Origin of the sequence: Staphylococcus sp. FSL W8-0305 (assembly GCF_037966415.1) — a bacterium.
Lineage (GTDB): Bacteria > Bacillota > Bacilli > Staphylococcales > Staphylococcaceae > Staphylococcus > Staphylococcus aureus.
Genome location: NZ_CP150198.1, coordinates 115,343 through 230,685 on the forward strand (window position 1 = coordinate 115,343; position 115,343 = coordinate 230,685).

The following is a 115,343-nucleotide window of genomic DNA, read 5'->3' on the forward strand; positions in this document are numbered from 1 at the left end:
CATTAGCTAGTTGGTAAGGTAACGGCTTACCAAGGCAACGATGCATAGCCGACCTGAGAGGGTGATCGGCCACACTGGAACTGAGACACGGTCCAGACTCCTACGGGAGGCAGCAGTAGGGAATCTTCCGCAATGGGCGAAAGCCTGACGGAGCAACGCCGCGTGAGTGATGAAGGTCTTCGGATCGTAAAACTCTGTTATTAGGGAAGAACATATGTGTAAGTAACTGTGCACATCTTGACGGTACCTAATCAGAAAGCCACGGCTAACTACGTGCCAGCAGCCGCGGTAATACGTAGGTGGCAAGCGTTATCCGGAATTATTGGGCGTAAAGCGCGCGTAGGCGGTTTTTTAAGTCTGATGTGAAAGCCCACGGCTCAACCGTGGAGGGTCATTGGAAACTGGAAAACTTGAGTGCAGAAGAGGAAAGTGGAATTCCATGTGTAGCGGTGAAATGCGCAGAGATATGGAGGAACACCAGTGGCGAAGGCGACTTTCTGGTCTGTAACTGACGCTGATGTGCGAAAGCGTGGGGATCAAACAGGATTAGATACCCTGGTAGTCCACGCCGTAAACGATGAGTGCTAAGTGTTAGGGGGTTTCCGCCCCTTAGTGCTGCAGCTAACGCATTAAGCACTCCGCCTGGGGAGTACGACCGCAAGGTTGAAACTCAAAGGAATTGACGGGGACCCGCACAAGCGGTGGAGCATGTGGTTTAATTCGAAGCAACGCGAAGAACCTTACCAAATCTTGACATCCTTTGACAACTCTAGAGATAGAGCCTTCCCCTTCGGGGGACAAAGTGACAGGTGGTGCATGGTTGTCGTCAGCTCGTGTCGTGAGATGTTGGGTTAAGTCCCGCAACGAGCGCAACCCTTAAGCTTAGTTGCCATCATTAAGTTGGGCACTCTAAGTTGACTGCCGGTGACAAACCGGAGGAAGGTGGGGATGACGTCAAATCATCATGCCCCTTATGATTTGGGCTACACACGTGCTACAATGGACAATACAAAGGGCAGCGAAACCGCGAGGTCAAGCAAATCCCATAAAGTTGTTCTCAGTTCGGATTGTAGTCTGCAACTCGACTACATGAAGCTGGAATCGCTAGTAATCGTAGATCAGCATGCTACGGTGAATACGTTCCCGGGTCTTGTACACACCGCCCGTCACACCACGAGAGTTTGTAACACCCGAAGCCGGTGGAGTAACCTTTTAGGAGCTAGCCGTCGAAGGTGGGACAAATGATTGGGGTGAAGTCGTAACAAGGTAGCCGTATCGGAAGGTGCGGCTGGATCACCTCCTTTCTAAGGATATATTCGGAACATCTTCTTCAGAAGATGCGGAATAACGTGACATATTGTATTCAGTTTTGAATGTTTGTTCATTCAAATTAATGGGCCTATAGCTCAGCTGGTTAGAGCGCACGCCTGATAAGCGTGAGGTCGGTGGTTCGAGTCCACTTAGGCCCACCATTAATTTAATACCTATTTGGGGGCTTAGCTCAGCTGGGAGAGCGCCTGCTTTGCACGCAGGAGGTCAGCGGTTCGATCCCGCTAGTCTCCACCATTATTTGTACATTGAAAACTAGATAAGTAAGTAAAATATAGATTTTACCAAGCAAAACCGAGTGAATAAAGAGTTTTAAATAAGCTTGAATTCATAAGAAATAATCGCTAGTGTTCGAAAGAACACTCACAAGATTAATAACGCGTTTAAATCTTTTTATAAAAGAACGTAACTTCATGTTAACGTTTGACTTATAAAAATGGTGGAAACATAGATTAAGTTATTAAGGGCGCACGGTGGATGCCTTGGCACTAGAAGCCGATGAAGGACGTTACTAACGACGATATGCTTTGGGGAGCTGTAAGTAAGCTTTGATCCAGAGATTTCCGAATGGGGAAACCCAGCATGAGTTATGTCATGTTATCGATATGTGAATACATAGCATATCAGAAGGCACACCCGGAGAACTGAAACATCTTAGTACCCGGAGGAAGAGAAAGAAAATTCGATTCCCTTAGTAGCGGCGAGCGAAACGGGAAGAGCCCAAACCAACAAGCTTGCTTGTTGGGGTTGTAGGACACTCTATACGGAGTTACAAAGGACGACATTAGACGAATCATCTGGAAAGATGAATCAAAGAAGGTAATAATCCTGTAGTCGAAAATGTTGTCTCTCTTGAGTGGATCCTGAGTACGACGGAGCACGTGAAATTCCGTCGGAATCTGGGAGGACCATCTCCTAAGGCTAAATACTCTCTAGTGACCGATAGTGAACCAGTACCGTGAGGGAAAGGTGAAAAGCACCCCGGAAGGGGAGTGAAATAGAACCTGAAACCGTGTGCTTACAAGTAGTCAGAGCCCGTTAATGGGTGATGGCGTGCCTTTTGTAGAATGAACCGGCGAGTTACGATTTGATGCAAGGTTAAGCAGTAAATGTGGAGCCGTAGCGAAAGCGAGTCTGAATAGGGCGTTTAGTATTTGGTCGTAGACCCGAAACCAGGTGATCTACCCTTGGTCAGGTTGAAGTTCAGGTAACACTGAATGGAGGACCGAACCGACTTACGTTGAAAAGTGAGCGGATGAACTGAGGGTAGCGGAGAAATTCCAATCGAACCTGGAGATAGCTGGTTCTCTCCGAAATAGCTTTAGGGCTAGCCTCAAGTGATGATTATTGGAGGTAGAGCACTGTTTGGACGAGGGGCCCCTCTCGGGTTACCGAATTCAGACAAACTCCGAATGCCAATTAATTTAACTTGGGAGTCAGAACATGGGTGATAAGGTCCGTGTTCGAAAGGGAAACAGCCCAGACCACCAGCTAAGGTCCCAAAATATATGTTAAGTGGAAAAGGATGTGGCGTTGCCCAGACAACTAGGATGTTGGCTTAGAAGCAGCCATCATTTAAAGAGTGCGTAATAGCTCACTAGTCGAGTGACACTGCGCCGAAAATGTACCGGGGCTAAACATATTACCGAAGCTGTGGATTGTCCTTTGGACAATGGTAGGAGAGCGTTCTAAGGGCGTTGAAGCATGATCGTAAGGACATGTGGAGCGCTTAGAAGTGAGAATGCCGGTGTGAGTAGCGAAAGACGGGTGAGAATCCCGTCCACCGATTGACTAAGGTTTCCAGAGGAAGGCTCGTCCGCTCTGGGTTAGTCGGGTCCTAAGCTGAGGCCGACAGGCGTAGGCGATGGATAACAGGTTGATATTCCTGTACCACCTATAATCGTTTTAATCGATGGGGGGACGCAGTAGGATAGGCGAAGCGTGCGATTGGATTGCACGTCTAAGCAGTAAGGCTGAGTATTAGGCAAATCCGGTACTCATTAAGGCTGAGCTGTGATGGGGAGAAGACATTGTGTCTTCGAGTCGTTGATTTCACACTGCCGAGAAAAGCCTCTAGATAGAAAATAGGTGCCCGTACCGCAAACCGACACAGGTAGTCAAGATGAGAATTCTAAGGTGAGCGAGCGAACTCTCGTTAAGGAACTCGGCAAAATGACCCCGTAACTTCGGGAGAAGGGGTGCTCTTTAGGGTTAACGCCCAGAAGAGCCGCAGTGAATAGGCCCAAGCGACTGTTTATCAAAAACACAGGTCTCTGCTAAACCGTAAGGTGATGTATAGGGGCTGACGCCTGCCCGGTGCTGGAAGGTTAAGAGGAGTGGTTAGCTTCTGCGAAGCTACGAATCGAAGCCCCAGTAAACGGCGGCCGTAACTATAACGGTCCTAAGGTAGCGAAATTCCTTGTCGGGTAAGTTCCGACCCGCACGAAAGGCGTAACGATTTGGGCACTGTCTCAACGAGAGACTCGGTGAAATCATAGTACCTGTGAAGATGCAGGTTACCCGCGACAGGACGGAAAGACCCCGTGGAGCTTTACTGTAGCCTGATATTGAAATTCGGCACAGCTTGTACAGGATAGGTAGGAGCCTTTGAAACGTGAGCGCTAGCTTACGTGGAGGCGCTGGTGGGATACTACCCTAGCTGTGTTGGCTTTCTAACCCGCACCACTTATCGTGGTGGGAGACAGTGTCAGGCGGGCAGTTTGACTGGGGCGGTCGCCTCCTAAAAGGTAACGGAGGCGCTCAAAGGTTCCCTCAGAATGGTTGGAAATCATTCATAGAGTGTAAAGGCATAAGGGAGCTTGACTGCGAGACCTACAAGTCGAGCAGGGTCGAAAGACGGACTTAGTGATCCGGTGGTTCCGCATGGAAGGGCCATCGCTCAACGGATAAAAGCTACCCCGGGGATAACAGGCTTATCTCCCCCAAGAGTTCACATCGACGGGGAGGTTTGGCACCTCGATGTCGGCTCATCGCATCCTGGGGCTGTAGTCGGTCCCAAGGGTTGGGCTGTTCGCCCATTAAAGCGGTACGCGAGCTGGGTTCAGAACGTCGTGAGACAGTTCGGTCCCTATCCGTCGTGGGCGTAGGAAATTTGAGAGGAGCTGTCCTTAGTACGAGAGGACCGGGATGGACATACCTCTGGTGTACCAGTTGTCGTGCCAACGGCATAGCTGGGTAGCTATGTGTGGACGGGATAAGTGCTGAAAGCATCTAAGCATGAAGCCCCCCTCAAGATGAGATTTCCCAACTTCGGTTATAAGATCCCTCAAAGATGATGAGGTTAATAGGTTCGAGGTGGAAGCATGGTGACATGTGGAGCTGACGAATACTAATCGATCGAAGACTTAATCAAAATAAATGTTTTGCGAAGCAAAATCACTTTTACTTACTATCTAGTTTTGAATGTATAATCTACATTCATATGTCTGGTGACTATAGCAAGGAGGTCACACCTGTTCCCATGCCGAACACAGAAGTTAAGCTCCTTAGCGTCGATGGTAGTCGAACTTACGTTCCGCTAGAGTAGAACGTTGCCAGGCAGTTTTAAATCGGAGAATTAGCTCAGCTGGGAGAGCATCTGCCTTACAAGCAGAGGGTCGGCGGTTCGAACCCGTCATTCTCCACCATTTATTCTTACATATTGCCGGCCTAGCTCAATTGGTAGAGCAACTGACTTGTAATCAGTAGGTTGGGGGTTCAAGTCCTCTGGCCGGCACCATGGAAGAGCCATTAGCTCAGTTGGTAGAGCATCTGACTTTTAATCAGAGGGTCAGAGGTTCGAATCCTCTATGGCTCACCATTTGCGGGTGTGGCGGAATTGGCAGACGCACTAGACTTAGGATCTAGCGCCTTACGGCGTGGGGGTTCGACTCCCTTCACCCGCATATGCAGAAGTAGTTCAGCGGTAGAATACAACCTTGCCAAGGTTGGGGTCGCGGGTTCGAATCCCGTCTTCTGCTCCATTTTTATAGTGCCGGGGTGGCGGAACTGGCAGACGCACAGGACTTAAAATCCTGCGGTGAGTGATCACCGTACCGGTTCGATTCCGGTCCTCGGCACCATTTTCAATAAAAATATATGCGCCCGTAGCTCAATTGGATAGAGCGTTTGACTACGGATCAAGAGGTTATGGGTTCGACTCCTATCGGGCGCGTTAATTATACGGGAAGTAGCTCAGCTTGGTAGAGCACTTGGTTTGGGACCAAGGGGTCGCAGGTTCGAATCCTGTCTTCCCGATATACTGTAATTATTATGGGGGCTTAGCTCAGCTGGGAGAGCGCCTGCTTTGCACGCAGGAGGTCAGCGGTTCGATCCCGCTAGTCTCCACCATATTATTTACAAACTATATAAGGCGGTGTAGCTCAGCTGGCTAGAGCGTACGGTTCATACCCGTGAGGTCGGGGGTTCGATCCCCTCCACCGCCACTATTTATTAGTTGTAAAATTATATTTAGGACCTTTAGCTCAGTTGGTTAGAGCTAACGGCTCATAACCGTTCGGTCGCAGGTTCGAGTCCTGCAAGGTCCATATAATTTTGGAGGAATACCCAAGTCCGGCTGAAGGGATCGGTCTTGAAAACCGACAGGGGCTTAACGGCTCGCGGGGGTTCGAATCCCTCTTCCTCCGTTTTACTAATGGTCTCGTAGTGTAGCGGTTAACACGCCTGCCTGTCACGCAGGAGATCGCGGGTTCGATTCCCGTCGAGACCGCCATTTAATTTTATAATTAATAGCGATTTACCTATAATAATGGAGGAATACCCAAGTCCGGCTGAAGGGATCGGTCTTGAAAACCGACAGGGCCTTAACGGGCCGCGGGGGTTCGAATCCCTCTTCCTCCGCCATTATTTTTTATTATCGCGGGATGGAGCAGTTCGGTAGCTCGTCGGGCTCATAACCCGAAGGTCGGTGGTTCAAATCCGCCTCCCGCAATATTTTATAGGTCTCGTAGTGTAGCGGTTAACACGCCTGCCTGTCACGCAGGAGATCGCGGGTTCGATTCCCGTCGAGACCGCCATCATTACATTTTTATTATGGTTCAGTAGCTCAGTTGGTAGAGCAATGGATTGAAGCTCCATGTGTCGGCAGTTCGACTCTGTCCTGAACCATTTCTTAGCCGGCCTAGCTCAATTGGTAGAGCAACTGACTTGTAATCAGTAGGTTGGGGGTTCAAGTCCTCTGGCCGGCACCATTTATGGAGGGGTAGCGAAGTGGCTAAACGCGGCGGACTGTAAATCCGCTCCTTCGGGTTCGGCAGTTCGAATCTGCCCCCCTCCATTTATTATTTTTAATAGGGGCATAGTTCAACGGTAGAATAGAGGTCTCCAAAACCTTTGGTGTGGGTTCGATTCCTACTGCCCCTGCCATGGCGGCTGTGGTGAAGTGGTTAACACATCGGATTGTGGTTCCGACATTCGAGGGTTCGATCCCCTTCAGCCGCCCTTATTATTAATGGGCTATAGCCAAGCGGTAAGGCAACGGACTTTGACTCCGTCACTCGTTGGTTCGAATCCAGCTAGCCCAGTTATTGGCGGCATAGCCAAGTGGTAAGGCAGAGGTCTGCAAAACCTTTATCACCGGTTCAAATCCGGTTGCCGCCTCCAGGTTTATGCGGGAGTAGTTCAACTTTTAGAACACGTTCCTTCCCGGAACGAGGTATAGGTGCAAATCCTATCTTCCGCTCCATAATTTAATAATAATGCGGGAGTATTTCAACTCTTAGAATACATTCCTTCCTGGAATGAGGTATAGGTGTAAATCCTATCTTCCGCTCCATAATTGCTTCCAAAGGGAAGTTTTTTGTTTACCATTAAGCCGGTGTGGCGGAATTGGCAGACGCGCGGGACTCAAAATCCCGTTCCACTTGTGGAGTGTCGGTTCGACCCCGACCACCGGTATAATTAACTGTTATTTACATAACATAACGTACTAGAAACCTTGTAAAACAAGGTTTCTTTTTATTTCTCTCTATACAATACAAATAAAGTGGCACTCAAATGGCACACGCTTTAATAGGCTCTATGTCAAATTGTAATGATGAGTTTAATATAGGAAGTTAAGCAACTATACATTGTTTAACTTCTTTTTTTGGTATTACATTAATGATAATGACTATATTATCTGGGGTATGTATTTGTTTTAACTTTTCTAATAAAATATTTGTAAAAGTGCTATTTTATTGTGCTTTATACCAAGTCGATTCAATTTATCTATCTTAATAGTAATATGGCTATTTTAATATTTACAATTTATTACATTATTAGTCACAAGATGTAATTAGTAGTATTTTAAAATTAACATAACATTGTTTACTGATTAGATTGTTCCAATTTACTTTATTCCTTTTGTGAATTGTTATATTTAGATTAAATTAGCCAACTAATCATTGTTAAAGTTAATTTTCTATAATATGATGAGTTTAATGTTCAAATTGGAGGTCGTTTATGAGTAACGCAAAGAATGCTGATAATAAACAGTTTTTCAGTAAGATTTTAAATTCTATTGGTGCTGGTGTTGTTATTGCACTTGTTCCGAATGCTTTATTAGGTGAAGTATTAAAAATATTTAAAAGTGGTAATGAAATTTTAGAATTAACGTATCAGTTAGTGATACTAATTCAATCATTTATGGCATTTATTATTGGGGTTTTAGCTGCTCATCAATTTAAATTTAATGGCGCAGGTGCTGCTATAGTAGGTACATCAGCTATGATTGGTTCAGGTGCTGTTGTATATAGCAATAATAGTTTTATGTTAAAAGGTATAGGTGACATTATAAATACAAGTTTGGTTGTTATTATTGCATGTCTTATATATATGGTATTACAAAACAAGCTTGGATCTTTTGAATTAATTATATTACCAGTTTTAGTACCTATCGTTAGTGGGGGTATCGGTCTAATCACATTACCTTACATTCGAAAAATTACTCAAGCAATTGGAAATGTAATTCATTCTTTTACAGACTTAAATCCGTTGTTAATGTCTATACTTATTAGTGTGGCATTTTCATTATTAATGGTAACACCAATATCGTTAGTAGCGATTGCAACTGCGATTAGTTTAAACGGGCTAGGAAGTGGAGCAGCAAACCTAGGTATAGTGGCTGCTTGTGTTACTTTCTTATTCGGCTCATTGCGTGTCAATTCTATTGGCGTAAATGCAGTTTTACTCATAGGAGCTGCAAAAATGATGATCCCAGTTTACTTGAAAAATTTAATTATTTCGATACCATTGACTATAAATGGAATAATTACTGGAATCATTGCTTACGTTCTTCAGGTTAAAGGAACACCATTGTCTGCTGGATTTGGATATACAGGATTAGTTGGCCCAATAAATGCATTTAACCGAATGTCAGGTGATCCAACAATGAATATTATTTTATTAGCTCTTGGTTATTTTGTCATACCATTTGTATCGGCGTTTATTGTTCATGAATTGTGTAAAAAATTCATTCCTATATATTCTAATGATATTTATAAATTTGAAGTTCCAAAACAATAATTTATAGCTTGATGACAAGAATAATTTTTAATATATGATAAATATAGGCGTTACTGTCAATAAGATATTGATAGTAGCGCTTTTTTTGATTGATTTTAAAATTTAAGAATTGTTCGCGTATAATAGACGATTTTTTAAGTAAAGTCTTTTAAAAAGAAGCTTTTCTTTATATTGATAAAAATACATTTATAAAACACTATTGCATCAAAATGTATTAATATGTATAATTATGAATATTAATTAGGGAGGGCTGTATAAATGAAGTGTTTAATTAGGTTTATATTAGTATTAGGGTTGTTAATTAGCAGTGCTATGGTGTATATCAATCCCGCAGCATATGCTGAACAAGATCAAAAATGGGAGAAGATTAAAGAACGCGGTGAACTTAGAGTGGGTCTTTCTGCAGATTATGCACCAATGGAATTTGAGCATACAGTTAATGGTAAGACTGAGTATGCAGGTGTAGATATTGATTTAGCTAAAAAAATTGCGAAAGATAATAATTTAAAATTAAAAATCGTCAATATGTCATTTGATAGTTTGTTAGGAGCTCTTAAAACTGGAAAAATTGATATTATTATTTCCGGAATGACTTCAACGCCTGAACGTAAGAAGCAAGTTGATTTTTCAGATTCATATATGATGACTAAAAATATCATGCTTGTAAAGAAAGATAAAGTTAATGATTATAAAGATATCAAAGACTTTAATAATAAAAAAGTAGGGGCACAAAAGGGAACTGAACAAGAAAAAATCGCTCAAACCGAAATTGAAAATGCATCTATTACTTCATTAAGCCGTTTACCAGACGTTATATTAGCTCTGAAAAGTGGAAAGGTTGAAGGTGTTGTAGTTGAAAAACCTGTAGCAGAAGCATATTTAAAACAAAATCCTAAATTAGGAATTTCCAATGTGAAATTTAATGAAGAAGAAAAAGATACAGTGATAGCAGTACCAAAAGATTCACCAAAATTATTGTCACAAATTAATAAAACGATTAAAGAGGTTAAAGATAAAGGATTAATCGATAAATATATGACTAATGCTGCAAATGCGATGAATGATGACAGTGGTTTTATTTCTAAGTATGGTAGTTTTTTCTTGAAAGGAATTAAGATTACAATATTAATTTCACTTATCGGTGTAGCATTAGGTTCTATTTTAGGTGCATTCGTTGCGTTAATGAAATTAAGTAAAATAAAAATTATTTCATGGATTGCCTCTATCTATATCGAAATATTAAGAGGAACACCAATGTTAGTTCAAGTATTTATCGTATTCTTTGGTATAACGGCTGCATTAGGACTAGACATTTCAGCTCTTGTTTGTGGAACAATTGCATTAGTTATTAATTCCTCAGCTTACATTGCTGAAATTATTCGTGCAGGTATAAATGCTGTTGATAAAGGCCAAATGGAAGCCGCACGTAGTCTAGGTTTGAATTATAGACAAACGATGAAAAGTGTAATTATGCCACAAGCAATTAAAAACATTTTACCAGCTTTAGGTAATGAATTTGTCACTTTAATTAAAGAATCATCTATTGTGTCAACAATTGGAGTTGGCGAAATTATGTTTAATGCACAAGTGGTTCAAGGTATTTCATTTGACCCATTCACACCATTACTAGTGGCAGCAGCATTATACTTTGTCTTAACATTTGTACTTACACGCATTATGAACATGATTGAAGGGAGATTGAATGCCAGTGATTAAAATAAACAATCTTAATAAAGTTTTTGGAGATAATGAAGTTTTAAAAGATATCAATCTTGAAATCAATCAAGGGGAAGTAGTAGCAATAATAGGTCCATCTGGTAGTGGTAAAAGTACATTGTTAAGATGTATGAATTTATTAGAAGTACCCACTAAAGGTCAAGTGATTTTTGAAGGCAATGATTTAACGGAAAAAGGGACACAAGTAGATAAACTACGCCAAAAAATGGGTATGGTATTTCAAAACTTCAACCTATTTCCACATAAAAAAGTTGTCGATAATATTATTTTAGCTCCTAAATTATTAAAGAAAGATAATAACGATGAATTACATAAGGAAGCATTGTCGTTATTAGATAAAGTGGGATTAAAAGAAAAAGCAGATGTATATCCGAATCAATTATCAGGTGGTCAAAAACAAAGGGTAGCAATTGCAAGAGCTTTAGCAATGCATCCAGATGTTATTTTATTCGATGAACCAACTTCAGCATTAGATCCTGAGGTAGTTGGTGATGTATTAAAAGTAATGAAAGACCTAGCTAAAGAAGGTATGACCATGGTGGTTGTGACACATGAAATGGGATTTGCCAAAGATGTAAGTGACAAAGTCATATTTATGGCAGATGGCGTTGTCGTCGAGTCAGGCACACCAGTCGAAATATTTGAACAACCGCAACATGAAAGAACACAAAATTTCTTAGCAAGAGTATTATAACAACCTAACGTAGCTTGAATATATGATGCGCACCACAAAGTTATATCATATATTCAAGCTTTTTATTATTAAAATTATGTGAAATGAAACCTCAATATGAATAATGGTTGTGTTAAAATAACATAGTATTATTTTATGGGGGGCATACGATTGGATACAAAGCAGTTAAAGCAAGATATCATTGACTATGCATATACAATTGGTATCGACAGTATTGGATTTACTACTGCCGATCCCTTTGATGAATTGAAGCAAAAGCTAGAAGCATATCATGCAAATGGTTATGCCTCAGGATTTGAAGAATCTGATATTGCTTTACGAACGGAGCCTAAATTATCCTTACCAACAGCAAGGTCAATCATAGCAATTGCAGTTGGTTATCCTAACAAACTGAAAGGTGCACCTAAGAGTGTTAGAGGTGATCGCAGAGGCTTATTTGCTAGAGCATCGTGGGGTCAAGATTATCATACAATTATGCGTAAACGGTTAGATATGTTAGCTGCATTTATTGAATCTAAAGTTCCAGATGTTGAAATCAAATCTATGGTAGATACGGGTGTATTATCAGATAGGGCAGTAGCAGAACGTGCAGGTTTAGGATTTGTTGGTCGTAATGGCTTTGTCATCAATCCTAAACTAGGAACATGGACATACCTCGGTGAAATGTTAGTCAGTATACCTTTTGAACCTGATGATCCATTATTAGATAGCTGTGGTGATTGTACAATTTGTGTTGATCGTTGTCCAACAAGTGCATTAGTTGGAAATGGCCAATTAAATAGTCAGAAATGCATTAGTTTTTTAACGCAAACAAAAGGCTATATGCCTGACCAATATCGTTATAAAATTGGGAATAGATTATATGGTTGCGATACGTGTCAACAAGTTTGCCCGAAAAATAGAGGTATTAATACCGAACAAGATGACATCATTTTGGAACCAGAAATTTTAAAGCCAAGATTAGTACCTTTACTACGTATGTCTAATAAAGAATTCAAACAAACATATGGTCACCTTGCAGGTGCTTGGCGTGGTAAAAAACCGATACAACGAAATGCTATTTTAGCATTGGCGCATTTTAATGAAGTGGATGCAATTCCAGAATTGAAAAAAGTTGCAACAACAGATGAAAGACCGATGATTCGAGCAACTGCTTATTGGGCTATTGGTCAAATTCTTGGGGAAGAAGCAAGAGATTTTATCAATGCAAATTACGATCAAGAGGATGCAGAAGTTCAGAATGAAATGATAAAAGGATTGGACACAAGGAGAGAATAGTAATATGACAAATCATATCGTTTTATATCAACCAGAAATCCCAGCTAATACTGGTAACATTGCACGTACGTGTGCAGGTACAAACACACATTTACATTTAATTAAACCTCTTGGATTTAGAACTGATGATAAAATGTTAAAAAGAGCCGGTTTAGATTATTGGGAATTTGTGAATATTACGTATCATGATAGTATTGAAGCATTTTTTGAAGCCACAAATGGCGAGTATTACTTATTAACAAAATTTGGTAAAAAGACTTATAGTGATTTTGATTTTTCAAATCATGACAAAGATTTTTACTTCATTTTTGGAAAAGAAACGACAGGATTACCAGACTGGGTGAAAGAGAAATATCAAGACACAGCGTTAAGAATTCCTATGAGTGAACATATTCGTTCATTAAATTTATCAAATACTGCTGCGTTATTAATTTATGAAGCGTTACGTCAACAAGATTTTCCAGGATTGAATTAAAATTTACTCATTTTCATTATAAAAATGATGCTTAAGTGCTATATTTAGAGTATAAGCATGTTAAAGTTAAATGGTTTGATATATTGAAAGTTAGGGTATAATAATTATTAATATCGCCGTTTTTATGTAAAATGCAAACTAAGAGGAGTGTAGAAATCATGGCAATGAACTTTAAAGTCTTTGACAATAGTCAACTTGTAGCAGAATATGCTGCTGATATTATTAGAAAGCAATTTAACAATAATCCTACTACAATTGCAGGTTTTCATTTAGATACTGATCAAGCGCCAGTACTAGATGAATTAAAGAAAAATATTGAAAAACATGCTGTTGATTTTAGCCAAATAAATATTTTAGATTATGACGATAAAAAATCATATTTCGAAGCGTTAGGTGTACCAGCAGGTCAAGTTTATCCAATTGCTTATGAAAAAGATGCAATCGAATTAATCGCTGATAAGATTAAAACTAAAGAAAATAAAGGGAAATTAACATTACAAGTTGTTTCTATCGATGAGCAAGGTAAGTTAAATGTTAGTATTCGTCAAGGACTAATGGAAGCAAGAGAAATTTTCTTAGTAGTGACTGGTGCTAATAAACGAGATGTAGTTGAAAAATTATATCAAGAAAATGGTAAAACAAGCTTTGAACCAGCCGATTTAAAAGCACATAGAATGGTAAATGTTATTCTTGATAAAGAAGCGGCTGCAGGTTTACCCGAAGATGTTAAAGCTTACTTTACGTCACGCTTTGCTTAATTAAAAATCTGTGAGGTATTGATTATGTCTAAAGACAAAGATCCAAAATTAAATTATCATGAAGAAGAAAACAGTATGGTAACTGATTTTGAAGATTTAAAAGAATTAGGTAAAGAAATGGAACAAATTTCTGATCAAAATGATCAAGAAAAGAATTCTGAAGAAGACAGTCAGTAAAGTATTATAATTGTGTAATATACAGCTATTTATCATGTAAACAATGAATAGTATAGAACCTATATCAAATAGGATTGATAATCTTGAATATGAAGTTAGGTAGCATTTTGTTACCTAGCTTTTTTATTATATTCACAGAAGCTGACTTTCCGCCAGCTTCTATGTTGGACCCGTTCCCCAACTTGCAATGTCTGTAGAAATTGGAAATCCGATTTCACTATGTTGGGGTCGTTCCCCAACTTGCAATGTCAGTAGAAATTGGAAATCCAATTCCACTGTGTTGTGGCCCCGCCAGCTTGCATGAAATAGTAAGCTGACATGCCGAAGCTTCAATGTTGGGGACTACAGTCAACTACTGCCAATATAACTTTGTAGAGCATAGAATATTGATTTGTGTACTAGACATAGTAATATATCAAAAATTCAATTTTAAATTTTAAAACACCATTTAAACAGAATTGATAATTAATTACTCCAGACATAATTGAAAGAAGTCATCTATCAGTAATATTTTTAATGAAATCATTAAACCGCGTTTCTTAATATGCCAAGATTATGATATGCTATTGAAGAATGAAATTAGAGGAGATTTATATATTTATGTTAGGAAAATACTGGATTCAATTATTGATAGCAACAGTTATTATAAGTTTAATATCAATTAAAGCATTTCCATTGGCAATTGGGGCATTATATTTACCTATTATTTTCAAAGTAATAAAATTACAACTCAATTTATCAAAAGGATTAATCGATGATGTTAATGCGCAAACATTCATTAAAAGTAATCAATCAGGTATTGTAATAAGTGTAATTTGTTGTTTATTAATAACAGGAATATTGTATTATACACTTGATGGGTTTTATGCGAGTTTAACAGGAGTATTAGGTACGCTTGTTGCTCTAAATCCATATACGACAATTGTTAGTGCTGTATTATATATACTTACAGCTATTGCTACGGTTGAAGCTACTAAAACAAAGTATCGTAATTAAACTTAGTTCAACATTAACTAAATAATGATAGATAACACACTAATCGTATGACCGTATCACTGTAATAAAGGGTGGGCACGTGCGATTAGTGTATTTTTATTTCAAATTATGAAAACGTTTTAATCATAAATTGCTCAATTAAATTATTTAATGATATACTACAGTTAAATAAACAGTGATAAGGGGAGAAATTGAATGTCAGTAAGAATTGAACATGATACTTTTGGAGAAATAGAAGTACCTGCAGATAAATATTGGGGTGCTCAAACAGAAAGAAGTAAACGTAATTTCCCAGTTGGTAAAGAGCGTATGCCAATCGAAGTAGTTTATGGTTTTGCACAACTAAAGCGTGCAGCAGCATTAGCTAATTTTGATTTAGGAAAATTAAGCGAGGCAAAGAAAGATGCCATTGTATACGCATGTGATCAAATTTTATCAGGTGAATTAGATGAACACTTCCCACTAGTTGTATGGCAAACAGGAAGCGGTACACAAAGTAATATGAATGTGAACGAAGTAGTAAGTTATGTTGCTAATATGTATTTAAAAGATCATCATAGTGATGAAAGTATCCACCCAAATGATGATGTAAATAAATCACAAAGTTCGAATGATACATTCCCAACTGCTATGCATGTTGCACTATATCAAGAGGTTGAAACAAAATTAGAACCTGCATTAAAACTTTTAAGAAATACTTTGAAAGAAAAAGAAGATAAATTTGATTCAATTATAAAAATTGGTCGTACACATTTACAAGATGCAACGCCGATCAAACTAGGACAAGAGATTAGTGGCTGGCGTTATATGCTTGACCGTTGCGAAACAATGTTATCTGAATCTAAGAAGCACATTTTAAATCTTGCCATCGGTGGTACAGCTGTTGGTACAGGTATTAATGCACATCCTGAGTTTGGTGATAAAGTGGCACAGTATATTTCTGAAAATACGGGTTATCCATTTGTATCTTCTGAAAATAAATTCCATGCATTAACAGCACATGATGAAGTAGTACAACTACACGGAACATTGAAGGCGCTAGCAGGAGACTTAATGAAAATTGCTAATGATGTGAGATGGTTGGCTTCAGGGCCACGAGCTGGTTTGGCAGAAATTTCTATCCCTGAAAATGAACCAGGTTCATCAATTATGCCTGGTAAAGTTAATCCTACACAATGTGAAATGTTAACAATGGTTGCAGTCCAAGTAATGGGTAATGATACAGTTGTTGGCTTCGCAAGTTCACAAGGTAACTTTGAATTGAATGTTTATAAACCAGTTATTATGCATAATACACTACAATCAATTTACCTTTTAGCTGACGGAATGGAAACATTTAATAACAATTGTGCAGTGGGCATTGAACCAATCGAAGAGAATATTGATAATTATTTAAATCAATCATTAATGTTAGTTACTGCATTAAATCCACATATTGGTTATGAAAAAGCTGCTCAAATTGCTAAGAAAGCCCATAAAGAAGGTTTAACTTTAAAAGAATCTGCAATTCAAACTGGATATGTTACAGAAGAACAATTTGAAGCATGGATTAAACCAGAAGATATGGTAGATCCTCATTAATTAAATATTAATATAAAATAAAGTTTGGGCATTACAGGTAGATGTAGTGTTCAAGCTTTATTTTTTTGTCTATGTCAAATTGAACTTATAAGTCCGATTTGATATAGAGCCATGAAAGGAAAAACTTTTCATGGATTCCATTTTATTATAGAACCTATTTTTTATTTGATGAATTGTTGTACATGTATTGACCAAACAATATGTGATAAAAATCTTATGATGTCATGTATTGTCCTTAGATACACGTAACGCAGTTGAAAAAGACTACAAGTCATTATCCAAGGATGCTATAAATCCAAATACATTCAAAATATAAAATCCTAAGGTCGTAAAAAACATAAAAAAACCGAACATCTGAAAAAATTAATAATTTTCCATCTATCCGATTTAAGTTGATACTTGATTTAGTTACAATGCAGTATTGCATATTTAAATATCATGCCAAACTAAACAAATTAGTCATCCAAAGAAACGGAAATGACTTCCTTAGTCAAGGGATGCACAAACTCTATTTTGTAACTTTCAAGTTCTAATTGTCTTAACGTTGAATCACCGTATAAAGGATCACCAATAACTGGGTGACCAATTTCAGCTAAATGCACACGAATTTGATGAGTACGTCCAGTATCCAACTTGATTTCAAGTTGGCACACAGTTTCTTTTATCATTTTTGAAGTTAAAATGTGTGTAATTGCACGCTGTCCAGTAGGAGACACACGTCGTTTATTCGAATGGAATTTATCTTTACCAATTGGCATATCAATCGTTTGTGGTTTTAAAGGTAAAAGTGCCTTAACATTTGCTTTGTATATCCGCGTAATATCATTGTCTTCTAACATGCGATCAAGAATTTTTTTCATTAAAGGATTTTTAGCAACAATTAATAATCCTACTGTTTCCTGGTCCAGTCGATGAATTGGTTCGACATAATCGCTATCAACCGTGTAAATCACATGATTCATTAAAGTATTGCTTTCTTTTAAATCATTAGGGTGGGTCTTAACACCTTTAGGTTTCATTACGATTGCCATATCATCATCTTCGTATTTAATTTGTGCATAACGATAACTTGGAACATAATTACTTTTTTCATCGATGGTTGGAACAAATACATCGTCGCCAGTACGCACTTTATCCATTAATCGCGCAGGTTTATCATTAATAGTAATATCTTTAGACATATTTAAATGATGTAAATCTTTTTTAGGTACCTTAAGTTGTTGGAAAATATCTCGTAAACTTAAGTCATTAAAGTTTTCTGGTATTTTAAATTTCATAAAATCCTCCTATAGTCTTTAATATCATATCACAAATCAGTTCTCCGAAATATAACTATTAAGTAATCAAGGCCATTTTATCATGTTCACGTCTAAGATTTAAAAATATAATAACTCAATGTATAATAGTTAATACACGTAAAAATGAATTGGAGCGATTTGATGGAACAAAGGACGCGACTAGCTTTATTAAAAGAGATTGCCGAATTTTTAAATGAAGAAACTGAAATGTATAGCATGACCCAAGGTGCGTTAAAATATTTAATTGAGGGCAGTAATTTCACGACAGGCTGGATATTTTTCATCAATAGCGTAGGTGAACATGAACTTGTATCACATGTGGCTTTACCACAATCTTTGACAGCAGACCACTGTCACTATATTAAAGATGGGTCTTGTTGGTGTGTGAAAGCATTTAATCAACGTAGGCTAATGAAAGCGTCGAATATCGTCAATTGTTCTCGTATTAACTTAGCCTCTAAAGCATTTCCTAGCCAAAATGACAATATTACACATCATGCAACGGTACCACTTAAATCGGGTCAAGAACAATTCGGCATTTTAAATGTAGCGTCACCAAATACTGAAATTTATAGTGATGAAGATTTAGAGTTGCTAGAGTCTGTCGCATTTCAATTAGGGTCAGCCATCAAACGTATTTATTTAACAGACCGTGAAAAAGAAGCAGCAAAAATTAATGAACGTAATCGTTTAGCTAGAGATTTACATGATTCAGTAAATCAAATGTTATTTTCTGTAAAACTAACAGCACATGCTGCGTATGGCATGTCAAACGAATCCATTGCTAAACAAGCTTTCAAGACGATTGAGGAAACGAGTCAAAATGCCGTTAATGAAATGCGTGCATTGATTTGGCAACTTAAGCCAGTTGGACTTGAGCAAGGCTTAATTCATGCTTTGACAGCATATAGTAAATTAATGCATATACAATTAAATGTAAATGTAGAAGGTTTAATCGATTTATCTAATGAAATCGAAGAAAACATATACAGAGCATTACAAGAGTGTATTAATAATGTTAAGAAACATGCTGATACGAATAAAATGGATCTTACATTAAAACAAATGAACGATATACTATATATTGACGTGATTGATTATGGTCAAGGATTTGAGATCGATAATGTTCAGATAGCTTCATCACACGGTATAAATAACATAAAACAAAGAGTTAAATTATTAAGAGGTAAAGTGACCTTTCATTCTCAGCCAACAAAGGGTACACAAATACAATTTACAATTCCTATAAAATAGCTTGATTTAAGGAGATAACCCATGAACAAAGTAATATTAGTAGATGACCATTATATTGTGCGACAAGGATTGCGATTTTTATTATCCACGATTGAAAACATAGAAGTTTTACAAGACTTTGCAGATGGAGAAACATTTTTAGAATATTTAAAAGAGCATGAGCATCCTGATATTGTGCTATTAGATTTAGTGATGCCTGGCATGAATGGTATTGAAATTACGGAATATATTAAGGCACATTATCCGGATATTAAAGTTTTGGTATTAACAAGTTATGTTGATGATGAACATGTAATTTCAGCAATCAATAAAGGTGCTGATGGTTATGAAATGAAAGACGTTGAGCCTCAGCAATTAATTGAAACTATTAGACGAGTTATGAACGGTGAAAAAATGATACATCCTAAGGCACAAGATGTATTCGAAACAGTTAGCCAAAAACCACACTACACGAATAAGTTGTCAAAGAGAGAAATTGAAGTGTTACGTGAAATGGTTAAAGGTAAAACAAATAAAGAGATAGCAGAAACTTTATTTGTATCTGAAAAAACAATTAAAACACATGTCAGTCATATATTTAGTAAATTACAAGTTAGCGATCGTACACAAGCAGCAATTTATGCAATGGAAAATAAGTTGATTTAAAGTTGCGTTGATGTAGCTTCGTCAAAAAATCGACAATTTTTAATCGATTTATTTAGATTTTTTTTACAGCGATAGCATTTATTATACAGTTTTCTTTGTAAATTTGATATCATAATAAAAGTGTAAGTTTTATCAAATGTAGACATAATGCATAAAATTTAACTTCGTTTACTTTTGTTTCATTATGAAGTAAACTTAACTTTTGTTGACTTGATCAAAATTTAATACAAATGTGAAATTGACTCTTTTCATTTTATTAAAAATATATTAAGATGTAATCTGTGTTTCAAGAAATGTGTATTATTGCAATTTCTTGTGTCCGGATAAAATTCCCCAAACAGAAAGGTAGATAACAGAATGGATAGACAGAGTTTTACAGATTTAATTCAAACAAAATTTAAAATGGTTCGTATAGAGGCTGGTTATACGCAAGATACTATGGCGCAAACAATTGGACTTTCTAAAAAGACTTTAGTACAAATCGAAAAAGAGAGAGTATTACCAAACTGGACAACTTGTATTTCAATTTGTGCATTATTCAGAGACTCTGAAGTATTAAACAGTACATTTGGCTGTGATCCATTAGAAATCGTTCAAACAATTTCAAGAAATCACTGTGCATATCCAAACCATGCACCAACAAGTGATATTTATTGGAATAACATTGAGACTCGTAATGGGTACATTTTACAAAGTAACAAAGTAAGCAATATTTATCGTGTATTAAATCCAGATAACCAACCAATTTTCGGTACTTCTAAAATGAGAGAAGCTGAAACATACTTTAACAGAAATGCTAAAGAAGAATTAGTACATATCTAGGCCTATATACTTTTAATAAATAATAAAAGCGATGTAACACACCTGTTTCGAGAGGTGAGGCATCGCTTTTTGTATGTAAACTAATAATAAATTGAGCAGAAAGTGAAATGATTAATGAATTAAAAAATAAAAATAGTGGTATAATGAATAACTATGTTGTCATAAAGGAGTCAAAATTATGAATGCACTATTTATTATCATATTTATGATTGTAGTAGGGGCGATAATTGGTGGTGTTACTAATGTAATTGCAATTAGAATGCTGTTTCACCCCTTTAAACCATACTATATATTTAAATTTAGAGTCCCATTTACACCAGGTTTAATACCGAAAAGACGCGAAGAAATTGCAACTAAAATTGGCCAAGTGATTGAAGAGCATTTGCTTACAGAAACTTTAATTAATGAAAAATTAAAAAGCGAGCAATCACAGCAAGCAATAGAATCTATGATTCAACAGCAGTTACAAAAGTTGACGAAAGATCAATTGTCAATTAAACAAATTACTTCTCAAATCGATATTGATTTAGAACAAGTATTACAAACTAATGGAAATCAATATATTGCATCACAATTGAATAATTATTATACAAAGCATCAAAACCAAACAATAGCATCTTTATTGCCAAATCAACTTGTAACATTTTTAGATCAGCATGTAGATAACGCAACAGACTTATTATGTGATCGTGCAAGAAATTATTTATCATCTGCAAAAGGCACACAAGATATTAATGATATGTTGGATACTTTTTTCAATGAGAAAGGTAAGTTAATTGGTATGTTGCAAATGTTTATGACAAAAGAGAGCATTGCAGATCGAATTCAACAAGAACTTATACGTCTAACATCTCATCCTAAAGCAAGAGCAATTGTGACATCGTTAATTACCAATGAATATCAAACTTTTAAAGATAAATCATTGAATAAACTGTTAGATACGTCGCAGTTTAATGAAATCGCTGAAAATCTATCAATGTATGTAACAACATATGCAAGCAAACAAGCGAATAAGCCAGTGGTTACGTTAATGCCTCAATTTGTTGATTATTTAGAAAGTCAACTCTCTAGCAAATTAGCAAATTTAATCATTGAACAATTATCGATTCACTTATCTACAATTATGAAAAAAGTGGATTTACGAGGATTAATTGAAGAACAAATTAATACGTTTGACTTAGATTATATTGAAAAATTAATTATAGAAATTGCTAACAAAGAACTAAAGTTGATTATGTCATTAGGTTTCATTTTAGGTGGTATTATTGGATTTTTCCAAGGTTTGGTTGCAATCTTTGTCTAAAAAAGCGAGATGTGGTAAAGTAATATCGAACGTTTTAATAAACATCACAACAAAGGAGTGCTATAACCATGGCAGTAAATTTATATGATTATGCAAATCAATTAGAACAAGCTTTAAGAGAAAGCGAAGAATACAAAGCAATCAAAGAAGCATTCGCTAATGTAAAAGCTAACGAAGAATCTAAAAAGTTATTCGACGAGTTCCGTGAAACTCAAATTAACTTCCAACAAAAACAAATGCAAGGTGAAGAAATTGCTGAAGAAGATTTACAAAAAGCGCAAGAACAAGCGCAAGCAATTGAAAAAGATGAAAACATCTCTGCATTAATGAATGCTGAACAAAAAATGAGTCAAGTATTCCAAGAAATCAACCAAATTATCGTTAAACCATTAGACGAAATTTACGCTGACTAATATTAAAATAATATTTTTCAATCCTTTAAATAGAGGAATAAACTGCCGACAGAGTCCTAGACTTTGTGGGTAGTTTTTTTAGTTTTGATAACGGAAGTTGGAGGCCCCCTGTCAAATTGGGCAGATGCGTTCAATATCGGAAGTTAGGTTATTAAACATGTCTTAACTTTAGCTCAGAACGGACGACTGAAGCTGGGCAATCAAACAATATTGGCTCTATGCCAAAACGGGCGGATGAGCTTGATAACGGAAGTTAGGCTAGTAAACGTGTCCTAACTTCCTTTTTGCATTTTGGAGTGTAAAATTTTGAGCATAATACTATTAGTTCGGTCATGTATCGGACTGATGGAAAAGTGTTTCACTTTTAATGACTCATTAAGAACGGCTTGAAAATGTTTGGCGTATTAAGTGCAATGATAGTTTTGACATTTAGCTTCTAATTGGTCATTACTGCCAAGCAAATCTAGTAGAGTAATCATGTAAATCTTTAATGTATCAGTTGGTTCACTAGCGGTGTTAACAATTACGGAAATTACATTTTCGACTGAAATTTTTGAAAAAAATCAACGCACGCTACAAATAAAATTTTAAACTGTTATAAATGTGTCTCAATTTCATATGTTCATCGACGATATGAAGCGTATTATGGTAAAATGAAGAAATAATAAACTTGTTAATAAATAAAACATCACGATTTGACTAAAGCACTTTATTATTGTGTAGATAATAATTTTTTAACGAAATAAAAATAAAAATGGCGACTGGTTTTAATAAATCAGCTAATGAATCACTAATAAGTATGAATATAGTGATTAGAATGCTTTGTATAGTTGGATTTTGCAAAATTGATGTTAGAACCTTTAATTAAGGAGATATGGATGTATGGTTAAATTTATTCATTGTTCGGATTTACATTTAGATAGTCCTTTCAAATCTAAGAGTCATATAAGCCCTAAAATTTTTGAGGATGTTCAAAAAAGTGCTTATGAAAGCTTTAAAAACATTGTAGATATTGCATTACAACAAGATGTTGATTTTGTAATTATCGCGGGTGATTTGTTTGATAGTGAAAACAGAACATTACGTGCTGAAATTTTCTTAAAACAGCAATTTGAACGTTTACAAAATGAACAAATCTTTGTTTATGTTTGTCATGGTAATCACGACCCATTATCATCAAAGATTTCATCAAACTGGCCAGATAATGTTTCTGTATTTTCAAATAAAGTTGAGACGTATGAAGCAATTACTAAATCTGGTGAAACAATTTATATTCACGGATTTAGTTATGAAAATAGAGCAAGTTATGAGAACAAGATTGATGAATATCCATCAAGTCAAGGCCAAAAAGGCATACATATTGGTGTCTTGCATGGTACGTACAGTAAATCTTCAGTTAACGAAAGATATACCGAGTTCATTTTAGAAGATTTAAACAGTAAATTGTATCATTATTGGGCTTTAGGTCATATACATGAACGTCAACAATTAAGTGATATGCCTGTAATTAACTATTCAGGTAATATTCAAGGTAGACATTTTAATGAGCAAGGTGAAAAAGGTTGCTTATTAATCGAGGGTGACCACTTAAAATTAAAAACTAAATTTTATCCTACACAGTATATTAGATTTGAAGAAGCAACTATTGAAACGGATAAGACATCTAAGCAAGGTTTATACGAGGTCATTCAAAACTTTAAAGAACAAGTGAGAGAAGAAGGGAAAGCCTTTTATCGTTTAACGCTTGTTATTAATAGTGAGACATTAATTTCACCTCAAGATTTATTACAAGTTGAAGAAATGATTACAGATTATGAAGAAAACGAAAATCAATTTGTATATATTGATGAGTTAAAAATACAATATGCACAAAATGATGAGTCACCTTTAGTTAATGAATTTTCAGCGGAATTATTAGTCGATCAAACTGTTTTTGATAAAGCGATGTCAGACTTATATTTAAATCCAAGGGCATCTAAGTTCCTAGACGATTATGGAACATTCGACCATACAGCATTAGTTAATCGTGCTGAAGAAATATTAAAAGCTGAAATGAGAGGTGAACAAAATGATAATTAAATCACTTGAAATTTATGGTTACGGTCAATTTGTTCAACGTAAAATTGAATTTAATAAAAACTTCACTGAAATTTTTGGTGAAAATGAAGCGGGTAAATCGACGATTCAAGCATTCATCCATTCGATATTATTTGGTTTTCCAACTAAAAAGTCTAAAGAGCCAAGACTAGAACCACGTCTAGGTAACCAATACGGTGGTAAATTAGTACTTATTCTTGATGATGGCTTAGAGATTGAAGTTGAACGAATTAAAGGCAGTGCTCAAGGTGATGTGAAAGTATATTTACCTAATGGTGCTGTGCGTGATGATGCTTGGTTACAAAAGAAACTTAATTATATTTCTAAAAAGACATATCAAGGTATCTTTTCATTTGATGTACTAGGGCTTCAAGACATTCATAGAAATCTAAATGAAAAACAATTGCAAGATTATTTATTACAAGCAGGGGCTTTAGGATCAACTGAATTCACGTCAATGCGCGAAGTGATTAATCGTAAAAAAGATGAATTATATAAAAAATCAGGTAAAAATCCGATTATTAATCAACAAATTGAGCAATTAAAACAACTAGAAAGTCAAATTCGTGAAGAAGAAGCTAAACTAGAAACATATCATCGTTTAGTAGATGATCGAGATAAATCATCACGTCGATTAGAGAATTTAAAGCATAATTTAAATCAATTATCAAAAATGCATGAAGAAAAACAAAAAGAGGTTGCTTTACATGATCATTCACAAGAATGGAAGTCTCTAGAACAACAGTTAAATATTGAGCCAATCACATTCCCAGAAAAAGGTGTAGATCGTTACGAAAAAGCACGAGCGCATAAGCAATCGTTAGAAAGAGATATTGGTTTAAGAAATGAGCGTTTAGCTCAACTTAAAGAAGAAGCGACTCAATTAGAGCCAGTTAAACAATCTGATATTGACGCCTTCATTAGTTTGAATCAACAAGAAAATGAAATTAAAAATAAAGAATTTGAACTTACTGCAATCGAAAAGGATATTGCGAATAAACAACGTGATAAAGATGAATTGCAAGCAAATATTGGTTGGTCTGAAACGCATCATGACGTAGATAGCTCTGAGGCAATGAAAAGTTATGTCAGTGAGCAAATCAAGAATAAACAAGAACAAGCGGCATACATTAAGCAATTAGAACGTAGTTTAGAAGAAAATAAAATCGAAGATAATGCGGTTCATAGCGAACTAGATTCTGTTGAAGAAAAAATAGTTCCTGAAGAGACTTTTGAAAAGAAAAAAGAATACTCACAACAAGTCATTGAATTAAACGAAAAAGAGAACTTGTATAGCAAGTTGAAAGAACGTTTCGAAATTGAGCAACAAGAAAAACAAAAACGTCAAAAATTGTTACGAACAACGTTTATTCTTTTAACATTAGTAGGTATTGGTTTAACTGTCTTCTCATTTATTTCAAACAACATGTTGTTTGGTATTATTTTCGCAGTATTAACTTTAGTATTTGTTATCGGTATCATCATGTCTAAATCAAAAGAAGTATATTATAGCGAGGCCATCACAGATGAAATCGAAGTAATTAAAGCACAACTAGCCATTTTAGATGAAAACTATGACTTAGATTTTGATCTTGATGAGCAATATCGCATTCGTGATCACTGGCAACAAGCTTTGAAAAATAAAGATATTTTAGAAGAGAAACGTCAGTATATTGAAGGTCGTTTAAATGATGCGAAAGGGCGTCATGATGAATTACAATCGACAGTTGAAAACGTTAAGGATGAATTATACTTATCATCTAAAATTTCAAATGATTTAATTGTTGATAGTATTTCTACAATGGCGAATATTAAAGCATTAGATCAACATATCAGTGATTTAAATCAACAACGCCAGCAATTGGTTCAAGAATTAGATACATTCTACAATCATGCTGAAGCTGTAACAAAATCACAATTTGTTTATTTCAACAAATTATCTTTATTCCACGATGTGCAACAATGGTTGAAATCAGCTGAAGACACGAATGAAAAATGGCGTATTAATGCTGAAAATACCAAACTTGTTACAAATGAATTAAATCATTTAAATGCTCAATTAGAAGAAAATAATAAAGAAATTACAGCACTATTCGATTTTATCAATGTTGGTACTGAAGAAGATTTTTACCAACATCATGAAGATTACCAAACATACACTAGTAATTTGAGTCGTTTTAATGATTTAACAAAATATCTTGAGAACCAAAACTATTCTTATGAATTAAGTTCTAGTTTAAGTGAAAAAACAACAGCACAACTTGAAGAAGAAGATCATTTATTGGCTACTCAAGTTGACGAATATAATGAGCAATATCTTGAAATGCAAGCACAAGTCAGTGATTTAAGTGCACAAATCAATCACATGGAAACTGATACAACGCTTGCTAATTTAAGACATGAATATCACAGTCTTAAAAATCAACTTAATGATATCGCAAAAGATTGGGCAAGTTTAAGTTATTTACAAAGTTTAGTTGATGAACACATTAAACAAATTAAAGATAAACGTTTGCCTCAAGTTATTAATGAAGCGGTAGAAATATTGAAGCATTTAACAGATGGCAGATATACGATGATTAACTATAATGAAGATTCAATTACGGTTAAACATGTTAATGGTCAATTATATGATCCTGTTGAACTAAGTCAATCTACAAAAGAATTACTTTATGTAGCTTTACGTATCAGTTTAATTAAGGTACTACGACCATATTATCCGTTCCCATTAATTGTTGATGATGCATTTGTTCATTTTGATAAAAAACGTACTGAAAAAATGTTGAATTATTTACGATCATTATCAGAACACTATCAAGTACTATACTTTACATGTGTAAAAGATAATATTGTTCCATCAAAAGAAGTGATTACATTAAACAAAATAGAGGAAGGCGGGAAACGATGAGAAATATAGAGAATCTAAATCCCGGAGATTCAGTTGATCACTTTTTCTTAGTGCATAAAGCTACACAGGGTGTAACAGCACAAGGTAAAGATTATATGACATTACATTTGCAAGATAAAAGTGGTGAAATTGAAGCGAAATTTTGGACGGCTACAAAAAATGATATGGCAACAATCAAGCCTGAAGAAATTGTACATGTTAAAGGTGACATCATAAACTATCGCGGAAATAAACAGATGAAAGTCAACCAAATTAGACTAGCGACAACTGAAGATCAATTAAAAACAGAACAATTTGTAGATGGTGCACCTTTATCACCGGCAGAAATACAAGAAGAGATTTCTCATTATTTGCTAGATATTGAAAATGCTAATTTACAACGTATCACACGTCATTTATTGAAAAAATATCAAGAACGATTTTACACATATCCAGCTGCTAGTTCTCATCATCATAACTTTGCGAGTGGCTTAAGCTATCATGTATTAACGATGTTACGTATTGCAAAATCAATTTGTGACATTTATCCATTGTTAAACAAAAGTTTGTTATATAGTGGTATTATTTTGCATGATATTGGTAAAGTTAGAGAATTGAGTGGTCCTGTTGCGACGTCGTATACAGTCGAAGGTAATTTATTAGGACACATCTCGATTGCGAGTGATGAAGTAGTTGAAGCAGCTCGTGAATTGAACATTGAAGGAGAAGAAATCATGTTGTTAAGACATATGATTTTATCTCATCATGGTAAGTTAGAGTATGGTTCGCCAAAGCTGCCATACTTAAAAGAAGCAGAAATTTTATGCTATATCGATAATATCGATGCTAGAATGAATATGTTTGAAAAGGCTTATAAAAAAACTGACAAGGGTCAGTTTACAGATAAAATATTTGGTCTTGAAAATCGTAGATTCTACAATCCTGAATCACTCGATTAAGAATTAAAAGATATCGGACAGATGAGTATACTGAAACATGAGCTCATCTGTCCGATTTTTAATGCGAAAAAACCGAGCGGCCGTGGTATGATTTTTAAACCACGGTCGCTCGGTTTTGTGTTATTGGCTCATGCCGGATTGTCCGCCTTGTGCGCCACCTTGTTTAAGTTTTTCAGGGTTTAAGATTTTATCTTCGACAACTGATTTAATATCACGATCTTTAAAGTCAACATCGTATTCTTTTAATAGATCTTTGTATGCATCAGTTAATAATTTTGGATTTTTTTGTACTTTCTGATCGACTAATTTTTCTTTCAGGCTTTGTTTTTCACTGTTAAAGTCTGTTGGTTTATCAGCTTTAATAATATGATATCCAAAGCTTGATTTAACAACGTCTGATACTTCACCATCTTTAAGTTTAAATAGTGCTTTTTCAAAATCTTTATCAGTTTGTCCTTTAAGAACATAACCTAATTCGCCATCTTTTTTAGCTGAACCAGTATCCATTGATTCTTTTTTAGCGATTTCACCAAATTTACTTGGATCTTTTGAAACTTCTTTTTGAATTTCTTCAGCTTTTTGTTTCGCTTCTTTATCATCTAAGCCTTCTTTGTCGCTTTTCTTAGATTTAACTTTAATTAAAATGTGTGAAGCTTTCTTGCTGTCTTCTTTAATTTCAGAATCAGAGATTTTAATTTTATCTGATAGTAATTCTTTATGATAAGCAGCAGTACGTAAATTTTCTTTATATTTATCGGCTGTTAAACCTTGCTGTTGAAGGGCCTTTTTAAATTTATCTTTACCGCCGTATTGCTTTTGCATTTTTTCAATTTGTTCGTCAATCTTCTTATCATTAACTTTATTTTTATATTTATCAGCTAAAATTTTATTTAACATTTCAGTAAACGATGCATTTGCAATTTGATCTTTACCGATTTTTTTCATTGTATCTGCAACTGTTACATCTCCAGCTTTAGAAGAAATTAATGTATTTTCTTTAGAATCTGTGGCACTAGCGCCACAAGCGCCTAATAATAAAGCACTAGCTGTTACCGGAACGATTAATTTGTTTATCATCTTCATAGTTGAAACTCCTTTGTAAGTTAATCATCGTGAATATAACATAGTTTTATATTATCACCAATCAATAACCCATGACATCAGACTAGAGCATTAGGTTTAGGGGTAGAAATTGATGAAAATAAAAAAACAAGGTCTATATACATTTGATTGTAAGCTATTACATAGCCTGAAAACAAATAATAACACCTTGCTATAATTATTTTGTTATAAATGATATGGATTTTTAATTTTTTTCAAAATATTAATACCTGTACTATGTTCTTCTATATATTGTCCATAATTAGAAAATATAATTATTTTTAAATATAATAAATCTGTAATGGAAATACCGAAATTCAATGCCAATAAGAACATAAAATAATGTCCATATTGCGGGAATGAAATTGTTAGATAAACGAACATTGCAGATAAGATAATTAACGGCAATATTAAGTTAATGCAAAAATAAAATTTGTGTACAGGTTGATTGACGTAGGTATTATAGAATATAAGCCATTTTCTTTTAGTCAACTTATGAACTTTAAACGATTTTCTATATGGTAAGAAAAATAATAAATGTATACTTTTATGTAATGGATACGTCATAAATACAAGTAATAAAAAGATGAGAAAATGTCTATCTGATAACGGCGTATTAGATAAAAAATACATTACTTCATAACTAACTAAAAACATAATGATGGTTGCAACTGCACTCATAAATGCAATTCTAGGCAAACCAAATCGTGCATTGATATCAATTTGTCTTTTACATAAAAACATATCTTACGCCTCATCTCTTTTCAATATAAGTTAGATTATAACTAACTCAGGTTCAGTAATTCAATAGTAACATATCATGTTAGAAGATTTGTTATATATGAAGAAAGGGGCGACGTATTGTTTGATTTGAAACGCGAAAGTGGGATTGGTAAAATTGGCTGATTGACTAGCGTAGAAGTAGAATGCAGAACAAATTTCTGCGAACACATATTTTTGCTAATAAAGCATCACTTATGAAAAAGGCGCGTGTGACATGAGTATTTGAAAACTTGAATAATATAAAAAATGGATATGGCAGGGCATATGCAAAAGCATCTTTTAACTAACTAAGTCATACAAATGCTAAAAATATAGTGATATGTAATTATAATAAATACCAGATTAATAATTTGTGGAAGTAAGGTATATGTAATGTGCATATAAGGTTCGGCTCAGTGAAAATATAAGTATGTTGTTTGTCGATAATGATTTAAGTAAAGCGTAATCAAAGTGCAAGGATAACACAATGAATCCTAAGCAATATTTTCAATCAATTCATAAATATGATTTAAGGGAAAATCACTACAAACAACGTCTTACTGTAATTGGTAATCAAACATTCATTCGAGCCATAAAAAAGAGATGACAAGAAATATCTAATTTCTAATGTCATCTCGTTTATTTGGCATTTAATTTTAAAAAATAAATATGCTGTTACTAATAAAAATAGTTGTGATCGAGAACGTAAACGTGCTACTTAGAAATTTCGTTTCCAATATCCTCGCCACGATTTTGTAAATTTTCGATGTGTGACTGTAAACGTTCAATATTAGGATTGATGTCAGATTTGAAGTTTCCAAGTAATGACTTAATTTCACCACCGATTGAACTACCAAATTCCGCACTTTCGTTTTTAATTTGAACACCATAGTTTAAAATGTCATTAAAACTTTGTTTAATCGTTTCAAATTCACGTTGTAGTTCTGATTTTGAACCAGTAGGGGCAGTACGATCAATCGTGTTGTTCTTGACACTTTTGTCGTCACGTCCTTGAAGTGCAACTACAAAACCAGCTGCTACGCCAACACCGATACCGAATAGAATGCGTGATGCTTTCATTTATATTCTCCTCACTTTTAACATCTGTTATCTTAATAACTCATTTTGTTTAAAATTGCTAACCTTGATGTTATCACTTCAAACGCAATTGTTATAATATTAATCATATTATACCCGTTCGAGCTTAGATTAAGCATACATTTAAAATTGTGCTTGAATTTGTTCAGCAATTTGTTGTTTTGCATCGTTATCTAAAATATCTTCATGTGTTTCCCACTTATAACCAAATCCATCAATATCATTTTCATATCGAGGAATTAAGTGGAAATGAATATGAAATACCGATTGATCTGCAAACTCACCATTATTTTGAATAATGTTTAAACCATCAGGATTAAATGCACGCTTAATAGCATTTGCTACTTTAGGTAATGCTGCGCCGATATGTTTCATTGTTTCTTCATCAGTTTCAAAGATATTAGCAGAAGCTTTTTTAGGAATTAATAACGTATGTCCTTTAGTAACTTGTGATATATCTAAAAAGGCATAGACATAATCGTCTTCATATACTTTAAAGCTAGGAATTTCTCCAGTTAAAATTTTGCCGAAAATTGTTTCTGACATGATGACTACACTCCTTTTCAACTTGTATTACCATTCATTATAACATTGTCGCTAAAAATTCGATATTAGGATATGTGTATTTAATATGAGCATTTTATAATTTTTGGTACAATATAAGTCATGGAGGTGCCTTATGACAGTTAAAGTAGAACAGCTTACAGGTGGATATGGAAAACGCCCTGTAATTAAAGATATAAATTTTGAATTAAACAAAGGCGAAATCGTTGGACTTATTGGCCTTAATGGCGCTGGTAAGAGTACAACGATTAAACATATGCTAGGATTGCTTACACCTATGGAAGGATCTCTATCAATTTCAGATATCAACATTAATGATGACATAGAGGCTTATAGAAGAAAGTTATCTTATATTCCGGAATCACCGGTTATATACGAAGAACTCACATTAGAGGAACACATTGAGATGACAGCAATGGCATATGATATTGATCGTGATGAAGCGATGAATCGAGCAATGCCATTATTAAAGACATTCCGTTTAGAAAATGAATTGAAAGTTTTTCCGAGTCATTTTTCTAAGGGGATGAAACAAAAAGTCATGATTATTTGTGCGTTTATCGTTAATCCCGAATTGTATATTATAGACGAACCATTCCTTGGCCTAGATCCATTAGGAATTCAATCCATGTTAGATTTAATGGTTGAAAAGAAAAACGAAGGTAGAACCGTTCTAATGAGTACACATATTTTAGCAACAGCTGAACGTTATTGTGATCGTTTTATCATACTAGACGAAGGTGAAGTCGTTGCATTTGGAGATTTAGAAGCATTGAGACAACAAACTGGCTTACATAATCAAACGTTAGACGATATATATATTCATGTGACGCAAGGTGGAGATGTACATGCGTAACCAAGCGACCACATTATTTAATAAAAGATTACATGCCCTTCGTAAAGAGAAAAATTATTATAATAAGTTTATATTTAATGGTCATTTCATGGTCTTTTTACTTATTTTGCTGGGTGCATTTATTTTTGGATATGGTGAATGGTTAAAACATATTCCAACGAATATCAATTTTTCATTAATAGCAGCAGTGATTGTTGCGTTGACATCCATTTTTCCAATGCGACCACTCCTAAAAGAAGCGGATAAAATCTTTTTATTACCATTTGAAAAACACATGTCTCAATTTATGCGTCATGCGATTTTATATAGCTACTTTGCGCGCATTTTAATCCAACTCATTATTGTTATTGTAATGTTCCCGTTGTTTTACAATATTAATCAACATAATGTGGCATTTTATATTTGTTTTGGAGTCAGTGCATTAATTTTTCCATATGTTGGTTTACGCTTAAGATGGCAATGGTATCAATCGGGACTTAAAACATGGCAAGTTAATTTAATATCATTCATCATCTTTGCTCTAACATATTACTTACTATTAGCTCCAAAATGGTACATCACATTTGTGATGGTTGCTTTGCCTGTGTTAATAGAATTTTTAGTTAAAAAATATAAACCTGGCTTTTTGTATCCATGGGAGAAAATGATTGCTATCGAACATCGACATCATATGAATTATTATAAATTTGTTAATATGTTTACCGATGTAAAACATTTGAAAGAATCTGCAGTCAGAAGAAGTTATCTAGATATACTTTTACCAGTTCCAAAGGGTAATAAATTTAACTCTAATGCGATGTATTTATTCTTATTTATTAGAAGCTTTATAAGAGGGAGAGACGCATTTAATATTATCTTTAGGTTAGTAATTATTGCAGTTTTACTTATAGTTTGGTTATCATATCCATTAGTGACAGCAATTATTGGGTGTTTATTTGTATATATTATATTGTTACAAATGGCACAATTTTATTCACAACAAGCATATGGCTTATGGCCTCAAGTGTGGCCTGTACCTGAAGATAAGGTAATCAAAGGGTATGAACAGTTTTTATATAGATTAATGTTTGTTATTTGTACTGTGTTTGCATTGACATTTATTATAAAACATATGACGTTATTCTATGTTGTACTCATTTTCTATATTGTAGGTTTATTAACGATTAGAAGTATTATTAAAAAGTTAAAATATCAGGAAACATTATTACGAGACTAAAAAACTTCCATTGGCATGTATGTTGTAAAGGTGCATGTAATGTTGAAAGCCAAATGATACGGCGTTCAGATTACATTAGCATCTATACGTTAACAGCATAACCAATGGAAGTTTTCTTCGAATCTATTCTTTTATTGGGTATAAATATCTTTCAAAATAACTTGAATGTTGTCCACTTGAACCAAAGTAATGACTTAATGCTTCTTTTGAAAAATGATCTTTAAAAGCATCAGAATTTTTAAAGTCTTCATAAGTTTGTCGATCAGCAAAGCCAAAGTAAATTTTGTATGTTGTACCTTTAACAGGTCTTAGCAATCGATAACTTTTAAAGCCACCAAAGTTTTTGAAATTGTCATCAACACTGATTAATTTCTTTTCAAGTTGATAAACATGGTCTTCAGTTGACGGAATAAAAATTGCGCAATAAAAATGATCTTCATTGAATGCGCCTATTTCTTTAATAACTTCATATATTGAAGGTGATTTCAGTACAGTATTTTCTTCAGTCTCTTCAAAAATCACCGATGAATCAGCAGTTGAAAATTGGAATAAATGATGAGATGGATTATTGATTTTTATCTGATTTAAAAATCCATATGTGCCATAAGATGTATATAATTTCTTCATATGAAAGGTCCCCCTTATGTTTTTATTTATTATACGACGATAAACTAGTCATTACCACTATTAATATACGGTTAAAGTTACTATAATAAATCATGCAAGACAAAAAAATGTGGAGATAATCCATCAAGATTTTAAAATTTAAATACACAAACAAATGATGTGTAATTTAATGTCAGTTTTATGACATTTATTTATTGAAAATACGAACGAATGAGCGATATGATAATATAGATAAGAATGATTTTAATTTAGGAGGCCTTTATGGTGCATAATAAAAACAATACAATTTTGAAAATGATTAAAGGTGAAGAAACGACACATACACCTGTTTGGTTTATGCGACAAGCTGGCCGTTCGCAACCAGAATATCGAAAATTGAAAGAAAAATATTCACTATTCGATATTACACATCAGCCGGAGTTGTGCGCTTATGTTACACATTTACCAGTTGATAATTATCATACAGATGCAGCAATTTTATACAAAGATATTATGACACCATTAAAGCCAATTGGTGTCGATGTAGAAATTAAATCGGGTATTGGTCCAGTGATTCATAATCCTATCAAAACAATTCAAGATGTTGAGAAACTTTCTCAAATAGACCCCGAACGAGATGTACCATATGTATTAGATACAATTAAACTTTTAACAGAAGAAAAGTTAAATGTGCCGCTAATAGGATTTACTGGGGCACCATTTACATTAGCGTCATATATGATTGAAGGCGGACCATCGAAAAATTACAATTTTACAAAAGCGATGATGTATAGAGATGAAGCAACATGGTTTGCTTTAATGAATCATTTAGTCGATGTATCTGTTAAATATGTAACAGCTCAAGTCGAAGCAGGTGCCGAATTGATTCAAATTTTCGATTCATGGGTAGGTGCATTAAATGTCGAGGATTACAGACGTTACATTAAACCACATATGATTCGATTAATCAGTGAGGTTAAAGAAAAACATGATGTGCCGGTAATTCTATTCGGTGTAGGTGCCAGTCATTTAATCAATGAATGGAATGATTTGCCGATTGATGTATTAGGCCTAGATTGGAGAACGTCTATTAATCAGGCTCAACAATTAGGCGTTACTAAAACATTACAAGGTAATTTAGATCCATCAATTTTATTAGCACCATGGAATGTCATTGAAGAGAGATTGAAACCAATATTAGATCAAGGTATGGAGAACGGTAAACACATCTTTAATTTAGGACACGGTGTTTTCCCAGAAGTGCAACCAGAGACGTTACGTAAAGTAAGCGGATTCGTACACACATATACACAAAGATAATCATAGTATTACATTGAAGCACATGAAAGATAATTCATTTAAAGGAAGGTATTATCAATGACTAAAAAAATGGGATTATTAGTTATGGCTTATGGCACACCTTATAAAGAAAGTGACATAGAGCCATATTATACAGACATTAGACATGGTAAACGTCCATCTGAAGAAGAACTTCAAGATTTGAAAGATAGATATGAATTTATAGGTGGTTTATCACCATTAGCAGGTACAACAGATGACCAGGCTGATGCGCTAGTTTCAGCATTAAATAAAGCATATGCAGATGTTGAATTTAAACTATACTTAGGATTAAAACACATTTCACCATTTATCGAAGATGCGGTTGAACAAATGCACAAAGATGGTATTACTGAAGCAATCACTGTAGTACTAGCACCACATTATTCTTCATTTTCAGTAGGATCATATGACAAACGTGCTGATGAAGAAGCTGCAAAATATGGTATTCAACTTACACATGTGAAACATTATTATGAACAACCTAAATTTATTGAATATTGGACGAATAAAGTCAACGAAACATTAGCTCAAATACCGGAAGAGGAACACAAAGACACGGTATTAGTTGTTTCGGCACATAGTTTGCCAAAAGGTTTAATCGAAAAGAATAATGATCCATATCCACAAGAACTAGAACATACTGCGCTTTTAATTAAAGAACAATCTAATATTGAACATATCGCGATTGGTTGGCAATCTGAAGGTAATACAGGTACACCTTGGTTAGGGCCAGATGTACAAGATTTAACACGTGATTTATATGAAAAACATCAGTATAAAAACTTTATATATACGCCAGTAGGTTTTGTATGTGAGCATTTAGAGGTGCTTTATGACAATGATTATGAATGTAAAGTTGTTTGCGATGACATTGGCGCGAATTATTATCGTCCAAAAATGCCGAATACACATCCATTATTTATCGGTGCAATTGTTGATGAAATCAAGTCTATATTTTAATGACGAAAGAAGCGTGAAACGTTGTGACTAAATCAGTGGCTATTATAGGAGCGGGGATAACAGGTTTATCAAGTGCATATTTTTTAAAACAGCAAGATCCTAATATTGATGTAACCATCTTTGAAGCATCGAATCGTCCGGGGGGGAAGATTCAATCGTATCGTAAAGATGGTTATATGATTGAACTAGGGCCTGAATCTTATTTAGGTAGAAAAACGATTATGACAGAATTAGCGAAAGATATTGGATTAGAACAAGATATTGTTACAAATACGACTGGACAATCTTATATTTTTGCGAAAAACAAATTGTATCCTATTCCAGGTGGATCAATTATGGGAATTCCGACAGATATCAAACCGTTTGTGACAACTAAATTAATTTCACCATTTGGAAAGTTAAGAGCAGGGTTTGATTTATTTAAAAAACCTACTCAAATGCAGAATGGTGACATTTCTGTTGGTGCATTTTTCAGAGCAAGATTAGGTAATGAGGTACTTGAGAATTTAATTGAGCCTTTAATGGGTGGTATTTATGGTACCGATATTGATAAATTAAGTTTGATGAGTACGTTTCCTAATTTTAAAGAAAAAGAAGAGGCATTCGGAAGTCTGATAAAAGGTATGAAGGATGAGAAAAATAAGCGTCTGAAACAAAGACAATTATATCCTGGCGCACCAAAAGGACAATTCAAACAATTTAAGCATGGTTTAAGTTCATTTATTGAAGCATTAGAACAAGATGTGAAAAATAAAGGTGTGACAATACGTTACAATACGTCAGTGGATGATATTATTACATATCAAAAGCAATATAAAATTGTTTACAGTAATCAACAAGAAGATGTATTCGATGGGGTATTAGTGACAACACCGCATCAAGTTTTTTTGAATTGGTTCGGACAAGATCCAGCATTTGATTATTTAAAAACGATGGATAGTACGACTGTTGCAACTGTTGTATTGGCATTTGATGAAAAAGACATTGAAAATACTTATGATGGTACTGGCTTCGTGATTGCGAGAACGAGTGATACTGACATTACCGCATGTACTTGGACATCGAAAAAATGGCCATTTACTACACCAGAAGGTAAGGTTTTGATTCGTGCGTATGTAGGTAAACCAGGTGATACTGTGGTTGATGATCATACAGATGATGAATTAGTATCGATTGTACGTAGAGATTTAAGTCAAATGATGACATTTAAAGGCGATCCTGAATTTACAATTGTCAATCGTTTGCCGAAAAGTATGCCACAGTACCATGTTGGTCACATTCAACAAATTAGGCAGATTCAAGCACATATTAAACAAACATATCCACGACTTAGAGTAACTGGTGCATCTTTTGAAGCGGTTGGACTACCTGATTGTATTACACAAGGTAAAGTTGCTGCTGAAGAAGTAATCGCAGAGTTGTAAGTTAATTGTTGGATGGAGTTGGTGTAGGTGCGACGCCTTTAGATAATGTTTGATGAAATATAGTCATTTTTAAGTTATATAATGGTGGAAGTAATGTGTAAATCATGATACTTTCAGCGGGAATTATTTCATGAAACTGAATCGAAGAAGAAGGTTTAGCTATTATTGAATGATATTGAAATGATGACAATGCACCTTAATTAGAAATGTCACTTTGCGATATAACATTTCTAATTAAGGTGTTTTTATTTTACAATTATAGGTAATCATTCATTTTTTTAAATAGAAAAGAAGTAGTAAGTTGAAAGGAGAGAATGAGATGACAGATGTAATCATTGTACATTCTATGCATGGAAATAGTAGAAATCATTGGTATCAGTGGTTGGAGCATAACTTAACTTTAGAAGGATATGACGTAACATTATTTAATTTTGAATCCCCTGAAGCGAATACAGTGGATCAGTGGATTGAAGCTATGACGAAACAAATTAATGTACGCAAAAAGGATACATATTTTGTAACACATGGTTTAGGTTCAATCACAGCTTTAAAATATATTGAAATGATTGATCAGCCGATTGAAGGCTTTTTCAGTATAGCGGGCTTTAAAGAAGATGCAGAAAATATAGATTTAGATATCGATTTAAGTAATGTAACTATTGATTACGATAATATTAAAAAGAAAGTTGACAATTTTTACGGATTGAGTTCTAAAAATGACAAATACGTTTCATATAAAGAGACTCAGCGTTTAATGAATGCATTAGAGGGGAACTTGCGAATCGTGGAAGATGGAGGGCACTTCTTAGAAGAGGATGGCTTCGAAACATTTACAGCGTTGCAAGATCGGATGCAAGATTACATGACACGATAGGTAATGTATTGTTGTGTTATGTTGTGTCTGTAGGTAGCTGCTGATTTTGAAAAAAATGTGGTAATTGAAGCGCCAAGGAATGTCTTAGGGCTACAATGTTATATTGGTAGTCGTTGACTGAATGAGCATGCGGTTGTAGCAAGCTTTTAAATTTCTTTTTCAGAAGGTATAGGCGTTGTAAACTTTATAATTCCTATACCTTTTAAAATGCTGTAACACTATTTATAACAACTATTAGACACTTATATGATAAAAGGGAATAAGAAGCGTTTTTTTACACAAAAAACTTTAAAAATGTCGTTGACGTATACTACAAAAATGAATATACTAATATTTGTGTTCAACAGAGAACATGTTGCTACGATATTTAAGTAATTATTTAAGAGATAACATTTAAATTAAATTCAAAAAGTTCTTGACTTTAGGTTTTTGATTATGGTATATTAATTAGGTAATTCAAAATAATATTAGCGCGGGATGGAGCAGTTCGGTAGCTCGTCGGGCTCATAACCCGAAGGTCGGTGGTTCAAATCCGCCTCCCGCAATACATAGTTTTTAATTTAATAGGTCTCGTAGTGTAGCGGTTAACACGCCTGCCTGTCACGCAGGAGATCGCGGGTTCGATTCCCGTCGAGACCGCCATTATTATTACCATTACGGTTCAGTAGCTCAGTTGGTAGAGCAATGGATTGAAGCTCCATGTGTCGGCAGTTCGACTCTGTCCTGAACCATTCTTAATTCATGGCGGTTGTGGTGAAGTGGTTAACACATCGGATTGTGGTTCCGACATTCGAGGGTTCGATCCCCTTCAGCCGCCCCATAATCGTTTACATTAGCGGGTGTAGTTTAATGGCAAAACCTCAGCCTTCCAAGCTGATGTTGTGGGTTCGATTCCCATCACCCGCTCCATTATTTTCTATTATTCCACAGTAGCTCAGTGGTAGAGCTATCGGCTGTTAACCGATCGGTCGTAGGTTCGAGTCCTACCTGTGGAGCCATGGCTCCTTGGTCAAGCGGTTAAGACACCGCCCTTTCACGGCGGTAACACGGGTTCGAGTCCCGTAGGAGTCATACAAACAGAAGTGAAATATCGCTTCTGTTTTTTTATTACATATTTATTGTTGAGGAGAGTTGTCCGAGTTGGCCGAAGGAGCACGCCTGGAAAGTGTGTAGGCGCCACAAGCGTCTCGAGGGTTCGAATCCCTCACTCTCCGTTATAGCGCTTAAAATGGTTTTACCCATTTTAAGCGCTATTTTTAAGGTTTTTTGTCTATTATCTGAGTCACTTAGTTTAAAATGTGTTTGTTCAATTGTTAATAGGATTGTTAAGTTTTAAAATCGTAATCAAAAAGTATTAGTGAATATTTAAAGGTTAAAACCAGAATTTTTTAATTTATATTGAAAAATTTCTATAAGAAAGCTTTTTGTGAAGGAGGGATATTATAAAAAAGAGTAAAGCAATGTTAAATGTATTATTATTAATTATAAATTTAATTGCAATATGTAGTGTAAACAATGCATATGCAAATGAAGAAAATCCTAAAATTGAGGATTTGTGTAAGAAGTCAAGTGTAGACGATATTGCTCTACATAATATTGATAAAGACTATATGACTAATCGCTTTACAATAAATGAGTCAACTGTATTAACTACAGAAAAATTTTTAGATATTGATTTATTATTTAAAAATTTTACTTGGTTAGATGGAAAATCTGCTGAATTTAAAGATTTAAAAGTGGAATTTAGCTCATCGGAAATTTCCAAAGAGTATTTTGGAAAAACTGTAGATATTTATGGTGTCTATTATAAAGCGCATTGTCATGGTGAGCATCAAGTGAAAACTGCCTGTACTTATGGCGGGGTAACACCTCATGAAAATAATAAATTAAGTGAACCTAAAGAAATAGGAGTAGCTGTGTATAAGGATAATGTAAATGTTAATACATTTATCGTTACTACAGATAAAAAGAAAGTTACTGCACAAGAACTTGATATTAAAGTAAGAACAAAATTAAATAATGTATATAAATTATATGATCGAATGACTAGTGATGTACAAAAAGGTTATATTAAATTCCATTCTCATTCGGAGCATAAAGAATCATTTTATTATGATTTATTTTATATTAAAGGAAATTTACCAGATCAATATTTGCAAATTTATAATGATAATAAAACAATAGATTCATCAGACTATCATATTGATGTTTATTTATTTACATAACAAATTAAAAGTTGATGCATATCAACTTACAATCCTATAAAGAACTATAGATATTAACATATTTTTACAAAGTTGCATAGCAAATGACGATGAACGATTAATGATTCAAATCTAACTTTATTACTATAAAAATTTTTCTATTTTAGTATAGATAACAAAAGTAGATTAACGAGTAATAGTATATAAGTGGGATAGAGTCAGGATGATTTAAGAAGAAGAATGTTTTTTTACAATAAAAGGATAATAAAGATAGACATATTTAATTATAGGAGAAATATAAAATGAAAAGAATACTTATCATTGTTGTTTTATTGTTTTGTTATTCACAAAATCATATCGCAACCGCTGATGTTGGAGTTTTGAATCTTAGGAACTATTATGGTAGCTATCCAATCGAAGACCATCAAAATATTAATCCTGACAATAATCGTCTTTCACATCAATTAGTTTTTTCTAAGGATAATTCGACAGTAACAGCTGAATTTAAGAATGTTGAAGATGTAAAAAAATTCAAAAATCGTGCTGTTGATGTATACGGCCTAAGTTATAGTGGATATTGTCTAAAAAATAAATATATGTACGGAGGAGTTACTTTAGCGGGTGATTATTTAGAGAAGTCTAGATGTATTCCTATTAATCTTTGGGTTAATGGCAACCTTAAAACAATTTCTACTGACAAAGTATCAACTAATAAAAAGATAGTAACAGCTCAAGAAATTGATACTAAATTAAGAAGATATCTACAAGAAGAATATAACATTTATGGCTTTAATGATACAAATAAAGGAAGAAATTACGGTACAAAATCCAAGTTTTTTTCTGGATTTAATACTGGGAAAATATCATTTCATTTGAATGACGGTACATCATTCTCTTATGACTTATTTGATACAGGAACAGGGCAAGCTGAAAGTTTCCTAAAAATATATAATGACAACAAAACTGTCGAAACTGATAAATTCCATTTAGATGTAGAAATATCTTATAAGGACGAAAGTTGAAATACTTCAATCATAACTTAGTAAAGGAAATGCCATGAAAAAAATTAAATACAGTTTTATATTAGTTTTTATATTATTTTTTAACATTAAAGACCTTTCGTATGCGCAAGGAGATATTGGTGTAGGTAACTTAAGAAATTTCTATACAAAATATGATTATATAGATTTAAAAGGCGTCACAGATAAAAACTTACCTATTGCAAATCAACTTGAATTTTCAACCGGTACCAATGATTTGATCTCAGAATCTAATAATTGGGACGAAATAAGTAAATTTAAAGGAAAGAAAATGGATATTTTTGGCATTGATTATAATGGTCCTTGTAAAACTAAATACATGTATGGAGGGGCCACTTTATCAGGACAATACTTAAATTCTGCTAGAAAAATCCCTATAAATCTTTGGATTAATGGCAAGCATAAAACAATTTCTACTGACAAAATAGCAACTAATAAAAAACTAGTCACAGCTCAAGAAATTGATGTTAAATTAAGGAGATATCTTCAAGAAGAATACAATATATATGGTCATAATAACAATGGTAAAGGTAAAGAATATGGGTATAAATCTAAATTTTATTCAGGTTTTAATAAGGGGAAAGTTTTATTTCATTTAAATGATGAAAAATCATTTTCATATGATTTGTTTTATACAGGAGATGGACTGCCTGTAAGTTTTTTGAAAATTTATGAAGATAATAAAATAATAGAATCTGAAAAATTTCATCTTGATGTTGAAATATCATATGTAGATAGTAACTAATGATAATTAGTTTTAACACTAAAATGCGAATTTATTTGAAATTAACATATGTATTAACTATTTAAATTTTAATGCCTTTAATGGTAATGTGTACGTTTAATATTACCTGTAATACATCGAATTTATAAAAATTTAAAATATGGAGTTGTTGGAATGAAGTTATTTGCTTTTATCTTCATATGTGTTAAGTCTTGCAGCTTACTATTTATGTTAAATGGCAATCCTAAACCAGAACAATTGAATAAAGCGAGTGAATTCACTGGTCTAATGGATAATATGAGGTATTTGTATGATGATAAACACGTATCAGAAATAAACATTAAAGCCCAAGAGAAGTTTTTACAACATGATTTATTATTTAAAATAAATGGCTCTAAAATTGATGGTTCTAAAATTTTAAAAACAGAATTTAATAATAATAGCCTTTCGGATAAATACAAAAATAAAAACATAGATTTGTTTGGGACAAACTATTATTATCAATGCTATTTTTCAGCGGATAATATGGAATTAAATGATGGTAGACTAATTGAAAAAACGTGTATGTATGGCGGTGTGACCGAGCATGATGGAAATCAAATAGATAAAAATAATTCAACTGATAACTCTCATAATATCTTAATTAAAGTTTTTGAAAACGAGAGAAATTCATTATCTTTTGATATACCTACTAATAAGAAAAACATAACAGCACAAGAAATAGATTATAAAGTTAGAAACTATTTACTTAAGCATAAAAATTTATATGAATTTAATAGTTCGCCTTATGAGACTGGCTATATAAAGTTTATCGAAGGAAATGGTCATTCTTTTTGGTATGATATGATGCCTGAATCTGGTGAAAAATTTTATCCGACTAAATATTTACTAATTTATAATGATAATAAGACAGTTGAGAGTAAATCTATTAATGTAGAAGTTCATTTAACCAAAAAATAATTGAGGGAGATTATATTATAAAAAATATTAAAAAGTTTATGAGATTGTTCTGCATAGCTGCGATTATAATAACTTTATTATGTCTTATAAATAATAATTATGTTAATGCTGATGTAGACAAAAATGATTTAAAGAAAAAATCTGATATAGATAGTAGTAAGTTATTTAATTTAACAAGTTATTATACTGATATAACGTGGCAATTAGACGAGTCAAATAAAATTAGTACAGATCAACTACTGAATAATACTATAATATTAAAAGATATTGATATATCCGTACTTAAAACTTCTAGTTTGAAAGTTGAGTTTAACTCATCAGATTTAGCAAATCAATTTAAAGGGAAAAATATAGATATTTATGGACTGTATTATGGAAATAAATGTGTAGGCTTAACTGAAGAAAAAACATCATGCTTATACGGAGGAGTTACGATATATGATGGAAATCAATTAGATGAAGAGAGAGTTATAGGCGTTAATGTATTTAAAGATGGTATCCAACAAGAAGGTTTTGTTATAAAAACTAAAAAGGCTAAAGTAACAGTACAAGAATTAGATACTAAAGTTCGATTTAAATTAGAAAATTTATATAAAATATACAATAAAGATACCGGTAACATACAAAAAGGATGCATTTTCTTTCATTCTAATAATCATCAAAATCAATCATTTTATTATGATTTATATAACATAAAAGGTTCAGTAGGAGCAGAGTTTTTTCAATTTTATAGTGATAATAGAACAGTTAGCTCATCTAATTATCATATCGATGTATTTTTATATAAAGATTAAGTGATTGATGATTATCAACTGAATCATGAAAATAAACTATTATATGAGGGGACAACGATTTGAATAGTAGTAAAATTTGAAATTTATATATTATCTTGAATACGGATTCAAAATTATTTGTTGTAATTAGTAATAATGATAAATAGAATGTTAATTTATTTTGCTAGTGAATTTTTATTTTTAAAACGAATGCTATCGACACACTACAACCTGAACTATCTATAAGCGTGAATTTATAATAAGTTTCATTGTCAAATAGACTGAATAAGTTAGAGGAGGTTTTATGAAGAAATTATCTACTGTAATTATTATTTTGATTCTAGAAATAGTTTTTCATAATATAAATTATGCGAATTCCCAACCCGATCCTAAAATAGACGAACTAAATAAAGTAAGTGATTATAAAAGTAATAAGGGAACTATGGGAAATGTTATGAATCTTTATATGTCTCCACCTGTTGAAGGAAGAGGAGTTATCAATTCTAGACAGTTTTTATCTCATGATTTAATTTTTCCAATTGAGTATAAGAGTTATAATGAGGTTAAAACTGAATTAGAAAATACAGAATTAGCTAACAATTATAAAGGTAAAAAAGTAGACATTTTTGGTGTTCCATATTTTTATACATGTATAATACCTAAATCTGAACCGGATATAAACCAAAATTTTGGAGGTTGTTGTATGTATGGTGGTCTTACATTTAATAGTTCTGAAAATGAAAGAGATAAATTAATTACTGTACAGGTAACAATCGACAATAGACAATCACTTGGATTTACAATAACTACAAATAAGAATATGGTTACTATTCAAGAACTAGATTACAAAGCAAGACACTGGCTCACTAAAGAAAAAAAGCTATACGAGTTTGATGGTTCTGCATTTGAATCTGGATATATAAAATTTACTGAAAAGAACAATACAAGTTTTTGGTTTGACTTATTTCCTAAAAAAGAACTAGTACCTTTTGTTCCATATAAGTTTTTAAATATTTACGGAGATAATAAAGTAGTTGATTCTAAGAGTATTAAAATGGAAGTATTTCTTAATACTCACTGATAAGTATATTTGATATCACTATACAATCATAAAGTGCGTTTTTCGAACTTTTGTTCTAAGTGTTTTATAGATTCATGTAAATAGTTAGTTTATTGCTGGTTGAATTATTTAATTTTTCTCAATGATTTATTCTAAATATGTTTTATGTCAATAGCGGTTTAAAAATGCTGTTTAATGGCGGTTTGAAAATGACGTTTTTTAGAGGTTTAATATTGTCGTGACTTTAAATGTATTTTTACTTTAATAATCTTTTAGTCGCCATGATTCTCCAGTGGAAATGATAATTTAATAACGTATACTTTTGATTGTTTAAGAATGTACAATTTTTTAACACTCTAGAGATAAATATATCGAGGTAATCCGCCTTCTCCGTTAATTTAACGGAAATACAATGAAATGTTAGTATTCTTAAAAGAGCAAGTGTCAAATACGTATCAAGAAAAAGATTTTCTGATTCGTTGACCTTGCTCTTTTTGTTCTAAAATAAAACGTGCAAATAAAAAAGTATCTACTTTTTTACTTGCACGATATGATTTGAAAATTAAAGAATTACAAATAGGGGTCTAATGTTAATTTATGAGGTTAAAGTTTCAATGATTTTTGATTTATTAGACCATTTTAATATCTCAAGGTTCTCATGTTCTGCTACAGTTTGTGCTCTTTCATTTATCGGATGATATACATCATTTACAATTATTAACATGATAGGTTCTAATTTGTTTCTGGAAGGTCTGTTTGGTTTGATATCACGGTAAATATAAGCTTCATTAGTTATTTTGTTAAAATCTAAGTTATTTGTAAAGTTAACTAGTTTTTCTGGTTGTGATTTTGTTTCTGAAACAATATAATCAATAGAATATTTTAAACCTGATTCTCCAGAAACAGAAACTTGTGCTAAACCTCTTATTTCTCGGTCATATAAGAATTCAAATACTTCTTCATAGAATCTGTTTGTAACGTTAGATTTAGTAGTTAAAGTAAGGTCATAAATTTTCAATATGCCTTGAATTAAATTATGTTTAGACTGAGCAAAACTCTAATTTTTAACATCCGCTGTAATTTCTTTATCAACTAATTTTAAATTAAATTGATTTAAAATATTCTGTATAAGTTTAGTTCTCGTTTTTGTGTTTATATCAATACCCAACATTTCTAATTCATTAATCGTCAATCCGTTATCTGATAGACAAATTTCATTATTAGGTAGTGTATCAGCATATATTCTAATAAAATCATTCAAATGGTTCTTAAAGGGAGTAGTAATTTCTGTAGAACTATCTAATTCTTTGAAGATATAATTTTGTTTTAACCAGTTGAAATATTCGTTCATTCTTTCTTCGATAGTCTTCAATAAGTATCCCGCCATTTCTTTTACAGTAATCTTGGTTCTATTATAACATTATCGTGTTTTATATTAGTATACTTCATAAAGAAGTCTAATGATTCTATAATTTCATCTGTTAATTCTAAATCTTCAATATCTTTTAATGGGATCGCAATACCACCATTATTATATTCTTCAGTATATATGTGTATATGTGGCGTAGGTATTCTTTCATTATTTGGTGAATTTGCATGATCGCTACCATTAACATCGAACCTAATCATATCAGTGGTTAAAACATAAATCCTTGGTTATAAAAGAAAATCGGTTTTAAAAAATCGAATCACGATTAATTCAGAAGAGTAGTGGTATTTTTAAATTTTACTTAATGATATTGCTAAGTTCTGGAGTAAATCCAGTAGGATGACCACAAAGTTTTCTTGTAGTTACATAATTCTTTTGAGCCGTTTCAGATTGATATAACTTATTTACATTATTTCTGCTAATTTCACGTAAGATAGTAGATGCGGATCGGTCTAATTTACGTGCAATAGGTCTTAAAGAATAATTTTCTCTATACGTGCTCAGTTAGTATAAGATAGTTATCGCTCATATTGGCAATACTTAAATGTGTTTTCGTGGTTGTAAACACCTTACAATAAAGTGCCCATTGTGGGTATTTTTATGAATTTTTATTGGGTTGCACTTAATATTACAATGTATTGATTAATAAATAATTACTTTTTACAATAATTACATTCATATCCAAAACCATAAAACCTTTTACAATTTGGTTGTTTTTTTATTGATATATGACATACTCATAAAAGTTGGAAAAAAATAATAAGGGTAGGCGGGCTACCCAAATTTTTAGAGTGAAGTTAATCTTAAAGTTTCTCTGTATTGTATAGCTTTTGGTTCATCAATGAATTGAACTGTGCTATTGTGTTCTGATAAAACTTTATCTTTAATTTCATTAATATTAACCTTAAAGAATTCTTTTCTTCCGTTAACTTTATTAACTTTATATTTTTTAAAGTATTCGTGTAATTTGTTTTCAAGCTCAAAAGCATTTTCAGAGAAAATTAAAGCGTGCACATCGAATTCAAAGGGAACAGATGCGCTACTTAATTCATTAATTCTATCCATTGGTTCTAATCTACGGGTTACACCAATCTTATAAACATTTTCTCCAAATGAACCGATATTTGATATTATATAAACAAACCCTGATTGAGCATTATCTTTTCTGTCCTCTACATTTTCTCTTTCAGAATTTAAATTCTTGAGTGATTGATCTAATTCTCTAATCTTTTCAATATATAATTCTTTTTCGACTTGTAAATCTGTGTTATTTAAATACATTGTCAGCTTTTTGATTTCATTATTGTGGTGTCTAATGTCTTTATCAAGCTCTTTTAGTTTTTTCTCCATTTCTTTTTCTGCTTGTTCTATTTCTTTCAGTCTAGCTCGTTCTTCTCTTCTTATGATCTTTTCATCTTCTATCTTAACTTGATACTTGTGCATTAAATCTAACATCTCAAGTTTTATGTCAAGTAAAGTTTCAGGAATACGTACATTATCCGTTTCAAATATTTTATTTATCCCTTCATAACTTTTAAATATTTTGTTCTGCATGCTTTCGATATTTTTGCTATTTACTTTATTAATTAATTGAGAAGTTTCAGCATTAAATAATCGTATTATTTGCTTGGCCTGTGCATTTTGATGTCTCTTATTCTCTGTAGAAACATTAAATATTTTCACTTCTTCAAGATTTAGTAATTCTTTTTCTTTCATTTGTAATTTTTTAATATATGTATTAATTTGAGATGAGTCTACTTCAACTAAATCGAAGGGATAAGTTAATTCTATATCATATTTAAATAATTCATCATTTAAATAACTAGTAATGTGTTCAAGTTCTTTAGTACCTTCTTCTATACTAGATATTAAATCTTTTTTTAGATTCTTCAATTCTTGTATTTCACGCTTGATTTTTTGATTTTCAATGTTGATACTTTTATTTTTTTCTTTCAAGTTTTGAAGTGTTACTAAATCGGGTTCTACAAATTTATTAACAAGTATTAATTTAGATAATGCATATATTGATAAACTGAACGGGATTATTGCTATACCTGGTGTGCCTATACTAAAGAAAGATGTTACTAAGATTGTCCATAATACCCATTGCTTTTTTAAAATTTCTTTTTTCATTTACCTATTCTCCTTAATTTGAATTTATATGTATTTAAATACTCTCGATGGCTTAATTGCTTTAGAGTTTTGACGCTGTGAGAACAAATGCTATATATTTTTTTAATAATCTACTATCGCTTTTACTATATAATTTTTGCTGCCTTTTATTATTTAGCTGATATAACTAATTTAGAAATTGTTTTATTGCTACTAAAACGTTTGCAATTGTTGAGAAGATACTTATTGTACCAAAAACCACAGTCGTTATAAAAATAATTTTTGAGTTCTTAAACCTTCATCGTTATTTGATTCTTCATTAAATATCCATTTGCATACCTTCATTATTTTTTCAGTTAATTTATATGAAATAATAAAAAAACATAAAAAAAGCGCATAAAAATGCCAAGAAGAGTCCATTTTAGAAATATCTATATTGATATGATGGCTTAGGATAGGTGGTGTAAACTCTAGTTAACAGTTAATTCTTATGAAAGGAATTGATAATTATGACTGAGTTTACACCTTTTTTTGATGGTTCAGATCAATTAAATTATCGTAAATTTGTAATTTTAAGATTTCATGATGTTTCTAAAAGAAAAATTTGTAAAATGTATAATTTTGCATATTTTCGTATATTAGAAGTTTGTGAAATGGCAAAAAAGAATGATTATCGATTTACTTATAAGGATTATAAATTTTTAAAACAATATGGTGTGTCTAATACATTTATTTGTAAGATGTATCATATTTCAATTGAAGACTTAGAATTTTTTGAGGTGATGAACCGATAGGTTTGATTAAAAATATGATAGGTCAGGAGAAGCATAGACACTCCATTATCAAAAATGCAGTGGTACGGATTTGCGGGAGTTATTCCTATTCGTGCGACCCTTTAGAAGTCGTTTAATTTTATTAAAAATTTTGTAAAGGATGGATATATTATGAAACCAGTATTGGATATTAAAAAAACTTTAGGACAATTAAACTTTTTAGGTGTAGATGAAAAATATAAATATGAAAATGGAGAGCGTACTGATAAAACTGTTTATGCATATAAATTAGCGAGTCAAGAGCAAGGCGAACAAATCACTGTTAAAACGCCTAATAAAGTAGAATTAGACTATTTACAAGAATGCGAATTAGTTGAACCAGACGTTAAAATGTATGTTCAAATGTCAGGCGATTTTGGAACTATCGCATATAGCTGGAATGCAGAAGATATTAAAGTAGTTGGTTCTAATAGTGCACTTAAACAAAAATAATTAGGTGATGTAAATGGATTATTATACAGCAGATAGATTATATCGCTACACAAATAGTTCAAATTTGAGTGAACCTATTTTAAACTATGTTGCTAGTCGTATAAATTGGGGCGATAAAGTTTCATTAATGACTTTAGCTAAAGAAATACAGTCTAAATTTAATGATAGTTACGTTAAAGAAAATACAGTAAAAGGTCGGCCTAAAATTTACGCTGACCTTTGTCTATTGTGTATGAGCTTGAGTGAAGCAGGACATGGCAGAATGCTACAAGTGAATTTGGAAGATTGTATTTATATTGGCGATATTGATGTTTAACATATAGTATTAGTGATTTAACATGACCGTGTAGCTTTTAGCGTATGCAGGCGCAGAAATGCAAGCACGGAGTGCGTTAAGCATTTGGGCGGAGCCTGCGACAAATACGCGTTAAAAAAGCGAGAACGGTCATGTATCAAATCGCTTGCGATTTGATAGGAGGCATAAATAAATATGACTTTAAAAAACCAGTGTACCCCCCTTACTAATAGGGGGGTAGAGCGTACAAATAAAAGTGCCGTGGAGGCAGTTGTTGACTGGGTTCAGGTCACTTTCCATATAGCCCCTATTTCAGCAGTAATTGAGGACGTTATCGGTTTGCCTATAACGTTGTTCAAAAAACGAAATAGTGGCATTTACTTTTATAATCGCGGTTATGAATTTTCAAACATTAAATTGTATTATTCAAGTGATGATGAATCAATGGGCATTCACTTACAGTTAACTGGTACAGGTTGTAGAGAGTTTGAACATCATTTACAGCAGTTGAATAAAACTTGGCAAGATTTTTTTGACAAATGTTTATCAGTTAATGCAAATTTTACAAGAATTGATATTGCAATTGATGATTATAAAACATATTTAAAAGTGCCTTTATTAATTAAAAAGGCTGAAAAAGCTGAGTGTGTTTCACGTTTTAGATCTGGAAGCGCAATAAACGGTTTTAATTTGTCAGACGGAAGAAGTAAAGGCGCTACTTTTTATATTGGTTCTAAACAAAGCAATTTATATTGTCGTTTTTATGAAAAGAATTATGAACAAGCGTTTAAACGTCATTGTGATGTCGAAGACATTGGGTTATGGAATCGTTATGAAATACAAATGCGAAAGGCATATGCAGTTAATTGTGCGAAAGTTTTGAGTAGAACAGATAATATAAGCGAAATTGTAAAGTCTATATTGCATAATAATTTGCGTTTTATCTCCCCTCCTAAAGATGGAAATGATAAAAATCGTAAGCGGTGGCCATTATATAGACCTTGGGCGTTATTTATTAAAGATACTGAAAAATTGAATTTAACTACTAGACCAACATTAAAGTCCATTGAGGATAATCTTGATTGGTTATGTAAACAAGTTGCTACTACTTTAGATACAGTGTTAACTGCCGAAAGTATGGCGCAATCTGAGGGGTTGCTTACAGATACTGATTTTTTAGATAAAATTTTAGCGCATTCACAATTTAATGATGAGCATACGAATAGAATTAATCATTATTTGGAGGCTTTAAAACAAAAAAAGCACTTATCAAAAGATAAGTGTTAAAAAAATAACTGGGATGTGATTTTTATTAAAAATTTCGTAAAGGATTTTAGAAAATCGTTTATGAAAATAATAAGCAAGTACATTTTAACACGATTTTCTAAAAACGGAAAGCATTTTGATATTCCTAAAGAACAACGCCGAGTAATTCCAAAATTTAAAAATCGTCGTAAGATGATTGTAATTTGTTTTTACTCATTATTAGCTATTTTGTTAATTCTTTTATTAGCTTCTTTTATTAAAGCTACAAGAGCAAATAATGATAGTAAAGAAGCAGTTAATAAAACGAATATGATCCAAAAAAAGTATGAAGATAATGCGAATACAGTTCAGTATAGTCCTAAATTAAAGTTATATGCTGATAAATTTATTGATACGTATATGAATATTTCTAAAGACTCAAAAGAATTAGAATCTAGAGAAAAAGAGTTATTGAAATATTTTCCATCAGATTATAAAAAGCCTGAAGAAAAAACATCAGATACTGAACGTAAATTAAATAGTAAGGAATTTTATAATATTAAACGTAAAGATAAACAAACGATTATACAGTATATTGTTAATTATGATGTGAATATTACTGAAAAAAAAGAAGTTAAAGTAAAGAAGAAAAAGAAAAATGATAAAGATAAAGATGAGTATGAAACAAAAACAGAAGAAAAGCAACGTAAAGTAAATCAAAATATTCTAATTAATATACCTATTAAGAGTGAGAATAATAAGTATGTTGTTGTTGAATATCCTTATTTTACTCCAATTCCTGATAGTCAATTAAATAAAGCTAAGATGGTTGAGGATAACTTGAAAGATAATAAACGTGAAGATAATCCGAAAGCAAAAGCATTTATTGAAGATTTCTTTAATAAATATTCTTCTAGTAAGTCTGATGATATGGCTTATTTAATGGATAATCCTGAGGGATTAGAAGGAACTAGAGAAGTTTCTCAAATAAGAGAAATTAGATTATATCCAAAAGGCGATGATTATGTTGCTAAAGTTGAAATTTTGATGAAAGATAAAGATTCTCCTTTGGAGAATTTGGAACATTACACATTAGATATAACGAAAAAAGATGGTAAATATTACGTTAAAAATATGACTAATTCTATTGGAGGTTAATGTTATGAGTGGTTTATTTAATTTTTTAGTTTTAGGTGCTGACCGTCCATCACTTGGTGGAGTTGGTGACTGGATAAGTAATGAAGTGGGTACGGGTATTGGTTTAGTAGTATTGGTTGTTGGTATTGTAAAATGGGCTAGTGGTAAATATGGGCATATGGTTATATTATTTGTTGTTGGTGGCTTTTTATTCTTAGTTTCTAAAGGTCCTGAACAGGTATTTAATGCGATTGCAGGTGTTTGGAAAATGATTTTTGGCGGTTGAGGTGATTCCATTTGGATAAAAAAGCTTATAATTTAAAACGGACTTTTGAACAACCGATAGTGATGTATGAATTTACAGATAAATTTCGTATTAATAAGGGTTTTCGTTTAGATTTTTGGGCTACATTTTTGATTGTATGGTTTATATTATTTTTGTTATTTTGGTATTTATTACAGCCTGTCATTATGTCTATTGGTGGACTTATGTTTATTTACTTTACGGTTGTCCCTTATTATATAACGAAATATATTGTTAAGTTAAAGCAAGATGGTAAGAAATTATTTTTCTTCTTATGGGATTTTGTAATATTTGTTTTTAATGTTCAGTTAAGAAAAGTTAAATTAAGTTATGATGAAGAAGTAGAATATCATGATAAAAAAATAACATTTAAATAGCCCCTATTGGGGTTATTTTTATTGGAGGGATGACATGAATTTAAAAGCACCGTATGCAGGTTTAAGAGATAATTTGTTATTAACGAAAACTGGCGAAGTTTGGGCGTATTATCGTGTTCGTTCTGAGTCTATTTCAACAGCAAATTATGATGCAAAAGAAGAATCAAAAAAGCGTATGCGTTATTTTTTAGAGTCGATTAAAGGTTATCAAGATTTTCATTTTGAAATGTATGACCACGATTTAGATTTGCGAAATAAATTTAAAGAAATTAGTAAAGATTTTGATGATGAAGCTTTTAATGTAGCTGAATATTATTCAAAAGAAACTATTGATGTATTAGAACAAGAATTACAAATGATTACGCATAATTCTTTTGTTATGGGTGTTAAAATACGTGAATTAGCTGACGATGCAGTTACACTTAAAGAGATTTTAAAAAGTACATTATCAGATACGGCTGAGCGTATTGTTTCGAATTTTGGTTTTGATGTGAATTTAGACGATAAAATTTTAGATAAGTATAAAACATTTGAACGAGATTTGGCTGATAGTTTTCTAGGTATTGGAGGCGAGCGTTTAACTGAGAATGAATTGGCTTATATTATTAGAAAGCCTTTTATTTCAAATGCAACACATGACGTACAGGAAGAATCTTCAAGACGAGCTATTACAGATATTTATAATGCAGTAATTGACCCTACTCGCTTGAGTGTTTTAGAAGTTGAAAATGATAACGAGAAATTTTATACAACAACAGTTGTTGTTGATGATTTTCCTTTAGATATGGAATATACACATTTATTTGAGAAAGCTCAAAATATGCCTTTTCCGGTTGAATGCCATGTAAAAGCAAAAATCATTAATAACGAGAAAGTTAAGAAAAAATTTGACCGTGCGAAAATAAATCATAAACAACAAGCAAAAGAAAAGCAAGATACTGGCGACAGTGCTTCGGAAGATGTTCAAGATAATTTGTTTGTATTGAATCAAATGGAACGAGAAGTGACTGGCTCAGGTGTATTTATTGAGTGGGTATTTATGTTTGTAATTAAAAGTGATGATTATAGAGATTGTAAACGTAAAGCAAAGCGTTTGATGAAACGATTAAAGGAAACTCAAATATATGCAGTTAATCCATTAGCTGACCAGTTACAATTGTTTTATCAATGTTTACATGGTAATGATTTATTTATTAATAAGTATTGGTTACAAAGAACAACGGCAACAGGTATAGCAGAGAATTTATTTGGTGTGTCTCAAAGTTTGGGAACAAAAACGGGTTTTTATATAGGGCGTATTGATAAATTTATACGTTCTGTTTCACGTGAGGAAGCTGTTGCAAGTTCAAGGGATATAATTTTATTTAGTTTATTGTTGGCCGCAAAAGGTATTAAAGGGGTTGTCAGTGATAGTCCGCATGTTTTAATTACTGGTCAAACTGGTAAAGGTAAATCATTTTTAGCAAAATTATTATGGATTTATACATCATTTTTTAAAGGTCAAATGTTGTACTGGGATCCAAAATCTGAGTTTGCAGAATGGTTTGACAGAGTAACAGAAAGTAAGGAAATGCAAGAAAAGTATCCCCTATTTATTAATCATTTAAAAACATTTAAATATGTAACATTGAATTATGAAGATTCAACCAATTATGGTTGTCTAGACCCTATTGTATTTTTAGATGGTATTGAAGCTAATGAGATGTTGAAATCAGTGTTTGATGAAATTAAATCTTTTGAAAATTATCATCATATTGAAACGGCAATTTATCAAGCTATTTCTGATACGGTTGAAGAACGTGAAAATGGTAAAAAAGTTGGTTCATTAAATGTAATTGAAAAATTACAGAATAATGAAGATGAGCATGTAAAAAATGCAGGCGATTTATTATTTGAAAAAACGCAAAACAATATTTTAAAACTTGTTTTTAGTGATGGTACGAATCCAGCTTTAAATATTCAAGAAAAAGCAACTATTTTACAGGTTAAAGGTTTAGATATGCCTAAAGCTGATGATGATACGTCAAGTTATTCAACAAGTGAGAAAAATGGGATTACATTAATGTTATTAATTGGTAAGTTTTTAGAGAAATTCGGTTCTCGTAGAGATGTTCAAACGACTATATTTATTGATGAGGGTTGGGCTTTTAGTGCTTCAAGACAAGGTAAAAAAGTTGGTAAGCGTATAAAAAGAACGGGACGTTCTGAGAATAATTCACTTGTATTTATTACACAATCGGTAAAAGATAAAGCAGATGATGATGGTGGTAACTTTGGTTGTCATTTTGCATTTGATGAAAAAGATGAACGTGAGGATATTTTAAAATCTTTAGGCTTAGAATATTCAAAAGAATCTCCTGAAAATATGGAAATGTTGAAAGATTTGAAGAAAGGTCAATGTATATTTAGTGATTTTTATGGACGTGTTGGAAAAATGGTTGTACATTGTCCATTTGAGGAAATGACTGAAGCATTTAGAACACAAGAAGATTCTGCAAGCTCTAAAGCTGAAGAAAAATTTGCGATGTAATTTTTAGCACATACAAAATTGTATGTGCTTTTTATTTTAAAGGAGTGGATTTGATGGCAATGAATGAAATTGCTTTATTTAAAGGCGTACGTATACAGCCTTATCAGAAGTATGTTGATTTTATGTTTGCAGGTGTATTAGCATTTATTTTTTTGGTATATCGTATATACATTTTGTTTATTGATTATAAATCAGTTAATAAAAAATTGGATATATTGACGTTGTTTGCATATTTTAAACCGCATTTATTGTATTTATTAATTGGTACAGCAATTATATTTGTTATATGTAAGCTTATCGCTCAGCTTTTAATTCGTTTTAAAACAAAAGATTTAGCTGAAATGATTGAAACACAAGGCTTTCATAATCGTACAGTAATCAAGAAAACAACCGAGTATATCCCTATTGATTATAAACAAACTGAATATGACTATTATCCAACGATGTTTTATAAACGTGGTAAAAAAACTTTTGTTATTCATATTAAAAAAGACGGTTCGAGGTTTCAAGATAATTATTTAGAGTTAGAAACGATTATTGAACCAATGTTTAATTCTGAATTAGTAGAAAAAAAGCATATTGGTCGTTATTTGAGATATGAATTTATGCCACTTAAATATAAAAAGCGTATTGTTATGAATGGCGAACAAGAATCAAATACAATTTTTTATGATACAAAAATTGCTATTACGCATCAAATTACTTGGGATTTTGTGAAAGCACCTCATGGATTGGTTACAGGTATAACCGGAGGTGGTAAAACATATTTTTTATTTTATGTGATTCGTGAGTTATTCCGTAGACATTCAGAAGTACGTTTATTAGACCCAAAAGTTTCAGATTTGAGCTTTATGAAGCGCGTTATTGGTGATGATAAAGTTGCAGATACTAAAGGTCAAATATTAAAACAATTGAGAGAAGCTAATAATGAAATGGAAGAGCGTTTTAGATTAATGAATGATAGTTCGGATTATAAAATCGGAAATGATTTCCGTAATTTTGATATGCGCCCCTATTTCATTATTTTTGATGAGGTAACGGCTTTTACTTCAACTTTAGATAAAAAAGAATTACAAGAAATGAATGATTATTTAATTAATATTATTATGAAGGGTCGTCAAGCTGGTGTATTTATGTTTTTAACAGCACAAAGACCAGATGCAGATGTGATTAAAGGTAATGTGCGTGACCAATTAGGGTTACGTGTGTCTTTAGGTAATTTGTCAAATGATGGTTATCGTATGACCTTTGGTCAAACTGATAAAGAATTTCAAACGATTCATGATAGTGATATCGGCCGAGGTTATATATCTATACTTGGACAATATAATGAACCAATTTTATTTGATGCACCTTTAATGGAACAATATGATTTTGTGGAAGATGTGAAACAAATATTAAATAAGGAGTGATTTGATGAAGCATAAAAGTGTGTATCTTTTATGCTTTTTAATTTTGCCTATTCTGCTTTTAACATCTGTGAGTGCTTACGCTGTTTCTAATCCAGTTGGAGAGCCCTCACATGCAGTTAAGCCAAAAATTGAAAAGTATGATTTATCACATTATCGTTCAATATATAGTGAAAAAGGCGACTGGAATCCGTTTGGTCAAGAAGAAATTTCACGACAAATTAATAATGTGTCAGATTTTTTCTTTTCTATGACTAAGATTTTAGCAGGTGTTACAGATTATGCGATTGAAAATTTATTTCAACTAGATGTTATTAATGATTTTGCGGATAAAATCGGCGATTTTGTTGGCGATATATATCAAAAGTTATTGAGTAATTTGGCAATAACATTATTTATTATTGTTTGCTTTAACGCATTTATTATTTTTAGTGTACAAGGTAATGCAAGAGAAGCATTAAAGCGAGCGTTTTTAATTATGTGTTTGATTGGTTTTGGTGTTGGTATACTTGCGAATGCAGGTAATATTATACGTGGTACAAACAATATTGGTAAGGATTTGAATAATATAATTATGAATAGTACATCTTCTATTGATGGGAACATTGATTATATTCATGAGAATTCAGGTATGAATCATATACGTAATCAATTATTTGATATGACGATATATAGAACATATTTAGTAATGAATTATGGAACTGTAGACGAAAAAGAGATAAAAGCAAAAGGTAAAGACCGTATTGATAACATTTTAAAACAAGATTTTTCAAAAAAAGGACAAGATGAGATTGATAAAATTGTAAAAAATGAGGTTGAGAAAAAAGATAATAAATATATGACGCAAGGTTATGTATTTCAAAAGTTGGCTATTTCAGTTATTGGCTTTATTATTACTGTTTTTATGTCAATTGTATTTTTATCAATTAGTTTTGCGAAGTTGATTTTTTCTACATTTGCTTTATTTTTATTCTTATTTTTAGTATTCAGTTGGATAGTGAGTTTTATACCAGGATTTGAATTATCTGTTTTCTCTGCGTTTGCAAAAACGTTAGGCTATATTATTTTAAGTGCCTGTATGACATTCTTATTTGTGATAGTTGGTTTGTGTATCAAGCTTGCAAATAGTTTTATTGAACCGGATAGTCAAAATGCTTATTTTTTAAATTCAATATTTATAATTGTAATATTGTTTGTAATGTATAAAAAACGGGCTCAAATTATCAATTTTGTAAGTCGTGGTAATATTAGTTTTTCTCCTAGTGCAATTGGTGCTGGTGTGATGAATCGAACACAAGAACGTTTTAATAAGATTCGTCATGAACAAGCGCAAAATAAGAAAGCTAAACGAGAAAATCAAAGAGATGAACCCGCCCCACCACTTCAAAATGATAATGATTTAAGAAGAAGACAGCAGGATAAACCAATGCCTTTATTTATAAATAAAGATAATCAAAAAAATGGTAATAAGCGAAGAGAACAACAAGAGTCAATGAATGGTAATGATGTAAAATCTGCTTCTGTTGAATCAAATGCAAATGATTATTCTAAACAACCACAAAAAGCATCACAGCAAGAGCATCAAGTACGAGAAACAAGACAGCGAAAAGATATACAAAGGTCGCCACAAGTGGTTAATCAGCCATTAAATAATGAGAATCATTCAATAAATCGTAAAGAACAGAAGTCAGTTCAAACTGCTTATGATACTGATGTTCAAAAACGACAAATACAAAATGCGACACAGAATCAACAAAGTAGACAATCTGGAAATCGTAATCAACCTATTACACGTAATTCTCAGTCAAAAGACCGTCTAAAAGAGCAAAAGGATATCAATAAGCATGGTAAATAAAAAAGATATTGCTAAAAAAGTAATAGGTAAAACGCCAATAGGTGTTAAATTGAAATTAGCGAAAGTCATCATCATTTTGTGTGTGGTGGCTTTTTTTACATTTCCAGTAATTGTAATGTTTTTGTTAGCGCCTGATTCAAATAAAGATAAAGATGATGCTGGTTGTACTGTTAGTGGCGGTAATGTTTCGGCAAATGGTATTGATAAGTTTAATGAAAATGCTAAAGGTGGAAAATTAGAGGGTAAAGGAAAAGAAATACAGAAAATTGCAGAAAAAAATAAAGTACCTGTGAATATTTTTATGGCTATTATTGCGAGTGAATCACAATGGGGTAAAGGAGAAAATGCGACAAGACAAAATAATCCTTTGTCTGTTATGGGTTCAAAATCGATTCATGATTCAATATATCCAACTATTGAAGACGGTCTTAATGCGGGAGCTAAAAATTTGTATGATGTTTATATTTCTAAAGGTTTAGATACTCCTAAAAAAATAGGTCCCAAATATGCGCCTGTTGGTGCGTCAAATGACCCTAATAATATGAATGCCCGTTGGATACCAACAGTTGAAAAAATTATGAAAGATTTAGGCGGTTCAGAAGCTAAAACGTCATGTAGTAATGGTAAAGGAAAGTCTATAAAGTTTAATGGTAAATTGCCACATTGGTCAAATGATGACCCTGGAAAAGGTAATTTATACACTGCCGGTCAATGTACTTGGTATGCATACGGTATGCGTCAAAAAATGGGTAAACCTGTATCAACTTATTGGCATGATGCACATAAATGGAATGATAGGGCTAAGGCTGAGGGTTATAAAGTTGATAAAAATCCGGAACCTGGTGCATTATTTATTGCTGAACAAGGTGCAGGCGGTCATGATGGGCATTATGGTCATGTGGCTGTTGTTATTGGTGTAAGTGATGGTGGTAAAACATTTAGAATAACAGAAATGAATTGGGAAGCTGCTTTTAAAGTTAATGAACGTACATTGAAAATGACTGATGGATATAGTTTTATTCATGATAAGGAGTGAAAATAAATGAAGCAAAAAATTATTATGTTTACTCTTGTAACAGTAATATTATTTTGTGCTGTTTTAATTGGTTATCAGATTCCTAAACAACAAGTTAAAATGAAACAAAATCAAATTGAAGATTTACAGGAAGAACAACGTATATTAAGAGATAAAAATGGAGAGTTAAATAAACTAGTAAAGAGACAATCAAAAACAGTTATTTCTGATGAAGAAAAGCAAATACGTGAAGTTTCTTCAAATTTTGTTAAACAGATGTTTGAAATGAAAAAAGATTCTTCTTTTAAATCAAAAGCACCACAAATAAAGCCTTTAGTTACAAAGGATTATTACGATACATTATTTAAGGATTCTAAAGATAAATATGATTTATATGATGATATAACGGTTAATGATATTCATGTTTATTTTGATACTTATGACCCTAAAAAAGATAGTTATAAAGTTTTTGTTCAGTTCGACGAACGTATTGAAACAGATGGAGATGATAAAATTGAACATCGTCAAACATCTGCACAATTGGATTTAGTTCGTACAGCTGAAGGTTGGCGTATTGATAATTTAAAACGTTTCAATTTAAAACCTCTAGGACGTTAGTTTGTTTCAAGACGATAGCAATGATATAATTTACGTAAAAAGGAGTGAATTTATCATGAGGCGATGGTTTGTATTAATTTTAGGATTAGTTATATTATTATCTGCATGTGGTCAGAAATATGATAAAGAGATTGATGCAGTTTTAAATTCTGAAAGAAAAAGTATGAGTGAGTCTTCTTTTAAGAAGCCTGAAAAAAGTAATAGTGATTTTAAAGTATATGAAGATGGTAAATTTATAACTATTTCTTTTGTTTATGATAAAGATGGTACAGTGTGGACAAGTTTATATAAAAAAAATGAGACAACAGATAAATATGTAAAAGTTGAAGATATGAATGAAAAAGAATATCAAAGTAATCATAAACCAGTTTATGAAGAAAATAATATGAAAAAATAAAGAATCAACTCCCTATACGCTTTAGCGGTGGTATCGGGAGTTGATGAACATATATCCTCTTATAACTTATTTTATAAATAAGCTTTTTAAAAGTAAAGGAGGATATACATGAAAAAAAGAAAAAACGTAAAGAATTAGATTATAAAACACGTCTAGCTATCGCAAAGTATTTAAATGATGGTTTAAACATCATTCAGATTTCTAAGATTTTAGGTCGTGATGATGCGGTTCTTTATAGAGAAGTAAATAAGCGTTCTGTTGATGGTGTTTATAATCCTTTATTAGCTGAGGAAGATGCTATAAAATCGCGTAGTATTTCAGATGAACAAGTTGCTAAACGTAGACGTTTGAATGATGAAACAAAAGCATATATTGAAGAAAAACTTTCATTAAAATGGTCTCCTAGACAGATAGCAAGTCAAATTGAAAAAGATACAGGGCATTATATAAGTTATCCTACTATATATAGATATATTCGCAATGGATTGGTAAAAGTTGATGTTAAGCGTGATATGAGACAAGCAGGCAAGAAATATAATAAGTCTTCTGAAAAGCGTGGCAAATTAGACGTAGGGTCTCGTGTTATAAAGTATCGGCTCAAAAAGTATTAATAATCGTGAAGAATTTGGACATTATGAAATTGATACTGTTTGGAGTGTTAGACCATCAACATATTGCTTGTTAACTATTATTGAAAGAAAAACAAGATATTTATATGCTAGTAGATTAAATACACGTAAATCCAATGTAGTTTGTAATGAGATTATAAATATTATGAAACCATTATTACCCAAAAGTATAACTATGGATAGAGGTAAGGAGTTTGCTCTATTTGAACAAATAGAAGATGAATTGAATTGTAGTATTTATTTTAGTGATTTGGGTTGTCCATATCAACGTGGTTCTATTGAAAATGCAAATGGACTTTTAAGACAGTATTATCCTAAAGGTACGGATTTTGCAAATATAACACAAAAGTCATTAGATGAAGCTGTTAAACAAATTAATGCACGGCCTCGAATGATATTTGACTATAAATCGAGTGAGGAAATGCTAAAGTACCATGTAAGCACACAAAATTTTGAACCTATATTAAATGACTGTGTGAGGCACGAACCCGTCAATTAATATAGGTTAATCTAAGCGAATGGTTTACAATGAGCGCGGAAGGACAGGACGAATAAATTTTGTATATAAAATGCATAATCTAAAAAGAAGCATACTATTTAAATCTGTGGTTTTTGACAGATATTACTAGTAAAATGCTTCTTTTTCTTCTTCTGTACTCTTTTAGTAATATTTATTAAAAAAATTTAAGAAATTCTCATTTTTCTATTGACACACTGCCTATTAAAAATAAAATATTAAAGGAATTTGATGATAAAATAGAAATTAGGTATATAAGTTTATATGGCCTGCAAAACTTATATGAAATTAAGAGTATAATCATAAGTAAATTGATAAATACATCTACTAAAAATCTTAGGAAAGTCCTAAAAAGCATGAAAAATTTCTAAGTAGTACCTTATTTAAATATGAATAACTTTTCTGATAACATATTACGTTATATTGATGATAATTCATTAAAAAAGATAAAAAATTCCCTGATGAAAAATAATAAAAGTGCTTTGCTAATAATCGATGATGTTGAAAGAATGAGTGACAAAGTAAGTTTTGAAGAATTTTTGGGATTTATTAGAAATGATTTAATTGATTATTTAGACTGTAAAGTGCTATTTATAGGAAATTTAGATGAGCTAAATAAAAAAGCGGATTTTCATAAGAATAGTGAGAAAATAATTTCTAGAATATTAAAGTTTCCTAATAATAGAGAAGTAGCAATGGATATAGTAAAAAGTAATTTACCTAAGTTATTTGTAAAGAACATCTCTACTAAAGAGCTATTTAATGGTTTTTTTGATATAAGTGATGAAAAAAAAGAAATTATTTTCGAAAAATCTAAACAAAATAATTTAAATTATAAATATTACCATTTGAATATGAGAACTTTGAATTTAGTAGTTTCAAACTTCAAGTTAATTATTAATAAAATGCAAGATGAGATTAAATATAAATCAAAAGATTTTAAAATCACCTTGTACATTTCATTATTCATTTCATTATTCATTCTGTATAATGAATTTCGAAGCGGAAATTTAGGTGAATCTGAAATTAAGGATCTTCAATTTACATATAATGATTTTAACAATTTAAATACGAAAACATCTATTGCTTTGTTTAAATATTTATACAAAAATAATGAACTAGCAAATTATGTCTTTTTTGATATAGAGCTAAAGAACTTATTATTATATGGTATTTTTGATGAATCAATTTTTTTGAAAAATATAACGAATAACTTCAAAGAAGAAGATGCTAAAGCTGATTTATTAAATGTATTAAAAGAATTCTTTAAATTAAGTGAAAGTGAACTACTTGAAAAAGAAATTCAAGCTATAGAAATAATAAAAGATAAAAACAATGAAAATTTTAATTATAAAGTAAAAGCTTATTTATCTTTATTAAATTTAAAAGGAAAAAACTTATATTTAATAGATGGCATTAAAATTAGCGAATTAGAAGATGAATTAGTGGATAATTACGATTTGCATCAGAATAATTTAATAGTTGGAGATACGATAAATAGACTAGATTTAGTTAGCTTTTCAAACGAGCAACTATATGAAGAAATCAAAAGTTTAAAAGACCGTTTAATAAATAAAAGAACAACTTTGATGACTTCTATATATAACCAATACTTAGAAACTATTTTAAATGGTGACTTTACAAATAGAACTAAATTAAAAGAAGCGTATATTGGAATGAAAGATATAGATACTATAGAAATAATCTATAATAATTTAAACAAAGTATCAAATGAGCTTAAAAGTAGTAATGAGAAAATTATTAATTTAAGTGCATTCATTAAAGATAATCATTGTAATAATGATGATAATATTCAATTAGAATATATTATAGGTGAGATGAAAAAATTAAAAGATGGTACTAAAGATAGAGTTACACAAATGTGTTTTAGCATGTTGATCGATACACTGAAAGATATATAGGTGAATAATAGACATATTAATTTGTTTAATAGGATAAATATATAAAGAGTATGCTTCTTTTTAAATAGTGACTTAATAAGAATATAATTAAATTATACATTTAAATTGGCAAATCTGTACTATGATAAAATTGTAGTTTTTATTAATGATACTAAAATAAGTTAGATAAGAAATAAAAATTAAAATCCCTTCACTATTTGTTTAGCGAGGGGATTTTAGTAATGTATAAAAAAGTACAGATAAATTAATAATTTCTCAATATCATCCATTTATCTTCAATGTATTTAATAGGGTCTCAAATTTTTGTTTAAGATTTTCGTTATTGTTTTTGAGTTTATTTATACTTTGTTGGGCTGCTTCGCTTGCTTTTCCTTCAAATGTACCTTCTAAACTTTGCGAAGAATTATTAATTGTTTCAATGATTTCATTTAATGTTTGAAATTTTAATGCTACATTATTTTTAGCATTGCTAACCATATTATCAGTACTATTACGCATTTCTTGCTTTAATTGTTGTAATCTAGCTTCTTCTTGACTTTTCTTTGCATCTTTTGAGCTCATATAAATTACCCTCTTTAACTAAATAGTCCAAAAACATCGCTTTCTTCTAAATCTTTTTCTTCGAATTTATTTGCAGCAAATTCTAGTTTTTCAGCAAATTGTAGCAAGTCTTTTTTGTTTTGATCTAATGCCTGAATTAAGTCATCCATTAAACCACTATTATAAAACTTGAAATTACCTGAACTTCCCTCAACTGATAAAATCTCCATATACTGTTCAAGATCGTTAGGTGTTATAAATTCATGTGAACCGCTTAGAAGCTCTGATTGATATTTATCTAAAATGCGATTAGCCCCTGACATTGTTTCTTCTCTATATTCATCCAATGCAGTAATTATTTGTGTATACAAAAATAGTCTATCACGAATTGTGCTAGCGATATTACGCACTTCATCAGGCTGAATTATTACTTTTTTGCCTGAATTTTTGGAACTACTTTTGGTTTTTTTAACAGAGATTTTCTTTTCTGCTTTTAATTTTTTACTATCGCCTCTTTTGGGAATTAATGGTTCGTCCTCATCATTTAATTCATCATCAAAAGGATTTAAATCAATGCTTAAATCTTCTTTTTGTTTATTATTAAATCCTTCTATATCAAGGTCATTTGATTCGAATAATTTATCTTTTTTATTGAGAATAGCAAAAGGATCAAAATCATTTTCACTTGTTCTATTTAATATAGAACTATCGATTTTAATAGAGTCGAAAAATCTGCTTTTTATACCAAATGGGTCAAATAATTGAAATCTATTATTAAGAGATTGGTCATCATTAAATTGTTCAAGTTCTGGCATTTCCTTCACATTACCATCTGCATCGAAATCATTGTAAGATTTAAGCGTGTGTTGACCAATCAAAGGAAGGTTAGTTATAAATCCATCATAATGTGGCATTGATGTAATATTTTTGCCAATACGAGGATTAAAAAAATTCAAATTATTAATAGGATCATCAAAATGGCCAATATTGCGTATTTTTGAATCATAGACACCATTATCAATGTCTTTTTTAAAGTCTCCAGTAAATGAATGGTATACGTTAGGTGCTGCAAACGTTGTACCGTTATCCAGATTATGTTTTATTAAATTATATTGAGCTAAAAACGCACCTAAACTATGTCCTAATGGGTGAATTTCACTATCTGGATATTTCTTTTTAACTGATTCAGTAAAAGCATCACTTTCGTCCATTTGAGTCGGTGCAAACTTAGCTGCCCATAGATCACCGAAAAGTGCTTTATTATTTAAATTAGAAGAAAAACTAAAAAGGTCATTTTTATCTTTTATTGTATTGTATTTTTTGTGAATAGTTGAGTTTTTTAAATCTTTATAATGATTATTAATTTTTAGATTATTTGTGTTATGATGAATGGGAAGTTGTAAATCAGTACGAATATCATTTAGACTATATGGGTCAGTGCCAGCGTAACCTATTAAAAGTTGACTCTTATCAACTTTACCTTTGATTACTGGAGCGAAAACATATGCTCTAAACCCATTCTGGGTATCGTCGCGTTTTTCGATGACTTTGTAATCTTGGCCAAGAAAGTCGTATGTTTGATCTTTATCTAAATTTTCATAAGACATATCGGAAACACTTCTTGAAAGAGCGTCTGAAAGATTCAAAATAAAAACTCCTTTATTAAAAATTTAAAAGTGAGGTAAAATATGATTCGGAAAACTAAAGTTATTATTTTAATTATTATTTTAATTATAGCAATATTAATGATGTTTGCATATATGTCGCACAAGCAAAAAAAAGAACATTATATCGCCATTCAAGAAAAAAGAATTGATTTGTTTTTTAAACATAACTTAAATAATTATAAAAATATGAAAGTGACAGATTTCCATAAAACTCCAATGGGTGGGTATTTCATTGTAGGTTATATAAATGATGATAAAAAATATAAATTCCAAGCAAGTATAGATTCGGGAAGCAATAATCAATATCAGAAAAATATTGGTTACCATGATGATAAATTAGGCAAATTATTTAAAGAAAAAGACCCTAAATATAAACTCTCAGTCGATGAAATAATTGAAAAAGAACACTTGGACAAAAATGAATATGAAGCCGATCCACCGTTATTTTTCTTTTCAGGTCCAATTGAATAAATGTTATGGATAGAATGGATGAAAAATATAATTATTTAAATTTTAAAGTAAACCTGATCATGATTTAAGATTATAAGAAAGAAAAATTGACTAATGTTAAAACCAACAGTCATATGATTTGCAACGTTTATACAATCATCGTAAAACTCAGTATGCTTAATTTATTTAAAATGTTTGTCAATAAGTCCAGTGAAAAGGAGATTGATTTTTTGAATAAAAAATCTCTTATGATTGTAATTATAATTTTAATATTGATTCTAGGCGGAATCTTTTTGAAGATGAAATACGACGAAAAGAAATATTATGATGAACAAAAAGAAAGAATAACGATTTATATGAAGCACAATGTGAAAGGTTATAAAAATATAAGCTTTACTAATTGTAAAGAAAACCCAATGGATGGCTATTCTATTAGTGGTTATATAAATAATGATAGAAAGTTATCATTTACAGCTGGCATAAGATCTATTGATGATTTTCAATTTGATACTGATATTTCTTATACAGATGAATTGGGTAGAAAATTTATTAAAAATCCTAAGTCAGTTTCTGAAATAAAGAAAGAGCTAAATACGTCCAATAAATAATTGTTCATATTGTGATGAAACAAAAATATATAAATCAATAGATGACTTTAACTATGATATAAAATCTTGCAATGCTTATAAAATCTCGACACTATAAAAATGTTATAGTGCCGAGATTTTCTTAATTATTTAGTTAATTCAAAGTTTACACCAGCATCATTAGAGTTTATGACACTTTTATTAGTTATGGTGTAACCTTTAATAAAAATTTTTGATTCTATATTTGAAGCGGTATTTGTAGTTTCAGGATTATAGAAGCTACATTTATATGCTTTATCATCTTTCTTTTTAATTACAAACATGCCTTTTTCTTTTAATTCAACAGTAATTCCGTTTATATCAAAAGATTTAGTATTATCACTATAATTAACCCCAGCAAATACGCCATCATTATCTTTTATCACATGAAAATCTTCATCTTGTTTAACAATACTTACATTATTATTCTTCGATTTAAAATCACTTTTTGATAAACCAGGATACAAAACATATGCATATTTACTGTCAGATGTATTATGTGTTTGAGTTACTTCATAATACTCATCTTTTTTGTCATCTTTTTTTTGACTTTTATTAATTTCACTCCACTTACCAGTATGACTTTCTTTTTTTACAGTTATTTTTGGCTTGTCTAAGAAATGATAACCAATGTTCTTTTTAGTATCGTTGGACTCTAAAAAGACTGAATGGGTTTCCTGAGCATTAACATCTGAAGTGGTAATTTCAATATCATCTTTAAATAATTTATACCCATTTGCTTTGCGATTTTCAACACTTGTAACTGGATTCTTTGATGAATCAGTACTTTTAATGCCAGTTCCTAAGAAGACAATTTTATCGTTTAATATGAAATATGATTTTTTGGCAGTTAAAGTTTTGTCCTGATTTTCAAAATCCATACCGATGCTTGCGTATTTATTATTTAATTTTGTCCCGCCAACAAAAGATTTATCATTCTTAGTATTAGTAGATGGCATATCATTTAAAGTAGTAGTGCCTGGAAGACAAGTCATATCGGCTGTTGCCCAGAAGTTATCGCGATAGTGTTTGACATCGCTGTTATATAAATAAGACATGCCTGCACCGGTGTGCCAACCTTTTAAGTTCTCTCCGTTGATATTTTCGTATCGTGCGATGTTTTTCGATGTCATACTTAAACCAAATGCAAAGTCCAGGTCTTTATTGTGATAGGTGACACGATCCATGTCATTATATATTTTAAGTTGCTGTGTTAAATCGTTTTTAGAAATAGTACTATCATTCATTAACTTTTTCATTTTAGCTATGTCTGAATATGAATTTAAATAATTATTTTGGTTGTAACTTGAATCAGAATTAACAGAAGTTTTAACGATTTGCTTATATCTAGTTTTTGTTGAATCATCCATGGTATCATTCAACCTCAACAATGATTTCATTACAGTCGCTGACGCTGTATGACTCGTTTCATTTTCACGACTGATAGCTCTACCTCGTGATAAATCCATCATTTCACCTTTATAGATTAATGGCATAAACCCTTCGTCAATCCAATTGCTTAATGTAGCATTATCTTGTGTAGTTTTAAAAGGAGATTCTTTTATCATCGGCATCATTTGAGAAATACCCTCTAATAGTACAACACCATAAGCACCAGTGTAAGGGACATCTTGATGATCAATGTAAGAGCCATCTTTATAGAATCCATTGCGACCTTTACCAGTGGCAGAATCTTGAACATAAGTGAACACTTTATTAAAAGAATCTATAGACTTTTTCAACATATCTACATCTTCTTCAATAACACTTTCTAAAAGTTTTACTTTAGAAATGTCCACTAAATTTCCACCTTTAGCATCTTCTGATTCACCAACAGAAGATAAAATTTTGTCACTGGATGGTGCATATGTACTAATAGGTTTTGAATAATTTTTCATTTCATCTTTAGTGAGCATATCATCCATTAGAAGTAGTGTATTTGTTAATGCTCTTGGCGTACCAATTTCATAATCCCACCAATTCAATGAGTTATTCTTGGGTGTAGTTTGCCCCTTACGATTTTTAGTTAAATCCTCGACTTTTTGAGAAGGATTCTTGCCATAAACATTTTTGTGCATCCAATCTAGGGCTTCTTTTATTTTCAACTTGTTTTCAACTGTTTTTAATACCGTATTCTTATGTTGCATTGCTTCTGCGATTTTCTCGATATTACGATAGGTTTTTGTCATGTGAGAAGAATTAGTTTCAAGGTTTTCAGCTCCTGACCACAAATATGTTCTATTCGTATCAGTTTTCATGTCATCAAGTAACTTCTTGGCTTCTTTTTCTTTAGCATCAAACTTCTTCTTCATATCTTGATTATTCTCATCATACTGATCATAACCGTAGTTAACGTCGAGCCACGTCTTCTTCAATTTTTCATAATCTGGCGTTTGAACATTCGTATCAGCCACAGCGATTTGATGTTTATCAACATTTCTAAATTCACCATTATTTAAAGCAATCACTCCGGTCATTAATAACGTAATGGTGGATAATTTTTGCCATTTCTTCATTTTATTTGTCATTGACATGTCTCCTTTTTTGCGTGTGTGCAATTGATATTAGGATTAATTAATGATTCAACTTTCCAAAGGATTGGGAAATTCGTTGATGCATGGAAACCATCAGTCACCATGAGATTTATTTAATATCTAAAAATGTAAAGAAATTAAAATTGGAAAATTAAATATTAATAATCTTATCGATTATAGCATTTTAAATAATTAATTTATACAATATTTAAAGTAATTAAAATTGATGTAAAGTAAAATGTTAGAAAAGAGACAAATTTTGATTTAAGTAATAAAATGATAAGTGAACTTAAAAAGATATTAATTTAGAATAAGATTGCTATTTTATACATAATACGAAAAGTAAATCAGCGCGACTTTATGTATTTAATACTATGTCAAGCAAGTAATTTTTAAAAGGTATTTTGAAACAACGAATCATGAGAGGCGTTGAACATAGAAAAAGATAGCATGTCAAAGTAAATTGGTTTTTGAAATCTAAAATCTATAAGAAATAAATACTACACTAGGGGATTAAAATGAAAAAGAGATATGTATTTGTGGTAGTTGTTGCAATATTAATAGGCCTAATTATTATTGCATATGCGCATAATAAGCAAAAAAAGACCATTACATTGAGACACAAGAAAAGCGGATAGATTTGTATTTTAAGCATAATCTTAACAATTATAAAAATATGAAGGTGACAGATTTCCATAAAACTCCGATGGGTGGGTATTTCATTATAGGTTATATAAATGATGATAAAAAATATAAATTCCAAGCAAGTATAGATCCGGGAAGCGATAATCAATATCAGAAAGATATTGGTTACCATGAAGATAAATTAGGCAAATTATTCAAAGAAAAAGATCCTAAATATAAACTCTCTGTCGATGAAATAATTGAAAAAGAACACTTAGACAAAAATGAATATGAAGCGGAATCACCTTTATTCTTCTTTTCGGGGAGATTAGAGTGATGAAAAAGAAATATATTTTAATATTACTTATAGTAATTTTAATAGGACTGCTAGTCATTGCTTATACGCACAATAAGAAAACTAAAGACCATTACATTGAGACGCAAGAAAAACGAATAAATTTATATTTTAAGTATAACCTTAATAATTATAGCTCTATGAAAGTTACTAGTTTTAAAAAGACGCCTATGGGTGGCTATATTGTGGATGGATATGTTAATCACAACAAAAATTATGATTTTAAAGTTCTCATCTCTGTAACTGACAATCATCAATTTGAAGATAGCATAGGATACGATGATAAGACATTTGGTAAATTATTTAAAGAAAAAGACCATAAAAATGAATTAAAACCTAAAGATATTATAAAAAAAGAACACTTGGATAAAAGTGAATATGAAGCAGAACCACCACTGTTCTTCTTTTCAGGGAGATTAGAGTGATGAAAAAGAAATATATTTTAATAATAGTTAGTGTAATTTTAATAGGTATGATAGTTATTTCATATGCACATAATAAACAAAAAAAAGACCATTACATTGAAACACAAGAAAAGAGAATAGATTTATTTTTTAAGTATAACCTGAATCATTATAAGTCACTTAAAGTAACGAGATTTAAAAAGTCGCCAATGGACAGTTATTTTATAGGTGGTTATATAAATAACAATAAAGACTATGAATTCCAAGCTTTTATTAATGTAGGTGGTAGAAAGCAATTTCAAAGAGATATAGGATATGACGAAGAAAAACTTGGAAAACTATTAAAAGAGCAAGAAGTAAAAACTTGGAAAACCGTCGATCAAATAATTAAAAATGAACACTTAGATAAAAGTGAATATGAAGCGGAACCACCGTTGTTTTTCTTTTCAGGATCACTGGATTAGATTCGGTTGTATGGTGTAATAAAAATTATTATTATCCTCACAATCATTAAAGGACAAGAGTATTTTAAAAAATCATTACATAACATACAAATTTTGGTTATGGAAGTTACAATCATTTGCGCAATCGAATATTATTATGTTTAAAACTTTACGCTCCAAAAAGTAAAAAGGAAGTTAAGCAATGTTTAGTTGCCTAACTTCCGATATTGAACGCATCAGTCCAATTTGGCATAGAGCACTCTTTAGTTCTTGATGTTTCTCTTTAAAACCTTGCATATTTTACAAAAAGAAAAATTAGCAGTATAATTGAGATAACGAAAATAAGTATTTACTTATACACCAATCCCCTCACTATTTGCGGTAGTGAGGGGATTTTTATTGGTGCGGCTATATGTCACCTATTTTGTATTGCGTCTACTTAGCCAATAAGAAAAAAACGCAATGGCACAGCCACTGATGACTGGTGCTATGATGTGAACGAAAATAAGCATCACCTTATACACCTCCTCTCTGCGTCTAAATTGACGCCTGAGAGATAGGCGACTCTACTATTATATCATCTAATTGGACAAATTCTATGATAGTAGATTTTGTTAATTTAAGAAAGAAGAACATTTAGTTCAGAGTTTAAGTTATAAATGGTTAGATTATATGAAAATGGTAAGCCAAGGAATGAAATTATACGCGAGTATGATTTAACATCTTTGATGTTAGGAAAAACAGCATTTTCATTTCGCCATTTTCCTACATTTTATAAACCCATATATAACAGCGTTATTTTATGTATTTATAATTATGTCAAGCAAATAATTTTTAAAAGTATTTTGAAACAACGTTTCATGAGGGGCGTAAACGGAACATAGAAAAAAGATAGCATGTCAAAGTGAATTGTTTTTTGAAATCTAAAATCTATAAGAAATAAATACTAAACTATGGGGGTTAAAATGAAAAAGAGATATGTATTTGTGGTAGTTGTTGCATTATTAATAGTACTAATTGTTATTGCATACGCGTTTCACAAAAGTAAAAAAGAACATTATATTGAGACACAAGAAAAGCGAATCGATTTATATTTTAAGCATAACCTGAATCACTATAAGTCTATGAAAATAACAAAGTTTCAAAAAAGCCCTGTGAATGCTTACTTTATTAAAGGATATATAAATAATGATAAACAATATAAATTTCAGGCATATATAAATACAGGAGATGAAGGAAATCAGTTTAATAGTAGCATAGGATATAAGGAAGAAAAAATAGGGCGATTATTGAAAGAGAAAGATGCTAAAGACCGATTAACAGTGGATGAAATAATTGAAAAAGAACACTTAGACAAAAATGAATATGAAGCCGAGCCACCGTTGTTCTTCTTTTCGGGATCGTTGGATTAGATTCGGTTGTACAGTGAAAAAATATTTTATTATTAATTTTAGTGATTAAAACAATAAATGTAAGTAAAGATATGCGCATATTTAATTAGTGACTAAAATAATGAAAGTTAGACTGGTTATTTTAAGCTTTAGAATATAAAATATAATTAATAGATAGAGAAGATTAACAATATCTTTTAGGAGGCGATTTTTATGACTGCCATTGACAAAGTTTATTATGAAGATGTATTAGAAGATGACATACTTAATCTGCTTAAACCATATATACAGGGGAAAGAAAAGGAACTTTATATCACTTCTGATAATTTTGCAATTGATTTAAATAAAGTGACCGCATTACTGGATTTAAAAATTCAGTATGAAGATTTGGATGATGATGTTTCGGGTTATATTGATGAAAGAACTATTTATGTAAATAAAAATCATTCTAGTAATAGAAAAAGATTTACAATTGCCCATGAAATAGGACATTTTTTACACAATCATAAAAATAAAATCAAATATAGAAATAATAGTTATGCATATGACACTGAAGAAATGATTGAAGAAAGGGTGGCTAATGACTTTTCAGCTAATTTACTAATGCCCAAAAAGCAAATGGAAGCTTTAGTATATAAGTTTTACAAGGAAAATAATATTAATTTAACTTCTGGTTTATCAATTTCAGAAAGAGAAGAGTTAATTAACTATATTGCAATTAAGTTGGAAGTTTCTAAAATAGCAGCTGGGATTAGACTTTATAATTTAGGGTTGGATAAATAATGAATACTAAATATTTATATTTAAATTTCGATAAAATTTATGAAGAAAAAGATTTTTTCAACGTTTTACATGTAGACATTAACCTTAAAATATCAGAAATAAAGGAAAGTAATGAAGTATTATATAGTATTGATTCAATTACTTGTAAGAAATTGAATCATTATGATCCAAAATTAGAATCATACAGAGACAGTATATATTTATTGAATGAACGTCTAAATAATTATAATTTTAATGGTAAAAAAGAATGGAAATTATTTTACTTGTATAAAGAATTAATCCAAACTTTTGAAATATTATATGATGATACTTCAACCACGAATTATTATAGAGGTCAAGCAAATGATTGGCCAATGAAAGCAGGATTATTAAGAAATGATATAATAGATGATTTAAAAAAAGAGTTTGAGAATATATACGAAGATATGGCTTATAAGTACCCAGATTTAATAGAGTATACGTGCTTAAATAAAAAAGAATATAAAGCAGAAGATTTTAAAAAAAGAGAAAACAATATGGCTTATTTACAACATTATGGGCTAAGAACTACATTAATTGATATTACTGAAAACCCCTTTATAGCGCTCCTATTTTTAACTTCTAACTCACAAGTGTTTAACAATGCAACCTTAGACATGTATAATATCAATCCTAAAATACACAGCGAACAAAATTTGTTTTCAAGAGTAAAAATGATTAGTAAAAACAAAAGAATAATAGCTCAAAAGGGTGCGTTTTTTAACTTCGAAAAGCTATTGATTTTTCAGAATGAACAAAATGTAAATAGAGATAAAATTAATAAAATACCTCTAGTTCGTTTAAAGTTAAATTTTTCATATGACTATAAAGAAAAATTAAAAAGGGAGTTAAATCAAACGCAATCTGCTTTTCAAAAACTAAAAATAACTAGAGAAGAGAAATTGAAAAATCATAAGAGTAGAATTAAAGAAGACCTCAAAAGAATACGCAATTTAACTATGAAAACTGAACATGACATGGATAGTGAAAAATCTAATGATTACAAAGAGGAATTGGAATATTTAATTAAACGAATCTTAAAAGATGAAAGCGTTATTAAAATAGATAAAGAAATGGAAGACTTAAAAAAGAAAAAACTATATTTAGATGCAAGGTTGAAAAAAGAGGAAATCTTGACTAGTGAATATTTAAGGCCTGAGATTTGTAAAGAATTAAGGGAGAAATTAAAACAGTATCATTATGTTGAAAGTGAATTATTCCCTGACGTATACAGACATATAGGTTATATTCAATCTAATTTTCTATCAAATCAAACAAATAATCGTACTATTAATAAAAATAATATATCAGAAAATCTAGTCGATTTATTAAAACTAAAAGAAAACTAATACAATTCAAGACCATGCAAACTCATTTATAAACATTGTCCGTTTATAGAGAGGTATGCGTGGTCTATTTTTATAAAATATATTTAATTACAGGTTTAAACATCTATAACAAAATCTCAACAGCAAAAAATAAATCTCCATTAATCATTTATCTAGACTCAAGGAAATCATATATTTCTATGCCTTTTAACATATCGTCAATTTTAATGAGTAATTTCTCTACTAATATTCCAGGCAAATAGGCACGTGCTTTGGTGGCTTGCATCCATGCTGGTTTTGGATTATATTCGCCAATGTACCAATCAATGACTGTTGGTTTGATCATTTGACATAATCCAGCCACACCAAATTGGCCATTGGATTCTTTTGTAATAATTGCATGTAAAATTAAATGCTCGATTAAATCGCAGTAAACTAAGTTTTCTTTCTTTTGATAATTGTATGAGTACTTAAATTCGGAAATGAATCTTAGGTCAGATAAGTTTTGGAATTTGTCCTCGCTTATGTGATGACAATATAATCCTTCGCTAGCTCTAGTGTATTTTCCTTTTGAAATACTTTTGATTTCTCCATTTAAAAATCGTGTGTATGATTTTTCCTTATAATAGTCATCGGTTACAGCGCCATATTTATTTAAAAGGTATGCTACAGCTTGCGAGTAAGTAGCGTCTAATAATTGACTATATTCATTATATTTAGCTGTATATTCGTTTTTCTCCATTTCAATAAACCTCTTTTCAAACTTTATAAAATGAAATACTTGTAATTTAGAAAGAATAAAATCAATATCCACATAGTTAGGTTCTACTTTTATATGTCTATTTCTCTTGCATAATGCGCCAATTGATTAATATTTTGTCATTGAATTCTACATTTTTGTATTGTTTTAATAGTTCTTCAGTTCTTTGTAAACAGACTGTAACTGTATCATCAATTGATAAATTAAATGCTGAAAAGTCTTCTAACTCTGTCCCTTTGTGAATTAAATCGATAATGTCTGGTTTCACACCTAGGGTAGAGAGTGTTTCCATCATATAAGGTGTAAAGAGCGTATGCTCTGCATTGTCGATTGAAATAATACCGAGTTTAAGTTGATTAAAAAGACCATGCATAGTCATTAAGGTGTATTTTTCAAGTTGTTGTATATTTTCAAATGTTATCATAGCGGTTCTCCTAAAAATTACGATTAATCAAAGTATACCCTTATTTAACTTTAGTTTCTGCTGAATTATTTTCACGGTTATCGTGTTTTTCTTCTTTATTAACAGCATTTTTATCGTTTTTATCATCGACTTTTTGATCTGGTAAGTCATTTTGAATGGCTTTGTTATTGTCAATATCATGATGTTGAATGTCTTCCGACTCATTATCCATTTCAGCTTGATCATTCATACCTGGGTTGTATTTAGGGCTTCTCTTTTTAAATGCTTCAAATTCTTCTTTATCTTTTTCTGACATATCATCAAAAATATTAATAATCGTACCATTGTGTCGATTAACAATAGCGCAACGTTTTAATGGTGTGCCAACTGCATCGCGGACTAGATGTTCAACATAATATTCATGTTCATTACTTCGTTCAAGATTTGTTTTATAATTTAATGTTTGATTTTCGTTAGCACCTCTTGCTTTGTAATCGTTTCGAACGATATCTTCGGCTTCTTGTGGAGTCATTTGCTTTTCTGTATTTGACTGTGTAGTGTTATCAGTTTGTTGCGTCTTTTTATTAGTGTCATTTGATTTACTACTATTTTCTTTATGTTGATTAGCACCACAGGCGGTTAATAGTGACAATGATAATGTGATTGCAACGATAGCTTTGAATTTCATTTTTTTATCTCCTTGATTTGATTATGTATAATTAATTTTTCCGTAAAAGAAGGGTAGCCGAGCTACCCTGAAATTTTATTCTGTTGAAGCGTCGTACATGCTATCTTCATTGTGAATATTTTGGCTAGGAGGTGCTTCACTAGTGGTAGGTTTGCTATGGGGCATGGGCTCTACAGGAGCAGTTTCCTCATTAGATTCACTTTTTTCTACACTAGAATTATCACTTTTAGACGCATTCTGCTTATCCTCATCTTTACTAGACTTTTCGCTATCTTCAGAATCAGTATCCGCACTAGAAGTTGTAGCAGGTGTAGTAGCCGAAGCTTCATAACTTACATTATCGCTATTTGAACTCGCAACAGCTACTTCTGTATCTTGCTTGTCTTTTTTAGCTTTTGATGTTTTTTTAGCATCGGATAAATCAAATGTAATCTTCTTGACGCTAAATAAACTAGAAATAACTTCTAATTTTTTATCTTTTGCGTTGGCTATGTTTTCTGACACATCGAAAACAATTTTACCTTGAGCAGTGCTATCTGGATTTATACGCTGTAAGAAAAATGAATTTTCTATACTACCATTGTCACTTTGATTAGCAGACATTGAACCTGTATTATCTGCTTCAAATGTTTTATCACCGGATTTTAGCTTAAACATTGAACTATCAATTGTTAACGCTTCTTTACCTTTGTTTTTAATCGTCACATCAGTAACGACAAATATACCTTTAGCGTTTGTTGGTGCAAGAGATGGTCCTACAGATTTCATAGTTTCCACTGAATTTACAGTGACTTCAAGGTCGCCATTTTTAACAGTTTCACCGATTTTATGGGTTTTGTTCGTTTCTTTAGAACTATTTCCGCCAAGGTTACCTGTAATACCAGCTGTACAAGCTGAAATACCGATGATAATTAAAATGAATAATACTAGACAACCACCACAGCCTCAGAACCATCCTTTTTTAGATTTCTTTTGTCCGTATTGCTGGTTCTGTTGGTTTTGTTGATTTTGGAAAGCTTGGAATTGTTCCCATTGTCTTCGCTCTTCTTCGCTTTTGAATTGATTGCTCATGCCTAAAAAATCTCCCTCATTATTTACTATGTGATTAGTGCATAAAGCTAAATACAATTTGAATTCAATTCGCTTGTTGTTTAATATTTATCAGGTTCACATGCACGTTTATCTTTATCTCTATCTAAATGTGGTCGATATGCTGGATGATCGGCAGTGACACCATTCGGATATACTTGTCTAAGTTGCTTACAATTAGCAAATGATTGTTGCTTGTTTGTTTCAGTTGATGGTGAAGTCTTAGGTTGCGTGGATTGATGATGGTCACTTGGTTGTTGCTTTTCTTTTAAATCATCTTTCAAGTCATCTTGTGATTCTTCTTCTGCAACGTTTGGTGTGTTAATTTCATCATCTGATTGATCTGTTGTTGTTATTTCATCAATTTCATGTTGATTATTTTCAGTATTTTCATTTGCGGGTACTTCTTCGGTTGATTGTAAATCCTTATCTGTTTCTGATTCTGATTTTTCTTCAGGCATATTTTCACTTTTATCTTCGTCTTTTTGAGTTAATTGCGTTTTTGATGATTGATTACTAGTGGAATTGTCATTATTACTAAACATCATTGAACAGGCTGATAATAAGATAATTAATATAATAAAAGAAATAAGGCAACCGCCGCATCCTTTTAACATGCCACGTCTTTCAGAATTTTTAGCAGATTGGTTTTGATTCTTGTTGTTCTCTGTATTCAAAGGTAAATCTCCTCTATATTTATATGTTATTTTCATGATTTACTACATAAAACCTGGATGCATTTAAGAGGGAGTTATTAAGTGTAAAACGCTTTCACTATATCACATAATCATATTTTACCAAATTAGTAGTGGAAATACTTTATTTTTTTCAAAACTTTAAAAATATTTTTGGATTGTAGGAATGCTAATTTAATAATTGTAAAGTTGTATTACTGCTTAAAATGACACGAACATGACAATATCATTTAATAAAATAATAAATTTAATTTGATATAATATAGTGTAATTATTTTTAGAGGTGTTGCTTTTGAAAAAGTTTTTAAAATTCAAGGGGATGAAAATATGTTTAATGCTATATCTACTGATTTTTTTAAGTAGTTGTGGCACAAACAATAAAATAGTAGGCCAACGATTTGAAATACAACAACATAATGAAATAATAGGTAGAATTTACTTTTCAGCAGACTATGCACATATAAGAGGTATAGAAAAAGGCACTGTAAAATATTTCGTAGATAAAGTAGGCAGCAAACGTTACTTATTTATTGAATATATTCCGGATAATGTATTGAATTGCAAGCCGGACTTTTGGAAAACGTTAAAATATAAAAAGGACAAGGTAACATATTATGTATATCTCATTGAAAATTTAGATGATGAACTATTTCATTTAAGTGCATTACAAGATATGAATCATAGACCGATTGACATTGCAGATGATGTGGCAACAATGGATAAATCACCACATCAGAATGACAGAATAACACTAAAATTAAATAAAAATAACTGATAATAGTAGACGAATGATATAACGATATGTATTGAGCATTATAACAATCATATCAATGCATCAATTCGTCTACTTTTTTATATTTTTAAACATAACCACTGCTAGAATGTCATAAAATCGTTATAATTATAATGTAAATGATTTTGGAGGAATAGCGCATGGACTTTTGGTTATATAAACAAGCACAACAAAATGGACATCATATTGCGATAACAGACGGTCAAGAATCTTATACTTATCAAAATTTATACTGTGAAGCGAGTCTATTGGCTAAAAGGCTCAAGGCTTATCAACAATCTCGTGTCGGGCTATACATAGATAATTCGATTCAATCAATCATTTTAATACATGCATGTTGGTTGGCAAATATTGAAATTGCGATGATTAATACAAGGTTGACACCTAATGAGATGACGAATCAGATGAGGTCAATCGATGTACAATTGATTTTTTGCACCTTGCCACTGGAATTGCGAGGGTTTCAAATTGTATCGCTGGATGATATTGAATTCGCTGGAACGGATATTACAACGAACGGTTTGTTGGACAATACAATGGGTATCCAATATGATACATCGAATGAAACTGTGGTGCCGAAAGATTCGCCGTCCAACATATTAAATACATCATTTAATTTAGATGACATTGCATCGATTATGTTTACATCAGGGACAACTGGTCCTCAAAAAGCGGTGCCGCAAACGTTTCGTAATCATTATGCCAGTGCAATCGGATGTAAAGAGAGCTTGGGATTTGATCGTGATACTAATTGGCTATCTGTCTTGCCGATTTATCATATTTCGGGTCTCAGTGTACTTTTAAGAGCTGTTATTGAAGGATTTACTGTGCGCATTGTTGATAAATTCAATGCCGAACAAATTTTAACGATGATAAAAAATGAACGCATCACACACATTTCGCTTGTGCCACAAACTTTAAATTGGCTTATGCAACAAGGTTTACATGAACCTTATGATTTACAAAAAATATTACTCGGCGGTGCTAAACTATCTGCCAGTATGATAGAGACGGCATTACAATATAACCTGCCAATTTATAATTCATTTGGCATGACTGAGACATGTTCGCAATTTTTAACAGCAACACCGGAAATGTTGCATGCACGTCCTGACACTGTAGGAATGCCAAGTGCCAATGTAGACGTAAAAATTAAAAATCCTAATAAAAAAGGTCATGGAGAATTAATGATTAAAGGCGCCAATGTGATGAATGGATATTTGTATCCAACAGATTTAACGGGTACGTTTGAAAATGGTTATTTTAATACGGGTGACATTGCTGAAATAGATCATGAAGGTTATGTCATGATTTATGACAGACGTAAAGATTTAATTATTAGTGGCGGTGAAAATATTTATCCATATCAAATTGAAACGGTAGCGAAGCAATTTCCAGGTATCATTGACGCAGTATGTGTAGGGCATCCTGATGATACTTGGGGACAAGTACCTAAATTATATTTTGTCAGTGAAAGTAACATTTCAAAGGCACAATTGATTGCATATTTATCACAACATTTAGCGAAATATAAAGTACCGAAACACTTTGAAAAGGTTGATACTTTACCTTATACATCAACAGGTAAATTACAAAGAAATAAGTTGTATAGAGGATGATTTGATGAAGTTGACAGCTTTGCATTTTTATAAATATAGTGAGCCATTTAAGTCACAAATTGTAACACCGAAAGTCACTTTAACGCATCGTGATTGTTTGTTTATCGAATTGAATGATGATAAAGGAAATGCATATTTCGGGGAATGTAACGCTTTTCAAACAGATTGGTATGATCATGAAACAATTGCGTCAGTGAAACATGTAATTGAGCAATGGTTCGAAGATAATAGGAATAAATCATTTGAAACGTATGAAGCTGCACTAAAACTAGTAGATTCATTGGAAAATACGCCTGCTGCAAGGGCAACTATTGTCATGGCATTGTATCAAATGTTTCATGTACTGCTTTCATTTTCAGTAGCATATGGAGCGACAGCGAGCGGCTTATCAAATAAACAACTAGAGTCATTGAAAGCAACAAAGCCGACCAGAATTAAATTAAAATGGACGCCTCAAATCATGCATCAAATTAGAGTGTTACGGGAATTAGACTTCCACTTTCAATTGGTTATAGATGCAAATGAATCCTTGAATCGTCAAGATTTTACACAGTTACAGTTATTAGCGCGTGAACAGGTTCTTTATATCGAAGAGCCATTTACAGATATCTCAATGCTTGATGACGTAGTGGATGGAACAATACCTCCAATTGCTCTTGATGAAAAGGCGACGTCACTGTCGGCCATAATTAATTTGATAAAATTATACAATGTGAAAGTTGTTGTATTAAAACCATTTCGTCTAGGTGGCATTGATAAAGTGCAAACGGCAATTGATACTTTGAAAAGTCATGGTGTAAAAGTGGTTGTTGGCGGCATGTATGAATATGGTTTAAGCCGTTATTTTACAGCGATGCTTGCTCGTAAAGGTGATTATCCAGGAGATGTTACACCAGCAGGTTATTATTTTGAACAAGATGTGGTGTCGCATTCAGGCATATTAAAAGAGGGGCGACTCGAATTTCGCCCCCCTTTAGTGGATATAACTCAATTACAACCATATTAATGGTTATGTTTATGTGAATGCTTGCTTGCTGACTTGTCTTTTTTTAACGGAACTGGGTCAAAGCCACCTTTATGAAGCGGATGACATTTTAAAATACGACGGATGCCTAAATAAAGGCCTTTGAAAGCACCGTGGTATTGAATCGCTTCTCTAGTGTACTCTGAACATGTTGGATAAAAACGACAAGTTGGTGGAGTGAGTGGCGAAATGAAACGTTGATAAAAATGAATCATCGCCAAGAATATCTTTTTCATAATTAATGCCTCCAACGATAGTAATTAACTATTATATTAACATACAATGTAGGGATGTGATGCGCGTGAAGTTTAGGGATAAAGATAATCGTCAAGTTAATTTGACATTTAAAAAGGATAATGAGATAGCAGATGGCAATCATGTGCTAGCTATTCCAACGTTTAAAAATCAATTGCTTTTTACCAAACATAATTTACGGGGTATTGAATTTCCTGGTGGTAAAAGGGAACGCGGGGAAAGTAGTGCTGAAGCAATTACCCGTGAATTATATGAAGAAACAGGCGCCAAAGTTAAAAATATTCATTACATAGCGCAATATACCATTGAAACACATGATCAAACTGATTTTGTAAAAGATGTATATTTTATCGAAGTTGAATCATTGGTAAGCAAGAACGATTATTTAGAAACAGCAGGGCCAGTGTTGTTTAACTGTATCAATGATATTGAACTCGCACAACGGAGTTTCTTACTGCAAGATAGTACCATTTTAAAATGCGTAGAGAGGGTGCAATCACTTGGATTTTATCAAACGTAAACGAATGCCAATTGAATCTTTTACGCATCAATTCGAAGAAATTACATATTTGTCAGATGATTTACAAGTAAAAGCTTTAATGATGACACCACATCATGAAGTAAAACGCATTGTAGTATATTTGCGAGGTGGCAAAGGCCAAGTAGGACGTGTGCGCGCAGGTAGATTAATGCAATTTTCAGATAGTCAAACTTTAGTGATTGGGCCATACTACCGAGGTAACAATGGGAGTGAAGGTAAAGATGAATTTTATCGTGGCGATTTAAATGATGTGACTGAATTATTGAGGTTGCTACATGATAAATATCCGCAAGCTTTTATTCATATGGTTGGTTTTTCAAGAGGTGGACTACAAGGGTTGTTGACGTTTCAAGACTTACCTGTAAATAGTTATATCATCTGGGGTGGAGTCTCAGATATTGATTTGATGTATGAAGAGCGCGTTGATTTAAGAGGGATGTTACGTAGAATGATTGGTCATCCGAAAAAAGATCGAGCAGCATATGAGGCACGCCAAGCGATTCCAAACATTAATGAAAACAGTCCAGCAATATTAATTGTACATGGAGGGAAAGACCAGCAAGTTGGTATTCATCATGCGTATTATTTAGCGGATCAACTAGAGTTAAAAGGTGCCATGCATGAAACATTTTATCAAATGGCAGAAGGACATGTGCCAAGACCACCAGCGATGGTTGAAACATTGACTTATATTAAAGAATTTATGAACCAAGTTGAGTTGCATAGGTAGTATGAAACGTGGTGTGCGCATGGGAACTATCAATCTTTGGAGATGTGTGATATACGTTGAGTGAGGAATCGGTACTTTATGCAAAGTGGGGCAACATGCATAGCGTAAGGAATCGGTACTTTATGTGAAGACGTGCTGCTTCCATTGAATGAGTGATGTGAGTTTGGCATGAAGGTCACCTTAAATGTGATTGTTGTAATAAAATTGCCTATAAATTTTTACCATATAAAATAAGAGGAGCCAACCATTGTTAAAATTTAACAGCGGTTGGCTCTTTAATTAGTATTTAAATTTATTTGTTGAAGCTACCTTTTTCGGCAATATGTTCAACTTTTTCACCAAATTTTTCGAAGTTCTTTTCAAAACGTTGAATTAAATCTTCTGCTTGTGTTTTATATTTCTCTTTGTCGCTCCAAGCATTAATTGGATTTAAAATAGTTTTCGGTACATCTTCAATTTCTACAGGAATGCTTAAACCAAACGTACTATCCTTTGTATATTCTGCATTTTTCAATTTGCCAGAAATCGCTTGGTTTACCATTTGACGTGTGTAATGTAAGCTGATTCTACGTCCTACACCATATTTTCCGCCAGTCCATCCAGTATTAACAAGATAAACATCAACATCATGTAAATCGATAAGTTCACCTAATAAATCAGCGTAAACAGTAGGGTGTAACGGGAAGAACGGTGCGCCGAAACATGTTGAGAATGATGGTTCAGGTTCTGTCACACCACGCTCTGTGCCAGCTAATTTAGAAGTGAAACCACTCAAGAAATGATACATTGCTTGGTCTTTATTTAACTTTGAAATCGGTGGAATAACACCAAATGCATCCGCAGTTAAGAAAATAATTGTATTTGGATGTGCTGCTTTAGATGGTACTACAATATTGTCAATGTGATTAATTGGATAAGCGGCACGCGTGTTTTCTGTATAACGATTGTCTTCAAAGTCCACTGAACCATCTTCTGCAACTACAGTGTTCTCTAAAATTGCACCATATTTGATTGCGTCAAAAATCTGTGGTTCTTTTTCTTTGGAAAGATTAATTGCTTTTGCATAGCAGCCACCTTCGATATTAAAGACCCCGTTTTTATTCCAGCCGTGTTCATCATCACCGATTAGTTTACGGTGTGGGTCAGCCGATAAGGTTGTTTTACCTGTGCCAGATAGACCAAAGAATAATGCAACATCGCCTTTTTCACCAACGTTTGCTGAGCAATGCATGCTCATAATATCTTGCATCGGTAAGAGATAATTCATTACAGAGAAGATACCTTTTTTCATTTCACCAGCGTATTCAGTACCGCCGATTAAAATGACTTTGTGTTTAAATGAAATAATGACAAAGGTTTCAGATTTAGTACCATCAACTTCTGGATCTGCTTTAAAATGTGGGGCAGAAACGATAGTGAAGTTAGGTTTAATCTTTGTAGCTTCTTCTTTTGATTCAGGTCTAATAAACATATTTTTAGCAAATAAATTATGCCATGCTAATTCATTGATGACTGTAAGTTTTAACATTGTATCTTTATCGCTACCAGCGTAGCCTTTAAATACGTATAATTCATCTTTTTTATCTAAATAGTCTAGTACTTTATGGTATAACTTCAAGAAAGTTTCTTCATCGATAGGTTGATTAATTTCTCCCCAGTCAATGTTATCTCTATATGAAGGTTCTGAGACAAAAAATTTGTCTTTAGGCGAACGACCAGTATATTTTCCAGTACTTGCATTAACAGCACCAAGTTCTGTTAATACCCCTTCCTTATTGTCTAAGATTTTATTATAAAGTTGTGTCGTCGAAAGTTGAAAATGTGACGTTGGTTTTTTCAGTAATTTGTCAATTTTAGTTGTTTCAGTGTATGTGTCTACTGACATCCTAAATCCCTCCAAAGCGATAATTTAAATGTAAGCCTTTACATTTAATTAGTATAACACATTAACATAATTAATCTACAATATTTTACTGTAAATTTATTTGTGAAAAATTGACATTAATTCATTAATTAGGTAGTATTATTTTTAACGGATTCTCTTATCCTGAGTGGTGGAGGGACATGGACCCAATGAAACCCAGCAACCTCTTTTTTTATAAAAGAAAGGTGCCAAACCGTTTGCAGACAAATAGGTCTGAACGATAAGAGCGAATGGACGTATTAGGCCTTCTCTCTATATTAATAGTTAGAAGGTCTTTTTTATTTAGCTCACAGAGAGAGAATTTTCGTAATATAAATTTAAAGGAGCAAACTATGTTAAATAACAAACGATTATTTACTTCAGAGTCTGTTACAGAAGGACACCCAGATAAAATCGCTGACCAAGTGTCAGATGCAATATTAGATGCTATTTTAAAAGACGATCCAAATGCACGTGTAGCTTGTGAAACAACTGTTACAACAGGTATGGCATTGATCGCCGGCGAAATTTCTACAACAACATATGTTGATATTCCGAAAGTTGTTAGAGAAACAATCAAAGAAATTGGATACACAAGAGCAAAATATGGTTATGATTATGAAACAATGGCAATTTTAACTGCGATTGATGAACAATCACCTGACATTGCACAAGGCGTGGATAAAGCATTAGAGTATCGTGATAAAGATAGCGAAGAAGAAATTGAAGCAACAGGTGCAGGTGACCAAGGTTTAATGTTTGGTTACGCAACGAATGAAACAGAGACGTATATGCCTCTAGCAATTTATTTATCACATCAATTGGCAAAACGTTTATCAGATGTGCGTAAAGATGGTACGTTAAATTATTTACGACCAGACGGTAAAGTTCAGGTCACTGTTGAATATGATGAAAATGATAACCCTGTACGTATTGATACGATTGTCGTATCAACACAACATGCTGATGATGTGACACTTGAACAAATTCAAGAAGACATCAAAGCGCATGTCATTTATCCAACTGTTCCAGAAAACTTGATTAATGAACAAACTAAATTCTACATCAATCCTACAGGACGCTTTGTAATCGGTGGACCTCAAGGTGATGCAGGATTAACAGGACGTAAAATCATTGTTGATACGTACGGTGGCTATGCACGTCATGGTGGCGGATGCTTTAGCGGTAAAGATCCTACAAAAGTAGACCGTTCAGCTGCATACGCTGCACGTTATGTGGCTAAAAATATTGTAGCAGCAGGTTTAGCAGATCAATGTGAAGTACAATTGGCATATGCGATTGGTGTTGCAGAACCAGTGTCAATTGCAATTGATACATTTGGAACAGGTAAAGTTTCTGAAGGGCAACTTGTCGAAGCAGTTAGAAAACACTTTGACCTAAGACCTGCAGGTATTATTAAAATGCTTGATTTGAAACAACCGATTTACAAACAAACTGCTGCTTATGGTCATTTTGGACGTACAGATGTCTTATTCCCATGGGAAAAATTAGACAAAGTGGAAGAATTAAAAGACGCAGTAAAATAATAAGATGAATTGAATATAGCTAAATAAAAGATTTTCTATTATAATTAAAGTTATTCATATATTAAAAAGGAGCGTTGTTGTGATGGATTTATCTTCACCGGTAGTCATTGGACTCATTATTGCAGTAGTCATTGCATTAATCTTTTTTGTCCTTTTCTTAGTTGCCTTAGGTAGTAAGAAAAAAGTTAAGCGACAAACAGAAGAAAAGTATGAACAACAAGAACAAAACATTAAAAAGTCTCATGAAGAAGCTTTAGAGAAAGAGCGTATTCAAAATAAAAAGACAATTACAAAACAACAAGAAGATTATAATCACATGGTTAGTACAAAAGATCGTGAGATTGACGCATTAAAATTGTTCTCGAAAAATCATAGTGAATATGTAACGGACATGAGATTAATTGGTATTCGTGAAAGATTAGTTAAAGAAAAACGAATTCGACCAGAAGATATGCACATTATGGCAAATATCTTTTTACCAAAGGATGGCTTTAATAATATTGAACGAATTAGTCATTTAGTATTAACAAGAACTGGTCTTTATATTATTGATTCTCAATTGTTAAAAGGTCATGTTTATAATGGTATAAGTGGCGGTCAATTTAAAGATTTACCACCTATGGAACAAGTATTTGATACATTGGATTTAGATAAATCTAGACCGCAAACTATTGTTATGGATCAAAATGATGACAAACGTTCATTATCATTTGTAAATTATTCAGATCAAATTGAGGCAATTAAACAATTGGCTGAAGACTTACAAAAACATTTAGGTGCTAAATATACACCGACTTCAATTTTATACTTTAATCCTAAAAATGAAGGCGATGTAACAATTTCAAATTATAATCAAAATAGTGCTGTCAAAGTGCTTGTCGGTGCTGAACAATTAGACGAGTTCTTTAACAAATTTGTATTCCATGGTCGTATTCAATACAACGTGGAAGACTTACAACAAATGATGGATAAAATTGAATCATTCAATTAAATGTTAGGCTGAAGTGATGACTATATGTTGTTACTTCGGCTTTTTTAGTTTGTCATAAATTAAACAGAATTACTTTTACAATTTGATTAATATTTGAGAGATATTACTAGCATTTTAGTGGTTGATTGCTCTAAGTGTTTTTTCTCATGTATTCAACTCAGATTTGTTATGATAACAGGGTATAATACATCAAAAAGGTGAGGCGATATTTATGGAGGTTAAAACATTTTATAATGGAAACACGATGCCACAAATTGGTTTAGGGACATTTCGTGTGGAAAATGATGAAAATTGCATGGAAAGTGTTAAGTATGCCATTGAACAAGGATATCGTAGTATTGATACCGCAAAAGTTTATGGGAATGAAGAACAAGTAGGTGCTGGCATTCGTGCCGGATTGGAATCAACTGGTATTGCTAGAGAAGACTTATTTATTACTTCAAAATTATATTTTGAGGATTTTGGTCGTGAAAATGTAGCAGCTGCCTACGAAGCTAGTTTATCTAGATTAGGTTTAAAATACTTAGATTTGTATCTAGTACATTGGCCAGGTACGAACGAAGCCGTAATGGTTGATACATGGAAAGGTATGGAAGATTTATATAAAAATAATAAAGTTAAAAATATAGGTGTCAGCAATTTTGAACCTGAACATTTGGAAGCTTTGTTGGCACAAGTGTCAATTAAACCTGTAATTAATCAGGTTGAATATCATCCATATTTAACGCAACATAAATTGAAATTATATTTGGCAGCACAACATATCGTGATGGAATCTTGGTCACCATTGATGAATGCACAAATTTTAAATGATGAGACAATTAAAGACATTGCTCAAGAATTAGGAAAGTCACCTGCCCAAGTTGTTTTAAGATGGAATGTGCAGCATGGAGTGGTTACAATCCCTAAATCGGTGACACCAAACAGAATCTCTGAAAACTTCCGAATATTTGATTTCGAATTATCAGATGAACAAATGACGCGAATTGATGGTTTAAATCAAGATAAGAGAATTGGACCTGATCCAAAAACTTTTGAAGGATAGATTAAAATCGCTCAACTGATGAAAAGGTCAGATAAATTGTCAACGTTAGGTAATAGACATATTGCTTAACGTTTTTATTTTCGACTAGTTTGGAGAATTTATTGACATTCACATTATTTAAACGGCAACAAAGATTGTTTTATTTTGATAGGCATTATCTGGTGCTAAAAAATTTGCATGAAAATTAAAAAATGCTTCGTTCAGGAAGGTGTCGTAATTTACCTATTTGCTGAATGAAGCATTTTATTTTTAAATATGATAGCCAATATAACAAGCTATAAATCCAATGATGAATTGTAAAAGTGAATAATTGAGAAAAAGGTTAATATTAAATTTTGGCGTCATCATTAGTGTAAGTTCCTTGGCTAATGTTGAGAAAGTTGTTAAGCCACCTAAAAAACCGGTAACAAAGAACGCAGGGAACCATGAGATTGAAATTGATAAGCCTATAGTTAATCCAATTAAAAAACTACCAACAAGATTTACTATCAATGTTGCGATAGGTAACTTTGAAGTGAATTTATGATTGAAATAATCAGTAATGGCACTTCTAGCAATTGCACCCAAACCGCCGCCAATCATGACTAAAATGATTGATATCATGATAAACCACCACCTAGTTTTATACCGACGTAACATAACAAAATACCAAAGACATAACTTGTTACAGCATATAGTAGTAAAGTTATAAATTGTTGATGATCAAACATATGTATTAATTCTAATTGAAATGTTGAAAAAGTCGTTAAAGCACCAAGAAAACCAGTCGTAATAGCTTTTTTAAGGGTCGGATGGTTTGAAAAAAATGCAATTGTTAAGGCTGTTAGCAATCCCATTACAAAAGCACCAGTCAAATTGGCTATCAGTGTTCCGATTGGAAAACCTCCGTCAGTATTCAGAAAAGAAATGAGGTAACGTAATAAAGCGCCTAAAGCACCACCGATAAAAATATATACATATTGCATTTGGTTCACCTCGAAAAGAAGTAGTTTGAATTTAAAAAAGAGGTTTTGGCAACGCGACGACAAAAATTGTCGATGCATTATCAAACCTCATTATATGTTATATCTTGTTGTATAACTATAGCGATTAGATGCATAGTTATGATTTCGAAAATCTAATATTTTTATACGCAACAACGTCATCAAATGGATTTACTCATTTTAGCATGATACATTGTATTGTTTTGTATTAAGGCTACATTGACATTTTATCTTTTTTAAATAAAACCGAATGTGTGAACAATCGAAAAGATATGTACTAAAATAACGATTAGAATAATCCAAGGCAAACTTTTACTCGCAATTCTAATCCAATCTGCATCAGGCTTTAGTGATTTAATTGAACGATCTGCAAAAATTATAGACAATATTAGTACAATTGAGTTAATAACACTGCAGAAAAGTATTAATTTAATAAAAGAATTAAAAAGCCCACTTAGGAAAACGTTATTTGTATTAAAGAAAAAGCTTAAAATAATCATTAAGCTAGATAAGTAAAAGTATTTTTTTGAACGAGACATGCTAGACCTCCTGGATGGTTATCATTTACATATCGTATCATAAACAATCACAAAACAATAGTTTAATTACCTTGTTGACACAATGTTGCTAAAGTCATTTTTAAGAAATATAGGCAAAAAATTAGCTATATATTATAAAAGCGTGATATAAATGTTTTATATAACAAAGAAATAAAAATCATTTTTTACAAATGGTTGTAAGAAAAAGACATGCAGATGTTGTTAAAATTTTAATAAGAATCAAGGAGGCTATATTATATGGCTAAACTAAATGTAGAAGTATTTGCGGATGGTGCAGATATTGAAGAAATGAAAGCAGCTTATAAAAACAAACAAGTGGATGGCTTTACAACAAATCCTAGTTTAATGGCGAAAGCGGGCGTAACAGATTACAAAGCTTTTGCTGAAGAAGCTGTGAAAGAAATTCCAGATGCTTCAATTTCATTTGAAGTATTTGCAGACGATTTAGAAACTATGGAAAAAGAAGCAGCAATTTTAAAACAATATGGCGAAAATGTATTTGTTAAAATTCCTATTGTAAATACAAAAGGTGAATCAACGATTCCTTTAATTAAAAAACTTTCAGCTGACAATGTGAGATTAAACGTTACGGCTGTTTATACAATTGAACAAGTTAAAGAAATAACTGAAGCAGTAACTGAAGGTGTGCCAACATATGTTTCAGTATTTGCAGGACGTATTGCAGATACAGGCGTAGATCCATTACCATTAATGAAAGAGGCTGTAAAAGTTACGCATAGTAAAGACGGCGTTAAATTATTATGGGCAAGTTGCCGCGAATTATTCAATGTGATTCAAGCTGATGAAATTGGTGCAGATATTATTACATGCCCTGCAGATGTTGTGAAAAAAGTGAATACAAACTTAGGTCGCGATATTAACGAATTATCAGTAGATACAGTTAAAGGCTTTGCGAAAGATATTCAATCTTCAGGTCTTTCTATTTTATAATATATAAATATATTTAAACCCTCATAGGCATTGTGCTTATGGGGGTTTTTCATATTGGAGTCAATTTTAAATTAATATGTATTTCATTGCCTGTAGAATTTCTTGTCGAAATTCTCTGTGTTGGGGCCCCACACCCCAACGCGCATTGCCTGTAGAATTTCTTTTTTGAAATTCTCTATGTTGGGGCCTCTATAATTGAAAAGCTTATTATCATTCAGTCAATGACTGTTAATATAACAGTATAGAGAGTCTGGGATAGGCTCGATAACAATAAAAAATAGCTATGAAAAAAATCTATCGTCATAGATTTTTTTCATAGCTAAACTTAATATGTTTTGTTGTTTTGATATAATTACAGAACGTAAATATGCAATAACATTTGGAAAGTCACCTATTAATACTTTGTAAAAGCTTTGGTGTCATCATGTAAATATCAAAATAATTAATGATTTTATTGTTACATGGCTAAGAGGTTATTGATAAAATGTATTAAAATCGGTACCTCTAATCGTTTTGTTTTTAAGTAAGTATAGCCAAAAATTAAACCTGAATAAAAATACGGAAGATAACCAATCAGCGTGTTTGATTCATGTATTAGCGTGAAGAATACAGTTGAAACTATAAAACCTAAGAAAAGATGATTTCTGAATAAAATTCGTATAATCAATCCACGACAGATGATTTCTTCTGTAATTGGTGGAATGATAGCAGTACTAAGCAGAGCTATGTGGTAAGGTGCATCTTCAGACTCTTCATCTATCAATATTTCATTTAATGTAGGCGGTGCGAACGTATCATATAAGTAATCTAATCCATACATCAACAAAAATCCAAATATAATATAAAGCATATGAGGGAATTTTAATTTTTTGAAAGATAATAAATTGATGTTTAAAACTTTAAGAAGTACAACACCTAGTAATATAATAAATAGCCCAACATACTCATGGTCATAACTGATGTCTGTTCCATAATTAATTACTAAAAAAATGATCAACATTTTTAAAACTGCAATTAAATAATTGTCCTTTGTTACAGACAAATCATCAACAAAAATATTGTTATTCCTCGAAAACATATTAATTCTCCTAAAATAAAGTTTGACGTTTAATTTTTATGAAAATTAAGTTAATTATACAAGGTTTTTTATTGTTTTAAAAGCTAGTATATTATTAATTTGTATTGCATATCGTTTTGTGAATAACATGTTGAGGGGCAATCATTGTGTATTATATCAACTAGTATTATCCCCATATCAGAATGAGTAATGAGGATAGGTTATTTATAAAGTGGATTAAAATAACGACTTCTAATCGCTTTGTTTTTAAATATATTAGGCCAAAAATCACTCCAGAATATAAATAAGGTAAGTACCCAATCCAAGTATCCGATTCATGCAATGATGCAAACACTAGACTAGACACAACTAATCCAATAAATAAATGCTTTCTAAATACAACTCTTATTATCATGCCTCGAAAAACGATTTCTTCTACAATGGCAGGGATAATAGCAATTGTGACAATAGACATATACAAAGGCATATGTTGTAATTCTCGATCTAATTCTTGTTCATTTGTCGGTACGTCATGAAAATGTAAATAAAGATGATCTAACCCATAAATTAGCAATGCACCACCGATGATATAAATCACTTGTGACATTGTTAATTTTTTAAATGAGAGTAAATTAATTTTGAATAACCGTAATAACACAATACCGATGAGCACTATAAACACGCCATAAAGTATGTGTGTATCACTGACAACGAAACCAATTAGTAGAATAATAGTAATCAAGAATGCGGATAATAAAGTTAGAAAATAATTTCCACGTGCAACTGATAAATCATCATAAAACAAATCCTTGAATTTCTGCATATTTAATCCTTTCTATCATCTTTAAAATAAATATTAAAGCATTTCATTGGTATGGTCATTTTCATTATATGAGAAACTTAGATATGTTTAAAGGCGCATCATTACACTTAACTAAAACCATTTGTTTGCAATATAAACGGTGTCAATTATACAGTGTCAAATTACTAAAAATAAAATTGCAAAGTTAATTTTTGTAGATTTGATGCATGTATTTCTGTAAAATATATAAAATACACTTTCAATTGACGCTAATGTTTAAAATTACGTCAATATTATAAAGGAGAGAAATCCTTAATTATGAATAAAGCATCATTTGATAAAAAGGTTAAAAAGCAATTATGGTTTTTGAACAAAAATGAAAAACAGGCATTAGATCAACGGTTGTCTAGTATTACTGACAAGGACAATGTGAACTTTAATAAGCCAATCACCTTTGCTAATACGTACTTAAGAGAAAATGTATTTCGTAGTAAAGAAACTAAAAGTTATAGCATCTTTGTAACATTAGTGGTGATGATGTTTGCATACGTTGCTTTATTAGGTTTGTTTTTATTTGGATTAATTACAAGTCTATCTGGTGTGCAATTTTTCGTTAACCCTAAAGTAGAATTGTCGACAACGGTTGTTATTTTAACAATCATTGGGGCGATTTTATTAATGTTAGTTAGTATCTATTTAATAAAAATCACAACATCATATTTTACAAAGAAACTGTTAGAACATAAATTTAATAGTCATTAGTATTTTCAATGAAATGCTTCAATGCTAAACTTTCATAGCATTTTTTGGAAATAAGAGACATGGGTTCATCGACTTCTAATGTTTTGCCATTTTTGAAATGGAGCATAGTCGAATTCCCCATTTCCGTCATACCAATTATATAGTGTGCATTGATATATGTTTGTATCGGTGCACGCTTTTGTTTTATTGGGAAAAGAATCGTTTTCGGATTAAGGTAAATAGGCACCAGCTTGTTAATGTTGAGTATGCTTTTTGCCGCATCGATTAAAATTGATGCTGATGTAAAATGCAATTTAGCATAATAAGGAATGGCTTTAGTAATAGGGAATTCGAGATTGTATTCATGGTACAGAAAGACACATTTTGTCTCAAGATGGTTCGAAGTTGCGGTTTGGATATAAAGTAGGTGTTTTGTAGAAATGTCTTGCAAATATAGTACTCCTTTTCAATCAGTTAATAATAAAATGGTTCGCATAAATGAAATGCATATTATTGAGCGTTCCAAGAGTATTAATCATTTTAATCAACACGACACGTCGCATCTATTTAAAAAAACGTTGGCATTTACGCTTAACTGATGCCTTAATTAATTTAATTGTTGAAGTTGATAATGACATAATATCAGCAATTTCATATTGCTTATAGCCTTCAAGATAAAGCATAAGCCACTGACGTTCCCTGTGGTTTAGTAGGGCACAAACATCTTGTAAACGAAGGTCATATTCATTAAAGTATGTTGGCTGTTCAGTTAGTATTGGTGAATGATTTTCACATAAAATGATATCATTTAAACGTTTTTGTTGTCTGAATAGATCGATAAGGTAAAAGTTTAGTCGCATGAATAAAAAAGAGGATAAAGATTGATTGCTTGAGGGTTTATATATCTGACTCAATTGCCACATTTTTATCAAGAGTAGTTGATAATACTCATCATAATTATAGCTAATATTATATTTTTTTAAAAGATGGTGTATGATTTTGTGGTGTTTGTTGTATACGTCATTAAATTTCAAGTAGTCATTCTCCAAGTTATACGTATAACAAATATTTCCGGATAAAGATAGAATAAAATATTTAGAAAAATCATTCATTTGCGTAATCGCTAAATTAAGTGTTAAATATAAGACATAAGTAATTAATTTAATGTGATATGATGTATTATTACTTTGCTAAATAGTAGATAGAACAAAATTTGTAATCGGGAGGTAACAATGGATTACGCACATTTAAATTTAGAACATTTTTTTGCACGAAACGACGATTTAGATGTTATAAGAGATCGCGCTGATTTCGTGATGATAAATAACTTCACTAATGAAATGATGTATCGTGATGGTCAAATTGAAGGTACAATTGATTTAAATCAGTACTATTATAAAAATAGATCAAATGCAGCAAGTTTTATTATGATGGATTATAAAAAAGAAACTAAGTAAACGAACAAGAGAATTTTTTGTTTTTTAATACGTGAATAATAAGATTATTGATATAAAGGTTTTCAAAGGTTATACAAAAAGATAAAACATTTATGATTCGTGAATCAACGTAAAGTAATGTTGATAAATCGTTTAAAACGTTTCATTTACATTACTGTTTATTTATGAATATGTAACAATGCATAGATAAAATTGTTAAACGGTTTTAATAATGTTAAACTTTATTATCGTAGTCAAACTGAATGTATAACAACAATGACCTAAGAGGTGTGGATATGAATAAACACAAGAAAGGTTCTATTTTTGGAATAATAGGACTTGTTGTCATATTTGCTGTTGTCTCATTTTTATTTTTCTCAATGATATCCGATCAGATATTTTTCAAACATGTTAAATCCGACATTAAGATTGAAAAGTTAAATGTTACATTAAACGATGCAGCAAAGAAACAAATAAATAATTATACGAGTCAACAGGTATCAAATAAAAAGAATGATGCATGGAGAGATGCATCTGCAACTGAAATTAAAAGTGCAATGGATAGCGGTACTTTTATCGATAATGAAAAGCAAAAATATCAATTTTTAGATTTATCAAAGTATCAAGGGATTGATAAAAATAGAATTAAACGTATGTTAGTCGATAGACCAACGTTATTGAAACATACGGATGATTTCTTAAAAGCTGCTAAAGATAAGCACGTTAACGAAGTTTATTTAATTTCACATGCATTATTAGAAACTGGCGCAGTTAAAAGTGAATTAGCTAATGGTGTCGAAATTGATGGTAAAAAATACTACAATTTCTATGGAGTGGGAGCTCTTGATAAAGACCCAATTAAAACAGGTGCAGAATATGCTAAAAAGCATGGTTGGGATACACCTGAAAAAGCTATTTCAGGCGGTGCTGATTTCATTCATAAGCACTTCTTATCAAGCACAGATCAAAATACATTGTATAGTATGAGATGGAATCCAAAAAATCCAGGAGAACATCAATATGCTACAGATATTAAGTGGGCAGAAAGTAATGCAACAATTATCGCTGACTTTTATAAGAACATGAAGACTGAAGGAAAATACTTCAAATACTTTGTGTATAAAGATGACAGTAAACATTTGAATAAGTAATTTGTTAGAGTTAAGTTATGATATGACTTGCTCAAGTACAAAAAGACGCTTTCTATCGCAATAAATAGAAAGCGTCTTTTTATTACTTAAAATAGTATAAGTGTTAGATATAATCCTAAAAGTGTGAAAAATAGTACTGGAATTGTAATGATGATACCAGTTTTAAAGTATGTGCCCCAAGAAATCTTAACATCTTTTTGTGTTAAGACGTGTAACCACAGTAATGTAGCTAAAGAGCCTATCGGTGTAATTTTTGGACCTAAATCAGAACCGATAACATTTGCATAAATTAGGCCTTCTTTTAACATGCCATGGACATTTGATTGACCAATAGCAATCGCATCTATTAAAACTGTAGGCATATTATTCATTATTGATGATAAAAATGCTGAAATGAAGCCCATTCCCAAAATAGTGCTAAATAGACCGTAATTGGAAATATATTCTAATATTTTAGCTAATATTAAAGTAATGCCAGCATTTCTTAAGCCGAATACGACGATATACATACCAATTGAAAATAATACTATATTCCAAGGTGCGCCCTTAATGACTTGCTTAATATTTACAGCATTTGATTTACGAGCCAATATTAGAAATATAAAAGCAATGATTCCGGTGAAAATTGATACCGGAATTTTAGTAAATTCACTGATTAGATAGCCGAAAAGTAATATAACTAGAACAATCCATGAAATTTTAAATAGCTTTAAATCATTAATGGCATCTATAGGTTTTTTTATGTGATTTGCATCAAATGATTTAGGAATCGCTTTTCTAAAATATAACCACAAAACTAGAAGGCTAGCTAATAACGAGAATAAATTAGGGATAATCATTCTACTAAGATATTGAGAGAAACTAATGTTAAAGTAATCTGCAGAAATGATATTGACCAAATTGCTCACGATTAAAGGTAAAGACGTTGTATCAGCAATAAAACCACTTGCAATAATAAATGGAAATATGGCCCGCTTACTAAAACCTATATTTTTTACCATTGCTAATACAATGGGCGTTAAGATTAAAGCTGCGCCATCATTTGCGAAAAATGCAGCAACCACGGCACCCAATAATATGATATAAACGAACATTTTTAGGCCACTACCTTTTGAAGCATGAAGCATGTGAATAGCTGACCATTCGAATAATCCAACTTTATCTAATATTAATGAAATAAGAATGACTGATACAAAAGTTAAAGTGGCATTCCAGACTATACCTGTTACTTCGAAAACATCGGAAAAACTTACAACACCAGTAATAACAGCAATAAAGGCACCTGCTAATGCAGTAAATCCAATATCTAGGCCTTTAGGTTGCCATAATACAAATAATAAAGTTACTAGAAAAATGAATGTCGCTAAAGTTGTCATCATTAGCATTCACCAGTCTTAAGGTTATGACAAATACATCGTTGGTTAGAGGTATGAACTTTTGACAAGTTATTAATTACGGACTCAAAAATATTATGATTAAGCTGGTATAAATGTTTATTTCCGATTTTTCGTGTCGTAACTAAGTTGGTTTTTACTAATGCTTTCATATGATAGCTAAGTGTGGGTTGAGAGAATTGAAAATGTTCTAACAAATCACAAGCGCATAACTCTCCACAAGAAAGTAAATCTAGTATTTCTAATCTGCTTGAATCTGATAAAACTTTTAAATATGTTGCTAGTTCTTTATACGTCATAACATACCTCCTAGACGTTAAATAGATTATCATCTATATAGATAAATGTCTATGTTTCTTTGGTATATTTCACGATATGACTATGTAATTTAAATTTGGTTTTAGTATTAAAAGGGTATTAAAGATAAATTATAAATATTGATTTTGCAAAATATACTCTTTATTCTGCATTGAAAAAGGTGATTAGCCATATCTTGAGTGTATGGCCAATCACCTTAGTTGAATTTATTTTGTAATCAAGGGTATTGATTAAGAAGCTTTATTTTTACGACTAAAAATCATAAATAGAATTACTAATGAGATTAATATCTTTGCTATAAATTTCAATTTAATTCACCTCGTTAAAAATATTTTAACACATAAGCTGTTGTCGATATTGAATGAACATCTTTAAAACGAATCATAATTATGATGAAGTAATGAAGTATGACAATGGTGAATTCATAAAATATGGCAAATTGTTAAAAATATTTTAACACAAACACTAGATTTGATATTAAATGAAAAGTTTTAAATGGTTTAGTGGTTGTAAAAGTGAAATAATAGATTACCTTAATAAATTTTATTAAAAATACCAAATTGCTATAAATATGGGTAATAGATAAAAGAAAATATTTAAAATGACTAAAGGATGGATGATATATGCGTGTAGCAATAATCGGCATGGGAACTGCTGGTGTAAGTGTATTGAGAGAGTTAGTTAAGCACCCGAAATTTAATCAATTAGATATAGATTTATACGATGATAAAGTAAATATGGGACAGGGCGTACCATTTCAAAATGATAGTTCTGAGCTGCTAATTAATATGCCTTCGAAAAAGATGAGTTTAAATTTAGATGATGAGACTGAATTTTGGAAGTGGTATAAACAACAAACTGATTTTAATTTTGATGAACCTGCATATTTACCGAGATTTGTATTCGGACATTATATGAAATCTTATTTATCTATGTATACGAAAAAATATCCAAATATATCAACTAATTATAATAAAGTTCAAGAGATTTATACAAATTCTAATATCGATGAAACGAATTTAACTTATTACATATGTACTACAAATTCAGAACAATCATGGCAAACGTACGATTATGTATTTTTAACATGTGGTACATTTGCCTACCATGATCCATATAACTTGAAGGGCAAAAAAGGATATATCGCTACGCCTTATCCAACATATAATACGTTAGACGAAGTAAATGAACTGGACGATATTGCGATTATTGGTACAGGCCTTGCAAGTTTAGATGTTGTTCGTTATGTTGCTGCTCATCATCCGAAATTACCAATTACTATGACGAGTCGTTCTGCAAATTTACCAAGTGTAAGAGGTACAATGATAGACGTGACATTCAAGTACTTAACTAAAGACAAATTAAATGACATAAAAAAACATCATTTCGGCAATGCACCGCTTGATACGTTAGTTTCTTTATTTTTAAAAGAATGTGCTGAATATGACATTGATTTTGAAAAATTAGTACATAGACGTACAGGAAATCATATTGCAGATTTGAAGTATGATTTAGCGCGTCCAACAGAAATGGGCATTTTCCAAAGTATCATTGAATATTTGAAAGAGAATTTAAATTGGATATGGAATAGCTTAAGCATTGAAGACCAACATCAATTTAATCAAAAATACTCAAAGATGATTCAATTAAATTCAAATCCAATGCCTCCAAGAACTGCTGAACTAATTATTGAATTAATAGAAAATAAGTCTTTAATTTTGAAAAAAGATTTAGAAGATGTGAAACATGATGGCAAGTTGTATTATTTTTCATACAAAAACCAAGAATCAGTAGACATATATAATGTTGTCATTAACGCGACAGGTGCAAAAAGTCATTTAAATGAATTAGATCAAGATGATCAATTAATTAAAAATCTTGAAAATAGACAAATTGTACAAGCACATCCAATGGGAGGCATACAAATCATACCGGAAACCAATCAAGTTATTAGTCCAAGGTTTGGAACATTAACAAATATGATTGCGATAGGTCAAATGACAAACGGTGTTAATAAACTACGAAATGGTGTGAAAATGATAGTAGAACAAGTTGCGCATACAGTATCTCAATTATATGATGCTTTAGAATCGAATGAGCAAGAACAGCGAAGTGACAATCAATAATTTGTAACTAGAAGATAATAAAGAGAACGCTCTATAGAGACGCATTGAGGTTTTGATTTTAATGTCTGTTAGTAAGAATCATAGCAATGAGATGCCTATAGTACTCAGATTATATTAAATTAAAACCGTCATTAATTGTTTTTTCAGAAAACATATAGTATCATTTTAAATGTAGTTGACATACTACGTACTCAAATAATCTATAACAATTTCATATATAATTCTTTCGGGGCAGGGTGAAATTCCCAACCGGCAGTAAATTAAGCCTGCGACCTGCTAATATGTTTCGTATTAGTGGCTGATCTAGTGAGACTCTAGAGCCGACAGTTAAAGTCTGGATGGGAGAAAGAATGTTAATTATCGACAAAGATAATGTAGCGTATTTGTAAAAATGTGTACAAATAGGCTTATTTAACGATAAATTTTTCTCCTTGCATCTTAATTCATGATGTGAGGATTTTTGTTTATAGAGGTGATCATTTGAGTCAATTTATGGATTATGCGATTCAACTTGCAAATATGGTACAAGGTCAAACAGGTGTTAATCCACCCGTTGGCGCTGTTGTAGTTAAAGAAGGTAGGATTGTTGGTATTGGTGCACACTTGAGAAAAGGTGACAAGCATGCGGAGGTTCAAGCACTTGATATGGCACAACAAAATGCTGAAGGTGCGACGATTTATATTACGTTAGAGCCATGTAGTCATTTTGGTTCAACGCCACCCTGTGTTAACAAAATAATTGATTGTAAGATAGCTAAAGTAGTTTACGCAACAAAAGACAATTCGTTAGATACACATGGTGATGAGACGATACGGGATCACGGTATTGAGGTTGAATGCGTTGATGATGAACGTGCATCACAATTATACCAAGACTTTTTTAAAGCAAAAGCAAAGCAACTGCCACAAATTACAGTGAAAGTATCTGCAAGTTTAGATGGTAAACAAGCGAATGATAATGGACAAAGTCAATGGATTACTAACAAAGAGGTTAAACAAGATGTCTATAAGTTAAGACATCGACACGATGCAGTGTTAACTGGAAGACATACAGTTGAATTAGATGATCCACAATATACTACACGTATTCAAGATGGAAAAAACCCTATAAAAGTAATATTGTCTAAGTCTGGGAATATTCATTTTAATCAGCAAATTTATCAAGATGAATCAACACCAATTTGGATATATACTGAAAATCCAAATTTAACAACCAATCAAACACATATTGAAATTATTTACTTGAAGTCTTGTGATTTAACAACAATTCTTCACAATTTATATAAAAGAGGAGTTGGAACTTTGCTAGTCGAGGCAGGTCCAACCACTACTTCAGAATTTCTCCAATCTAATTATATAGACAAATTTATTCTCTATTATGCCCCGAAATTAATTGGCGGATCTGGAAATTATCAATTTTATCAAACAAATGATGTGATTGAGATACCAGATGCGAACCAATTTGAAATTGTTCATTCCGAGTTATTAAATCAAAATGTCAAATTAACTTTACGAAAGAAGTGATGATGCATGTTTACTGGCATCGTTGAAGAAATAGGTGTCGTTAAAAGTGTTCAAATTCGTCAATCAGTCAGGACGATTGAAATCGAAGCACATAAGATTACGGCAGATATGCATATTGGTGATTCCATCAGTGTTAATGGTGCATGTTTAACAGTGATTGATTTTAATCAGACATCTTTTACTGTACAAGTAATTAAAGGCACTGAAAATAAAACCTATTTAGCAGATGTTAAGCGACAATCAGAAGTAAATTTAGAGCGTGCCATGAGTGGTAACGGTAGGTTTGGTGGACATTTTGTCCTCGGTCATGTAGATGAACTAGGAACAGTTTCAAAAATAAATGAAACAGCCAATGCCAAAATTATTACGATTCAATGTAGCCAACATATTAATAAGCAGTTAGTGAAACAAGGGTCTATCACTGTGGATGGTGTAAGTCTAACGGTATTTGACAAACATGATAACAGTTTTGACATTCATCTTATTCCAGAAACGAGGCGTTCAACGATTTTATCATCCAAAAAATTAGGAGATAAAGTACATTTAGAAACAGACGTTTTGTTTAAATATGTTGAAAATATTTTAAATAAGGATAAAGACCAATTATCTGTAGATAAATTAAGAGCATTTGGTTTTTAGGAGGGGTAGCATGCAATTCGATAATATTGACAGTGCTTTAATGGCTTTAAAAAATGGAGAAACAATTATTGTAGTAGATGATGAGAATCGTGAAAATGAAGGTGATTTAGTAGCGGTCACTGAATGGATGAACGATAATACCATTAATTTTATGGCGAAAGAAGCAAGGGGATTAATATGCGCACCAGTGTCTAAAGATATTGCACAACGTTTGGATTTGGTACAAATGGTTGATGATAACTCCGACATCTTTGGTACGCAATTTACAGTGAGTATTGATCATGTAGATACAACAACAGGAATTAGCGCTTATGAACGTACATTGACTGCCAAAAAGCTCATTGATCCAAGTAGTGAAGCTAAAGATTTTAATCGTCCTGGTCATTTATTTCCATTAGTAGCACAAGATAAAGGGGTATTAGCTCGTAATGGTCATACTGAAGCGGCTGTTGATTTAGCTAAACTTACTGGTGCCAAGCCCGCTGGTGTCATTTGTGAGATTATGAATGATGACGGCACGATGGCGAAAGGACAAGATTTACAAAAGTTTAAAGAAAAACATAAATTAAAGATGATTACGATTGATGATTTAATTGAATATCGTAAAAAATTAGAACCAGAAATTGAATTTAAGGCAAAAGTGAAAATGCCTACAGATTTCGGAACATTTGATATGTATGGTTTTAAAGCGACTTACACAGATGAAGAGATAGTTGTACTGACAAAAGGTGCAATTCGACAACATGAAAATGTACGCTTACATTCTGCGTGCCTTACAGGCGATATTTTCCATAGTCAACGTTGTGATTGTGGTGCTCAACTTGAATCGTCTATGAAGTATATCAATGAACATGGCGGCATGATTATTTATCTACCTCAAGAAGGTCGTGGCATAGGATTGTTAAACAAATTACGCGCATATGAATTAATTGAGCAAGGATATGATACAGTAACTGCAAATTTAGCATTAGGTTTTGATGAAGATTTGCGAGATTATCATATTGCTGCACAGATTTTAAAATATTTTAACATCGAACATATCAATTTATTAAGTAATAATCCAAGTAAATTCGAAGGATTAAAACAATATGGCATTGATATTGCAGAAAGAATTGAAGTTATCGTACCAGAAACGGTACATAATCATGATTATATGGAAACGAAAAAAATAAAAATGGGTCATTTAATATAGGAGGACTTTAACATGAATTTTGAAGGTAAATTAATTGGAAAAGAATTGAAAGTTGTAATCGTAGTTAGTCGATTTAATGATTTTATCACTGGAAGATTACTTGAAGGTGCAAAAGATACTTTGATTCGACATGATGTTAATGAAGACAATATTGATGTTGCATTTGTTCCGGGTGCGTTTGAAATTCCTTTAGTAGCTAAAAAATTAGCCTCATCAGGAAATTATGATGCAATAATTACATTAGGATGCGTAATTCGCGGTGCTACGTCTCATTTTGATTATGTTTGTAATGAAGTCGCGAAAGGTGTTTCTAAAGTAAATGATCAAACTAATGTACCAGTCATATTTGGTATTTTAACGACTGAAAGTATTGAACAAGCTGTTGAAAGAGCAGGTACGAAAGCTGGCAATAAAGGTGCCGAAGCAGCAGTAAGTGCAATTGAAATGGCTAATTTATTAAAATCTATAAAAGCATAGAGCGCTGTTGTGAGTTCATAATCAAAGATTTATAAATGATTCAGAACTGCCAATATAATATTTAGGAGCCTAGAACACTGATTAATGTTCCAGACTCCTAAATTATTGTTTATGCCAAGCTCTATTTACGGCATAATTTTTTAATTGTACTTAAACATAACATAACTGTAGCTCCTAAAGCTGCAATTATGCCAACACGTTTTAAGCCAGCAGGTTTCACAAATTCTTTTGCAGCAAGAGAAAGGTTTTGTGGGCGTTCTGCTAATCTTCTCATAAAATACGCAAACCAATCATCGCCATAAGGTACATAAATAGTGAAATTATATCCTTCATTTGCAATTTCTTCTGCTAACTCTGATCTAAAACCATAGAGCATTTGGAATTCCATACGATCTTTTTCAATGTGATTTTCTTTCATAAATTGTTTTACATGATTAATGATGCGATGGTCATGTGTTGCAATTGAAGTGAAATTGCGTGCGTTTAACAAACGTTGTTCAATTATCTTGATGTAATTTGCATCTACGTCTTCCTTAGATTGAAATGCAATTGATTCGTTTTCTTTATATGCACCTTTAACCAAACGTAATCGTAAATCTTGGTACTTATCAACTAATTCATGGCTATCGTATAAATATGCTTGAATTACAGTACCAACATTTCTAAATTCGCCTTTTAATCGATCTAAAACTTGAACAATTTGTTGCAGGCTAGCATATTTTTCAGTATCAATATTTATATGCATATTATTGTAAGTATTTGCTTTAAGTAAAATCTCTCTTAAATTTTGGTAAGCTAATTCTAAGTCGAATTCTGCACCTAACTGACTCAATTTAACAGACATATGTGCCTTTACGCCATGTTGATGAAGCGCGTCCATAATTGTTAAAATTTGTTCTTTAGCATGATTACTTTCTTCAACTGTACCGACAAATTCCCCTAAATTGTCTACCGTAACAGTGATATTCTTGTCATTTAAGTATTCGATTGTATTAATTAACTCTGGAATTGTATTTCCGGCAACGACTTTATTGGCACCCAAACGTGGGCCCACTTTTTTTGCTGCGTTGTTTAAAAAACTATTATTAGATAATCCGATAAAAAAATTCTTTAATAGTGCCATTGCTACTCCTCCAAACCCTTGTGTTTACAATAAGTTTAGCATGAAAAAAATATTCGAGAAAGCGTTTTCATCAAAAACAATTAAAAATAATTATGTATAATTACACTATTATTGATGTTGATTTCATTTGTATATAATAATATGGACAACAATAATACTATAAATAGAAATCTACATAGTGAATTTGCTATAATTATGTTATTGAAGATTAATGAAAAAGGGGCAGTATAATAATGTGGAAGTGGGAAGCTGAAAATGATGCGAAAGGCGTCGTTGTTATTGCTCATAATATATTAGAACATACGGGAAGATATGCATATGTTATTACGATGTTAAGAAGAAATGGCTATCATGTGATTATGGGAGATTTGCCTGGTCAAGGTCAAACTTCAAGAGCTAATAAAGGACAAATTGAAAACTTTCAAACGTATCACGAAAGTTTGCTAGACTGGTTAAAGATAGCTAATGAATATAAAATTCCTACTTATGTATTAGGGGTAGGACTTGGCGGTTTGATTTTATTAAATTTACTTGAAAAAGTAGAATTGCCAATCGAGGGGATGATGTTAATTTCTCCTATGCTAGAACTTCAAAAGAATGGAAAAAATCGTAAAGATAAACTTGTTTCAAATATAGGTAAAATTTCAAAAGACACACGTTTTAATGTTGGTGTAGAACCAAAAGATTTAACACGTAATTTAGAAATTGTTGAAGAAACAGTTAACGATGGTTTAATGTTAAAAAAAGCAACGTATCATTGGTATAACACAATTAATGAGACGATGAAAGATACGATGGCTCATATTCATGACATTCAACCAATGCCAACACTATTAATGTATGGAACGAAGGATTTAATTGTTGAAACTAGGGCAATTGATGAGTTTAAAGAAAAATATCAAACACCTGAATTATATTTTAAAGCTTGGCAAGGTTTTTACCACGAGGTTCACAATGAGCCAGAACGCGATGAAGTAATGCGTTATATTCTGACTTTCTTAAATAATAGCGTCAATACAATGGGCTTTATTGTTGAAGATGACGAAATTGTAGAAATTTAATATTCTAAAAAGGTGAGACAGTAGATGCTCATCTTTTTTTTAAACTTTTTTAAGGTTGAGAATGTATATCACATTTTATACACATTTGATTTGTAAGAAATGTTTTGATTTATGCAAATCATATCTTGAAAAATAACCAATTTAGTCTCATTCGGTTTGATTTAATTTGTTAAATTTAAAGGTAACTAATTAATTTAGTTTAATCAATTTTCATGAGAGTTATATGTAATAAAAATTCAATGCGTATCTTTTTTGAAGAAATATATGTAGAATTGTTGCAATTTAATGGTAATATTGATATATTTTCTTTGTATATAAATTATAAAATTAATATGTAATAGAGTGATTTGTTTTATGTACTATTATCTTATTTCTAAATATTAACTCTAGTGATTATTGGTTTTTATACTTATTTAATTTTATTCAACTTAGACAATTGAATAGAAAGCAAGTTTATTTACACTTGTAGTTTTATGCATAAGTTAGCACATATAAGTTTTGGGATTGTTGGGATGTTTGTTAATACTTGTATGGTAGCTAAATATGTGATTATTAATTGGGAGATGTATAGCATGAAAAAAGTAAATAACGATACTGTATTTGGGATTTTGCAATTAGAAACACTTTTGGGTGACATTAACTCAATTTTCAGCGAGATTGAAAGCGAGTACAAAATGTCTAGAGAAGAAATTTTAATTTTACTAACTTTATGGCAAAAAGGTTCTATGACGCTTAAAGAAATGGACAGATTTGTTGAAGTTAAACCGTATAAGCGTACTAGAACGTATAATAATTTAGTTGAATTAGAATGGATTTACAAAGAGCGTCCTGTTGACGATGAAAGAACAGTTATTATTCATTTCAATGAAAAGTTACAACAAGAGAAAGTAGAGTTGTTGAATTTCATCAGTGATGCGATTGCAAGTAGAGCAACAGCAATGCAAAATAGTTTAAACGCAATTATTGCTGTGTAAGTTTAATAGCATAAAAAGAGGTTTTCATTAAGTTGAAAACCTCTTTTTGTCGTTGATATTTTTTTCAAATGTTAGCTACTCAATCCTAAATTATAAAAAAGTATAGCGCAGCAAATGTTTAAGAAATTTTTTCTATGGCACAAATGAATGGAGCATGATTACGTTGGTTTAAAAATTGATATTTCAAAACTTGCGCATGCTTTTGCTCCAAAGTACTCAAATAATCAAGCAAAGCTTGCTTTTCAAGTTGGCCTTCACTATGACCATGATAGATAACTAATACGATAATACCTTCGGTTGACATTAAAGATAATAACGCATTAATAGCTTGGATTGTCGTGTCAGGCTTTGTCACGATAGATTTATCACCTTTAGGCAAATAACCTAGGTTAAAAATGGCTGCATCAATATGACCTTTATGTGCATCATTTATATGATGTTCAATATTTTCATGTCCATCTTTTACTAAAGAAACATGATTGAAATCCTTAACTTTATCACGTGTATTTTCCAAAGCTAAATCTTGAATGTCGAAACCATAAACATGTCCTTCTGGTACTTGTTCGGCTAAAAATAAAGTGTCATTGCCGTTACCGCAAGTTGCGTCTACAACAATACTTTCTGGTGTTATATGTTGTTTAATAAGTGTTTTTGAAAAGGGGAGTATTCGTTCTAATTTCATTGCTTCACCTTAGACTTGTAACGCAAGCCTTGATAAGAATTTCTACGTGCTAATTCAGCGTCGATGCCATTTAATACTTCCCATTTATTAACACTCCACATTGGACCGACCATGATATCTATTGGACCATCACCGGTAATTCGGTGAACGATCATTTCAGGGGGAATCACTTCTAATTGGTCTACAACTAGGTTTGTGTATTCTTCTTGAGTCATAAAAGTTAATAAACCTTTATCATATTGTTTTACCATCGGTGTACCTTTTAACAAATGAAGTAAATGAATTTTAATACCTTGTACATCCATTTGTGCAACTTCTTTGGCAGTAGCCATCATCATGTCATAGTCTTCGCCAGGTAAGCCATTAATGATGTGTGTACATACATTGATATTATGTTTACGTAATTTTGCCACGCCATCATAATAAGTTTGCATATCATGGGCACGATTGATTAAATCAGATGTTGATTGATGGATTGTTTGTAGTCCCAATTCAACCCATAAATATGTTCGTTGATTCAAATCTGCTAAATATTCGACAACATCGTCTGGTAGACAGTCAGGACGCGTACCAATAGATAATCCCACAACACCCGGTTCTTTAAGTGCAGGTTCGAATTTTTCTTTTAACACTTCAACTGGTGCATGTGTATTTGTAAATGCCTGAAAATAAGCAATATATTTTCCTTCGTGCCATTTCTCATGCATCTTTTCCTTAATTTCTTTAAATTGTACTGCAATTGAATCTGCACGATTACCTGCAAAGTCTCCACTACCTGCAGCAGAACAAAATGTACATCCACCATGTGCTACAGTGCCATCACGATTAGGACAGTCAAACCCGCCATCCAATGCAACTTTAAATATTTTTTGTCCAAATTTATTTTTTAAATGGTAATTCCATGTGTGATAACGTTTGTTTTCAAAAGCGTATTGGAAATGATTGCCCATAAGTCATTTTCCTTTCTATAAAAAAAGAGTTCTAAGTACAGATTTTAACATATTTTAATGTTATAGTGTTTATTATAGTTTGACAAAAAAGAGAGAGGAACTATGAAATATGAATATACCTAAATCAGTCTGGTGGCTAGTAATTGGCATGGCGTTAAATATTACTGGTTCCAGTTTTTTGTGGCCTTTAAATACAATTTATATGAAACAAGAACTTGGAAAAAGTTTAACTGTTGCTGGTTTAGTGCTAATGATAAATTCATTTGGCATGGTTATTGGAAACTTATTAGGTGGTTCACTATTTGATAAATTAGGTGGATACAAGACGATTTTAATTGGAACTTTCACTTGTCTTTGTAGTACAACGCTACTTAATTTCTTTCACGGGTGGCCTTGGTATGCTGTATGGCTTGTAATGTTAGGCTTTGGTGGCGGAATGATTATTCCTGCGATATACGCAATGGCTGGAGCAGTGTGGCCGAATGGCGGAAGACAAACGTTTAATGCGATATACTTAGCGCAAAATATTGGTGTTGCTGTCGGCGCTGCAATGGGCGGCTTTGTCGCAGAATTTAGCTTTAACTATATCTTTTTAGCCAATCTTATTATGTATGTTGTGTTTGCACTTGTCGCGGTAACGCAATTTAATATTGAAATTAATGCGAAAGTTAAATATCCAACTCATTTAGATATTACTGGTAAAAAGAATAAAGCAAGATTTATTTCATTAGTACTAATTTGTGCAATGTTTGCAATTTGTTGGGTTGCGTATATTCAATGGGAGTCTACAATCGCATCATTTACACAATCGATTAATATTTCAATGGCACAATATAGTGTTTTATGGACAATTAACGGAATAATGATTTTAGTAGCACAACCATTAATTAAACCAATTCTCTATCTGTTAAAAGGAAACTTAAAGAAGCAAATGTTTGTCGGCATCATCATTTTTATGTTGTCGTTCTTTGTCACGAGTTTTGCCGAAAACTTTACAATATTTGTTGTCGGTATGATTATTTTAACTTTTGGAGAAATGTTTGTATGGCCTGCAGTTCCAACTATAGCCAATCAGTTAGCGCCAGATGGTAAGCAAGGACAGTACCAAGGTTTTGTGAATTCAGCTGCTACAGTAGGAAAAGCATTCGGTCCATTTCTTGGTGGTGTATTAGTTGATGCATTTAATATGCGCATGATGTTTATCGGTATGATGGTACTACTTGTATTTGCATTAATATTATTAATGGTTTTCAAGGAGAATAATACGCAACCTAAAAAAATAGATGCATAATGAGTAAATAGAATTAACGTTATAGACTTGAAATAAATGTCGTTATAACATAATATTAATTTGTATAATTTAATTTCGTTTGGAGCTTTTCTACAGAAAGCTAGTGATGCTGAGAGCTAGTGTTAAGGACTAAATGTAAATCGTATTAATTTTAAATTGAATGAATGACATCTCTTACTATTAAAATGAGTGCACAATTTTTGTGAAATAGGGTGGTAACGCGGCAAATGTCGTCCCTATGTAAATAGAATAGTTAGAGGTGTCTTTTTTTATTGAATAGGAGGAAATGTGTTGAATTACAACCACAATCAAATTGAAAAGAAATGGCAAGACTATTGGGACGAAAATAAAACATTTAAAACAAATGATAACTTAGGTCAAAAGAAATTTTATGCTTTAGACATGTTTCCATACCCATCAGGTGCTGGTTTACATGTTGGACATCCTGAAGGCTATACAGCAACAGATATCATTTCAAGATATAAGAGAATGCAAGGATATAATGTATTACATCCGATGGGGTGGGATGCATTCGGATTACCAGCAGAGCAATATGCTTTAGATACTGGTAACGACCCACGTGAATTTACAAAGAAAAATATCCAAACTTTTAAACGACAAATTAAAGAATTAGGGTTCAGTTATGATTGGGATCGTGAAGTTAATACAACAGATCCAGAATACTATAAATGGACACAGTGGATTTTCATACAGTTATATAACAAAGGTTTAGCATACGTTGACGAAGTTGCAGTTAACTGGTGTCCTGCATTAGGTACTGTCTTATCTAACGAAGAAGTGATTGACGGTGTATCTGAACGTGGCGGTCACCCAGTTTATCGTAAACCAATGAAACAATGGGTACTTAAAATTACAGAATATGCAGATCAATTATTAGCAGATTTAGATGATTTAGATTGGCCTGAGTCTTTAAAAGATATGCAACGTAACTGGATTGGACGTTCAGAAGGTGCCAAAGTTTCATTTGATGTAGATAATTCGGAAGGAAAAGTAGAAGTATTTACGACTAGACCAGATACAATCTATGGTGCATCATTCTTAGTCTTAAGTCCTGAGCATGCATTGGTTGATTCAATTACAACTGATGAATATAAAGATCAAGTGAAAGCGTATCAAACAGAAGCTTCTAAAAAGTCTGATTTAGAACGTACAGATTTAGCAAAAGATAAATCAGGTGTGTTTACTGGTGCATATGCAATTAATCCTTTATCTGGTGAAAAAGTACAAATTTGGATTGCTGATTATGTATTATCAACATATGGTACTGGTGCAATTATGGCAGTACCAGCGCATGATGACAGAGATTATGAATTTGCTAAAAAGTTTGATTTGCCAATCATTGAAGTCATTGAAGGTGGAAATGTTGAAGAAGCGGCATACACTGGTGAAGGTAAACATATTAATTCTGGTGAACTTGATGGTTTAGAAAATGAAGCGGCAATTACTAAAGCTATTCAATTATTAGAGAAAAAAGGTGCTGGCGAAAAGAAAGTTAATTACAAATTAAGAGATTGGTTATTCAGTCGTCAGCGTTATTGGGGCGAACCAATTCCTGTCATTCATTGGGAAGATGGAACAATGACAACTGTTCCTGAAGAAGAGCTACCATTGTTGTTACCTGAAACAGATGAAATCAAGCCATCAGGGACTGGTGAGTCACCACTAGCTAATATTGATTCATTTGTAAATGTTGTAGATGAAAAAACAGGTATGAAAGGGCGTCGTGAAACAAATACAATGCCACAATGGGCAGGTAGTTGTTGGTATTATTTACGTTACATCGATCCTAAAAATGAAAATATGTTAGCAGATCCTGAAAAATTAAAACATTGGTTACCTGTTGATTTATATATCGGTGGCGTAGAACATGCAGTGCTTCACTTATTGTATGCAAGATTTTGGCATAAAGTACTTTATGATTTAGGTATCGTACCTACAAAAGAACCTTTCCAAAAATTATTTAACCAAGGTATGATTTTAGGAGAAGGTAATGAGAAGATGAGTAAATCTAAAGGAAATGTAATCAATCCTGATGATATAGTACAATCTCATGGGGCAGATACTTTACGTCTTTACGAAATGTTTATGGGACCTTTAGATGCTGCAATTGCATGGAGTGAAAAAGGATTAGATGGGTCTCGTCGATTCTTAGATCGTGTATGGCGTTTAATGGTAAATGAAGATGGAACATTAAGTTCAAAAATAGTAACTACAAATAATAAATCTTTAGATAAAGTTTATAACCAAACTGTTAAAAAGGTAACAGAAGACTTTGAAACATTAGGATTTAATACTGCTATTAGTCAATTAATGGTATTTATTAATGAGTGTTATAAAGTTGATGAAGTTTATAAACCTTACATTGAAGGCTTCGTTAAAATGTTAGCACCTATTGCACCACATATCGGTGAAGAATTATGGTCAAAATTAGGACATGAAGAGTCTATTACGTACCAACCTTGGCCAACTTATGACGAAGCACTACTTGTAGATGATGAAGTAGAAATCGTTGTTCAAGTTAATGGTAAATTGAGAGCTAAAATTAAAATTGCTAAAGATACATCAAAAGAAGAAATGCAAGAAATTGCCTTATCTAATGACAATGTTAAAGCGAGTATTGAAGGTAAAGACATCATGAAAGTCATCGCTGTTCCTCAAAAATTAGTCAATATTGTAGCTAAATAATGTTATAAGGAGGACTTTAAAATGAAGTCAATTACTACAGATGAATTAAAAACCAAACTTTTAGAATCTAAACCAGTTCAAATTGTTGATGTTCGTACTGACGAAGAAACAGCAATGGGATATATACCTAATGCAAAGTTAATTCCAATGGATACCATTCCCGACAATTTAAATGCATTTAACAAAAAAGAGACATACTATATTGTATGTGCTGGTGGAGTTCGAAGCGCTAAAGTTGTAGAATATTTAGAGGCAAATGGCATTGATGCCGTAAATGTCGAAGGCGGCATGCACGCTTGGGGCGATGAAGGTTTGGAAATAAAAAGTATTTAAAGTAGTGACATAATTTAAAATAATATTACATTTGTAATGACACCAAGTAACGTTTCGGTTGCTTGGTGTTTTTTGCTATGAATTGCTTTCTGTTACAAAACAATCTAAAGCGTTCTTGTTATGATTTTTTAAGTGATTAATTACAAAACGGAAACTAAATTGTAATAAAATAAAACTTTATTTTATAAAATGATGATGATAAAATTGAGTGAACTTAAAATGTTGTACAAAATAATATGGTTATAAACATAATCGGGGAGCTTATATTTTTAGCATAATTCTAAACAACACAGCAGAGAATAGACAACCAGGAGGAAAACGAAATGAATTTGTTAAAGAAAAATAAATATAGTATTAGAAAATATAAAGTAGGGATATTCTCTACTTTAATCGGGACAGTTTTATTACTTTCAAACCCAAATGGTGCACAAGCTTTAACTACGGATCATAATGTGCAAGGTGGTTCAAATCAAGCATTACCTGGCAACTCACAAAATACAAATGCCGATACTAATCGAGACATAGTAAATGATTCGCAAAATACTCCTAATGCACATGCAACAGACAATACATCAACAAATCAAGCATTGACTAATCATCAAAACGTTGATGTGGCAAATCAAGTCGGGCCTGCTCCAATACAGCCTAGCGCGTCGCCTGCGCAAAATAATAATAATTCTAATGCTAATTCAACAGCAACAGAGCCAGCGGCGAATACAAATAATAATTTAGCATCAAATAACAATACATTAAACGTGCCTAATAATACAGATAACAATG

109 protein-coding genes, 35 tRNA genes, 3 rRNA genes, 3 pseudogenes and 2 riboswitches (2 of these 152 running past the window's edge) are annotated in these 115,343 nt (G+C 32.0%); of the genes and pseudogenes, 116 read left to right on the plus strand and 34 right to left on the minus strand.

The window, feature by feature from the left end; genetic code table 11:
- The 39 genes from NST10_RS00625 to fumC all read left to right on the plus strand — a co-directional run.
- Window positions 1–1,304, plus strand: a 16S ribosomal RNA gene (locus NST10_RS00625); it begins 248 nt to the left of the window's first position.
- A gap of 91 nt (window positions 1,305–1,395) precedes the next feature.
- Window positions 1,396–1,472 (plus strand) — tRNA-Ile (locus tag NST10_RS00630).
- An 18-nt stretch (window positions 1,473–1,490) separates the two neighbouring features.
- A tRNA-Ala gene (locus NST10_RS00635) sits at window positions 1,491–1,566 on the plus strand.
- A gap of 213 nt (window positions 1,567–1,779) precedes the next feature.
- Window positions 1,780–4,702: ribosomal RNA gene (locus tag NST10_RS00640) — 23S ribosomal RNA — on the plus strand.
- 72 nt (window positions 4,703–4,774) lie between these two features.
- Window positions 4,775–4,889 (plus strand): 5S ribosomal RNA (rrf, locus tag NST10_RS00645).
- The 16S, 23S and 5S rRNA genes sit together here with 27 tRNA genes alongside, the layout of an rRNA operon.
- 11 nt (window positions 4,890–4,900) lie before the next feature.
- Window positions 4,901–4,976, plus strand: a tRNA-Val gene (locus NST10_RS00650).
- Between the two features lie 16 nt (window positions 4,977–4,992).
- Window positions 4,993–5,068 (plus strand) — tRNA-Thr (locus tag NST10_RS00655).
- 5 nt (window positions 5,069–5,073) lie between these two features.
- Window positions 5,074–5,149, plus strand: a tRNA-Lys gene (locus NST10_RS00660).
- Window positions 5,150–5,152: 3 nt separating this feature from the next.
- A tRNA-Leu gene (locus tag NST10_RS00665) sits at window positions 5,153–5,234 on the plus strand.
- 3 nt (window positions 5,235–5,237) lie between these two features.
- A tRNA-Gly gene (locus NST10_RS00670) sits at window positions 5,238–5,312 on the plus strand.
- 10 nt (window positions 5,313–5,322) lie between these two features.
- A tRNA-Leu gene (locus NST10_RS00675) sits at window positions 5,323–5,411 on the plus strand.
- A gap of 18 nt (window positions 5,412–5,429) precedes the next feature.
- A tRNA-Arg gene (locus NST10_RS00680) sits at window positions 5,430–5,503 on the plus strand.
- A gap of 9 nt (window positions 5,504–5,512) precedes the next feature.
- A tRNA-Pro gene (locus NST10_RS00685) sits at window positions 5,513–5,586 on the plus strand.
- Window positions 5,587–5,603: 17 nt separating this feature from the next.
- Window positions 5,604–5,679 (plus strand) — tRNA-Ala (locus NST10_RS00690).
- A 21-nt stretch (window positions 5,680–5,700) separates the two neighbouring features.
- Window positions 5,701–5,774, plus strand: a tRNA-Met gene (locus tag NST10_RS00695).
- Between the two features lie 28 nt (window positions 5,775–5,802).
- Window positions 5,803–5,876: transfer RNA gene (locus NST10_RS00700), tRNA-Ile, on the plus strand.
- Window positions 5,877–5,885: 9 nt separating this feature from the next.
- Window positions 5,886–5,975, plus strand: a tRNA-Ser gene (locus NST10_RS00705).
- Window positions 5,976–5,985: 10 nt separating this feature from the next.
- Window positions 5,986–6,061, plus strand: a tRNA-Asp gene (locus NST10_RS00710).
- A 38-nt stretch (window positions 6,062–6,099) separates the two neighbouring features.
- Window positions 6,100–6,192 (plus strand) — tRNA-Ser (locus NST10_RS00715).
- Window positions 6,193–6,206: 14 nt separating this feature from the next.
- Window positions 6,207–6,280: transfer RNA gene (locus tag NST10_RS00720), tRNA-Met, on the plus strand.
- Between the two features lie 9 nt (window positions 6,281–6,289).
- A tRNA-Asp gene (locus NST10_RS00725) sits at window positions 6,290–6,365 on the plus strand.
- 18 nt (window positions 6,366–6,383) lie between these two features.
- Window positions 6,384–6,456 (plus strand) — tRNA-Phe (locus tag NST10_RS00730).
- A gap of 7 nt (window positions 6,457–6,463) precedes the next feature.
- Window positions 6,464–6,539: transfer RNA gene (locus tag NST10_RS00735), tRNA-Thr, on the plus strand.
- Window positions 6,540–6,544: 5 nt separating this feature from the next.
- A tRNA-Tyr gene (locus NST10_RS00740) sits at window positions 6,545–6,625 on the plus strand.
- Window positions 6,626–6,640: 15 nt separating this feature from the next.
- A tRNA-Trp gene (locus NST10_RS00745) sits at window positions 6,641–6,714 on the plus strand.
- Between the two features lie 2 nt (window positions 6,715–6,716).
- A tRNA-His gene (locus NST10_RS00750) sits at window positions 6,717–6,789 on the plus strand.
- 11 nt (window positions 6,790–6,800) lie between these two features.
- Window positions 6,801–6,872, plus strand: a tRNA-Gln gene (locus NST10_RS00755).
- Between the two features lie 5 nt (window positions 6,873–6,877).
- Window positions 6,878–6,951 (plus strand) — tRNA-Cys (locus NST10_RS00760).
- Between the two features lie 7 nt (window positions 6,952–6,958).
- A tRNA-Gly gene (locus NST10_RS00765) sits at window positions 6,959–7,033 on the plus strand.
- A 128-nt stretch (window positions 7,034–7,161) separates the two neighbouring features.
- Window positions 7,162–7,245, plus strand: a tRNA-Leu gene (locus NST10_RS00770).
- Between the two features lie 546 nt (window positions 7,246–7,791).
- Window positions 7,792–8,853, plus strand: a complete 1,062-nt coding sequence (locus NST10_RS00775; protein ID WP_000063551.1) for a PTS transporter subunit IIC — start codon at window positions 7,792–7,794, stop codon at window positions 8,851–8,853.
- 258 nt (window positions 8,854–9,111) lie between these two features.
- Window positions 9,112–10,569 (plus strand): ABC transporter permease subunit, encoded by a 1,458-nt coding sequence (locus tag NST10_RS00780; protein WP_000649898.1) that lies wholly within the window; start codon window positions 9,112–9,114, stop codon window positions 10,567–10,569.
- Window positions 10,562–11,284, plus strand: a complete 723-nt coding sequence (locus NST10_RS00785) for an amino acid ABC transporter ATP-binding protein (RefSeq protein WP_000590809.1) — start codon at window positions 10,562–10,564, stop codon at window positions 11,282–11,284. Before NST10_RS00780 ends, NST10_RS00785 begins: the two co-directional genes overlap by 8 nt.
- 150 nt (window positions 11,285–11,434) lie before the next feature.
- Window positions 11,435–12,562, plus strand: coding sequence for a tRNA epoxyqueuosine(34) reductase QueG (gene queG, locus NST10_RS00790; RefSeq protein ID WP_000379980.1), 1,128 nt, complete (start codon window positions 11,435–11,437; stop codon window positions 12,560–12,562).
- A 4-nt stretch (window positions 12,563–12,566) separates the two neighbouring features.
- Window positions 12,567–13,037: a tRNA (uridine(34)/cytosine(34)/5-carboxymethylaminomethyluridine(34)-2'-O)-methyltransferase TrmL gene (gene trmL, locus NST10_RS00795; protein WP_000181394.1), complete on the plus strand. Its 471-nt coding sequence runs from the start codon at window positions 12,567–12,569 to the stop codon at window positions 13,035–13,037.
- Between the two features lie 158 nt (window positions 13,038–13,195).
- Window positions 13,196–13,795, plus strand: a complete 600-nt coding sequence (locus tag NST10_RS00800; RefSeq protein WP_001251219.1) for a glucosamine-6-phosphate isomerase — start codon at window positions 13,196–13,198, stop codon at window positions 13,793–13,795.
- 24 nt (window positions 13,796–13,819) lie between these two features.
- Window positions 13,820–13,972, plus strand: a complete 153-nt coding sequence (locus tag NST10_RS00805) for an SAS053 family protein (protein ID WP_000031108.1) — start codon at window positions 13,820–13,822, stop codon at window positions 13,970–13,972.
- Window positions 13,973–14,572: 600 nt separating this feature from the next.
- Window positions 14,573–14,968: a hypothetical protein gene (locus tag NST10_RS00810; RefSeq protein WP_000901019.1), complete on the plus strand. Its 396-nt coding sequence runs from the start codon at window positions 14,573–14,575 to the stop codon at window positions 14,966–14,968.
- Between the two features lie 195 nt (window positions 14,969–15,163).
- Complete coding sequence (fumC, locus tag NST10_RS00815; protein WP_000116227.1) at window positions 15,164–16,549, plus strand: class II fumarate hydratase; 1,386 nt, start codon at window positions 15,164–15,166, stop codon at window positions 16,547–16,549.
- A gap of 455 nt (window positions 16,550–17,004) precedes the next feature.
- On the opposite strand, the gene NST10_RS00820 is transcribed toward fumC, so the two are convergent.
- Window positions 17,005–17,826: an RluA family pseudouridine synthase gene (locus NST10_RS00820; protein ID WP_339210603.1), complete on the minus strand. Its 822-nt coding sequence runs from the start codon at window positions 17,824–17,826 to the stop codon at window positions 17,005–17,007.
- A gap of 162 nt (window positions 17,827–17,988) precedes the next feature.
- Here NST10_RS00820 and NST10_RS00825 point away from each other — a divergent pair, with 162 nt between their 5' ends.
- The 8 genes from NST10_RS00825 (at window position 17,989) to yhaM (ending at window position 28,227) form a co-directional block, all read left to right on the plus strand.
- Window positions 17,989–19,101, plus strand: coding sequence for a GAF domain-containing sensor histidine kinase (locus tag NST10_RS00825; RefSeq protein WP_000437967.1), 1,113 nt, complete (start codon window positions 17,989–17,991; stop codon window positions 19,099–19,101).
- A gap of 21 nt (window positions 19,102–19,122) precedes the next feature.
- Window positions 19,123–19,746, plus strand: a complete 624-nt coding sequence (locus NST10_RS00830) for a response regulator transcription factor (protein ID WP_001045133.1) — start codon at window positions 19,123–19,125, stop codon at window positions 19,744–19,746.
- Window positions 19,747–20,103: 357 nt separating this feature from the next.
- Window positions 20,104–20,568 (plus strand): helix-turn-helix transcriptional regulator, encoded by a 465-nt coding sequence (locus NST10_RS00835; RefSeq protein ID WP_000375864.1) that lies wholly within the window; start codon window positions 20,104–20,106, stop codon window positions 20,566–20,568.
- Between the two features lie 178 nt (window positions 20,569–20,746).
- Entirely contained in the window at window positions 20,747–21,871 is a 1,125-nt protein-coding gene (locus NST10_RS00840) for a DUF445 domain-containing protein (protein ID WP_000992536.1), read from the plus strand.
- A 68-nt stretch (window positions 21,872–21,939) separates the two neighbouring features.
- Window positions 21,940–22,284, plus strand: a complete 345-nt coding sequence (locus NST10_RS00845; protein ID WP_000290301.1) for a YlbF/YmcA family competence regulator — start codon at window positions 21,940–21,942, stop codon at window positions 22,282–22,284.
- An 882-nt stretch (window positions 22,285–23,166) separates the two neighbouring features.
- Complete coding sequence (locus NST10_RS00850) at window positions 23,167–24,363, plus strand: exonuclease SbcCD subunit D (protein WP_000238227.1); 1,197 nt, start codon at window positions 23,167–23,169, stop codon at window positions 24,361–24,363.
- Complete coding sequence (locus tag NST10_RS00855; RefSeq protein WP_000584639.1) at window positions 24,353–27,289, plus strand: ATP-binding protein; 2,937 nt, start codon at window positions 24,353–24,355, stop codon at window positions 27,287–27,289. Before NST10_RS00850 ends, NST10_RS00855 begins: the two co-directional genes overlap by 11 nt.
- Window positions 27,286–28,227: a 3'-5' exoribonuclease YhaM gene (gene yhaM, locus NST10_RS00860; protein WP_001244175.1), complete on the plus strand. Its 942-nt coding sequence runs from the start codon at window positions 27,286–27,288 to the stop codon at window positions 28,225–28,227. The genes NST10_RS00855 and yhaM overlap by 4 nt, the downstream gene beginning before the upstream one ends.
- A 120-nt stretch (window positions 28,228–28,347) precedes the next feature.
- On the opposite strand, the gene NST10_RS00865 is transcribed toward yhaM, so the two are convergent.
- The 4 genes from NST10_RS00865 to NST10_RS00880 form a co-directional block, all read right to left on the minus strand.
- Window positions 28,348–29,310 (minus strand): foldase protein PrsA, encoded by a 963-nt coding sequence (locus NST10_RS00865; RefSeq protein WP_000782130.1) that lies wholly within the window; start codon window positions 29,308–29,310, stop codon window positions 28,348–28,350.
- A 204-nt stretch (window positions 29,311–29,514) separates the two neighbouring features.
- On the minus strand, window positions 29,515–30,072 hold the full coding sequence (locus NST10_RS00870; RefSeq protein ID WP_000477959.1) for a DUF3267 domain-containing protein: 558 nt from the start codon (window positions 30,070–30,072) through the stop codon (window positions 29,515–29,517).
- 732 nt (window positions 30,073–30,804) lie between these two features.
- A complete protein-coding gene (locus NST10_RS00875; protein WP_000648118.1) occupies window positions 30,805–31,170 on the minus strand; it encodes a YtxH domain-containing protein in 366 nt (121 codons plus the stop codon).
- A 141-nt stretch (window positions 31,171–31,311) separates the two neighbouring features.
- Complete coding sequence (locus tag NST10_RS00880) at window positions 31,312–31,734, minus strand: HIT family protein (protein ID WP_000004981.1); 423 nt, start codon at window positions 31,732–31,734, stop codon at window positions 31,312–31,314.
- A 133-nt stretch (window positions 31,735–31,867) separates the two neighbouring features.
- Here NST10_RS00880 and NST10_RS00885 point away from each other — a divergent pair, with 133 nt between their 5' ends.
- Both NST10_RS00885 and NST10_RS00890 read left to right on the plus strand, forming a co-directional pair.
- Window positions 31,868–32,608 carry an ABC transporter ATP-binding protein gene (locus NST10_RS00885; protein ID WP_000216874.1) on the plus strand — a complete coding sequence of 247 codons (741 nt, stop codon included), beginning with the start codon at window positions 31,868–31,870 and terminating at the stop codon, window positions 32,606–32,608.
- Window positions 32,601–33,824 (plus strand): ABC transporter permease, encoded by a 1,224-nt coding sequence (locus NST10_RS00890; protein WP_001245763.1) that lies wholly within the window; start codon window positions 32,601–32,603, stop codon window positions 33,822–33,824. Before NST10_RS00885 ends, NST10_RS00890 begins: the two co-directional genes overlap by 8 nt.
- A 123-nt stretch (window positions 33,825–33,947) precedes the next feature.
- On the opposite strand, the gene traP is transcribed toward NST10_RS00890, so the two are convergent.
- Complete coding sequence (gene traP / locus NST10_RS00895; protein WP_000737983.1) at window positions 33,948–34,451, minus strand: signal transduction protein TRAP; 504 nt, start codon at window positions 34,449–34,451, stop codon at window positions 33,948–33,950.
- 185 nt (window positions 34,452–34,636) lie between these two features.
- Between traP and NST10_RS00900 the strand changes: the two genes are divergently transcribed.
- The 19 genes from NST10_RS00900 (at window position 34,637) to seg (ending at window position 45,811) form a co-directional block, all read left to right on the plus strand.
- On the plus strand, window positions 34,637–34,723 hold the full coding sequence (locus tag NST10_RS00900) for a hypothetical protein (RefSeq protein ID WP_031875110.1): 87 nt from the start codon (window positions 34,637–34,639) through the stop codon (window positions 34,721–34,723).
- Entirely contained in the window at window positions 34,713–35,750 is a 1,038-nt protein-coding gene (hemE, locus tag NST10_RS00905) for a uroporphyrinogen decarboxylase (RefSeq protein WP_000233541.1), read from the plus strand. Before NST10_RS00900 ends, hemE begins: the two co-directional genes overlap by 11 nt.
- A gap of 57 nt (window positions 35,751–35,807) precedes the next feature.
- Window positions 35,808–36,731 (plus strand): ferrochelatase, encoded by a 924-nt coding sequence (hemH, locus tag NST10_RS00910; protein ID WP_000162875.1) that lies wholly within the window; start codon window positions 35,808–35,810, stop codon window positions 36,729–36,731.
- A gap of 23 nt (window positions 36,732–36,754) precedes the next feature.
- Window positions 36,755–38,155, plus strand: coding sequence for a protoporphyrinogen oxidase (gene hemY / locus NST10_RS00915; protein WP_339210637.1), 1,401 nt, complete (start codon window positions 36,755–36,757; stop codon window positions 38,153–38,155).
- 319 nt (window positions 38,156–38,474) lie between these two features.
- Window positions 38,475–39,029, plus strand: coding sequence for an alpha/beta hydrolase (locus NST10_RS00920; protein ID WP_000132893.1), 555 nt, complete (start codon window positions 38,475–38,477; stop codon window positions 39,027–39,029).
- A 471-nt stretch (window positions 39,030–39,500) separates the two neighbouring features.
- Window positions 39,501–39,574, plus strand: a tRNA-Met gene (locus NST10_RS00925).
- A 21-nt stretch (window positions 39,575–39,595) separates the two neighbouring features.
- Window positions 39,596–39,671 (plus strand) — tRNA-Asp (locus tag NST10_RS00930).
- Window positions 39,672–39,687: 16 nt separating this feature from the next.
- Window positions 39,688–39,760, plus strand: a tRNA-Phe gene (locus NST10_RS00935).
- A gap of 13 nt (window positions 39,761–39,773) precedes the next feature.
- A tRNA-His gene (locus NST10_RS00940) sits at window positions 39,774–39,849 on the plus strand.
- Between the two features lie 15 nt (window positions 39,850–39,864).
- Window positions 39,865–39,938: transfer RNA gene (locus NST10_RS00945), tRNA-Gly, on the plus strand.
- 14 nt (window positions 39,939–39,952) lie between these two features.
- Window positions 39,953–40,027, plus strand: a tRNA-Asn gene (locus tag NST10_RS00950).
- Between the two features lies 1 nt (window position 40,028).
- Window positions 40,029–40,100 (plus strand) — tRNA-Glu (locus NST10_RS00955).
- A gap of 54 nt (window positions 40,101–40,154) precedes the next feature.
- A tRNA-Ser gene (locus tag NST10_RS00960) sits at window positions 40,155–40,243 on the plus strand.
- 228 nt (window positions 40,244–40,471) lie between these two features.
- The gene (locus tag NST10_RS00965; RefSeq protein ID WP_147612242.1) at window positions 40,472–41,254 is read left to right on the plus strand and encodes an exotoxin beta-grasp domain-containing protein; all 783 of its coding nucleotides are present in this window, start codon (window positions 40,472–40,474) and stop codon (window positions 41,252–41,254) included.
- Between the two features lie 281 nt (window positions 41,255–41,535).
- Window positions 41,536–42,255: a staphylococcal enterotoxin type M gene (sem, locus tag NST10_RS00970; RefSeq protein WP_000821649.1), complete on the plus strand. Its 720-nt coding sequence runs from the start codon at window positions 41,536–41,538 to the stop codon at window positions 42,253–42,255.
- Window positions 42,256–42,289: 34 nt separating this feature from the next.
- Complete coding sequence (sei, locus tag NST10_RS00975; protein WP_000721567.1) at window positions 42,290–43,018, plus strand: staphylococcal enterotoxin type I; 729 nt, start codon at window positions 42,290–42,292, stop codon at window positions 43,016–43,018.
- A 153-nt stretch (window positions 43,019–43,171) separates the two neighbouring features.
- On the plus strand, window positions 43,172–43,957 hold the full coding sequence (gene seu / locus NST10_RS00980; RefSeq protein WP_000764684.1) for a staphylococcal enterotoxin type U: 786 nt from the start codon (window positions 43,172–43,174) through the stop codon (window positions 43,955–43,957).
- 38 nt (window positions 43,958–43,995) lie between these two features.
- Window positions 43,996–44,751, plus strand: a complete 756-nt coding sequence (gene sen, locus NST10_RS00985; protein WP_001235656.1) for a staphylococcal enterotoxin type N — start codon at window positions 43,996–43,998, stop codon at window positions 44,749–44,751.
- A gap of 283 nt (window positions 44,752–45,034) precedes the next feature.
- Window positions 45,035–45,811, plus strand: a complete 777-nt coding sequence (gene seg, locus NST10_RS00990) for a staphylococcal enterotoxin type G (protein ID WP_000736707.1) — start codon at window positions 45,035–45,037, stop codon at window positions 45,809–45,811.
- A 574-nt stretch (window positions 45,812–46,385) separates the two neighbouring features.
- Here the strand turns inward: seg and NST10_RS00995 are convergent.
- From NST10_RS00995 to NST10_RS01010, 4 genes and pseudogenes are all read right to left on the minus strand, one after another.
- Window positions 46,386–47,162 (minus strand): annotated as a pseudogene (locus tag NST10_RS00995) (DUF1828 domain-containing protein).
- 20 nt (window positions 47,163–47,182) lie between these two features.
- Window positions 47,183–47,419 carry a hypothetical protein gene (locus NST10_RS01000; protein ID WP_000617706.1) on the minus strand — a complete coding sequence of 79 codons (237 nt, stop codon included), beginning with the start codon at window positions 47,417–47,419 and terminating at the stop codon, window positions 47,183–47,185.
- A gap of 100 nt (window positions 47,420–47,519) precedes the next feature.
- Window positions 47,520–47,748 (minus strand): annotated as a pseudogene (locus tag NST10_RS01005) (helix-turn-helix domain-containing protein); the annotation flags it as partial.
- A gap of 257 nt (window positions 47,749–48,005) precedes the next feature.
- Window positions 48,006–49,352, minus strand: coding sequence for a DUF4041 domain-containing protein (locus NST10_RS01010; protein WP_000711497.1), 1,347 nt, complete (start codon window positions 49,350–49,352; stop codon window positions 48,006–48,008).
- A 488-nt stretch (window positions 49,353–49,840) separates the two neighbouring features.
- Between NST10_RS01010 and NST10_RS01015 the strand changes: the two genes are divergently transcribed.
- From NST10_RS01015 to NST10_RS01090, 16 genes are all read left to right on the plus strand, one after another.
- Window positions 49,841–50,125: a hypothetical protein gene (locus NST10_RS01015; RefSeq protein WP_339210644.1), complete on the plus strand. Its 285-nt coding sequence runs from the start codon at window positions 49,841–49,843 to the stop codon at window positions 50,123–50,125.
- Window positions 50,126–50,275: 150 nt separating this feature from the next.
- The gene (locus NST10_RS01020) at window positions 50,276–50,596 is read left to right on the plus strand and encodes a DUF961 family protein (RefSeq protein WP_000805733.1); all 321 of its coding nucleotides are present in this window, start codon (window positions 50,276–50,278) and stop codon (window positions 50,594–50,596) included.
- 13 nt (window positions 50,597–50,609) lie between these two features.
- Window positions 50,610–50,912, plus strand: a complete 303-nt coding sequence (locus NST10_RS01025; protein WP_000386891.1) for a hypothetical protein — start codon at window positions 50,610–50,612, stop codon at window positions 50,910–50,912.
- A gap of 174 nt (window positions 50,913–51,086) precedes the next feature.
- Window positions 51,087–52,178: a replication initiation factor domain-containing protein gene (locus NST10_RS01030; RefSeq protein ID WP_000172940.1), complete on the plus strand. Its 1,092-nt coding sequence runs from the start codon at window positions 51,087–51,089 to the stop codon at window positions 52,176–52,178.
- Window positions 52,179–52,238: 60 nt separating this feature from the next.
- Complete coding sequence (locus tag NST10_RS01035; protein WP_000692007.1) at window positions 52,239–53,294, plus strand: conjugal transfer protein; 1,056 nt, start codon at window positions 52,239–52,241, stop codon at window positions 53,292–53,294.
- A 4-nt stretch (window positions 53,295–53,298) separates the two neighbouring features.
- The gene (locus tag NST10_RS01040; protein ID WP_000015642.1) at window positions 53,299–53,559 is read left to right on the plus strand and encodes a TcpD family membrane protein; all 261 of its coding nucleotides are present in this window, start codon (window positions 53,299–53,301) and stop codon (window positions 53,557–53,559) included.
- A gap of 11 nt (window positions 53,560–53,570) precedes the next feature.
- The gene (locus NST10_RS01045; protein ID WP_000358146.1) at window positions 53,571–53,954 is read left to right on the plus strand and encodes a TcpE family conjugal transfer membrane protein; all 384 of its coding nucleotides are present in this window, start codon (window positions 53,571–53,573) and stop codon (window positions 53,952–53,954) included.
- A gap of 34 nt (window positions 53,955–53,988) precedes the next feature.
- Complete coding sequence (locus tag NST10_RS01050) at window positions 53,989–56,484, plus strand: ATP-binding protein (RefSeq protein WP_339210652.1); 2,496 nt, start codon at window positions 53,989–53,991, stop codon at window positions 56,482–56,484.
- Between the two features lie 53 nt (window positions 56,485–56,537).
- Window positions 56,538–57,896: an FtsK/SpoIIIE domain-containing protein gene (locus tag NST10_RS01055; protein ID WP_049307529.1), complete on the plus strand. Its 1,359-nt coding sequence runs from the start codon at window positions 56,538–56,540 to the stop codon at window positions 57,894–57,896.
- 4 nt (window positions 57,897–57,900) lie between these two features.
- Entirely contained in the window at window positions 57,901–59,748 is a 1,848-nt protein-coding gene (locus NST10_RS01060; protein WP_000681143.1) for a membrane protein, read from the plus strand.
- Entirely contained in the window at window positions 59,738–60,784 is a 1,047-nt protein-coding gene (locus NST10_RS01065) for a CHAP domain-containing protein (protein ID WP_053861786.1), read from the plus strand. The genes NST10_RS01060 and NST10_RS01065 overlap by 11 nt, the downstream gene beginning before the upstream one ends.
- A gap of 6 nt (window positions 60,785–60,790) precedes the next feature.
- A complete protein-coding gene (locus NST10_RS01070; protein ID WP_000810443.1) occupies window positions 60,791–61,381 on the plus strand; it encodes a hypothetical protein in 591 nt (196 codons plus the stop codon).
- A gap of 55 nt (window positions 61,382–61,436) precedes the next feature.
- On the plus strand, window positions 61,437–61,778 hold the full coding sequence (locus NST10_RS01075) for a cystatin-like fold lipoprotein (RefSeq protein ID WP_001255377.1): 342 nt from the start codon (window positions 61,437–61,439) through the stop codon (window positions 61,776–61,778).
- A gap of 104 nt (window positions 61,779–61,882) precedes the next feature.
- The gene (locus NST10_RS01080; RefSeq protein WP_025174787.1) at window positions 61,883–62,389 is read left to right on the plus strand and encodes a helix-turn-helix domain-containing protein; all 507 of its coding nucleotides are present in this window, start codon (window positions 61,883–61,885) and stop codon (window positions 62,387–62,389) included.
- Window positions 62,390–62,417: 28 nt separating this feature from the next.
- Window positions 62,418–62,906 (plus strand): IS30 family transposase, encoded by a 489-nt coding sequence (locus tag NST10_RS01085; protein WP_231920465.1) that lies wholly within the window; start codon window positions 62,418–62,420, stop codon window positions 62,904–62,906.
- A 407-nt stretch (window positions 62,907–63,313) separates the two neighbouring features.
- The gene (locus tag NST10_RS01090; protein ID WP_339210663.1) at window positions 63,314–64,846 is read left to right on the plus strand and encodes an NTPase; all 1,533 of its coding nucleotides are present in this window, start codon (window positions 63,314–63,316) and stop codon (window positions 64,844–64,846) included.
- A 261-nt stretch (window positions 64,847–65,107) separates the two neighbouring features.
- Here the strand turns inward: NST10_RS01090 and NST10_RS01095 are convergent, their stop codons facing one another.
- On the minus strand, window positions 65,108–65,407 hold the full coding sequence (locus tag NST10_RS01095) for a WXG100 family type VII secretion target (protein WP_000095390.1): 300 nt from the start codon (window positions 65,405–65,407) through the stop codon (window positions 65,108–65,110).
- Between the two features lie 14 nt (window positions 65,408–65,421).
- Window positions 65,422–67,032 (minus strand): hypothetical protein, encoded by a 1,611-nt coding sequence (locus NST10_RS01100; protein WP_001053714.1) that lies wholly within the window; start codon window positions 67,030–67,032, stop codon window positions 65,422–65,424.
- 42 nt (window positions 67,033–67,074) lie between these two features.
- On the opposite strand from NST10_RS01100, the gene NST10_RS01105 reads away from it, so the two are divergent.
- Window positions 67,075–67,524, plus strand: a complete 450-nt coding sequence (locus NST10_RS01105) for a DUF1433 domain-containing protein (protein WP_000619920.1) — start codon at window positions 67,075–67,077, stop codon at window positions 67,522–67,524.
- 209 nt (window positions 67,525–67,733) lie between these two features.
- Window positions 67,734–68,111: a DUF1433 domain-containing protein gene (locus tag NST10_RS01110; RefSeq protein WP_001036447.1), complete on the plus strand. Its 378-nt coding sequence runs from the start codon at window positions 67,734–67,736 to the stop codon at window positions 68,109–68,111.
- Between the two features lie 125 nt (window positions 68,112–68,236).
- Here NST10_RS01110 and NST10_RS01115 read toward each other — a convergent pair whose 3' ends face one another.
- A complete protein-coding gene (locus NST10_RS01115; protein ID WP_033844720.1) occupies window positions 68,237–70,657 on the minus strand; it encodes a polysaccharide lyase 8 family protein in 2,421 nt (806 codons plus the stop codon).
- A gap of 646 nt (window positions 70,658–71,303) precedes the next feature.
- On the opposite strand from NST10_RS01115, the gene NST10_RS01120 reads away from it, so the two are divergent.
- Genes NST10_RS01120 through NST10_RS01130 form a run of 3 tightly spaced genes read left to right on the plus strand, consistent with a single transcriptional unit; the run spans window position 71,304 to window position 72,510 of the window.
- The gene (locus tag NST10_RS01120; protein ID WP_001573978.1) at window positions 71,304–71,624 is read left to right on the plus strand and encodes a DUF1433 domain-containing protein; all 321 of its coding nucleotides are present in this window, start codon (window positions 71,304–71,306) and stop codon (window positions 71,622–71,624) included.
- Window positions 71,624–72,067 carry a DUF1433 domain-containing protein gene (locus tag NST10_RS01125; protein WP_000731421.1) on the plus strand — a complete coding sequence of 148 codons (444 nt, stop codon included), beginning with the start codon at window positions 71,624–71,626 and terminating at the stop codon, window positions 72,065–72,067. The genes NST10_RS01120 and NST10_RS01125 overlap by 1 nt, the downstream gene beginning before the upstream one ends.
- Complete coding sequence (locus NST10_RS01130) at window positions 72,067–72,510, plus strand: DUF1433 domain-containing protein (RefSeq protein WP_064140693.1); 444 nt, start codon at window positions 72,067–72,069, stop codon at window positions 72,508–72,510. The genes NST10_RS01125 and NST10_RS01130 overlap by 1 nt, the downstream gene beginning before the upstream one ends.
- A gap of 174 nt (window positions 72,511–72,684) precedes the next feature.
- Here the strand turns inward: NST10_RS01130 and NST10_RS01135 are convergent, their stop codons facing one another.
- On the minus strand, window positions 72,685–72,786 hold the full coding sequence (locus NST10_RS01135) for a hypothetical protein (RefSeq protein WP_001791232.1): 102 nt from the start codon (window positions 72,784–72,786) through the stop codon (window positions 72,685–72,687).
- 122 nt (window positions 72,787–72,908) lie between these two features.
- Window positions 72,909–73,004, minus strand: a complete 96-nt coding sequence (gene pepA1, locus NST10_RS01140) for a type I toxin-antitoxin system Fst family toxin PepA1 (protein ID WP_001801861.1) — start codon at window positions 73,002–73,004, stop codon at window positions 72,909–72,911.
- A 450-nt stretch (window positions 73,005–73,454) separates the two neighbouring features.
- Between pepA1 and NST10_RS01145 the strand changes: the two genes are divergently transcribed.
- The 3 genes from NST10_RS01145 to NST10_RS01155 all read left to right on the plus strand — a co-directional run bounded on the left by NST10_RS01145 (window position 73,455) and on the right by NST10_RS01155 (window position 76,030).
- Complete coding sequence (locus NST10_RS01145) at window positions 73,455–73,901, plus strand: DUF1433 domain-containing protein (protein ID WP_000747804.1); 447 nt, start codon at window positions 73,455–73,457, stop codon at window positions 73,899–73,901.
- Between the two features lie 192 nt (window positions 73,902–74,093).
- Window positions 74,094–74,663: an ImmA/IrrE family metallo-endopeptidase gene (locus tag NST10_RS01150; RefSeq protein WP_000125075.1), complete on the plus strand. Its 570-nt coding sequence runs from the start codon at window positions 74,094–74,096 to the stop codon at window positions 74,661–74,663.
- Window positions 74,663–76,030: an FRG domain-containing protein gene (locus tag NST10_RS01155; RefSeq protein ID WP_001093574.1), complete on the plus strand. Its 1,368-nt coding sequence runs from the start codon at window positions 74,663–74,665 to the stop codon at window positions 76,028–76,030. The genes NST10_RS01150 and NST10_RS01155 overlap by 1 nt, the downstream gene beginning before the upstream one ends.
- 148 nt (window positions 76,031–76,178) lie before the next feature.
- On the opposite strand, the gene NST10_RS01160 is transcribed toward NST10_RS01155, so the two are convergent.
- The 5 genes and pseudogenes from NST10_RS01160 to NST10_RS01180 all read right to left on the minus strand — a co-directional run bounded on the left by NST10_RS01160 (window position 76,179) and on the right by NST10_RS01180 (window position 79,662).
- Window positions 76,179–76,751 (minus strand): hypothetical protein, encoded by a 573-nt coding sequence (locus NST10_RS01160; RefSeq protein WP_000414222.1) that lies wholly within the window; start codon window positions 76,749–76,751, stop codon window positions 76,179–76,181.
- A gap of 97 nt (window positions 76,752–76,848) precedes the next feature.
- On the minus strand, window positions 76,849–77,193 hold the full coding sequence (locus NST10_RS01165) for a DUF3969 family protein (RefSeq protein WP_000627550.1): 345 nt from the start codon (window positions 77,191–77,193) through the stop codon (window positions 76,849–76,851).
- Between the two features lie 40 nt (window positions 77,194–77,233).
- Complete coding sequence (locus tag NST10_RS01170) at window positions 77,234–77,860, minus strand: hypothetical protein (protein ID WP_000669038.1); 627 nt, start codon at window positions 77,858–77,860, stop codon at window positions 77,234–77,236.
- Between the two features lie 75 nt (window positions 77,861–77,935).
- A pseudogene (locus NST10_RS01175) lies at window positions 77,936–78,931 on the minus strand (DUF4352 domain-containing protein).
- Window positions 78,932–79,011: 80 nt separating this feature from the next.
- Window positions 79,012–79,662, minus strand: a complete 651-nt coding sequence (locus NST10_RS01180) for an excalibur calcium-binding domain-containing protein (protein ID WP_001794016.1) — start codon at window positions 79,660–79,662, stop codon at window positions 79,012–79,014.
- Between the two features lie 301 nt (window positions 79,663–79,963).
- Between NST10_RS01180 and NST10_RS01185 the strand changes: the two genes are divergently transcribed.
- From NST10_RS01185 to menC, 3 genes are all read left to right on the plus strand, one after another.
- A complete protein-coding gene (locus NST10_RS01185) occupies window positions 79,964–80,419 on the plus strand; it encodes a DUF4909 domain-containing protein (protein ID WP_016186903.1) in 456 nt (151 codons plus the stop codon).
- 158 nt (window positions 80,420–80,577) lie between these two features.
- Complete coding sequence (menE, locus tag NST10_RS01190; RefSeq protein WP_000348372.1) at window positions 80,578–82,056, plus strand: o-succinylbenzoate--CoA ligase; 1,479 nt, start codon at window positions 80,578–80,580, stop codon at window positions 82,054–82,056.
- 4 nt (window positions 82,057–82,060) lie between these two features.
- Complete coding sequence (gene menC / locus NST10_RS01195) at window positions 82,061–83,062, plus strand: o-succinylbenzoate synthase (RefSeq protein WP_339210678.1); 1,002 nt, start codon at window positions 82,061–82,063, stop codon at window positions 83,060–83,062.
- Here menC and yidD read toward each other — a convergent pair.
- Complete coding sequence (gene yidD / locus NST10_RS01200) at window positions 83,059–83,316, minus strand: membrane protein insertion efficiency factor YidD (RefSeq protein ID WP_000718107.1); 258 nt, start codon at window positions 83,314–83,316, stop codon at window positions 83,059–83,061. The two genes, menC and yidD, sit on opposite strands and share 4 nt — an antisense overlap.
- Window positions 83,317–83,381: 65 nt before the next feature.
- Between yidD and ytkD the strand changes: the two genes are divergently transcribed.
- Both ytkD and NST10_RS01210 read left to right on the plus strand, forming a co-directional pair.
- Window positions 83,382–83,855: an RNA deprotection pyrophosphohydrolase gene (gene ytkD, locus NST10_RS01205; protein ID WP_000672010.1), complete on the plus strand. Its 474-nt coding sequence runs from the start codon at window positions 83,382–83,384 to the stop codon at window positions 83,853–83,855.
- A 4-nt stretch (window positions 83,856–83,859) separates the two neighbouring features.
- Window positions 83,860–84,606 carry a prolyl oligopeptidase family serine peptidase gene (locus NST10_RS01210; protein ID WP_001801476.1) on the plus strand — a complete coding sequence of 249 codons (747 nt, stop codon included), beginning with the start codon at window positions 83,860–83,862 and terminating at the stop codon, window positions 84,604–84,606.
- 292 nt (window positions 84,607–84,898) lie between these two features.
- Here the strand turns inward: NST10_RS01210 and pckA are convergent, their stop codons facing one another.
- Window positions 84,899–86,491 carry a phosphoenolpyruvate carboxykinase (ATP) gene (gene pckA, locus NST10_RS01215; RefSeq protein ID WP_339210683.1) on the minus strand — a complete coding sequence of 531 codons (1,593 nt, stop codon included), beginning with the start codon at window positions 86,489–86,491 and terminating at the stop codon, window positions 84,899–84,901.
- A 154-nt stretch (window positions 86,492–86,645) separates the two neighbouring features.
- Window positions 86,646–86,757: riboswitch (SAM riboswitch) on the plus strand.
- Between the two features lie 105 nt (window positions 86,758–86,862).
- Between pckA and metK the strand changes: the two genes are divergently transcribed.
- The 3 genes from metK to NST10_RS01230 all read left to right on the plus strand — a co-directional run bounded on the left by metK (window position 86,863) and on the right by NST10_RS01230 (window position 90,092).
- Window positions 86,863–88,056, plus strand: coding sequence for a methionine adenosyltransferase (gene metK / locus NST10_RS01220; RefSeq protein ID WP_000933819.1), 1,194 nt, complete (start codon window positions 86,863–86,865; stop codon window positions 88,054–88,056).
- An 82-nt stretch (window positions 88,057–88,138) separates the two neighbouring features.
- Entirely contained in the window at window positions 88,139–89,047 is a 909-nt protein-coding gene (locus tag NST10_RS01225) for a nuclease-related domain-containing protein (protein WP_000366165.1), read from the plus strand.
- 211 nt (window positions 89,048–89,258) lie between these two features.
- On the plus strand, window positions 89,259–90,092 hold the full coding sequence (locus NST10_RS01230; RefSeq protein ID WP_000453316.1) for an aldo/keto reductase: 834 nt from the start codon (window positions 89,259–89,261) through the stop codon (window positions 90,090–90,092).
- 249 nt (window positions 90,093–90,341) lie between these two features.
- Here NST10_RS01230 and NST10_RS01235 read toward each other — a convergent pair whose 3' ends face one another.
- From NST10_RS01235 to NST10_RS01245, 3 genes are all read right to left on the minus strand, one after another.
- Window positions 90,342–90,695: a CrcB family protein gene (locus NST10_RS01235; RefSeq protein ID WP_000623481.1), complete on the minus strand. Its 354-nt coding sequence runs from the start codon at window positions 90,693–90,695 to the stop codon at window positions 90,342–90,344.
- Window positions 90,692–91,057, minus strand: coding sequence for a fluoride efflux transporter CrcB (gene crcB / locus NST10_RS01240; protein WP_001200542.1), 366 nt, complete (start codon window positions 91,055–91,057; stop codon window positions 90,692–90,694). The genes NST10_RS01235 and crcB overlap by 4 nt, the downstream gene beginning before the upstream one ends.
- 254 nt (window positions 91,058–91,311) lie before the next feature.
- Window positions 91,312–91,614, minus strand: a complete 303-nt coding sequence (locus NST10_RS01245) for a hypothetical protein (protein WP_000091444.1) — start codon at window positions 91,612–91,614, stop codon at window positions 91,312–91,314.
- Window positions 91,615–91,872: 258 nt separating this feature from the next.
- Here NST10_RS01245 and NST10_RS01250 point away from each other — a divergent pair, with 258 nt between their 5' ends.
- A complete protein-coding gene (locus tag NST10_RS01250) occupies window positions 91,873–92,586 on the plus strand; it encodes a transaldolase (RefSeq protein WP_001096494.1) in 714 nt (237 codons plus the stop codon).
- A 457-nt stretch (window positions 92,587–93,043) separates the two neighbouring features.
- Here the strand turns inward: NST10_RS01250 and NST10_RS01255 are convergent, their stop codons facing one another.
- Window positions 93,044–93,664 carry a type II CAAX endopeptidase family protein gene (locus tag NST10_RS01255; RefSeq protein WP_000492901.1) on the minus strand — a complete coding sequence of 207 codons (621 nt, stop codon included), beginning with the start codon at window positions 93,662–93,664 and terminating at the stop codon, window positions 93,044–93,046.
- A 166-nt stretch (window positions 93,665–93,830) separates the two neighbouring features.
- Window positions 93,831–94,466, minus strand: a complete 636-nt coding sequence (locus NST10_RS01260) for a type II CAAX endopeptidase family protein (RefSeq protein WP_001168914.1) — start codon at window positions 94,464–94,466, stop codon at window positions 93,831–93,833.
- 297 nt (window positions 94,467–94,763) lie between these two features.
- On the opposite strand from NST10_RS01260, the gene NST10_RS01265 reads away from it, so the two are divergent.
- A complete protein-coding gene (locus NST10_RS01265) occupies window positions 94,764–95,207 on the plus strand; it encodes a hypothetical protein (RefSeq protein ID WP_001030476.1) in 444 nt (147 codons plus the stop codon).
- Here NST10_RS01265 and NST10_RS01270 read toward each other — a convergent pair.
- Both NST10_RS01270 and NST10_RS01275 read right to left on the minus strand, forming a co-directional pair.
- Window positions 95,194–95,637: a competence protein ComK gene (locus NST10_RS01270; protein ID WP_001152695.1), complete on the minus strand. Its 444-nt coding sequence runs from the start codon at window positions 95,635–95,637 to the stop codon at window positions 95,194–95,196. The two genes, NST10_RS01265 and NST10_RS01270, sit on opposite strands and share 14 nt — an antisense overlap.
- Before the next feature lie 112 nt (window positions 95,638–95,749).
- On the minus strand, window positions 95,750–96,220 hold the full coding sequence (locus tag NST10_RS01275) for an RNA polymerase sigma factor (protein WP_000671059.1): 471 nt from the start codon (window positions 96,218–96,220) through the stop codon (window positions 95,750–95,752).
- 198 nt (window positions 96,221–96,418) lie between these two features.
- On the opposite strand from NST10_RS01275, the gene NST10_RS01280 reads away from it, so the two are divergent.
- Both NST10_RS01280 and NST10_RS01285 read left to right on the plus strand, forming a co-directional pair.
- Window positions 96,419–96,643 carry a hypothetical protein gene (locus NST10_RS01280; RefSeq protein ID WP_000384171.1) on the plus strand — a complete coding sequence of 75 codons (225 nt, stop codon included), beginning with the start codon at window positions 96,419–96,421 and terminating at the stop codon, window positions 96,641–96,643.
- Between the two features lie 275 nt (window positions 96,644–96,918).
- A complete protein-coding gene (locus tag NST10_RS01285; RefSeq protein ID WP_001032833.1) occupies window positions 96,919–97,773 on the plus strand; it encodes an N-acetylglucosaminidase in 855 nt (284 codons plus the stop codon).
- 86 nt (window positions 97,774–97,859) lie between these two features.
- On the opposite strand, the gene arsB is transcribed toward NST10_RS01285, so the two are convergent.
- The gene (gene arsB, locus NST10_RS01290) at window positions 97,860–99,152 is read right to left on the minus strand and encodes an arsenite efflux transporter membrane subunit ArsB (RefSeq protein WP_000989104.1); all 1,293 of its coding nucleotides are present in this window, start codon (window positions 99,150–99,152) and stop codon (window positions 97,860–97,862) included.
- On the minus strand, window positions 99,152–99,466 hold the full coding sequence (locus tag NST10_RS01295; RefSeq protein WP_000221190.1) for a metalloregulator ArsR/SmtB family transcription factor: 315 nt from the start codon (window positions 99,464–99,466) through the stop codon (window positions 99,152–99,154). Before NST10_RS01295 ends, arsB begins: the two co-directional genes overlap by 1 nt.
- Window positions 99,467–100,108: 642 nt before the next feature.
- Between NST10_RS01295 and NST10_RS01300 the strand changes: the two genes are divergently transcribed.
- From NST10_RS01300 to ribE (NST10_RS01320), 5 genes are all read left to right on the plus strand, one after another.
- Window positions 100,109–101,611, plus strand: coding sequence for an FAD/NAD(P)-binding protein (locus NST10_RS01300; protein ID WP_001261683.1), 1,503 nt, complete (start codon window positions 100,109–100,111; stop codon window positions 101,609–101,611).
- Window positions 101,612–101,829: 218 nt separating this feature from the next.
- Window positions 101,830–101,965: riboswitch (FMN riboswitch) on the plus strand.
- Window positions 101,966–102,091: 126 nt separating this feature from the next.
- The gene (gene ribD / locus NST10_RS01305; protein ID WP_000077342.1) at window positions 102,092–103,135 is read left to right on the plus strand and encodes a bifunctional diaminohydroxyphosphoribosylaminopyrimidine deaminase/5-amino-6-(5-phosphoribosylamino)uracil reductase RibD; all 1,044 of its coding nucleotides are present in this window, start codon (window positions 102,092–102,094) and stop codon (window positions 103,133–103,135) included.
- Between the two features lie 6 nt (window positions 103,136–103,141).
- Window positions 103,142–103,774 (plus strand): riboflavin synthase, encoded by a 633-nt coding sequence (gene ribE / locus NST10_RS01310; protein WP_000493891.1) that lies wholly within the window; start codon window positions 103,142–103,144, stop codon window positions 103,772–103,774.
- Window positions 103,775–103,784: 10 nt separating this feature from the next.
- Complete coding sequence (gene ribB, locus NST10_RS01315; protein ID WP_001159032.1) at window positions 103,785–104,966, plus strand: 3,4-dihydroxy-2-butanone-4-phosphate synthase; 1,182 nt, start codon at window positions 103,785–103,787, stop codon at window positions 104,964–104,966.
- A gap of 12 nt (window positions 104,967–104,978) precedes the next feature.
- Entirely contained in the window at window positions 104,979–105,443 is a 465-nt protein-coding gene (gene ribE, locus NST10_RS01320; protein ID WP_339210700.1) for a 6,7-dimethyl-8-ribityllumazine synthase, read from the plus strand.
- 121 nt (window positions 105,444–105,564) lie between these two features.
- Here ribE (NST10_RS01320) and NST10_RS01325 read toward each other — a convergent pair whose 3' ends face one another.
- Window positions 105,565–106,566 (minus strand): proline dehydrogenase, encoded by a 1,002-nt coding sequence (locus tag NST10_RS01325; RefSeq protein WP_339210703.1) that lies wholly within the window; start codon window positions 106,564–106,566, stop codon window positions 105,565–105,567.
- Window positions 106,567–106,677: 111 nt separating this feature from the next.
- On the opposite strand from NST10_RS01325, the gene NST10_RS01330 reads away from it, so the two are divergent.
- The 3 genes from NST10_RS01330 to NST10_RS01340 all read left to right on the plus strand — a co-directional run bounded on the left by NST10_RS01330 (window position 106,678) and on the right by NST10_RS01340 (window position 108,601).
- On the plus strand, window positions 106,678–106,797 hold the full coding sequence (locus NST10_RS01330) for a hypothetical protein (protein WP_014937042.1): 120 nt from the start codon (window positions 106,678–106,680) through the stop codon (window positions 106,795–106,797).
- 2 nt (window positions 106,798–106,799) lie between these two features.
- On the plus strand, window positions 106,800–107,627 hold the full coding sequence (locus tag NST10_RS01335; protein WP_000266099.1) for an alpha/beta hydrolase: 828 nt from the start codon (window positions 106,800–106,802) through the stop codon (window positions 107,625–107,627).
- Window positions 107,628–108,199: 572 nt separating this feature from the next.
- Window positions 108,200–108,601 carry a MarR family transcriptional regulator gene (locus NST10_RS01340; protein ID WP_000757543.1) on the plus strand — a complete coding sequence of 134 codons (402 nt, stop codon included), beginning with the start codon at window positions 108,200–108,202 and terminating at the stop codon, window positions 108,599–108,601.
- A 118-nt stretch (window positions 108,602–108,719) separates the two neighbouring features.
- Here the strand turns inward: NST10_RS01340 and NST10_RS01345 are convergent, their stop codons facing one another.
- Window positions 108,720–109,283, minus strand: coding sequence for a class I SAM-dependent methyltransferase (locus tag NST10_RS01345; RefSeq protein WP_000764425.1), 564 nt, complete (start codon window positions 109,281–109,283; stop codon window positions 108,720–108,722).
- Window positions 109,280–110,233 (minus strand): TIGR01212 family radical SAM protein, encoded by a 954-nt coding sequence (locus NST10_RS01350; RefSeq protein WP_339210714.1) that lies wholly within the window; start codon window positions 110,231–110,233, stop codon window positions 109,280–109,282. Before NST10_RS01350 ends, NST10_RS01345 begins: the two co-directional genes overlap by 4 nt.
- Window positions 110,234–110,342: 109 nt before the next feature.
- On the opposite strand from NST10_RS01350, the gene NST10_RS01355 reads away from it, so the two are divergent.
- The 4 genes from NST10_RS01355 to sasC all read left to right on the plus strand — a co-directional run.
- Window positions 110,343–111,524, plus strand: a complete 1,182-nt coding sequence (locus NST10_RS01355) for an MFS transporter (RefSeq protein ID WP_001025064.1) — start codon at window positions 110,343–110,345, stop codon at window positions 111,522–111,524.
- 288 nt (window positions 111,525–111,812) lie between these two features.
- Complete coding sequence (gene leuS, locus NST10_RS01360) at window positions 111,813–114,230, plus strand: leucine--tRNA ligase (protein ID WP_001573995.1); 2,418 nt, start codon at window positions 111,813–111,815, stop codon at window positions 114,228–114,230.
- Window positions 114,231–114,251: 21 nt separating this feature from the next.
- Window positions 114,252–114,563, plus strand: a complete 312-nt coding sequence (locus tag NST10_RS01365; RefSeq protein WP_000836472.1) for a rhodanese-like domain-containing protein — start codon at window positions 114,252–114,254, stop codon at window positions 114,561–114,563.
- Window positions 114,564–114,886: 323 nt separating this feature from the next.
- A protein-coding gene (sasC, locus tag NST10_RS01370; RefSeq protein ID WP_339210719.1) for an LPXTG-anchored aggregation protein SasC crosses the window boundary here: on the plus strand, window positions 114,887–115,343 show its 5' portion. It continues 6,092 nt past the right edge of the window; 457 of the gene's 6,549 nt are visible here — the first part of the coding sequence; it begins with the start codon at window positions 114,887–114,889; the stop codon falls past the right edge of the window.

Bases quoted from the DNA above. Each gene is read 5' to 3' on its own strand.
- NST10_RS00775 (WP_000063551.1), top strand. From the start codon at position 7,792: ATGAGTAACGCAAAGAATGCTGATAATAAACAGTTTTTCAGTAAGATT.
- NST10_RS00780 (WP_000649898.1), top strand. From the start codon at position 9,112: ATGAAGTGTTTAATTAGGTTTATATTAGTATTAGGGTTGTTAATTAGC.
- trmL (WP_000181394.1), top strand. From the start codon at position 12,567: ATGACAAATCATATCGTTTTATATCAACCAGAAATCCCAGCTAATACT.
- NST10_RS00800 (WP_001251219.1), top strand. From the start codon at position 13,196: ATGGCAATGAACTTTAAAGTCTTTGACAATAGTCAACTTGTAGCAGAA.
- NST10_RS00805 (WP_000031108.1), top strand. From the start codon at position 13,820: ATGTCTAAAGACAAAGATCCAAAATTAAATTATCATGAAGAAGAAAAC.
- NST10_RS00810 (WP_000901019.1), top strand. From the start codon at position 14,573: ATGTTAGGAAAATACTGGATTCAATTATTGATAGCAACAGTTATTATA.
- fumC (WP_000116227.1), top strand. From the start codon at position 15,164: ATGTCAGTAAGAATTGAACATGATACTTTTGGAGAAATAGAAGTACCT.
- NST10_RS00820 (WP_339210603.1), bottom strand. From the start codon at position 17,826: ATGAAATTTAAAATACCAGAAAACTTTAATGACTTAAGTTTACGAGAT.
- NST10_RS00825 (WP_000437967.1), top strand. From the start codon at position 17,989: ATGGAACAAAGGACGCGACTAGCTTTATTAAAAGAGATTGCCGAATTT.
- NST10_RS00830 (WP_001045133.1), top strand. From the start codon at position 19,123: ATGAACAAAGTAATATTAGTAGATGACCATTATATTGTGCGACAAGGA.
- NST10_RS00835 (WP_000375864.1), top strand. From the start codon at position 20,104: ATGGATAGACAGAGTTTTACAGATTTAATTCAAACAAAATTTAAAATG.
- NST10_RS00840 (WP_000992536.1), top strand. From the start codon at position 20,747: ATGAATGCACTATTTATTATCATATTTATGATTGTAGTAGGGGCGATA.
- NST10_RS00845 (WP_000290301.1), top strand. From the start codon at position 21,940: ATGGCAGTAAATTTATATGATTATGCAAATCAATTAGAACAAGCTTTA.
- NST10_RS00850 (WP_000238227.1), top strand. From the start codon at position 23,167: ATGGTTAAATTTATTCATTGTTCGGATTTACATTTAGATAGTCCTTTC.
- NST10_RS00855 (WP_000584639.1), top strand. From the start codon at position 24,353: ATGATAATTAAATCACTTGAAATTTATGGTTACGGTCAATTTGTTCAA.
- yhaM (WP_001244175.1), top strand. From the start codon at position 27,286: ATGAGAAATATAGAGAATCTAAATCCCGGAGATTCAGTTGATCACTTT.
- NST10_RS00865 (WP_000782130.1), bottom strand. From the start codon at position 29,310: ATGAAGATGATAAACAAATTAATCGTTCCGGTAACAGCTAGTGCTTTA.
- NST10_RS00870 (WP_000477959.1), bottom strand. From the start codon at position 30,072: ATGTTTTTATGTAAAAGACAAATTGATATCAATGCACGATTTGGTTTG.
- NST10_RS00875 (WP_000648118.1), bottom strand. From the start codon at position 31,170: ATGAAAGCATCACGCATTCTATTCGGTATCGGTGTTGGCGTAGCAGCT.
- NST10_RS00880 (WP_000004981.1), bottom strand. From the start codon at position 31,734: ATGTCAGAAACAATTTTCGGCAAAATTTTAACTGGAGAAATTCCTAGC.
- NST10_RS00885 (WP_000216874.1), top strand. From the start codon at position 31,868: ATGACAGTTAAAGTAGAACAGCTTACAGGTGGATATGGAAAACGCCCT.
- NST10_RS00890 (WP_001245763.1), top strand. From the start codon at position 32,601: ATGCGTAACCAAGCGACCACATTATTTAATAAAAGATTACATGCCCTT.
- traP (WP_000737983.1), bottom strand. From the start codon at position 34,451: ATGAAGAAATTATATACATCTTATGGCACATATGGATTTTTAAATCAG.
- hemE (WP_000233541.1), top strand. From the start codon at position 34,713: ATGGTGCATAATAAAAACAATACAATTTTGAAAATGATTAAAGGTGAA.
- hemH (WP_000162875.1), top strand. From the start codon at position 35,808: ATGACTAAAAAAATGGGATTATTAGTTATGGCTTATGGCACACCTTAT.
- NST10_RS00920 (WP_000132893.1), top strand. From the start codon at position 38,475: ATGACAGATGTAATCATTGTACATTCTATGCATGGAAATAGTAGAAAT.
- sem (WP_000821649.1), top strand. From the start codon at position 41,536: ATGAAAAGAATACTTATCATTGTTGTTTTATTGTTTTGTTATTCACAA.
- sei (WP_000721567.1), top strand. From the start codon at position 42,290: ATGAAAAAAATTAAATACAGTTTTATATTAGTTTTTATATTATTTTTT.
- seu (WP_000764684.1), top strand. From the start codon at position 43,172: ATGAAGTTATTTGCTTTTATCTTCATATGTGTTAAGTCTTGCAGCTTA.
- sen (WP_001235656.1), top strand. From the start codon at position 43,996: ATGAGATTGTTCTGCATAGCTGCGATTATAATAACTTTATTATGTCTT.
- seg (WP_000736707.1), top strand. From the start codon at position 45,035: ATGAAGAAATTATCTACTGTAATTATTATTTTGATTCTAGAAATAGTT.
- NST10_RS01000 (WP_000617706.1), bottom strand. From the start codon at position 47,419: ATGATTAGGTTCGATGTTAATGGTAGCGATCATGCAAATTCACCAAAT.
- NST10_RS01010 (WP_000711497.1), bottom strand. From the start codon at position 49,352: ATGAAAAAAGAAATTTTAAAAAAGCAATGGGTATTATGGACAATCTTA.
- NST10_RS01015 (WP_339210644.1), top strand. From the start codon at position 49,841: ATGACTGAGTTTACACCTTTTTTTGATGGTTCAGATCAATTAAATTAT.
- NST10_RS01020 (WP_000805733.1), top strand. From the start codon at position 50,276: ATGAAACCAGTATTGGATATTAAAAAAACTTTAGGACAATTAAACTTT.
- NST10_RS01025 (WP_000386891.1), top strand. From the start codon at position 50,610: ATGGATTATTATACAGCAGATAGATTATATCGCTACACAAATAGTTCA.
- NST10_RS01030 (WP_000172940.1), top strand. From the start codon at position 51,087: ATGACTTTAAAAAACCAGTGTACCCCCCTTACTAATAGGGGGGTAGAG.
- NST10_RS01035 (WP_000692007.1), top strand. From the start codon at position 52,239: ATGAAAATAATAAGCAAGTACATTTTAACACGATTTTCTAAAAACGGA.
- NST10_RS01040 (WP_000015642.1), top strand. From the start codon at position 53,299: ATGAGTGGTTTATTTAATTTTTTAGTTTTAGGTGCTGACCGTCCATCA.
- NST10_RS01050 (WP_339210652.1), top strand. From the start codon at position 53,989: ATGAATTTAAAAGCACCGTATGCAGGTTTAAGAGATAATTTGTTATTA.
- NST10_RS01055 (WP_049307529.1), top strand. From the start codon at position 56,538: ATGGCAATGAATGAAATTGCTTTATTTAAAGGCGTACGTATACAGCCT.
- NST10_RS01060 (WP_000681143.1), top strand. From the start codon at position 57,901: ATGAAGCATAAAAGTGTGTATCTTTTATGCTTTTTAATTTTGCCTATT.
- NST10_RS01065 (WP_053861786.1), top strand. From the start codon at position 59,738: ATGGTAAATAAAAAAGATATTGCTAAAAAAGTAATAGGTAAAACGCCA.
- NST10_RS01070 (WP_000810443.1), top strand. From the start codon at position 60,791: ATGAAGCAAAAAATTATTATGTTTACTCTTGTAACAGTAATATTATTT.
- NST10_RS01075 (WP_001255377.1), top strand. From the start codon at position 61,437: ATGAGGCGATGGTTTGTATTAATTTTAGGATTAGTTATATTATTATCT.
- NST10_RS01090 (WP_339210663.1), top strand. From the start codon at position 63,314: ATGAATAACTTTTCTGATAACATATTACGTTATATTGATGATAATTCA.
- NST10_RS01095 (WP_000095390.1), bottom strand. From the start codon at position 65,407: ATGAGCTCAAAAGATGCAAAGAAAAGTCAAGAAGAAGCTAGATTACAA.
- NST10_RS01105 (WP_000619920.1), top strand. From the start codon at position 67,075: ATGATTCGGAAAACTAAAGTTATTATTTTAATTATTATTTTAATTATA.
- NST10_RS01115 (WP_033844720.1), bottom strand. From the start codon at position 70,657: ATGACAAATAAAATGAAGAAATGGCAAAAATTATCCACCATTACGTTA.
- NST10_RS01125 (WP_000731421.1), top strand. From the start codon at position 71,624: ATGAAAAAGAAATATATTTTAATATTACTTATAGTAATTTTAATAGGA.
- NST10_RS01130 (WP_064140693.1), top strand. From the start codon at position 72,067: ATGAAAAAGAAATATATTTTAATAATAGTTAGTGTAATTTTAATAGGT.
- NST10_RS01135 (WP_001791232.1), bottom strand. From the start codon at position 72,786: ATGCAAGGTTTTAAAGAGAAACATCAAGAACTAAAGAGTGCTCTATGC.
- NST10_RS01145 (WP_000747804.1), top strand. From the start codon at position 73,455: ATGAAAAAGAGATATGTATTTGTGGTAGTTGTTGCATTATTAATAGTA.
- NST10_RS01150 (WP_000125075.1), top strand. From the start codon at position 74,094: ATGACTGCCATTGACAAAGTTTATTATGAAGATGTATTAGAAGATGAC.
- NST10_RS01155 (WP_001093574.1), top strand. From the start codon at position 74,663: ATGAATACTAAATATTTATATTTAAATTTCGATAAAATTTATGAAGAA.
- NST10_RS01160 (WP_000414222.1), bottom strand. From the start codon at position 76,751: ATGGAGAAAAACGAATATACAGCTAAATATAATGAATATAGTCAATTA.
- NST10_RS01165 (WP_000627550.1), bottom strand. From the start codon at position 77,193: ATGATAACATTTGAAAATATACAACAACTTGAAAAATACACCTTAATG.
- NST10_RS01170 (WP_000669038.1), bottom strand. From the start codon at position 77,860: ATGAAATTCAAAGCTATCGTTGCAATCACATTATCATTGTCACTATTA.
- NST10_RS01180 (WP_001794016.1), bottom strand. From the start codon at position 79,662: ATGAAAATAACATATAAATATAGAGGAGATTTACCTTTGAATACAGAG.
- NST10_RS01185 (WP_016186903.1), top strand. From the start codon at position 79,964: ATGAAAATATGTTTAATGCTATATCTACTGATTTTTTTAAGTAGTTGT.
- menE (WP_000348372.1), top strand. From the start codon at position 80,578: ATGGACTTTTGGTTATATAAACAAGCACAACAAAATGGACATCATATT.
- menC (WP_339210678.1), top strand. From the start codon at position 82,061: ATGAAGTTGACAGCTTTGCATTTTTATAAATATAGTGAGCCATTTAAG.
- yidD (WP_000718107.1), bottom strand. From the start codon at position 83,316: ATGAAAAAGATATTCTTGGCGATGATTCATTTTTATCAACGTTTCATT.
- NST10_RS01210 (WP_001801476.1), top strand. From the start codon at position 83,860: ATGCCAATTGAATCTTTTACGCATCAATTCGAAGAAATTACATATTTG.
- pckA (WP_339210683.1), bottom strand. From the start codon at position 86,491: ATGTCAGTAGACACATACACTGAAACAACTAAAATTGACAAATTACTG.
- metK (WP_000933819.1), top strand. From the start codon at position 86,863: ATGTTAAATAACAAACGATTATTTACTTCAGAGTCTGTTACAGAAGGA.
- NST10_RS01225 (WP_000366165.1), top strand. From the start codon at position 88,139: ATGGATTTATCTTCACCGGTAGTCATTGGACTCATTATTGCAGTAGTC.
- NST10_RS01230 (WP_000453316.1), top strand. From the start codon at position 89,259: ATGGAGGTTAAAACATTTTATAATGGAAACACGATGCCACAAATTGGT.
- NST10_RS01235 (WP_000623481.1), bottom strand. From the start codon at position 90,695: ATGATATCAATCATTTTAGTCATGATTGGCGGCGGTTTGGGTGCAATT.
- crcB (WP_001200542.1), bottom strand. From the start codon at position 91,057: ATGCAATATGTATATATTTTTATCGGTGGTGCTTTAGGCGCTTTATTA.
- NST10_RS01245 (WP_000091444.1), bottom strand. From the start codon at position 91,614: ATGTCTCGTTCAAAAAAATACTTTTACTTATCTAGCTTAATGATTATT.
- NST10_RS01250 (WP_001096494.1), top strand. From the start codon at position 91,873: ATGGCTAAACTAAATGTAGAAGTATTTGCGGATGGTGCAGATATTGAA.
- NST10_RS01255 (WP_000492901.1), bottom strand. From the start codon at position 93,664: ATGTTTTCGAGGAATAACAATATTTTTGTTGATGATTTGTCTGTAACA.
- NST10_RS01260 (WP_001168914.1), bottom strand. From the start codon at position 94,466: ATGCAGAAATTCAAGGATTTGTTTTATGATGATTTATCAGTTGCACGT.
- NST10_RS01265 (WP_001030476.1), top strand. From the start codon at position 94,764: ATGAATAAAGCATCATTTGATAAAAAGGTTAAAAAGCAATTATGGTTT.
- NST10_RS01280 (WP_000384171.1), top strand. From the start codon at position 96,419: ATGGATTACGCACATTTAAATTTAGAACATTTTTTTGCACGAAACGAC.
- NST10_RS01285 (WP_001032833.1), top strand. From the start codon at position 96,919: ATGAATAAACACAAGAAAGGTTCTATTTTTGGAATAATAGGACTTGTT.
- arsB (WP_000989104.1), bottom strand. From the start codon at position 99,152: ATGATGACAACTTTAGCGACATTCATTTTTCTAGTAACTTTATTATTT.
- NST10_RS01295 (WP_000221190.1), bottom strand. From the start codon at position 99,466: ATGACGTATAAAGAACTAGCAACATATTTAAAAGTTTTATCAGATTCA.
- NST10_RS01300 (WP_001261683.1), top strand. From the start codon at position 100,109: ATGCGTGTAGCAATAATCGGCATGGGAACTGCTGGTGTAAGTGTATTG.
- ribE (WP_000493891.1), top strand. From the start codon at position 103,142: ATGTTTACTGGCATCGTTGAAGAAATAGGTGTCGTTAAAAGTGTTCAA.
- ribB (WP_001159032.1), top strand. From the start codon at position 103,785: ATGCAATTCGATAATATTGACAGTGCTTTAATGGCTTTAAAAAATGGA.
- ribE (WP_339210700.1), top strand. From the start codon at position 104,979: ATGAATTTTGAAGGTAAATTAATTGGAAAAGAATTGAAAGTTGTAATC.
- NST10_RS01325 (WP_339210703.1), bottom strand. From the start codon at position 106,566: ATGGCACTATTAAAGAATTTTTTTATCGGATTATCTAATAATAGTTTT.
- NST10_RS01335 (WP_000266099.1), top strand. From the start codon at position 106,800: ATGTGGAAGTGGGAAGCTGAAAATGATGCGAAAGGCGTCGTTGTTATT.
- NST10_RS01340 (WP_000757543.1), top strand. From the start codon at position 108,200: ATGAAAAAAGTAAATAACGATACTGTATTTGGGATTTTGCAATTAGAA.
- NST10_RS01345 (WP_000764425.1), bottom strand. From the start codon at position 109,283: ATGAAATTAGAACGAATACTCCCCTTTTCAAAAACACTTATTAAACAA.
- NST10_RS01350 (WP_339210714.1), bottom strand. From the start codon at position 110,233: ATGGGCAATCATTTCCAATACGCTTTTGAAAACAAACGTTATCACACA.
- NST10_RS01355 (WP_001025064.1), top strand. From the start codon at position 110,343: ATGAATATACCTAAATCAGTCTGGTGGCTAGTAATTGGCATGGCGTTA.
- NST10_RS01365 (WP_000836472.1), top strand. From the start codon at position 114,252: ATGAAGTCAATTACTACAGATGAATTAAAAACCAAACTTTTAGAATCT.